This is a genomic window from Pseudomonas sp. 1L-B-1-E-C1 (genome assembly GCF_057291835.1).
In genome coordinates this window covers 1-111,815 of the sequence record NZ_JBXAWN010000005.1, presented here as the reverse complement: position 1 = coordinate 111,815, position 111,815 = coordinate 1, and the positions used below count along the sequence as shown (strand labels likewise).

Annotated in this window: 106 protein-coding genes, 2 tRNA genes and 1 riboswitch (1 of these 109 running past the window's edge); of the genes, 56 read left to right on the top strand and 52 right to left on the bottom strand. The window is 59.8% G+C overall.

Annotated elements, in window-relative coordinates:
- The 14 genes from AC0Z4S_RS10565 to AC0Z4S_RS10500 all read right to left on the bottom strand — a co-directional run.
- Positions 1 to 913 carry the 5' portion of a type II toxin-antitoxin system HipA family toxin gene (locus AC0Z4S_RS10565; protein WP_485622936.1) on the bottom strand. Its footprint begins 347 nt before the window's first position, so 913 of the gene's 1,260 nt are visible here — the first part of the coding sequence; it begins with the start codon at positions 911 to 913; its stop codon lies off the left edge, out of view.
- Entirely contained in the window at positions 906 to 1,223 is a 318-nt protein-coding gene (locus AC0Z4S_RS10560; RefSeq protein ID WP_281922677.1) for a helix-turn-helix domain-containing protein, read from the bottom strand. Before AC0Z4S_RS10560 ends, AC0Z4S_RS10565 begins: the two co-directional genes overlap by 8 nt.
- Before the next feature lie 253 nt (positions 1,224 to 1,476).
- Positions 1,477 to 1,550 (bottom strand) — tRNA-Gly (locus tag AC0Z4S_RS10555).
- 158 nt (positions 1,551 to 1,708) lie between these two features.
- Complete coding sequence (locus tag AC0Z4S_RS10550; protein ID WP_041478884.1) at positions 1,709 to 2,593, bottom strand: alpha/beta fold hydrolase; 885 nt, start codon at positions 2,591 to 2,593, stop codon at positions 1,709 to 1,711.
- Between the two features lie 316 nt (positions 2,594 to 2,909).
- The gene (locus tag AC0Z4S_RS10545; RefSeq protein ID WP_485622934.1) at positions 2,910 to 3,602 is read right to left on the bottom strand and encodes a pseudouridine synthase; all 693 of its coding nucleotides are present in this window, start codon (positions 3,600 to 3,602) and stop codon (positions 2,910 to 2,912) included.
- Positions 3,603 to 3,635: 33 nt separating this feature from the next.
- Positions 3,636 to 3,866 (bottom strand): cysteine-rich CWC family protein, encoded by a 231-nt coding sequence (locus AC0Z4S_RS10540; RefSeq protein ID WP_485622933.1) that lies wholly within the window; start codon positions 3,864 to 3,866, stop codon positions 3,636 to 3,638.
- Complete coding sequence (locus tag AC0Z4S_RS10535; protein ID WP_485622932.1) at positions 3,859 to 5,346, bottom strand: sensor domain-containing diguanylate cyclase; 1,488 nt, start codon at positions 5,344 to 5,346, stop codon at positions 3,859 to 3,861. The genes AC0Z4S_RS10540 and AC0Z4S_RS10535 overlap by 8 nt, the downstream gene beginning before the upstream one ends.
- Before the next feature lie 213 nt (positions 5,347 to 5,559).
- Entirely contained in the window at positions 5,560 to 7,332 is a 1,773-nt protein-coding gene (atzF, locus tag AC0Z4S_RS10530) for an allophanate hydrolase (RefSeq protein WP_485622931.1), read from the bottom strand.
- A gap of 26 nt (positions 7,333 to 7,358) precedes the next feature.
- On the bottom strand, positions 7,359 to 11,006 hold the full coding sequence (uca, locus tag AC0Z4S_RS10525) for an urea carboxylase (protein ID WP_485622930.1): 3,648 nt from the start codon (positions 11,004 to 11,006) through the stop codon (positions 7,359 to 7,361).
- Between the two features lie 283 nt (positions 11,007 to 11,289).
- Positions 11,290 to 11,931 (bottom strand): urea amidolyase associated protein UAAP2, encoded by a 642-nt coding sequence (locus tag AC0Z4S_RS10520; protein ID WP_485622929.1) that lies wholly within the window; start codon positions 11,929 to 11,931, stop codon positions 11,290 to 11,292.
- Between the two features lie 11 nt (positions 11,932 to 11,942).
- Positions 11,943 to 12,668 (bottom strand): urea amidolyase associated protein UAAP1, encoded by a 726-nt coding sequence (locus AC0Z4S_RS10515; protein ID WP_485623123.1) that lies wholly within the window; start codon positions 12,666 to 12,668, stop codon positions 11,943 to 11,945.
- 25 nt (positions 12,669 to 12,693) lie between these two features.
- A complete protein-coding gene (locus tag AC0Z4S_RS10510) occupies positions 12,694 to 13,482 on the bottom strand; it encodes an ABC transporter ATP-binding protein (RefSeq protein WP_485622928.1) in 789 nt (262 codons plus the stop codon).
- Positions 13,479 to 14,294 (bottom strand): ABC transporter permease, encoded by an 816-nt coding sequence (locus AC0Z4S_RS10505; protein WP_024011982.1) that lies wholly within the window; start codon positions 14,292 to 14,294, stop codon positions 13,479 to 13,481. Before AC0Z4S_RS10505 ends, AC0Z4S_RS10510 begins: the two co-directional genes overlap by 4 nt.
- Positions 14,295 to 14,312: 18 nt before the next feature.
- Positions 14,313 to 15,380: a putative urea ABC transporter substrate-binding protein gene (locus AC0Z4S_RS10500; protein ID WP_485622927.1), complete on the bottom strand. Its 1,068-nt coding sequence runs from the start codon at positions 15,378 to 15,380 to the stop codon at positions 14,313 to 14,315.
- A gap of 63 nt (positions 15,381 to 15,443) precedes the next feature.
- Positions 15,444 to 15,544, bottom strand: a riboswitch (guanidine-I (ykkC/yxkD leader).
- A 350-nt stretch (positions 15,545 to 15,894) separates the two neighbouring features.
- Here AC0Z4S_RS10500 and AC0Z4S_RS10495 point away from each other — a divergent pair.
- From AC0Z4S_RS10495 to AC0Z4S_RS10480, 4 genes are all read left to right on the top strand, one after another.
- Entirely contained in the window at positions 15,895 to 16,299 is a 405-nt protein-coding gene (locus AC0Z4S_RS10495; protein ID WP_039760873.1) for a hypothetical protein, read from the top strand.
- A gap of 195 nt (positions 16,300 to 16,494) precedes the next feature.
- The gene (locus AC0Z4S_RS10490; protein ID WP_485622926.1) at positions 16,495 to 17,739 is read left to right on the top strand and encodes a glycosyltransferase family 4 protein; all 1,245 of its coding nucleotides are present in this window, start codon (positions 16,495 to 16,497) and stop codon (positions 17,737 to 17,739) included.
- Position 17,740: 1 nt separating this feature from the next.
- Positions 17,741 to 18,595, top strand: a complete 855-nt coding sequence (locus AC0Z4S_RS10485) for a hypothetical protein (protein ID WP_485622925.1) — start codon at positions 17,741 to 17,743, stop codon at positions 18,593 to 18,595.
- Positions 18,596 to 18,597: 2 nt separating this feature from the next.
- The gene (locus AC0Z4S_RS10480) at positions 18,598 to 24,129 is read left to right on the top strand and encodes a calcium-binding protein (protein WP_485622924.1); all 5,532 of its coding nucleotides are present in this window, start codon (positions 18,598 to 18,600) and stop codon (positions 24,127 to 24,129) included.
- Between the two features lie 67 nt (positions 24,130 to 24,196).
- On the opposite strand, the gene AC0Z4S_RS10475 is transcribed toward AC0Z4S_RS10480, so the two are convergent.
- Positions 24,197 to 25,309 (bottom strand): enoyl-CoA hydratase/isomerase family protein, encoded by a 1,113-nt coding sequence (locus AC0Z4S_RS10475; protein ID WP_485622923.1) that lies wholly within the window; start codon positions 25,307 to 25,309, stop codon positions 24,197 to 24,199.
- A 132-nt stretch (positions 25,310 to 25,441) separates the two neighbouring features.
- Between AC0Z4S_RS10475 and ung the strand changes: the two genes are divergently transcribed.
- Positions 25,442 to 26,134 carry a uracil-DNA glycosylase gene (ung, locus tag AC0Z4S_RS10470; RefSeq protein ID WP_485622922.1) on the top strand — a complete coding sequence of 231 codons (693 nt, stop codon included), beginning with the start codon at positions 25,442 to 25,444 and terminating at the stop codon, positions 26,132 to 26,134.
- A 119-nt stretch (positions 26,135 to 26,253) separates the two neighbouring features.
- Here ung and AC0Z4S_RS10465 read toward each other — a convergent pair whose 3' ends face one another.
- The 4 genes from AC0Z4S_RS10465 to AC0Z4S_RS10450 are packed head-to-tail and all read right to left on the bottom strand — an operon-like array spanning position 26,254 to position 30,289.
- Positions 26,254 to 27,288: an AbrB family transcriptional regulator gene (locus AC0Z4S_RS10465; protein ID WP_253500056.1), complete on the bottom strand. Its 1,035-nt coding sequence runs from the start codon at positions 27,286 to 27,288 to the stop codon at positions 26,254 to 26,256.
- Positions 27,281 to 28,795: a tripartite tricarboxylate transporter permease gene (locus AC0Z4S_RS10460; protein WP_129998890.1), complete on the bottom strand. Its 1,515-nt coding sequence runs from the start codon at positions 28,793 to 28,795 to the stop codon at positions 27,281 to 27,283. The genes AC0Z4S_RS10465 and AC0Z4S_RS10460 overlap by 8 nt, the downstream gene beginning before the upstream one ends.
- A gap of 1 nt (position 28,796) precedes the next feature.
- Complete coding sequence (locus AC0Z4S_RS10455) at positions 28,797 to 29,255, bottom strand: tripartite tricarboxylate transporter TctB family protein (protein WP_039760883.1); 459 nt, start codon at positions 29,253 to 29,255, stop codon at positions 28,797 to 28,799.
- A 56-nt stretch (positions 29,256 to 29,311) separates the two neighbouring features.
- Positions 29,312 to 30,289 carry a Bug family tripartite tricarboxylate transporter substrate binding protein gene (locus AC0Z4S_RS10450; protein WP_471879130.1) on the bottom strand — a complete coding sequence of 326 codons (978 nt, stop codon included), beginning with the start codon at positions 30,287 to 30,289 and terminating at the stop codon, positions 29,312 to 29,314.
- A 449-nt stretch (positions 30,290 to 30,738) separates the two neighbouring features.
- On the opposite strand from AC0Z4S_RS10450, the gene AC0Z4S_RS10445 reads away from it, so the two are divergent.
- Both AC0Z4S_RS10445 and AC0Z4S_RS10440 read left to right on the top strand, forming a co-directional pair.
- Positions 30,739 to 31,410, top strand: coding sequence for a response regulator (locus AC0Z4S_RS10445; RefSeq protein WP_253500067.1), 672 nt, complete (start codon positions 30,739 to 30,741; stop codon positions 31,408 to 31,410).
- On the top strand, positions 31,403 to 32,788 hold the full coding sequence (locus AC0Z4S_RS10440; RefSeq protein WP_485622920.1) for a sensor histidine kinase: 1,386 nt from the start codon (positions 31,403 to 31,405) through the stop codon (positions 32,786 to 32,788). The genes AC0Z4S_RS10445 and AC0Z4S_RS10440 overlap by 8 nt, the downstream gene beginning before the upstream one ends.
- Positions 32,789 to 32,887: 99 nt before the next feature.
- Here AC0Z4S_RS10440 and AC0Z4S_RS10435 read toward each other — a convergent pair whose 3' ends face one another.
- A complete protein-coding gene (locus AC0Z4S_RS10435; RefSeq protein ID WP_253500073.1) occupies positions 32,888 to 33,709 on the bottom strand; it encodes an HDOD domain-containing protein in 822 nt (273 codons plus the stop codon).
- A 34-nt stretch (positions 33,710 to 33,743) separates the two neighbouring features.
- A complete protein-coding gene (gene ygfZ, locus AC0Z4S_RS10430; RefSeq protein WP_485622918.1) occupies positions 33,744 to 34,685 on the bottom strand; it encodes a CAF17-like 4Fe-4S cluster assembly/insertion protein YgfZ in 942 nt (313 codons plus the stop codon).
- A gap of 150 nt (positions 34,686 to 34,835) precedes the next feature.
- Here ygfZ and AC0Z4S_RS10425 point away from each other — a divergent pair, with 150 nt between their 5' ends.
- A complete protein-coding gene (locus AC0Z4S_RS10425) occupies positions 34,836 to 35,090 on the top strand; it encodes an FAD assembly factor SdhE (protein WP_042608140.1) in 255 nt (84 codons plus the stop codon).
- Positions 35,074 to 35,526, top strand: a complete 453-nt coding sequence (locus AC0Z4S_RS10420) for a protein YgfX (protein WP_485622917.1) — start codon at positions 35,074 to 35,076, stop codon at positions 35,524 to 35,526. The genes AC0Z4S_RS10425 and AC0Z4S_RS10420 overlap by 17 nt, the downstream gene beginning before the upstream one ends.
- On the opposite strand, the gene nadB is transcribed toward AC0Z4S_RS10420, so the two are convergent.
- Positions 35,495 to 37,111: an L-aspartate oxidase gene (nadB, locus tag AC0Z4S_RS10415; protein ID WP_485622915.1), complete on the bottom strand. Its 1,617-nt coding sequence runs from the start codon at positions 37,109 to 37,111 to the stop codon at positions 35,495 to 35,497. The two genes, AC0Z4S_RS10420 and nadB, sit on opposite strands and share 32 nt — an antisense overlap.
- A 556-nt stretch (positions 37,112 to 37,667) precedes the next feature.
- Between nadB and rpoE the strand changes: the two genes are divergently transcribed.
- The 4 genes from rpoE (at position 37,668) to AC0Z4S_RS10395 (ending at position 41,483) form a co-directional block, all read left to right on the top strand.
- Positions 37,668 to 38,249, top strand: coding sequence for an RNA polymerase sigma factor RpoE/AlgU (gene rpoE, locus AC0Z4S_RS10410; protein ID WP_003172477.1), 582 nt, complete (start codon positions 37,668 to 37,670; stop codon positions 38,247 to 38,249).
- A gap of 30 nt (positions 38,250 to 38,279) precedes the next feature.
- Positions 38,280 to 38,867, top strand: a complete 588-nt coding sequence (locus AC0Z4S_RS10405; RefSeq protein ID WP_485622914.1) for a sigma-E factor negative regulatory protein — start codon at positions 38,280 to 38,282, stop codon at positions 38,865 to 38,867.
- A gap of 8 nt (positions 38,868 to 38,875) precedes the next feature.
- Complete coding sequence (locus AC0Z4S_RS10400) at positions 38,876 to 39,841, top strand: MucB/RseB C-terminal domain-containing protein (RefSeq protein ID WP_485622913.1); 966 nt, start codon at positions 38,876 to 38,878, stop codon at positions 39,839 to 39,841.
- A 208-nt stretch (positions 39,842 to 40,049) separates the two neighbouring features.
- Positions 40,050 to 41,483, top strand: coding sequence for a DegQ family serine endoprotease (locus tag AC0Z4S_RS10395; RefSeq protein ID WP_471879134.1), 1,434 nt, complete (start codon positions 40,050 to 40,052; stop codon positions 41,481 to 41,483).
- A gap of 79 nt (positions 41,484 to 41,562) precedes the next feature.
- Here AC0Z4S_RS10395 and AC0Z4S_RS10390 read toward each other — a convergent pair whose 3' ends face one another.
- The gene (locus AC0Z4S_RS10390; protein WP_253500089.1) at positions 41,563 to 42,996 is read right to left on the bottom strand and encodes a M48 family metalloprotease; all 1,434 of its coding nucleotides are present in this window, start codon (positions 42,994 to 42,996) and stop codon (positions 41,563 to 41,565) included.
- A 97-nt stretch (positions 42,997 to 43,093) separates the two neighbouring features.
- On the opposite strand from AC0Z4S_RS10390, the gene AC0Z4S_RS10385 reads away from it, so the two are divergent.
- Together AC0Z4S_RS10385 and AC0Z4S_RS10380 are read left to right on the top strand one after the other, a co-directional pair.
- On the top strand, positions 43,094 to 43,333 hold the full coding sequence (locus AC0Z4S_RS10385; RefSeq protein ID WP_253500091.1) for a sulfurtransferase TusA family protein: 240 nt from the start codon (positions 43,094 to 43,096) through the stop codon (positions 43,331 to 43,333).
- A 31-nt stretch (positions 43,334 to 43,364) separates the two neighbouring features.
- Positions 43,365 to 44,435 (top strand): AI-2E family transporter, encoded by a 1,071-nt coding sequence (locus tag AC0Z4S_RS10380; RefSeq protein WP_016771268.1) that lies wholly within the window; start codon positions 43,365 to 43,367, stop codon positions 44,433 to 44,435.
- A gap of 121 nt (positions 44,436 to 44,556) precedes the next feature.
- On the opposite strand, the gene AC0Z4S_RS10375 is transcribed toward AC0Z4S_RS10380, so the two are convergent.
- Positions 44,557 to 45,030, bottom strand: coding sequence for a peroxiredoxin (locus AC0Z4S_RS10375; protein ID WP_016771267.1), 474 nt, complete (start codon positions 45,028 to 45,030; stop codon positions 44,557 to 44,559).
- A 10-nt stretch (positions 45,031 to 45,040) separates the two neighbouring features.
- Positions 45,041 to 45,601 carry a glycine cleavage system transcriptional repressor gene (locus AC0Z4S_RS10370; RefSeq protein ID WP_042607411.1) on the bottom strand — a complete coding sequence of 187 codons (561 nt, stop codon included), beginning with the start codon at positions 45,599 to 45,601 and terminating at the stop codon, positions 45,041 to 45,043.
- Positions 45,602 to 45,929: 328 nt separating this feature from the next.
- On the opposite strand from AC0Z4S_RS10370, the gene dapA reads away from it, so the two are divergent.
- The 5 genes from dapA (at position 45,930) to AC0Z4S_RS10345 (ending at position 49,625) form a co-directional block, all read left to right on the top strand.
- The gene (gene dapA, locus AC0Z4S_RS10365; RefSeq protein WP_485622911.1) at positions 45,930 to 46,808 is read left to right on the top strand and encodes a 4-hydroxy-tetrahydrodipicolinate synthase; all 879 of its coding nucleotides are present in this window, start codon (positions 45,930 to 45,932) and stop codon (positions 46,806 to 46,808) included.
- A 17-nt stretch (positions 46,809 to 46,825) separates the two neighbouring features.
- Positions 46,826 to 47,941, top strand: a complete 1,116-nt coding sequence (bamC, locus tag AC0Z4S_RS10360) for an outer membrane protein assembly factor BamC (RefSeq protein ID WP_253500095.1) — start codon at positions 46,826 to 46,828, stop codon at positions 47,939 to 47,941.
- Between the two features lie 6 nt (positions 47,942 to 47,947).
- A complete protein-coding gene (locus tag AC0Z4S_RS10355; protein WP_485622909.1) occupies positions 47,948 to 48,709 on the top strand; it encodes an MBL fold metallo-hydrolase in 762 nt (253 codons plus the stop codon).
- 28 nt (positions 48,710 to 48,737) lie between these two features.
- Entirely contained in the window at positions 48,738 to 49,451 is a 714-nt protein-coding gene (purC, locus tag AC0Z4S_RS10350; protein ID WP_016771262.1) for a phosphoribosylaminoimidazolesuccinocarboxamide synthase, read from the top strand.
- An 84-nt stretch (positions 49,452 to 49,535) separates the two neighbouring features.
- Positions 49,536 to 49,625: transfer RNA gene (locus AC0Z4S_RS10345), tRNA-Ser, on the top strand.
- 235 nt (positions 49,626 to 49,860) lie between these two features.
- On the opposite strand, the gene AC0Z4S_RS10340 is transcribed toward AC0Z4S_RS10345, so the two are convergent.
- From AC0Z4S_RS10340 to AC0Z4S_RS10330, 3 genes are read right to left on the bottom strand one after another with little or no spacing between them, the layout of a single operon-like run.
- Entirely contained in the window at positions 49,861 to 50,226 is a 366-nt protein-coding gene (locus tag AC0Z4S_RS10340) for a DUF7079 family protein (RefSeq protein WP_485622908.1), read from the bottom strand.
- Entirely contained in the window at positions 50,211 to 50,993 is a 783-nt protein-coding gene (locus tag AC0Z4S_RS10335) for a hypothetical protein (RefSeq protein ID WP_485623121.1), read from the bottom strand. Before AC0Z4S_RS10335 ends, AC0Z4S_RS10340 begins: the two co-directional genes overlap by 16 nt.
- A gap of 10 nt (positions 50,994 to 51,003) precedes the next feature.
- On the bottom strand, positions 51,004 to 51,549 hold the full coding sequence (locus AC0Z4S_RS10330; RefSeq protein WP_485622907.1) for a PAAR domain-containing protein: 546 nt from the start codon (positions 51,547 to 51,549) through the stop codon (positions 51,004 to 51,006).
- 285 nt (positions 51,550 to 51,834) lie between these two features.
- Here AC0Z4S_RS10330 and chrA point away from each other — a divergent pair, with 285 nt between their 5' ends.
- The 3 genes from chrA to AC0Z4S_RS10315 all read left to right on the top strand — a co-directional run bounded on the left by chrA (position 51,835) and on the right by AC0Z4S_RS10315 (position 54,904).
- The gene (chrA, locus tag AC0Z4S_RS10325; protein ID WP_485622905.1) at positions 51,835 to 53,190 is read left to right on the top strand and encodes a chromate efflux transporter; all 1,356 of its coding nucleotides are present in this window, start codon (positions 51,835 to 51,837) and stop codon (positions 53,188 to 53,190) included.
- 242 nt (positions 53,191 to 53,432) lie between these two features.
- A complete protein-coding gene (locus tag AC0Z4S_RS10320; protein ID WP_471879170.1) occupies positions 53,433 to 54,317 on the top strand; it encodes a manganese catalase family protein in 885 nt (294 codons plus the stop codon).
- A 77-nt stretch (positions 54,318 to 54,394) separates the two neighbouring features.
- Positions 54,395 to 54,904, top strand: a complete 510-nt coding sequence (locus tag AC0Z4S_RS10315) for a ferritin-like domain-containing protein (protein WP_485622903.1) — start codon at positions 54,395 to 54,397, stop codon at positions 54,902 to 54,904.
- Between the two features lie 48 nt (positions 54,905 to 54,952).
- Here AC0Z4S_RS10315 and AC0Z4S_RS10310 read toward each other — a convergent pair whose 3' ends face one another.
- A complete protein-coding gene (locus tag AC0Z4S_RS10310; RefSeq protein WP_485622902.1) occupies positions 54,953 to 55,942 on the bottom strand; it encodes a ribonuclease Z in 990 nt (329 codons plus the stop codon).
- 118 nt (positions 55,943 to 56,060) lie between these two features.
- On the opposite strand from AC0Z4S_RS10310, the gene AC0Z4S_RS10305 reads away from it, so the two are divergent.
- Both AC0Z4S_RS10305 and AC0Z4S_RS10300 read left to right on the top strand, forming a co-directional pair.
- Entirely contained in the window at positions 56,061 to 56,291 is a 231-nt protein-coding gene (locus tag AC0Z4S_RS10305) for a hypothetical protein (protein ID WP_485622901.1), read from the top strand.
- A gap of 19 nt (positions 56,292 to 56,310) precedes the next feature.
- On the top strand, positions 56,311 to 57,288 hold the full coding sequence (locus AC0Z4S_RS10300) for an SDR family oxidoreductase (RefSeq protein ID WP_485622900.1): 978 nt from the start codon (positions 56,311 to 56,313) through the stop codon (positions 57,286 to 57,288).
- Positions 57,289 to 57,304: 16 nt separating this feature from the next.
- Here AC0Z4S_RS10300 and AC0Z4S_RS10295 read toward each other — a convergent pair whose 3' ends face one another.
- Together AC0Z4S_RS10295 and AC0Z4S_RS10290 are read right to left on the bottom strand one after the other, a co-directional pair.
- Complete coding sequence (locus tag AC0Z4S_RS10295) at positions 57,305 to 57,826, bottom strand: DUF4142 domain-containing protein (protein ID WP_485622899.1); 522 nt, start codon at positions 57,824 to 57,826, stop codon at positions 57,305 to 57,307.
- Between the two features lie 161 nt (positions 57,827 to 57,987).
- The gene (locus tag AC0Z4S_RS10290; RefSeq protein ID WP_253500124.1) at positions 57,988 to 58,179 is read right to left on the bottom strand and encodes a YegP family protein; all 192 of its coding nucleotides are present in this window, start codon (positions 58,177 to 58,179) and stop codon (positions 57,988 to 57,990) included.
- 273 nt (positions 58,180 to 58,452) lie between these two features.
- Here AC0Z4S_RS10290 and AC0Z4S_RS10285 point away from each other — a divergent pair, with 273 nt between their 5' ends.
- The 6 genes from AC0Z4S_RS10285 to AC0Z4S_RS10260 all read left to right on the top strand — a co-directional run bounded on the left by AC0Z4S_RS10285 (position 58,453) and on the right by AC0Z4S_RS10260 (position 64,135).
- The gene (locus AC0Z4S_RS10285) at positions 58,453 to 59,418 is read left to right on the top strand and encodes a glycosyltransferase family 2 protein (RefSeq protein WP_471879177.1); all 966 of its coding nucleotides are present in this window, start codon (positions 58,453 to 58,455) and stop codon (positions 59,416 to 59,418) included.
- Between the two features lie 3 nt (positions 59,419 to 59,421).
- Positions 59,422 to 60,132, top strand: a complete 711-nt coding sequence (locus tag AC0Z4S_RS10280) for a class I SAM-dependent methyltransferase (protein WP_485622898.1) — start codon at positions 59,422 to 59,424, stop codon at positions 60,130 to 60,132.
- On the top strand, positions 60,129 to 60,515 hold the full coding sequence (locus AC0Z4S_RS10275) for a GtrA family protein (protein WP_253500131.1): 387 nt from the start codon (positions 60,129 to 60,131) through the stop codon (positions 60,513 to 60,515). Before AC0Z4S_RS10280 ends, AC0Z4S_RS10275 begins: the two co-directional genes overlap by 4 nt.
- Entirely contained in the window at positions 60,512 to 62,608 is a 2,097-nt protein-coding gene (locus AC0Z4S_RS10270) for a DUF6311 domain-containing protein (protein WP_485622897.1), read from the top strand. Before AC0Z4S_RS10275 ends, AC0Z4S_RS10270 begins: the two co-directional genes overlap by 4 nt.
- Before the next feature lie 78 nt (positions 62,609 to 62,686).
- The gene (locus AC0Z4S_RS10265; RefSeq protein ID WP_485622896.1) at positions 62,687 to 63,616 is read left to right on the top strand and encodes a LysR substrate-binding domain-containing protein; all 930 of its coding nucleotides are present in this window, start codon (positions 62,687 to 62,689) and stop codon (positions 63,614 to 63,616) included.
- A 153-nt stretch (positions 63,617 to 63,769) separates the two neighbouring features.
- On the top strand, positions 63,770 to 64,135 hold the full coding sequence (locus AC0Z4S_RS10260) for a 5-carboxymethyl-2-hydroxymuconate Delta-isomerase (RefSeq protein ID WP_485622895.1): 366 nt from the start codon (positions 63,770 to 63,772) through the stop codon (positions 64,133 to 64,135).
- Between the two features lie 3 nt (positions 64,136 to 64,138).
- Here AC0Z4S_RS10260 and AC0Z4S_RS10255 read toward each other — a convergent pair whose 3' ends face one another.
- Together AC0Z4S_RS10255 and AC0Z4S_RS10250 are read right to left on the bottom strand one after the other, a co-directional pair.
- The gene (locus tag AC0Z4S_RS10255; protein ID WP_253500137.1) at positions 64,139 to 65,074 is read right to left on the bottom strand and encodes a LysR family transcriptional regulator; all 936 of its coding nucleotides are present in this window, start codon (positions 65,072 to 65,074) and stop codon (positions 64,139 to 64,141) included.
- A gap of 176 nt (positions 65,075 to 65,250) precedes the next feature.
- A complete protein-coding gene (locus AC0Z4S_RS10250; RefSeq protein ID WP_485622893.1) occupies positions 65,251 to 66,423 on the bottom strand; it encodes a cyanate transporter in 1,173 nt (390 codons plus the stop codon).
- A 403-nt stretch (positions 66,424 to 66,826) separates the two neighbouring features.
- On the opposite strand from AC0Z4S_RS10250, the gene AC0Z4S_RS10245 reads away from it, so the two are divergent.
- The 5 genes from AC0Z4S_RS10245 to AC0Z4S_RS10225 all read left to right on the top strand — a co-directional run bounded on the left by AC0Z4S_RS10245 (position 66,827) and on the right by AC0Z4S_RS10225 (position 71,825).
- Entirely contained in the window at positions 66,827 to 68,476 is a 1,650-nt protein-coding gene (locus tag AC0Z4S_RS10245) for a phosphoethanolamine transferase (protein WP_485622892.1), read from the top strand.
- Between the two features lie 163 nt (positions 68,477 to 68,639).
- Positions 68,640 to 69,773 (top strand): ribonuclease D, encoded by a 1,134-nt coding sequence (rnd, locus tag AC0Z4S_RS10240; RefSeq protein ID WP_253500146.1) that lies wholly within the window; start codon positions 68,640 to 68,642, stop codon positions 69,771 to 69,773.
- Complete coding sequence (locus AC0Z4S_RS10235; protein ID WP_253500149.1) at positions 69,770 to 70,063, top strand: YcgL domain-containing protein; 294 nt, start codon at positions 69,770 to 69,772, stop codon at positions 70,061 to 70,063. Before rnd ends, AC0Z4S_RS10235 begins: the two co-directional genes overlap by 4 nt.
- Positions 70,064 to 70,168: 105 nt before the next feature.
- Complete coding sequence (locus AC0Z4S_RS10230; protein WP_253500152.1) at positions 70,169 to 71,101, top strand: D-2-hydroxyacid dehydrogenase; 933 nt, start codon at positions 70,169 to 70,171, stop codon at positions 71,099 to 71,101.
- 274 nt (positions 71,102 to 71,375) lie between these two features.
- Positions 71,376 to 71,825, top strand: a complete 450-nt coding sequence (locus tag AC0Z4S_RS10225) for a YcgN family cysteine cluster protein (protein WP_253500158.1) — start codon at positions 71,376 to 71,378, stop codon at positions 71,823 to 71,825.
- A gap of 121 nt (positions 71,826 to 71,946) precedes the next feature.
- Here the strand turns inward: AC0Z4S_RS10225 and AC0Z4S_RS10220 are convergent, their stop codons facing one another.
- The 4 genes from AC0Z4S_RS10220 to AC0Z4S_RS10205 all read right to left on the bottom strand — a co-directional run bounded on the left by AC0Z4S_RS10220 (position 71,947) and on the right by AC0Z4S_RS10205 (position 74,114).
- A complete protein-coding gene (locus AC0Z4S_RS10220) occupies positions 71,947 to 72,324 on the bottom strand; it encodes a YgaP family membrane protein (protein ID WP_485622891.1) in 378 nt (125 codons plus the stop codon).
- Between the two features lie 81 nt (positions 72,325 to 72,405).
- A complete protein-coding gene (locus tag AC0Z4S_RS10215; RefSeq protein WP_007911337.1) occupies positions 72,406 to 72,876 on the bottom strand; it encodes an RNA methyltransferase in 471 nt (156 codons plus the stop codon).
- 131 nt (positions 72,877 to 73,007) lie between these two features.
- Positions 73,008 to 73,379 carry a YajD family HNH nuclease gene (locus tag AC0Z4S_RS10210; RefSeq protein ID WP_003222612.1) on the bottom strand — a complete coding sequence of 124 codons (372 nt, stop codon included), beginning with the start codon at positions 73,377 to 73,379 and terminating at the stop codon, positions 73,008 to 73,010.
- 48 nt (positions 73,380 to 73,427) lie between these two features.
- Entirely contained in the window at positions 73,428 to 74,114 is a 687-nt protein-coding gene (locus AC0Z4S_RS10205; RefSeq protein WP_485622890.1) for a spermidine synthase, read from the bottom strand.
- Positions 74,115 to 74,194: 80 nt separating this feature from the next.
- Between AC0Z4S_RS10205 and AC0Z4S_RS10200 the strand changes: the two genes are divergently transcribed.
- Complete coding sequence (locus AC0Z4S_RS10200; protein WP_137216219.1) at positions 74,195 to 74,479, top strand: hypothetical protein; 285 nt, start codon at positions 74,195 to 74,197, stop codon at positions 74,477 to 74,479.
- Here the strand turns inward: AC0Z4S_RS10200 and AC0Z4S_RS10195 are convergent.
- Complete coding sequence (locus AC0Z4S_RS10195) at positions 74,476 to 74,949, bottom strand: cyclic nucleotide-binding domain-containing protein (RefSeq protein ID WP_253500164.1); 474 nt, start codon at positions 74,947 to 74,949, stop codon at positions 74,476 to 74,478. The genes AC0Z4S_RS10200 and AC0Z4S_RS10195 overlap by 4 nt on opposite strands.
- Before the next feature lie 191 nt (positions 74,950 to 75,140).
- Complete coding sequence (locus tag AC0Z4S_RS10190; RefSeq protein WP_485622889.1) at positions 75,141 to 77,195, bottom strand: S9 family peptidase; 2,055 nt, start codon at positions 77,193 to 77,195, stop codon at positions 75,141 to 75,143.
- A gap of 236 nt (positions 77,196 to 77,431) precedes the next feature.
- Here AC0Z4S_RS10190 and AC0Z4S_RS10185 point away from each other — a divergent pair, with 236 nt between their 5' ends.
- Genes AC0Z4S_RS10185 through AC0Z4S_RS10175 form a run of 3 tightly spaced genes read left to right on the top strand, consistent with a single transcriptional unit; the run spans position 77,432 to position 79,276 of the window.
- Positions 77,432 to 77,929: an MFS transporter gene (locus AC0Z4S_RS10185; RefSeq protein ID WP_253500170.1), complete on the top strand. Its 498-nt coding sequence runs from the start codon at positions 77,432 to 77,434 to the stop codon at positions 77,927 to 77,929.
- 15 nt (positions 77,930 to 77,944) lie between these two features.
- On the top strand, positions 77,945 to 78,721 hold the full coding sequence (locus AC0Z4S_RS10180; RefSeq protein WP_024012022.1) for a class II glutamine amidotransferase: 777 nt from the start codon (positions 77,945 to 77,947) through the stop codon (positions 78,719 to 78,721).
- Positions 78,722 to 78,733: 12 nt separating this feature from the next.
- The gene (locus tag AC0Z4S_RS10175) at positions 78,734 to 79,276 is read left to right on the top strand and encodes a DUF2937 family protein (protein WP_042607436.1); all 543 of its coding nucleotides are present in this window, start codon (positions 78,734 to 78,736) and stop codon (positions 79,274 to 79,276) included.
- Between the two features lie 93 nt (positions 79,277 to 79,369).
- On the opposite strand, the gene AC0Z4S_RS10170 is transcribed toward AC0Z4S_RS10175, so the two are convergent.
- Positions 79,370 to 80,284 (bottom strand): LysR family transcriptional regulator, encoded by a 915-nt coding sequence (locus AC0Z4S_RS10170; protein ID WP_471879193.1) that lies wholly within the window; start codon positions 80,282 to 80,284, stop codon positions 79,370 to 79,372.
- Between the two features lie 159 nt (positions 80,285 to 80,443).
- Between AC0Z4S_RS10170 and AC0Z4S_RS10165 the strand changes: the two genes are divergently transcribed.
- The 4 genes from AC0Z4S_RS10165 to AC0Z4S_RS10150 all read left to right on the top strand — a co-directional run bounded on the left by AC0Z4S_RS10165 (position 80,444) and on the right by AC0Z4S_RS10150 (position 84,160).
- Complete coding sequence (locus AC0Z4S_RS10165; RefSeq protein ID WP_485622888.1) at positions 80,444 to 81,730, top strand: MFS transporter; 1,287 nt, start codon at positions 80,444 to 80,446, stop codon at positions 81,728 to 81,730.
- A gap of 62 nt (positions 81,731 to 81,792) precedes the next feature.
- Positions 81,793 to 82,545, top strand: coding sequence for a 5-oxoprolinase subunit PxpA (locus AC0Z4S_RS10160; protein WP_485622886.1), 753 nt, complete (start codon positions 81,793 to 81,795; stop codon positions 82,543 to 82,545).
- A complete protein-coding gene (pxpB, locus tag AC0Z4S_RS10155; protein ID WP_485622885.1) occupies positions 82,542 to 83,246 on the top strand; it encodes a 5-oxoprolinase subunit PxpB in 705 nt (234 codons plus the stop codon). Before AC0Z4S_RS10160 ends, pxpB begins: the two co-directional genes overlap by 4 nt.
- Entirely contained in the window at positions 83,243 to 84,160 is a 918-nt protein-coding gene (locus tag AC0Z4S_RS10150) for a 5-oxoprolinase subunit C family protein (protein WP_485622884.1), read from the top strand. Before pxpB ends, AC0Z4S_RS10150 begins: the two co-directional genes overlap by 4 nt.
- Before the next feature lie 86 nt (positions 84,161 to 84,246).
- Here the strand turns inward: AC0Z4S_RS10150 and AC0Z4S_RS10145 are convergent, their stop codons facing one another.
- A complete protein-coding gene (locus AC0Z4S_RS10145) occupies positions 84,247 to 85,425 on the bottom strand; it encodes a vWA domain-containing protein (protein ID WP_485622883.1) in 1,179 nt (392 codons plus the stop codon).
- A 12-nt stretch (positions 85,426 to 85,437) separates the two neighbouring features.
- Entirely contained in the window at positions 85,438 to 86,283 is an 846-nt protein-coding gene (locus tag AC0Z4S_RS10140; RefSeq protein ID WP_007911294.1) for an AAA family ATPase, read from the bottom strand.
- A gap of 226 nt (positions 86,284 to 86,509) precedes the next feature.
- Here AC0Z4S_RS10140 and AC0Z4S_RS10135 point away from each other — a divergent pair, with 226 nt between their 5' ends.
- Positions 86,510 to 87,007, top strand: a complete 498-nt coding sequence (locus AC0Z4S_RS10135) for a helix-turn-helix domain-containing protein (protein WP_485622882.1) — start codon at positions 86,510 to 86,512, stop codon at positions 87,005 to 87,007.
- Here the strand turns inward: AC0Z4S_RS10135 and AC0Z4S_RS10130 are convergent.
- Positions 87,004 to 88,080, bottom strand: a complete 1,077-nt coding sequence (locus AC0Z4S_RS10130) for a DUF748 domain-containing protein (RefSeq protein ID WP_042607443.1) — start codon at positions 88,078 to 88,080, stop codon at positions 87,004 to 87,006. The two genes, AC0Z4S_RS10135 and AC0Z4S_RS10130, sit on opposite strands and share 4 nt — an antisense overlap.
- A 137-nt stretch (positions 88,081 to 88,217) precedes the next feature.
- Between AC0Z4S_RS10130 and cysK the strand changes: the two genes are divergently transcribed.
- Positions 88,218 to 89,192, top strand: a complete 975-nt coding sequence (gene cysK / locus AC0Z4S_RS10125) for a cysteine synthase A (protein WP_064362519.1) — start codon at positions 88,218 to 88,220, stop codon at positions 89,190 to 89,192.
- 184 nt (positions 89,193 to 89,376) lie between these two features.
- Positions 89,377 to 90,315, top strand: a complete 939-nt coding sequence (locus AC0Z4S_RS10120) for an aspartyl/asparaginyl beta-hydroxylase domain-containing protein (protein WP_039760974.1) — start codon at positions 89,377 to 89,379, stop codon at positions 90,313 to 90,315.
- Positions 90,316 to 90,358: 43 nt separating this feature from the next.
- Here AC0Z4S_RS10120 and AC0Z4S_RS10115 read toward each other — a convergent pair whose 3' ends face one another.
- Together AC0Z4S_RS10115 and AC0Z4S_RS10110 are read right to left on the bottom strand one after the other, a co-directional pair.
- A complete protein-coding gene (locus AC0Z4S_RS10115; protein WP_485622881.1) occupies positions 90,359 to 90,520 on the bottom strand; it encodes a hypothetical protein in 162 nt (53 codons plus the stop codon).
- A 35-nt stretch (positions 90,521 to 90,555) separates the two neighbouring features.
- Entirely contained in the window at positions 90,556 to 91,101 is a 546-nt protein-coding gene (locus tag AC0Z4S_RS10110; RefSeq protein ID WP_485622880.1) for a hypothetical protein, read from the bottom strand.
- Positions 91,102 to 91,548: 447 nt separating this feature from the next.
- Here AC0Z4S_RS10110 and AC0Z4S_RS10105 point away from each other — a divergent pair, with 447 nt between their 5' ends.
- Positions 91,549 to 92,412 (top strand): DMT family transporter, encoded by an 864-nt coding sequence (locus AC0Z4S_RS10105; protein WP_485622878.1) that lies wholly within the window; start codon positions 91,549 to 91,551, stop codon positions 92,410 to 92,412.
- A 125-nt stretch (positions 92,413 to 92,537) separates the two neighbouring features.
- On the opposite strand, the gene AC0Z4S_RS10100 is transcribed toward AC0Z4S_RS10105, so the two are convergent.
- Positions 92,538 to 93,437, bottom strand: a complete 900-nt coding sequence (locus AC0Z4S_RS10100; RefSeq protein WP_485622876.1) for a DMT family transporter — start codon at positions 93,435 to 93,437, stop codon at positions 92,538 to 92,540.
- Between the two features lie 214 nt (positions 93,438 to 93,651).
- Between AC0Z4S_RS10100 and aceK the strand changes: the two genes are divergently transcribed.
- The 5 genes from aceK (at position 93,652) to AC0Z4S_RS10075 (ending at position 101,981) form a co-directional block, all read left to right on the top strand.
- Positions 93,652 to 95,373 (top strand): bifunctional isocitrate dehydrogenase kinase/phosphatase, encoded by a 1,722-nt coding sequence (gene aceK / locus AC0Z4S_RS10095; protein ID WP_485622875.1) that lies wholly within the window; start codon positions 93,652 to 93,654, stop codon positions 95,371 to 95,373.
- Between the two features lie 273 nt (positions 95,374 to 95,646).
- Positions 95,647 to 99,558, top strand: a complete 3,912-nt coding sequence (gene hrpA, locus AC0Z4S_RS10090) for an ATP-dependent RNA helicase HrpA (protein WP_485622874.1) — start codon at positions 95,647 to 95,649, stop codon at positions 99,556 to 99,558.
- Positions 99,559 to 99,879: 321 nt separating this feature from the next.
- Positions 99,880 to 101,001 carry a beta-ketoacyl-ACP synthase III gene (locus AC0Z4S_RS10085; RefSeq protein ID WP_485622872.1) on the top strand — a complete coding sequence of 374 codons (1,122 nt, stop codon included), beginning with the start codon at positions 99,880 to 99,882 and terminating at the stop codon, positions 100,999 to 101,001.
- A 135-nt stretch (positions 101,002 to 101,136) separates the two neighbouring features.
- Positions 101,137 to 101,748 carry an RNA polymerase sigma factor gene (locus tag AC0Z4S_RS10080; RefSeq protein WP_253505156.1) on the top strand — a complete coding sequence of 204 codons (612 nt, stop codon included), beginning with the start codon at positions 101,137 to 101,139 and terminating at the stop codon, positions 101,746 to 101,748.
- A complete protein-coding gene (locus AC0Z4S_RS10075; RefSeq protein WP_485622871.1) occupies positions 101,742 to 101,981 on the top strand; it encodes an anti-sigma factor family protein in 240 nt (79 codons plus the stop codon). The genes AC0Z4S_RS10080 and AC0Z4S_RS10075 overlap by 7 nt, the downstream gene beginning before the upstream one ends.
- Positions 101,982 to 102,146: 165 nt before the next feature.
- Here AC0Z4S_RS10075 and AC0Z4S_RS10070 read toward each other — a convergent pair whose 3' ends face one another.
- Positions 102,147 to 103,469, bottom strand: a complete 1,323-nt coding sequence (locus AC0Z4S_RS10070; RefSeq protein WP_485622870.1) for a putative porin — start codon at positions 103,467 to 103,469, stop codon at positions 102,147 to 102,149.
- Positions 103,470 to 103,751: 282 nt separating this feature from the next.
- Here AC0Z4S_RS10070 and AC0Z4S_RS10065 point away from each other — a divergent pair, with 282 nt between their 5' ends.
- Positions 103,752 to 104,876 (top strand): GNAT family N-acetyltransferase, encoded by a 1,125-nt coding sequence (locus AC0Z4S_RS10065; protein WP_485622868.1) that lies wholly within the window; start codon positions 103,752 to 103,754, stop codon positions 104,874 to 104,876.
- Between the two features lie 120 nt (positions 104,877 to 104,996).
- Here AC0Z4S_RS10065 and AC0Z4S_RS10060 read toward each other — a convergent pair whose 3' ends face one another.
- The 4 genes from AC0Z4S_RS10060 to AC0Z4S_RS10045 form a co-directional block, all read right to left on the bottom strand.
- Positions 104,997 to 106,829 carry an ABC transporter ATP-binding protein gene (locus tag AC0Z4S_RS10060; protein WP_485622866.1) on the bottom strand — a complete coding sequence of 611 codons (1,833 nt, stop codon included), beginning with the start codon at positions 106,827 to 106,829 and terminating at the stop codon, positions 104,997 to 104,999.
- Positions 106,830 to 106,917: 88 nt separating this feature from the next.
- A complete protein-coding gene (locus AC0Z4S_RS10055; protein WP_123442891.1) occupies positions 106,918 to 107,481 on the bottom strand; it encodes a peptidylprolyl isomerase in 564 nt (187 codons plus the stop codon).
- A 3-nt stretch (positions 107,482 to 107,484) separates the two neighbouring features.
- On the bottom strand, positions 107,485 to 108,288 hold the full coding sequence (locus AC0Z4S_RS10050) for an alpha/beta fold hydrolase (protein WP_485622865.1): 804 nt from the start codon (positions 108,286 to 108,288) through the stop codon (positions 107,485 to 107,487).
- Positions 108,289 to 108,302: 14 nt separating this feature from the next.
- The gene (locus AC0Z4S_RS10045; RefSeq protein ID WP_016771199.1) at positions 108,303 to 109,226 is read right to left on the bottom strand and encodes a PA3225 family LysR-type transcriptional regulator; all 924 of its coding nucleotides are present in this window, start codon (positions 109,224 to 109,226) and stop codon (positions 108,303 to 108,305) included.
- Positions 109,227 to 109,275: 49 nt separating this feature from the next.
- Between AC0Z4S_RS10045 and AC0Z4S_RS10040 the strand changes: the two genes are divergently transcribed.
- Positions 109,276 to 109,590 carry a 3-phosphoglycerate kinase gene (locus AC0Z4S_RS10040; protein WP_485622864.1) on the top strand — a complete coding sequence of 105 codons (315 nt, stop codon included), beginning with the start codon at positions 109,276 to 109,278 and terminating at the stop codon, positions 109,588 to 109,590.
- Positions 109,591 to 109,819: 229 nt separating this feature from the next.
- Positions 109,820 to 110,419, top strand: a complete 600-nt coding sequence (locus AC0Z4S_RS10035) for an FMN-dependent NADH-azoreductase (protein WP_485622863.1) — start codon at positions 109,820 to 109,822, stop codon at positions 110,417 to 110,419.
- Between the two features lie 907 nt (positions 110,420 to 111,326).
- Here the strand turns inward: AC0Z4S_RS10035 and AC0Z4S_RS10030 are convergent.
- Positions 111,327 to 111,815 (bottom strand): integrase core domain-containing protein (locus AC0Z4S_RS10030; RefSeq protein ID WP_485622862.1); only part of this gene is annotated, 489 nt, incomplete at its 5' end.

Sequence of the window (111,815 nt, the reverse complement as noted above, 5' to 3'; positions counted from 1 at the left end):
ACGCGACGTTGAAAATCGCACGTTCGAAGGCCAGCGATTTCTCGCGGACGTCATTAGTGCAGTGATGGGTAGCGCGGAGAAAGTTCACATAATCCAATGCGCCTGGGGATCGAAAGTCGGCGCCCGTGAAGGCTGCCAAACTCTGCATGGGGATGCGCAGTCCGTCTTGTCGATCGAAGCGTTGGCTGGCGAAAGCTGCCATCCCGTCAGGCAGGCGGAAGTGTTGGCTATCAGGCGTCTCAATGCTGCACAAACGCAGACATTCTGAGTAGGCCATTTCGACTGCGCAGACTTCGGGATGCTCGCCCTGTCCGGGGAATTTCACTAGCCAGGCTTCGAGTCCAGAAGCAGACGCCGTGGTAAACGTCCCGGTTTCGGGATCGCGATATACCAAAGCCTTGGGTCTGGCACCTTGCGGCGAGCCACCCACCAACAATAATTTCTGCAGCAACTCTGCACCGTCACCGTTGAGCACTTCGCGTACTTCCGCCGCCAGCAGTTCAATCGGGCCGTGGGTAGGCGGAACCAGTAGCTCAGGAGCGACAGGCTCAAACGACATGGCTCCCATCGCATGATCACCGACATAGGTCAAACGCTCCAAGGGGCCGATGCGTGCGGCGTTGAGGCCGCGACGTTTGAACAAACGATCCATCAGAAGCATGCCCCAACCATCCGGCAACGCGTCATAGACCGGGCCTGGCAGACCCATTTGATGTGATGGAAAATCTCGCCGTAGTTTCCCACCCGCTAACGGGAGGCGAAGGGAAGACAGTTCCAGGGCTTTTTTCTTTGCCTCATCGCTGTACTCAAACACTACCAGCGGGCGCCCGGTCAAGGCTGTGGTGGAAACAAGCGAGCCCCACAGCCAACGCTCCCCCCAACCGTCGTAATAAACCTCAACTCTTTCAAGCATTGTCAGGTTTCCTTTTGATGCGCTGACGCTTGGCGCTGTTTTCGTAACGCAGGATATCTTCCAGGGTTTCGAGCTTCGGCTGGAAAAGGACTTCGAATTCTTTTCCTCGGCCAAGCACCATCGCAACGCGCACCAGGTTTTCGAACCCGACGTTACGTCCAGACTCCAGATTCGATACGGTGTTTACTCCGATACCGGCGCGTGCGGCCACATCAGCCTGGGTCATTTCCAGAGCGAGCCGTTCTGTACGAAGCCGACCGCAGATGCGTTTGACGATTTCGGCGGGTGTACTGAGATCAAGGTCGAGCATGACAAAGTCTCATATTGACAACGAATGTCTGAAGTATAGGTTAAATCCAAAAAAACATATGCTACAGGCCAAAACCCCTGATAAAACACAAAATAGTGGATTTAATTCTTTCGGAATGTTTTCTTTTAGAGCTGAAAGGTTTACTCGGAAATTGTCTTCCACCAAATCCCACGCACAAAAAAACCGGCCATCAAGGCCGGTTTTTCATTCCTGCATCCCCCGTCAGACAGCCCAACGCGAGATCAATATTCGGTGGAGCGGGTAGAGGGAATCGAACCCTCATCTAAAGCTTGGGAAGCTTTCGTTCTACCACTAAACTATACCCGCTCAGAGCGGCTGACTTTGTACCAGACTCGGCCACGGATTTGAAGTTTTCTTTTCGCTGCGATGGCTTTGCCACGCAGGAATCGGTCGATCGCGAGCAAGTGCTGCGCCGGTGCAGTAAGGCACCTCAGGCTTGCAGCTTTGCCCGCGATGACGCGGTTTCAAATGGCCAGTGCATGTTGATCCTGCACAAACGAGTAGCGCGTTCGGCTGGCTTGCGGCGCAGGTTTCAGGAAGCCGAGCAGGGCGTTCTGGCTGTCGCGGCAGGCGGCCTTGTGTTCCATGTCGAGAAAGTGCCCGGTGGCTTGCAATGTGGTGAAGCTGCTGTGCGCGACGTGATTGCCGAACAGGCGCGCGTCCTCGGCGGCAGTGTATTCGTCCCATTCGCCGTTAAGAAACAGCACCGGCACGTTGATCTTTTTCGCCGCGTTCAGATAGCACTGGCGATCGCTGTGCAGCACGTCGTTGATGTGAAAGTGCATTTGCCCGTATTCATGCTCGGCGAGGCTGCTGACGTGGCGATAGTTGAAACGTTTGAACAGAGACGGCAGGTGTTTGCCGATGGTGTTGTTGACCAGATGGCCGACCCGGTCGCCGTCGCGGCTGCCGAGGTAATCGACGCCGCGCTCAAGGTAATCGAGCATGTGCGCATTGATCACCGGTGAAAACGAGCTGATCACGGCTTTTTCGATACGCCGGGGCTGCTGGGCGAGGGCGACCAGTGTTGCCGCACCGCCCCAGGAGAACGACAGCACGTGCTCGGCAGCGAAGTGGTCGATCAGCTCCAGCAGGATCTGCCCTTCGACTTCCTTCGTCAGATGTTTCTCATGCCGGTTGTGGGCTTTTGACCGGCCGGCGTAGGGCTGGTCGTAGCAGACCACGTTGAATTGCGGGTGCAGGTTTTTCACGGTCTGTGCAAACGACGCAGTCGTGGCCATCGAGCCGTTGACCAGAATGATGGTCTTTTCTGCGGCGTCTGCGCGATAGAACTCCGTGTAAACCCGATACTGACCCTGTATATCCAGCACAGCGATTTCTGGCCTCATGTCATAAGACTCCTGGCAAGCAAGCGGGTATGCGCGCAATCGAGATTGCACGAGCTTTGTGACAGGTAGGCATACGCCTGGAATGTGCTGGCCCATGTCGATCCGGTACGGCAGGTCGACGGGTGTTGTTATTGGCGGGCAGATTGCCGGCTGAGGCGCAGCCCTTGAGGGCAGACGACCGACAAAAAGTTTCTTGGAAGTATGTGGTGACTCATCGGTCACATTTCGGCCGACGTCCTGATTCAAGCAGGGGACTCCACATCACGCAAGTGCCGTCGGTAAATTGTTCGACAACTTCGGCTGAGCGGTCGCGGGCTTAGAACAAATGAATCTCTTCGGTGCGCAAAGCGCGGTACTCGCCCGGTTTTAGCGCGTGATCGAGGGGCAGTTCACCGATGGATTCGCGGTGCAGGCGCAGGACTTTGTTGTTGAAGTAGCCAAACATGCGCTTGACCTGATGGTAGCGGCCTTCGACGATGCTCAGCCTTGCCGAGCGTGGACCGAGCAGCTCCAGTTGCGCCGGTTGCGTGGTCAGGTCTTCGAAAGCGAAGTAGATGCCCTCGGCAAATTTCAACGGGTAGCTCGGGTCGATGTGCTGCTCGGTTTCGACGTAATAGACCTTCGGCAGTTTGGTTTGCGGCTGCGTCAGGCGTCGCGACCAGGCGCCGTCATTGGTGATCAGCATCAGCCCGGTGGTATTGAAATCCAGACGCCCGGCGATGTGCAGTTCTTCCTTGTCCGGTTCATCGAGCAGGTCGAGTACGGTCGCATGTTGCGGATCGCGGGTGGCGCTGACGCAGCCTGGCGGTTTGTGCAGCATGAAATAGCGCGCCGGTTTACCGCTTTGCAGCACCTCATCGTCAACTTCGACCCGGCTGAACTCCAGCACCTCACTGTGCGGGTCGCTGACGATTTTTCCGTCAATGCGCACGCGCTTTTCCACCAGCAACAGGCGAACCTGCTGACGGTTGTAGCGGGGCAGATTGCTGAGGAAACGGTCGACGCGCATGGTCAGATTTCAACGGATAAAGGGCCGCGCATCTTACGGGATCGGCCGCCGGACTGCTTGCAGTTGCGCCTCGACCTGGGCGCAACGCGGGCACAGGCAGGCCTGATTGCGCAGCTCGGCCGGCAGCGCCTCGAGCACTGCCGGATCGATGGTTACGCCGAAGCACCAGCATTCGCGATCGGCGGTGCGCGGGTCGGCGAGGCTGCAGTCGTTGCGGGCGCCGCAGGCCGGGCAATGGTCGGGTTTGACGTCGTTATCAGGCATAGGTCGAGTGGGCCATTTCCATGCAGGTGCGGTTGCGCCCGGCTTGCTTGGCGCGGTACATCGCATGATCGGCCCGGGACAGCAGGCTGTGCAAGGTGTCATCGCGTTGCACGGTAGTCGCGCCGATGCTCACTGTCAGATGCAGGCTGTGGCCGTCGTAGGCATATTCGTGTTGCTCGACGTGTTGACGGATTTTTTCGGCGATTTTCTGCGCGGTCTCGCCGTCGGTGTCTTTCAACAGAACGATGAATTCTTCACCACCCCAGCGACAGACGATATCGGCGTGGCGCAGGCAACTTTGCAGGTCGCGGGCGAAGCCGATCAGCACCTGATCGCCGGCCATGTGCCCGTAGGTGTCGTTCAACGCCTTGAAGTGGTCGAGGTCGAGCAACAGCGCGGTCAGCGGCCTGGTTTCGCGTTGAGCCTCGTGCAGTGCTTGCGCGGCAAGAATGTCGAAGCCGCGTCGATTCGGCAGTTCGGTGAGACTGTCGAGGGTGGCATGCGCCTGGATCTTCGCCTGGAATCGCTTGATCACCCGATTGAGCAGCGCCAGCACTACCAGCGTCACCAACAGGCAGATCAGCAGATTGAGATACAGCGACTGGCGGATCTCGCTCAGCGCGCCGTCCTCGCGTTTATCGACGAACAGGTACCAGTTCAACTCGGGGATAAACCGCACGTTGAGAAAATGTCCCTGGCCGTGGGTGGAATATTCGTAGCTGCCGCTGTGTGGCTTGGGCAACTGGCTCACCAGACTTTTCATGCTTTCCAGTTCGCCGAGGCTCTGGCCGATGTGCGCGCCTTCCGGGCCACCCTCGGCACCGGTCAACACGAGTCGGCCGAAGGTGTCGACGAAGTACACGCTGCGTTGATAGCGCTGTTGATACTTGTCGATCAGCTTGATCACCGCGTCCACGGTCAGGCCCACGCCCGCCGCACCGATGAAGCGGTTGTGGTAGTCGTAGACCTTGTAGTTGATGAAGAACGTCAGGTTGTCCTTGTTGGCCAGATCCGGGTCGACGTTGATCTCGTACGGGTCCTGCATGTCGCGCACGCGGAAATACCAGGCATCGCGCGGCTCTTCGATTCTGACCTGCTTGAGCACGCCTTTGGCGTGGTAGTAGGTGAGCGTGGCATTGGAGACGAAGAATGCGGTGTAGGCGCCGTAATGGGTCATGACTTCGTCGAGGTAACGGGTCATCTGCTCGGGGTTCTGTTCACCGTTGACCACCCAGTCGCGCATGAACGTGTCGCGGGACATCATCGAAGAAATCAGGATCGGCCGGACCAGGTCTTTCTGGATTTCCGAATAGACCGTGTCGGAGGTCAGCGGCAGTTCGGTGTTGACGATATTGTCGCGGATCGACGCGCGGGAGGCGAAATAGCTCAACAGCGAGGTGGCCAGGAACCCGGCGCCGAGCAGGGCGACGAGGGTGAGCACCAGGGAACGTTGCGAGTACAAGGGAGAGCGAAGCGGCATGGCAGATCCGTTGGCAGTGGCCCGATGGGATGCATTCTAGTGGCACTGCGCGCAAATAACTGCTCCCTGTGCGGCGTCGGGGCGTTCCTGTATGCACTGACACGATGCAAGTCCTGTAGGAGTGAGCCTGCTCGCGATAGCGGTGTGGCAGTCACCGAAACTGTGACTGATACACCGCCATCGCGAGCAGGCTCACTCCTACAAAGGCAAGGGTCAGGCCAACGTTTGAAGATACGCCCGCCATCCCCCCAAATGGCTGATATCCAAAGCACCCTCCAGCCCATACGCTTCGCAAATGAACCCGCTTTCCCAGCGCCCATCCGCCAGTTGCACCTTGCCCAATCCCAGCGGCGCCGGAATCCCGGTGAGAAACGAGCCCAGCTCACTGCTCGGCAACTCCCAAACCTCCACGGCAATCGCCACGCCGCCGTCCTTGACCCGTACCATCCCCGGACGCAGCGGTGGGCCGCCGGCGAGGGCGTGCATTCGATAATCCGGCGAACTGAACGTGGTTTCCAGCAAGCGCCCGCCACGCTGGGTCAATTGCCAGTTCAACGCCAGCCCTTGCAGGTGCGCGCCACACACCACCAATCGAGCGCGGTCGTTGCGCGCGGCGTTCGCCGGAGTTGGCAGGGGGCCGTCCTGCTGGCGTTGCAACGCATCCGCCACGCTCAACAGATACTGATCGGTAAACACCCGCCCGAACAACGTCACACCCCAGGGTAAACCGTTGCTCATGAATGCAGTCGGCACGGCGACGGCGGCGTAGTCGAGCAGGTTCATGAAGTTGGTGTAATAGCCGAGTTCGGAATTGCGCAGCACCGGCTCGGCCTCAAGCTCGGCCAGCGTCACTGGACGGCCGATGGTCGGCGTCAGCACGCAGTCAAGATTTTCCAAAGCCTGGTCGCAGAGGGCTTTGAGCGCCTGCAATCGATATTGCGCACGAAAGGTTTGCACGCCGGTCACCGCCGGTGCCTTGGCCAGCACCGCACGGATCACCGGCAGCACTGCTTCGGGATTCTGCTCCATCAGCTCACCGGCGACGCTGTAACGCTCGGCGACCCACGGCCCGTCGTAGAGCAGACGCGCTGCTTCGAGAAACGGCGACAGGTCGAACTCGACTGCTTCGCCACCCAAGGCCTTGAGCCGTTCGATGGCCGCTTCAAACAATTTCGGCCCCTGGTTGCAGCCGAAAAACTCCAGGTCCTGCGACCGTGGCACGCCGAAGCGGAACGGCCGTGGCGCACCGAACGCCGAGCCGTCATTCCACGCCGGATTGCATCGGCTGTATTCATCACGCGGATCGTGTTTCGCCGTCAATGCCAGCAACTGACTGGCCTCGCGGGCGGTGGCGGTGAAGGTGGTCAAGCAGTCCAGCGTGCGGCAGGCGGGCAGCACGCCGGCGGTGGAAATCAGGCCTTTGCTCGCCTTCAAACCGACCAGATTATTCAACGCCGCCGGGACCCGGCCGGAGCCTGCGGTGTCGGTGCCCAAGGCAAAACTGGCGACGCCCAGCGCCACTGCCAGTGAAGACCCGGCGCTGGAGCCGCCGGACGGATATTCCGCCAAAACGCTGTTCGGGCACGCACCATAAGGCGAGCGGCTGCCATTGAGGCCGGTGGCAAACTGATCAAGATTGGTCTTGCCCAGCGGAATTGCCCCCAGCGCCAACAACTGCTCGACGATGGTCGCCGACTGCTGCGGCACATAGGCGAACGCCGGGCACGCAGCGGTAGTGGGAATGCCGGCCAGATCGATGTTGTCCTTGATCGCGAACGGCACGCCATACAGCGGCAAACTCTCGAGGTCACGACCGTCGAGGGCGGCCAGATACGGCTCCAGCTCATCCACGCTGAGCAAGTGAATGAACAGGTGATAATCGGGGTTCAGCGCAGCGGCTTTTTCCCGAAGTTGCAGTAGCAGTTGGCGCGGTGTGGTGACGCCGTTGCGATAGGCCTGGCGCAGTGCATCGAGTTGCAGATTCATCGGTTGATCCTTATCAAAAAATGGCTTCAGTCGAGTTCCAGCACCACGACCCGTTGTCCGGCGCGCACCGCTGAACCGGGCTGCACGCGGATCTCTCGCACCACGCCGGCCAGCGGTGCGAGCACAGGGATTTCCATCTTCATCGACTCGAGAATCACCAGCACATCGCCCGCCGCGACGCGCTGGCCAGCCTCGACCTGCACCTGCCAGAGATTGCCGGCGATGTGGCTGTCGACGCTTTGCTGACCGTTCTCGAGCGGGGCGTCTTCGCCAGCCTCCGGCACGGCTTCTTCGCTGTCGAAATGCGCCTGGCCGCTGGTAATCCAGCGCTCGCGTTCAGCCTTGAACGCACCCTGTTGCTGCGCACGGAAAGCGCTGATGCCCTCGGCTTGCTGACTGAGAAATGCCTGATAGTCGGCGAGGTTGAGCTGGCTGTGTTCGATGTTCAGATCGAAGCGCCCCAACGGGAAATCGCGGCGAATGCGTAGCAGTTCTTCGGCGCTGACCGGGTAGAAACGGATCTGATCGAAGAAGCGCAGCAACCACGGTTTGCCGTCGAACGCGGCGACTTCGCGATAGCGATTCCACATCTGCAAGGTGCGCCCGACAAACTGGTAACCGCCCGGGCCTTCCATGCCGTACACGCACATGTAGGCGCCGCCGATGCCGACCGAATTCTCGGCGGTCCAGGTGCGTGCCGGGTTGTACTTGGTGGTCACCAGACGATGACGCGGGTCGAGCGGTGTGGCCACCGGAGCGCCGAGATAGACGTCGCCAAGGCCCATCACCAGATAGCTCGCATCGAACACCGTGCGCTGCACTTCGTCGAGATTCGGCAGGTCGTTGATGCGCCGGATGAACTCCAGATTGCTCGGGCACCACGGCGCGTCCTTGCGCACGGTGGTCATGTATTTGTCGATGGCCAACTGGCAGGCCGGGTCGTCCCACGACAGCGGCAAGTGCACGATGCGCGACGGCACTTGCAAGTCCTTGGCGGCGCACACCGCGTCCCATTCGCCAGCGATGATGCCGAGCAGATCGGCCAGCGGCAGTTGCTCCGGTTGGTAGTGCACTTGCAGCGAGCGTATGCCCGGGGTGAGGTCGATCACGCCCTGCAGGGCTTGGCTTTCCAGCGCCTGCATCAGCGCGTGGGCGCGAAAGCGCAGGACCAGATCGAGCTCCGGCTCGCCGATTTCCAGCAGTAAATGAGTGTCGCCAGAAACTCGTGCAACCAGTCGCTGATCGCCTTGGCCCAACGCCAACACCACAGGCGACATCAAACCCTGTGGGAGCGAGCTTGCTCGCGAATACGGTTTGTCAGACGCATCGATGTTGACTGACACGGCCTCTTCGCGAGCAAGCTCGCTCCCACAGGGGGCATCCCATTTCAGGGCGAGATCGCGGGCGGTGCCGAGGTCGACGGGGATGAACTGGATTTTATCGTCGGCCTTGAGCTGCCCCAGTTGCCACAGGTCCGCCTCGATCACCGTCACCGGGCAGACAAATCCGCCCAGGCTCGGGCCATCCGGGCCGAGAATTACCGGCATGTCGCCGGTGAAATCCACCGCGCCAATCGCGTACGGATTGTCATGAATGTTCGACGGATGCAGGCCCGCTTCACCGCCATCCTCACGCACCCACTCAGGCTTTGGCCCGATCAGACGCACGCCGGTGCGGCTGGAGTTGAAATGCACTTCCCACCGGGTCGCGAAGAACGTGGCGATGTAGTTTTCAGTGAAGTATTCCGGCGCACCGTGCGGCCCGTAGATCACCCGGATCTGGCGCACGCTTGGCAGCGTGGTGATGTGCTGTTCGGCCAGTTGCTGGCCGGCGCTGCGCTCGGTCAATGCCGGCACATGCAAGACGTCACCGGCCCTTAACGCCCGCCCGCCATGCCCGCCGAACTGGCCGAGAGTGAAGGTACTTTTGCTGCCCAGATAATCCGGCACCTGCACGCCGCCGCGCAGGCACAGATAACTGCGCGCGCCGACGCCACTGATGCTGCCCAGCTGCAATGTGGCGCCGGCCGGGATCAGCAGCGCGGTGTTCATCGGCACCGGTTCAGCGTCAAGGGTCAAGGCAATCGGCGCGCCGGTCACTGCGACGACGGCATCACAATTGAAACGCAGGATCGGCCCGCTCATGGTGATTTCCAGCGCGGCTGCGCCTTGTTCATTGCCGAGCAGGCGATTGCCCAGACGTAGCGCTCGGCTGTCCATCGGACCCGAGGGTGGCACGCCGACGGCCCAGTAACCGAGCCGGCCGGGATAGTCCTGTACGCTGGTTTGCGTGCCGGCGCTGAGTACTTCGAAGGTATTGGCGTGATACAGCAGATTTTCCAGACAACGGGTCCACGGCTGACCGCTGGCGAATGGAGCATCGAGCAGAATCTGCCGCAGGTAATCGCGGTTGGTTTCGACGCCATACAGCAGGCTTTCGCCCAGCGCCTTATGCAGTTCGGCGCACGCCTGTTCGCGTCTCGGCGCCCAGGTGATGATCTTGGCAATCATCGGATCGAAGTAGGGCGGGATCTCGACGCCGCCCTCGACCCAGGTGTCGATGCGCAACTCAACGCCATTGGCCGGCGGGAATTGCACAGCGGTCAGCAGGCCCGGGCTCGGCTGGAAATCGCGCCCCGGATCTTCCGCGTACAAACGTGCCTGAATCGCATGGCCCTGCGGTTCGAGGCCCTGATACAACTCGTTCAGCGGCGGCAGATCACCGGCGGCCAGTTCGATCATCCAGCGCACCAGATCCACGTCCCACACCTGCTCGGTGACGCCGTGTTCGACCTGCAAGCGCGTGTTCACTTCAAGAAAATAGAAACGCTGGGCCTCGCTGTCGAAGACGAATTCGACGGTGCCGGCGCTGCGGTAATTCACCGCTTGCGCCAGTTTGATCGCCGCAGCGCACAGCTCATCGGCCATGCCTTCGGGCAGGTGCGGCGCCGGGGTTTCTTCGAGGACTTTCTGATTGCGCCGTTGCACCGAACAGTCGCGCACGCCGAGGGCGATGACCTCACCGCGACCGTCGCCGAACACCTGCACTTCCAGATGCCGCGCGCGTTCGATGTACTTTTCGATGAACACGCCGGCGTCGCTGAAATTGTTCTGCCCAAGGCGCTTGACCGCTTCGAACGACTCGCTCAATTCGCTGGCGCTGCGGCACACGCGCATGCCGATGCCACCGCCGCCAGCGGTGCTTTTCAGCATCACCGGATAGCCGACCTGTTCGGCGGCGCTCAGTGCGCAATCGAGGTTGTCGAGCAGATCGGTGCCTTCGAGCATCGGTACGCCGTGTTGTCTGGCCAGCGCGCGTGCTGTGTGCTTGAGTCCGAATACGCGTAATTGCTCCGGCGTCGGCCCGATGAAGGCGATGCCCTGCGTTTCGCAGGCTTCGGCGAAGGCTGCGTTTTCCGAGAGAAATCCGTAGCCAGGGTGAATCGCGGTGGCACCGCTTTGTTTGGCGATAGCGAGGATTTTATCGACGGCCAGATACGTCGCGGACGCCGCGCCTTCGCCGAGGCTGTACGCTTCAGCGGCCTGGGAAATATGCAGGCTGGCAGCGTCAGCCTCTGCGTAAACCGCGACGCCTTTGGCCTTCAACACGTTGATCGTGCGCAGGATGCGACAGGCGATCGCGCCTCGGTTGGCGATAAGGATTTTTTCGAACATGGCATAACCCCTGAAGGGGGAGCGGGCCGTCCCGCTGTTTTTCGACAGACATCCGGGCCGTCCCGGATGGAAAAAACACACTTCACTCCAACCCACCACAAACCCCCTGTGGGAGCGAGCCTGCTCGCGAAGGCGTTGGATCAGCCACATCAATGCTGAATGACACTGCGCATTCGCGAGCAGGCTCGCTCCCACAGGGTTCAGGGGTGTTTGGGGGATTTCAGGCACTGCCCGGAACGCGCCTGGCACAGTGCGAAAAGCCAACGGCGTAAACGGCTCAAGGTCAGTTCCATACCAGCAACTCCGCCGGGGTCGGGTTGTAGGCATTGCACGGGTTGTTCAGCTGCGGGCAGTTGGAAATGAGCACGATCACGTCCATCTCCGCGCGCAAGTCGACGTACTTGCCCGGCGCGGAAATGCCGTCCTCGAAGGTCAGCCCGCCATCCGCCGTCACCGGCACGTTCATGAAGAAGTTGATGTTTGGTCCGATGTCGCTCTTGCTCAATCGGCCGTCGTGGGCGCAGGCGCGCAGGTAGTTGTCGCGGCAGCTATGCATGTAGCGTTTTTCCAGGGCGTAGCGCACGGTGTTGCTTTCCTGCGCGCAGGCGCCGCCGAGGGTGTCGTGGCGTCCGCAGGTGTCGGCGACGATGGTCAGCATCGGCTGGCCGAGGTTGGAATACAGCACGCTGCCGGTGCTCAGGTAAACGCTGTTCTGCCGGCGCAAGGTGCGCTGCACGTCGTAGCGTTCCTTCGGGTTGTCGAGGCTATAGAACAAGGTATCGATCGCCTGATTGCCTTCCAGGTCGAGAATGCGCAGGGTCTGCCCGGCCTTGACCTCCATCAGCCAGGGTTCACCGGCGGGAATAATCGCGCGGTAGATCGCGCTGTCGGCTTGCTTGTGCGAAGTGGCGATTGCGAGTGACATGGCAGCGATCCTCAGGCGAACAAACGGTCGGTGTTGATGAAGCCGCGCTCGTTCTCCGGGCGCGAGGTGCGGCAGTGCTCGGCGACGCTGGCATCGGCGTTCATCCAGCTCAGCTTCAGGGGTTTCGGGGCGTATTCGGGTGACGGGTCCATCGGATGTTGCAGGGCGGTGAGCACCACCAGGGTGTCCATCGGCGCATACAACTCGATGTAGTCACCGGCGTTCGAGTTGCCTTCGACGAAGTGGAAACGCCCGGCCTCATCGACGTTCACGCGGCTGAACAGATTGAGGGTCATCAGCAGATCGGACAGGCCCAGGCCCCACTTGCCGAGCTCTACCAGCAGGTTGTCGGTGCCATTGCGAAAGAAGCCGTTGCGCAATTCCTGGTAGCGGCCCTGACCGTACTTTTCTGCGACTTCCTGTGCGCAGAGCACACCGCCGAGGCTGTCGCTCCAACCGCAGGTGTCGGCGGTGATCGCGGCGAGTACGCGGCCCATGTCCGAGTACAGGCAGTGGCCGGCAGTGAGCTTGGCGGTGTGTTGGCATTTGAGGCTGTCGGGCAGGTTCAGCCGCTCGGTTTTTTCATGGGCATTGAGCAAGGTCAGGCTGACATTGGCGCCGCCGCGCAGGTCGGTCAGGCGCAGCAATTGGCCGCGCTTGAGCACGAACGAACGGTGGCCGCCGCCCGGCAGCAATTCTTCGGCGAAGGGTGGAAACAGTTGGGTCGAATCGGTCATCGGCGTGTTCATCAAAGCAGTCCTCTCAAGCAGTGCGAAGGGTGCCCGCCAGCGGCAGCGGCAAGGCCTCGACGGCGGCGCGCTGGGCGCGGCGGTCGCTGTTCAACGGAATGTCGTAGGTGATGCGGGCGCCATAGGCGCCGGGGGCGTGCGGGTCGAGGCGCACCTTGTCGAACACCAGCAGGCGCGTGCCGAGGCTGAAGCCTTCGGACAGGTCGTGGGTGACCATGAACACCGTCAGTTGCGTCTCGCGCCAGAGCTCCAGCAGCAGCGCATGCATGTCTTTGCGGATGCCCGGATCGAGTGCGCCAAACGGCTCGTCGAGCAGCAACACGCGCGGCTTCATGATCAGCGCCTGGGCAATGGCCAAACGTTGCTGCATGCCGCCGGACAGCTGCGCCGGATACTTGTCCAGCGCATGGCCGAGGCCGACTTTGCTCAGCAGCGTCGCTGCCTGTTCGCGGGCCTCGCGTTTAGCGCTGCCGAACAGCCGGCCAAGCAACGGCGCCCGCGGCAATTCGAGACCGAGGGCGACGTTGTCGAGCACGCTCAGATGCGGGAACACCGAGTAGCGCTGAAAGACCACGCCACGGCTCGCATCCGGTTCGCCGGCCAAGGGCTGGCCGTCGAGCAGAATCTCCCCGCGACTGGCGGTTTCCTGGCCGAGCAGCAGGCGCAGGAAGGTCGATTTGCCGCAACCGGAGGCGCCGACCAGGGTGCAGAACTCGCCTTCGTTGACGCTCAGGTTCAAGCCTTCCAGAACCACTTGATCGGCGTACTGCTGCCAGACGTTTTTTACGGTGATGAAGCTCATTTCGCTGCTCCCTCGTACCAAGGGAAAGCGCGCTGGGTCAGCTGTTTCAAGCCCCAGTCCATCAGCCAGGCGAGCAGGGTGATCCACACCACATAGGGCAGGATTACGTCCATGGCCAGGTAGCGCCGCACCAGAAAGATCCGGTAGCCGAGGCCATCGGTGGAAGCGATCGCTTCGGCGGCAATCAGGAAAAGCCACGCTGAGCCAAGCATCAAACGCAGCGAGATCAGCAAGCGCGGCAACAACTGCGGCAGGACCACGCGCAGCATCAGCGTCCAGGTCGAGGCGCCGAGGGTCTGCGCCTTGATCAACAGCTCGACCGGAATGTCGCGGGCGCGTTGTTCCAGGTCCCGCGCCAGCGCCGGGGTGATGCCGATCACAATCAGCATGACCTTCGACAACTCGCCCAGGCCGAAGACGATGAACAGAATCGGCAGGATCGCCAGCGGCGGCACCATCGACAGCACCGTCAGCAGTGGCGACAACGGCGCGCCGAACAGCGGCAGGGTGCCTGCCGCAATACCGAGGCAAAGACCCGCCAGCGCCGCGATGCCGAGGCCGATGGCCAAACGGCGCAGACTCGACGCGGTGTCTTGCCACAACAGGTATTCACCGGTGCGGCTGTCGGCGTTGAAGGCCAGGCGTTTCACTGCGTCACTCATCTGTACGGCGCTGGGCAGCAGTTTGTCGTTGGGGTTGTCCGCCAGGCGCTCGGCCGAGCCGGTGAAGTAGGCGAACAGCACAAGCGCGAACGGCAGGATCACCAGCAACAGGCGACTCGGGCGATCGGGGTGGCGATTGATCAGGCGCATGGCCAAATCCTCCGTGGCTTACAGCTTGGCGTCGGCGGCCATCTGCACGTAAGTCGGGTTGAAACGCAGCTTCAGATTGGCGCTGTCGCCGCTGGTCACGCCGTTGGCGAAGGACATGCCGACCGCGCTCGGGTCTTTCGCGCCTTCGCCGAGCAGGCCGTGTTCGAAGGAAAATTCGGCGACCTTGCGCATGGTGTCGGGCAGTTGTTTGCTGGTGGCGAAAGTCAGCGCTTCGCTCGGCGTGGCGAACAGTCTGGTGGTGTCCAGTTGCGCCTGGAATCCGGCGAGATCGGTGCCCGAAGCCTTGGCCATGTGTTCCAGCGCGGCTTTGCTCGCGGCAGTTTTCGCGTTCATCAAAGCGACCACTTCGAACCACGCCCCGGTCAGCGCTTTGCCCAGCGCCGGGTTGTCTTTGAGGGTGGCGCTGTTGACCACCATCATGTCCATGATCTCGCCCGGAATCTGGCTGGAGTTGAACACTTCGGTGACGCCGGGTCTGGCTTTGATATCCGAGAGCATCGGGTTCCAGGTGGTCACGGCGTTGACGTCGGCGGTGTTGAACGCGGCGGCAATGTCGGCGTCGGAGGTGTTGACCACTTTCAGGTCTTTCTCGGTCAGGTCCACCGAGTCCAGCGCCCGGGCCAGCAGGTAATGGGAGACCGACAGCTCGACCAGATTGACGTCCATGCCTTTCAGATCGGCGACTTTTTTACCTTCGCCCTTGAGCACGATGCCGTCGTTGCCGTTGGAGAAATCACTGACGATCAGCGCGGTGCTGTCGACGCCACCGGCAGCCGGAATGGTCAGCGCATCCATGTTGGTCATGGTGCAGCCGTCGAACTGGCCGGCGGTGTACTGGTTGATCGATTCGACGTAATCGTTGAGCTGAACGACGGCGATCTTGATCCCGTATTTCTTCGCCCATTTATCGACGATGCCCTGGCTGCCGGCGTATTCCCATGGCATCCAGCCGGCGTAGATCGTCCAGCACACGCTGAAGTGATCTTTCTGGGCGGCGGAAGATTGCGTGCTGATGAGCGCGGCGAAGGCGGCGGCGAGCAGGGCGGGGAAACTTAGTCGGATCATTGCGGATTCTCCAGTTGATCGAGGGCGGACAGGAAGGCAACGCGGCACCGCGAACGGTGGCTTGTCTCCCGGGCTTTTGTCCCGCCGTGTAACCTCAACTGGAGGTCGCCAACTCTCGGACCAGCCACTCGCGCTTGCGAGCCGGAACCCTAGTCAGCCATTGCAAATTGTGGTGCCGCGAACCTGTGATGACTCCTGCACGGGTTTGTTAAAGCGAGAGGCGTGCCAAGTCGGGCCGAGCCCTCTGGCGCGGGGATCTGCCGGGTTGCGGACGCGAGCGGGGCGATCGACCACGCATCGGAGTGGTGCGCGATTGCACCGTCATGCAGCGTGGCGGGTGTCGAACCGAGCGGTCATTCGAGGGTAAAGAGGATTTCATAATCACTTGTTTCAACTTGTTGCAGGAACGCACCAGATTCGGAAATCGCTGTCTGATTTTTCGACAGTCACCGAATTAGTGACTGTCGCCTGCCAGCGTCGCTGGTGTGGCCAACCCGCGGTCCAGGAGGCCGCCATGTATCGCCGAATCGTACTGCTTGCCGTGATGCTTTTTTCCCTTGGCGGATGCGTCCCCTATTCATACGGAGACAGCTACTACAGGTCAGAGGTCTACACATCACCCGCACCGGCCTATTACAGCGGTGGCGGCTCTTATTACCGCAGCGGTGGCACCTATTACACGCAGCCGCGCTACTACCAGCCAGCGCCGCGCTACTACCAGCAACCGCGTTACTACCAGGCACCGCGTCACTATCAACCGGCCCCGCGTTATTACGAAAGCCGTCGCTGGCACGGCAATGATCGCGGACGCTGGGACGGCCACCGTCGCGGCGGTTGGGACAACGATCACCGTGGCCGCGGCAACTACGACCGCCACAGCGGTCGCCGTGATTACAACGGCCGTGGCAACCGCTGGTAAATCACCGCAACGAACAAGCGGCGCTTAGAGCGCCGCTTTTTTTTGCCCGTCGAAAAGTCGTTCCGTTTGCCTTCTCCGAGGACATTCCCGGAAGCGTCCTACATTTTCATTTGCTGGCATTTGTTAGCGTTTGTGGATGCCGAACGACACGAGAGATCCTCAGCTCAATAGCGGCGATAAATGGACGTTAGCGCTATGAAGCTTCTGGTTCTCCACCAAAATTTTCCCGGCCAGTTCCGCCATGTGGTGCTGGCGGCGCTGGCCCGGCGTGACGAGGTTGTGGCGATAGGCCGGGACACGGCGCCAGGCGTCGCCGGGGTGAAAATTCATCGATATCGAGCGACCAGCCGATCCCCCCGCCATATTCACCCCTATCTGATCCGCTACGAACAAGCAGTGATCGACGGGCAGAAGGTTTTTGAAATTCTGAGCAGGCTGAAACGTTCGGGGTATCAGCCAGATGTCATTCTTGGTCATCCCGGATGGGGAGAAACGCTGTTCGCCAAGGACGTCTATCCCGATACGCCGCTGATTCACTATTGTGAGTATTACTATCGAGCGCAGGGCGCCGATTCCGGCTTCGACCCTGAATTCCCTCGAGCCACGAGGGAGTCAGCAAGGCTGCGAGTGCTCAATTCGCTGCATCTTTTGAACCTTGAGCAATGCGATATCGCCATCGCGCCTACGCAGTGGCAGCGCAGCCTTTTCCCGGCGGCTTACCGGTCGGCAATCCGGGTCATTCACGAAGGTGTCATTCAAAGTTCAGACCTGACGAAAATCGGGGCTGTCAGGTTGCCCAATGGAGTCGAGCTGAGCGCCGGACAGCCGATCGTTACCTATGTCGCCAGAAACCTTGAGCCTTATCGCGGGTTTCACAGTTTTATGCGAGCGATCCCGCATATTCAGGCTGAGTGCCCGGATGCGCAGATCATCGTGGTTGGCGGTGATGACGTCAGTTATGGCAGCAAGCCGATTGGGTATCCGAATTGGCGCGGCAGGATGGAGGCGGAGGTCAGTTTCGATCACTCCAGAGTGCATTTCACGGGGAAACTTCCTTACCAGACTTACCGGGCGGTTCTTGAGTGCTCGAAAGTCCATGTTTATCTGACGTATCCGTTTGTCTTGTCGTGGTCGTTACTGGAGGCGATGGCGTCTGGATGTGTGGTCGTTGCGTCGGATACGGCTCCGGTAACGGAAGTGATCGCTGATGGAGTTAATGGCGTGTTGGTGGATTTCTTCGACCATCAAGGAATTGCCAGAAGTGTATGCAAGGTTTTGAAGTCGGCGGGAGAGTACGAAGCTCTTGCCGACGCTGCGAAGTTGACGGCAGGTCGCTTTAGTGTGAGATCGGGCGTGCGCCAATACTTTGAGATTTTTGAAGGCGCGATGTCCGGGCATAGCGATAAATCAACCGTCCCGCAGCTTGGTCGGGAGGTTTGAAATGTCCAGGAAGTCGCGTAAGCAGGCGATCAAGTGGTTTAAAAGGATATTGAAGTATGGGTTGTTCTTTTATGTCTGTTATTGCGTAGCGGAATTTTATATTCGCAAAGAACAGTCGGCCCAGTCGGCGGCTATTCACCAGGCAGACGAGAAAGCCTGTCAGAATAAGCTGGCGAGCATGAAGCAAGTGCCGATATTAGGCGGCGCCTATATAGATAAGACGCTAGTCCCTGAGTTTTACGTTGGCATGCCTGAGTTGGTGAATAAAAAAGCATGCCTGGCAATTGCTCTCAAGGGGCTTTTCTGGTGGACAGGAACGGGGCTGCACCGGTACCAGGATCAGCGCGCAGAATCGATCCCCAAAAGTTGGCGGCTCTATAAATTGAATGCCGGACTTTTTACCAGAAAAGAAACTACCGAGCCCCATGAACGGGGTTATCGGCACGTCAACTGGCCGGATGAGTTGATTGTGAAACTGAAGAATTATCCGGGGCTGGAGATTTGGCTGGATGCACCTCCGCCGCATTTCAAGAATGAAGATTCGGTTAGAACGTTTGTCATTACTGGCTGGCCGCGGCGAGATGGGACCCCTCGGTTGATCAACTGTGATGGACTGATTCGTCCGGCTTCGGAGGAACAACTGACTGACGAGAAACTGGCAAGGTTCAGCAGAACTGAATTGGAAAATCTTGATTTCGGCAAATTGAATTTCTTCTGCACTATCAATCTGGATAACTTCGACTTTGCTGGGGGGCACGGTAGCGTAGGTCTCGGACTAGCGTCATTACGCGAAGCACCTGAGATGCTCAAGTATCTCAGTGATTATCTTTCACGCTCTGTTATTACAAGGAAGTAACAATGAGTTATGTTTTTAGCGATATGGAAAAATCAGAAATTTTCAACGCAGCCAATATTTGCAAAGGAATGAGGCTGCGCTCAAAACAGATTCAATATGATGCACTGAAATTAGCAGGGGCAAGCTGCGCACCCCTGTACCAAAAGCTGTTCGATATTATTGGCGAAAAAGTTTCTGAGGTTTTCGCTGTCGATAAAGAAGCTGGAGAAGTGCTGAAAAACGCTAGGCTCTGGCTTGCCGTGGCCATCGATGCAAATGGTGGAAACGGTGCCTACTCCGCCCTGATTCGCGGTTACACCTCGCGGCAAGGTGAACTCAGACTGAACAAGGTTTTCAGTGAAGACCTGATGCAGCTTTCATCCAACCAGGTTGCCGTCAATTTCATCAATACCCTGATCAACGGATCCCTTGCCGGTCAACTCGCCCCATGGACGGTTCCGTCAATCAGCCAGATCGCTGAAATCGACGCCAGCGCGATTGGCGAGGCACTGTTCAAGGAGGTTTGCGGGGAGGACGACACGGCCGTCAAGCGAAACGCCGGCTGGTCCGGGACGGTCGGGTTCAGCCTGTTAGGTGGAAAGCCTCCCTATGAAACCTGGCGGTTGATCTGCGCCGGTGATTCGAACGGGGAAGATGGCGGACCACCCTTTCAGGTAAAACCCAACCGGCTCGACGACTATAAAAATATCCTCTTCGCCATCGATTCCTACAGCGTCGGCCTGCGAGCGGCGATCAGTAATTTCGGCGTCAATCCACTGCAAAGTCTGCTTTCAGTGGTGCCGGAACAAATCAACATCGCGCTGGCCAGTGGCAGTGTGAATCCGCTGATTCAGCATGTAGTCAAAGGCACGCCTGTTGCCGCCGTGGTCGAGCTGATCTTGCGCTACGGCCAGAACGAATTTCTCGACATGTTCAAGCGCACTTACGACGGCGATTCTGCTGCCATACCCACCACCAACGACACCTTCGCCAGCAACGCTTACGCCTTCTTCTCGGCATTCTCCCCAGAGCAGTCACAAAGCATCGTCACCCGGACAATAGGCGAGTTCGGCAATGCCAATGCATGGGCGAAACTGGCAGGCGAGGCGACGCCGCTCGGTGTGGCGTTGCGCAACTCTTTGCAGCAACTCAGTGAAGTCGTCATAGAACGAGCCGACGGTTATCCCGATCGCAACCTCGAGCTTTACGATCCGCACACTGGCGAAGGCTTTATCACCACGCAGTGGCTGGCGGATCGTGTGCAGATGCTGGCGCGGTTGATTGCCCGGACCCAGGGCTCGTTTGGCGAACACTCGCTGCAGAAGTTTTCCTACTCCGATCTCGCCTCAGGCAGACAGGCGCCGATGACCACCGGAGTGTTGAACCCGTTGGCCATGTTCGGTGATGACGGAGGGCGCTCTTTCGCCGGCGGCACCAATGCCGATCATCTGTATGGCGGCGTGGGCAACGACTCGATCGACGGCTTGGCGGGTAACGATGTCATTGAAGGCGGTCGCGGTAATGACTCGCTGAGCGGAGGCGACGGCAATGATGCGCTGTACGCAATGGCCGGTGATGATGTGCTGATCGGAGGAAAGGGCAACGACACTTTGTTCGGAGGCGAGGGCAGCGATCGCTACGAGTTCTCCAGCGGCGATGGCATCGATGAGATTTTCGATGCCAACGTAAACGGGCAGCTGTGGATCAACGGCGCGCCGATTCCCTCGCTAAAGCGCCGCACGCCTTTGAGCAATATCTGGTCTACCGAGGATCAGTCCGTCACCCTGACGCTTATTGAAAATACGCTCAACATCAAATACGGCCAGAGCGATCTGGTGGTGATCAAGAACTTCCAGCCGGGGATGCTTGGCATCCGCCTCCCTGAATATGAGGGGCAGCCGCTCACCGTTGCGAATCTCACGCTCCAGGGCGACTGGAAAGCCAAAGACGCTGATCCCACTGTCCCAGGCGATCAACCTTCCTTTGATGAGCTGGGCAACGTTGTGCTGCTGCCCAAGGTCAAACAGCGCAACAAGGCCGACGTACTTTACGGTTCCGCCGCCGACGACGTCATTCTTGGCCTGGGTGGCTCTGATCGATTGTTCGGCAAGGCTGGAGACGATCGATTATTCGGCGACAAAGAGACGACGCTCGAAAGGGCCATGGCCGACGGTGATGCCAAGGGCAAGGCAAGTCGCGGCGACTGGCTCGATGGCGGGCAAGGTGACGATTTGCTCATCGGCACGGCATCGCGAGACGTTCTGCTCGGTGGCAATGACCGGGATACCTTGATCGGTGGCGCTGGCGACGACGTTTTATCCGGAGACGAAACCACCGGTGCGCTGGAGCAGGGTTGGGCGGTCAAGCGCGCTGACGTCCCCATAGCTGGCGGTGTCACCAGTCATCGAACGGTCTATTCAAAGGCCTCGATAAACAGTGCGTCCGAGGGCGGTGATGACGTGCTGTATGGGCAGGGCGGCAAGGACTTCATCAACGGCGGCTGGGGTGAAGACCTGCTTGACGGTGGAGCTGACGACGATTTGCTCGAAGGCGAGCAAGGTAACGACACACTGGCCGGTGGCAGCGGCAACGACACGATGCTCGGTGACAACCTCGATTGGGGCGGTGGCCTGCCCAGCAGACACCATGGCAACGATGTGCTGGACGGCGGTAGCGGTGACGACTGGCTCGCCGGTAACGGTGGCAGCGACGCACTATATGGCGGCCCTGGCAACGACACTTTGCAGGGTGATGACGACGTAGTGGACGGCGTCGACGGTAATGCCGCGCATTTTTTTGGCGATGATCTGTTGGACGGTGGTGCCGGCGATGACAAGCTCTGGGGCGGCGGTGGCGATGATTTGCTCTTCGGCGGCGAAGGTAACGACGATCTGATTGGCGATAGCCCTGACCATCCTGTTGGTTATCACGGTAACGACTTTCTCGATGGCGGTGCGGGGAACGACACCCTGCGCGGCATGGGCGGTGCGGATACGCTGGCGGGTGGCGCAGGGGCCGATTTTCTGGATGGCGACGTGTCCGACCTGCAACCGGGCGGAATCAACAATGACGTGCTTCAGGGCGGTGAAGGAAACGATACGTTACAGGGTGGCTTCGGTGCCGACACACTGTACGGCGGCGCGGGTGACGACATGTTGGCCGGCGATTACGAAAACAGCGCTGAGACCGAGCAGAATCCCGATTATCTGGACGGTGGTTCAGGCAACGACACGCTGCTCGGAGGCGGTGGCAACGACACCTTGATGGGCGGGGAAGGGGCGGACTACCTTCGCGGCGATTCCGGCGACAACGTGTTTGATGGCGGTCCCGGTGATGACGTGTTGGACGGGCTGGACGGTGCTGACATCTATTATTTCGGTGCTGGCGATGGCCTGGATATCGTGACCGATTCGGGTGGCAGCAACATCATCAGGTTCGGTGCAGGGTTTTCCGCGCAAAGCCTGAAGGCCGACGTTATCGAAGTTTCCGTCGGCCCGGTGTTGCGACTGGCCAATGGCACGGGTGACGCGATACTCATCAAGAATTACGAGAAGTGGAAGGACTCCACCTTCAGTTTCAGCGACGGCGTGGTATTGGGTTATGACGATGTCTTGCTCATGACATTGCCTCCGATGGCGGTGCCCGAGTCACCCGTGCCTGAACGTGGAACCACCCCAGGAACCCCTGAAAGCAAAGTTGAGGTTCCGGTTCAGCCAGACGATGTAACCGCTTCGGCGCAACGCCCAGAGGCAGCTGTTCAGGCGGTTGACTGGACCGAGGAATTCCTCGCGCAAAGCAAGTCAAAACGCTCCGCCCGCAAACACGCCACAGGTTTTACCTTGAATGATCGAGGTGTCTGGGATCGCAGTCATATCACCACCAGCGACACCGGTTACAGCACTCTCACTGAACTGATCGATGACCGCGTCGAAGCAGGATCACTGTCTGAAACGCCGCAGTGGATGAAAGCTGATGGCGGGCAAGCCGTGGTCAGTGAAAGGCAGTCGAAAACCACAACGCGGGTCGAACATAAACAGGTGAAAGCCGAGGGAGCGATAGCCTCTTCAAGTCAGGCGCCTCGCTATTATCGATCCGGCTCGGCCAACGGGTTTTCATTCAATACGGGCGATGTATTGGTTGAAGACCGAAAGGAATCCGGCGCGCTTGAAGGCTGGTACGTCTATCCGGCGGCAAGCTTCGGTTCGGCCGGAACGGTGCGCAAGGAATTCCGCTGGGAGGTCGAAAGCACGACGATCAAACGCAAAATCGTCCATGGCAACGATGCCGGCGGGCGAGTCAACGTCGAAGTGGAAAACGTTTTCCACGGCGGCGCGGGAGACGATCTGATCGTCGCTTATGCAGGCTCCCCACTCGACTACGGCACTGTCGGTGACAGAACACCGGGCGCATTTTTATCCGCGGGGGCAGGTGACGATACCTTGCTGGGCTCCGAGGGCGCCGACTATCTGCTCAGCGGCTCAGGTGACGATTGGCTCTATGGCGAAGACGGCGCCGACACCTACATCGTCCAAGCGCACGCCGCAGCGACCACCACGATTGCGGATGTACCCAACCCGGTTTTCCACCGAGCAGAAGTTGGCGCAGCGGGGTGGAAAGACGAGTTCGGACTGATAGACCAGGACACCGTCGTCCTGCCAGCACAAGCGCAGCGCGATGCACTGCAACTGAGCTGGGGTGCTGCGTTGATAGAAACCACCCATGTCGAGCTGGAACCCAACCCGGGTCGCGGGGCTTACCGCAATCCGCCGAGGGCGAAAATGCTCTGTCCAACGCTCGATATCCAATGGGGCGGGACACAGAAAGTCCGCATCGTCTTGCCCCTCAACGGTGAACTCGAGGGGGCCGGGATTGAGCTCGTAAAGTTCGCCGATGGGGCGGTCGTAAGTTTGAAGCAACTCTTGGAATCAAGTCAGCTGAGCCCCGCGCCCGACACTTTTCATACTGGCGTAACCGTTAACAATTCAACGCGTTTCACGTCTCTGCGAGACGGGCGGGCGCTGCCGTTAGTCGGTGGTCGAGGCAATGACACGATAAGCGGCGCGGGGGAGATCCGAGGCATGCAAGGAGATGACCTGCTCACGGGCAGCCCCGGTGATGATCTGCTGTTGGGCGGGCCCGGCAACGACACGCTGTCCGGCGGCGCTGGAAATGATATCTACCGATACGATGGCCTCGGCAGGGACGTGATCATCAACAACGGAGGCGGCTTGGACGGGATCGATTTTTCCGAGCGCATGCTGACGATCGATAATTTGAAGTTTCACCGTGAGCGCGATGATCTGGTGATCGTGGTGGATTACGGCATGGCTCCGAAGATTCGGGTTTCCAGTCATTTTGCCGGAGGTGAGAACGCTATCGGCTTCATAAGAGTCAGCGCAGGAACAGCGACTCAAGACTACACCGCGACGCACATTGCTGAACGTTTGCATCCTCTTCCGCCACTGAGGGATGTCGAGGATATTTTGATAAAGGGCGACGATGAAGCGCAGCGGGCGATGATGGAAATCATCCAGTTTTACGAGCTGAATGTCTGAGTCGTATGGCGCCCTATTGAGCCAGCTCGCGATGGGAGTCAGTCGCCATCGCGAGCAACGCGCCACCTCAATACTGGGTCAGATCCGCCAACGGATGGCGCCCCTCCCAGACTTTATGAAAGTGCGCTTCGACCACCGCATCCGGCACGTTATTGATATCCGGCCAGTGCCAGTGTGGCTTCTGGTCCTTGTCGATCAAACGTGCGCGCACGCCTTCGCTGAATTCCGGGTGGCGGCAGCAGTTGAGGCTCAGGGTGTACTCCATCTGGAATACTTCGGCCAGCGACATATGGCGCGCGCGGATGATCTGTTCCCAGACCAGATGCGCGGTCAGCGGTGAGCCCTCGGCCATGGTTTTCGCCGCGCGGGCGATCAACGGATCGCTGCTGTCGCGGTGCAGGCTGATGGCTTTCCAGGCGCAGGTGACGTCGCTGACATCGAGCAATTCGTCGATCTGCTGGCGACGCGGCAACCACTGCGCTTCGGGCATCTGGGCCATGGCTTCCTGCTGCAGAGCCTTGAGCAGGCTGTTGAGCTGCATGGCGGTCTGTTCCTGCCAGTTGAGTTGCAGCAAGCCTTCAATCAATTGCGGTTGCTGTTCGTCGAGCAGGAAGCGGTCGGCCAGATCCAGATCCAGCGCATCGCGAGCGTTGATGTGCGCGCCGGTCAGGCCGAGGAACACGCCGAGCTTGCCCGGCAGCCGGGCGAGGAACCAACTGGCGCCAACATCGGGATACAGACCGATGGCGATTTCCGGCATCGCCAGACGGCTGCTCGGCGTGACGATCCGCGTGCTCGCGCCTTGCAACAGGCCCATGCCGCCGCCCAGCACGTAACCGTGGCCCCAGCAGATCAGCGGTTTCGGATAGGTATGCAGGCTGTAATCCAGACGATATTCCGCGCTGAAAAACTGCGCAGCCAGTGGCGGTACTTCGCCGGGATGAGCGCGGCAGGCTTCGACCAGGCTGCGCACCTCGCCACCGGCGCAGAAGGCCTTGGCACCGTTGCCGCGCAGCAATACGCAGACGATTTGCGGATCATCGGCCCAGACTTTCAATTTGTCGCTGAGGGCGTTGATCATCGGCAGAGACAGGGCGTTCAGCGACTTTTCGGCATCCAGGCTGGCGATGCCGATGCGCGCGCCGTCGGTGCCGGTGAGTTCTTCGAAGTGCAGATTCATCGTGACCTCGATCAGGAATTTGAACGATCAGTATGATCGTTGCGTGGGAAAGTGCCGGATCTGCGTCAGATCAATTGACAAGCGTGGTCGGCTTTCCTAGGGTTCGCCCCATTGTTTTTGCCGGATATGACCATGACTGCTGACGACCGTATCAAACTCGAACCGAGCTGGAAGGAGGCACTGCGTGCTGAGTTCGACCAGCCTTATATGGCAGAGTTGCGCAGCTTTCTGCAGCAGGAGCGGGCGGCCGGCAAGGAGATCTACCCGCCCGGGCCGTTGATTTTCAATGCGCTGAACTCCACGCCCCTGGGCAAGGTGAAAGTGGTGATCCTCGGTCAGGATCCGTATCACGGCCCGGGCCAGGCCCATGGTTTGTGCTTTTCCGTGCAACCGGGCGTGCCGGCACCGCCGTCGCTGGTCAACATCTATAAAGAGCTGAAGCGCGACCTCAATATCGACATTCCCAACCATGGCTACCTGCAGAGCTGGGCCGATCAGGGCGTGCTGCTGCTCAACACCACCATGACCGTCGAGCGCGCCAACGCCAATGCGCACAAGGACAAGGGCTGGCAACACTTCACCGACCGCATCATTGAGGTGGTCAGCGAAAGGCAGCCGCATCTGGTGTTCATGCTCTGGGGCGCCCATGCGCAGAGCAAGCAGAAGCTGATCGACGCCACCAAGCACCTGGTGCTGACCTCGGTGCATCCGTCGCCGTTGTCGGCCTATCGCGGGTTTTTGGGCTGTGGGCATTTCAGCCGGACCAACAAGTTTCTCGAACAGAATGGCGAAACACCGATCGACTGGCGCTTGCCACCGATTTGATCGGTTGGCTGAGCGGGCCCCTTCGCGAGCAAGCTCGCTCCCACATTGGTTTTGCGGCGTTCCACCTGACCAATGTGGGAGCGAGCTTGCTCGCGAAAGGGGCGACTCGGTCTCAAGACTCATGCTGGATTACGATTCCAGTACCTGAACAACGGCTCTGCCAGAAACAGCACAAACAACAACCGCATCACCTGCATCGCCGTCACCAGTGGCACCGACAATTGCAGGGTCTCCGCCGTCAGGCTCATCTCGGCAATCCCCCCCGGCATCATGCCCAGGGTCAGCGAACGCAGATCCAGATGGGTCAGCGCGCTCAAGCCCAGCGCCGCCAGCGAGGCGATCAACATGGTCAGCGCCGTGCCGATCAACGTCCGGCCCATAAAGGACGGCGCGCGACGGAAGAATTGCCGGTTGAAGTGGCAGCCCAGGCCGCTGCCAATCAGCCATTGGCCGATCTGGCTGCCGCCGTTGGGCAAACCGATGTGCAAATCCCATGTGATGCTCACCGCCGCACTCACCAGCAAAGGTCCGAACAGCCACGGATTGGGTTGGCGCAGACGCTGCCAGAGCCAGGCGAGCAGGGCGCCCGCCGGAAACAGAATCGCCAGCCAGCGCCAATCGACGCTGCCGGCGTGAGAAATCGGCGTGCCGTCACCGAGCAGATATTTGAACGCCGCTGGCACACACAACACCACCACCAGCACCCGCAGACTTTGCCCCGCGGCCACGTGGCTGAGCAAAGCACCGTTGCGCGCGCCGAGGTTGACCATCTCCCCGGAACCACCGGGCATGCTGGAGAAAAATGCGGTAGCGCGATCCTCGCCGGTGCGGCGCATCAGCCACACGCCAACTACCGCCGACAGGCTGGTGACCAGCGCACCGAAGAAGATCAGACCGAAATGACTGAGCACCTGCTCCATCACCAGCGGGGTGAAGTGCAGGCCGATACCGATGCCGACGATCCACTGGCCGCACTTGCGGCCGCCAGGGATTTCCGCCAGTTGCCACGGGGTCAGGCAGCGCACGAGGATGATCGCCAGCAGCGAGCCGACCATCCACGGCAGCGGCCAGCCGATCTGGCTGGCGATGAAACCACCCAGCAGACCGACCAGCGGGGTGCCCCACCAGGCTTTCAGGGACGAGCGATCAGACATCGGCGATGGCGCGGCGAGCGACCGCGCGTTTGCGCCAGATGCGAATCAGCGGGAACACCAGCATCAGCGCCGTCAGCACCCAGACACCGAAAGTGATCGGGCTCGACCAGAGGATTTCCAGCGCACCGTTGGAGATCGACAGCGCGCGACGCAGGTTCTGCTCCATCAGACCGCCGAGGATGAAGCCCAGCAATACTGGCGACAACGGGAAGTCGAGCTTGCGCAGGATGTAGCCGAAGATGCCGATGCCGACCATCAGGAACAGGTCGAAAGTGGTCGCGTGAACGGCGTAGACGCCGATTCCGGTGATGATCGCGATGACCGGCACCAGTGCCCAGTTCGGCACGGCGAGGATGCGCGTGAAGATGCGGATCATCGGGATGTTGAGGATCACCAGCATGATGTTGGCGATGAACAACGACGCGATCAGGCCCCAGACGATGTCCGGTTGTTGCTGGAACAGCAGCGGGCCTGGGGTGATGTTGTACAGCGACAGCGCGCCGATCATCACCGCCGTAGTGCCCGAGCCCGGTACGCCCAGTGTCAGCATCGGCACCAGCGCGCCACAGGCCGAAGCGCCAATGGCGGTTTCCGGTGCAGCCAGGCCACGGGCATCGCCCTGACCGAACTTGCCGCTGGCCCCGGCGATGCGCTTCTCGGTCATGTAGGCCACGGCACTGGCCAGCGTCGCGCCGGCACCCGGCAATACGCCCATGATGAAACCAAGCAGGCCGCAACGAATGTTCACTACGAACACCGACGCCGCCTCCTTGAAGTTGAACATCATGCGCCCGGTGGCTTTCACCGCTTCCTGGCCGCGATGGGTTTTCTCCAGCAGCAGGAGAATTTCGCTGATCGAGAACAGACCCAGCACCAGCACCACGAATTGAATGCCGTCGGTCAGGTGAATGTTGTCACCGGTGAAGCGGTACACGCCGCTGTTGGCGTCGATGCCGACGCTGGACAGGAACAGGCCGATCAACGCCGCAATAAAGGTCTTCAACGGTCGATCTCCGGCCATGCCGCCGAGACAGACGATCGCAAACACCATCAGCACGAAGTATTCCGCAGGTCCAAAGGCAATCGCCCACTTCGCCAGCAGCGGCGCAAACAAGACCATGCCGCAGGTGGCGATGAACGCGCCGATGAACGAACTCCACGCCGACAGCGACAACGCCACACCGGCCATGCCTTGGCGGGCCATCGGGTAGCCGTCGAGGGTGGTCATTACGGTGGAAGCTTCGCCGGGAATGTTCAGCAGGATCGAGCTGATCCGGCCGCCATATTCGCAGCCCAGGTACACCGCCGCGAGCAGGATAAGCGCCGACTCCGGCGGCAAACCGAGCGCGAACGCGATCGGGATCAGCAGCGCCACGCCGTTGATCGGGCCGAGGCCCGGCAGCAGGCCGACGACGGTGCCGATCAAAGTGCCGGTCAGCGCCGTGACCAGGTTGTACGGGCTCAGCGCGACGCCGAAGCCTTGACCCAAATAACCGAGGGTATCCATATCAGTTCTCCAGCACGTCGAGCAGGCCAAGGGGCAGCGGGACTTCCATCACCCGATCGAACAACAGGTACAGACCAATGGCCATCAGCGTGGTGACGACGATGCTCGGCACCCAGCGCCCGCCGTACAGGCGCGCCATCGGAATGCCGATCACGATGCTGCTGAGGATGAAACCCAGTGGTTCGAAAAGGCCGGCGAACACCAGCAACAGCGCGACGCAAATAGCAATCTTGGTCAGGGTTTCGCGGTCCAGCGGCGGCTCGTCTTCGCTGTGTTTGATCGGCGCCGGGCGAAACACCATGTACAACAGCGCCAGCCCCATCAGCCCAAGCATCAGTAGCGGGAAGGCGCGCGGGCCGACCGGTTCGTAGGAAAAAGCCGCCTGGTACGGCCACGCCATCAGTGCCAGACCGGCACATACCAGCAGCAACACCGAGGCGAAAATGCGTTGAATAAGCATGAGAACTCCTGTGCCGCGCTCCCGAAGCGGGGAGCGCGGCCACTAGACAGAGACGATCACTGGATCAGGCCGAACTCTTTGGCCAGCACTTTGTAGTCGGCGACCTGCTTTTTCACGTAGGTGTCGAGTTCCGGGCCGGTCATGGCGAAGGGGAACAGTTCACGCTGATCGCGCAGGGTGGCGAACTCGTCGGAGGCCAGCAGTTTGTCGAACGCGTCTTTCCACCAGGCGTAGTCTTCGTCGCTGACTTTCGGCCCGAGGTAGAAGCCGCGCACCACCGGCCAGACGATGTCGTAGCCCTGCTCGCGGGCGGTCGGGATGTCTTTCATTTCCGGCTCGTCGAGACGCTTGTCGGCGAACACTGCGAGCAGGCGCATGTCACCGCTCTGGATGTGCGGCATGGAGTCGGAGATGTCGGTACTGCCGACCTGGATATGACCGCCGAGCAAGGCAGTGGCAATTTCGCCGCCGCCTTCGAGTGCCACGTAACGCAGTTCGCGCGGATTGATTCCGGCAGCCTTGGCGATCAATGCAGTTTGCATCCAGTCCTGACTGCCGACGGTGCCGCCGGAGCCAATCACCACCGAGCCTGGATCTTTCTTCAACGCCTGCACGAGATCGTCGAGGGTCTTGTAGGGCGAATCGCTTTTCACCGCGATGGCGCCGTAGCTGGTGCCGACCGCCGCGAGCCAGCGCACATTGGTTTCATCGAAGCGACCGAACTTGCCCTGAGCCAGGTTCAGCAGCGAACCGCTGGACCAGGCGACCAGTGTGCCGGCATCCGCGGGACGTTGCGCAACCACTGCGTTGTACGCCACCGCGCCGACACCGCCGGGCATGTAGGTCACGCGCATCGGTTTGCTCAACAGCTTCTGGTTGACCAGTGCGCTCTGCACCAGTTTGCAGGTCAGGTCGAAACCACCGCCGGGGGAGGCCGGAGCAATACATTCCGGGCGTTTCGGTTCGGCCATCAGTTGGCCGGCAAACAGCATCGCCCCAGCGGCGAGCGCAACTTTACGCAGTGATAAGTTCATCTGAGTCTCCTTGGGAGTTGTTGTTATGGACGTGCAGAATTACCAAAGGGCAACGCTTTGCTCAGCAGCGGGCGCAGGTGTTCGTTGCGCGGACGCATTGACTGGAATATCGGAAGGAAAAACGGCGTGGCCCGTCACGGAAGAACCGGCGAGGGCGGGGTTGTAGCGCAGGGTGTCGGCCTGTGAGAAAGCCTGAGCGTGCATGGACGACATGCGGGTGTACTCCGATTATTGTTCTTATTGGTCGAAAACGCTTCGTGGCGTTTTGCGTTGCGCTGTGTGGCAGCAGCGATGACAGTCGAAACTGTCCGTGGGCGGACTCTAACCGGCTAACCTTTCAGCAACCTTTCAGTTGTCTTTCACGGTTTTCGGGCTTCACAGCGGCGGTTGCGGCTGTAAACTCCGCGGCAAAGCGCGGCGTCGGCCAACCCTTAACGAGGTAACAATCCATGCGTGTCCTGCTCGTCGAAGACCATTTGCAACTGGCCGAAAGCGTGGCTCAGGCGCTCAAGAGCACCGGTCTGACCGTGGATGTGTTGCACGATGGCGTGGCCGCCGACCTGGCGCTGGGCAGTGAGGAATACGCCGTGGCGATTCTCGATGTCGGCCTGCCGCGCCTGGACGGTTTCGAGGTACTGGCGCGGCTGCGCGCGCGCGGCAAAAATCTGCCAGTGCTGATGCTGACTGCGCGCAGTGACGTGAAAGACCGCGTGCATGGCCTCAATCTCGGTGCTGACGATTACCTGGCCAAGCCGTTTGAACTGACGGAACTGGAAGCGCGGGTGAAAGCCTTGCTGCGCCGCAGTGTGCTGGGCGGCGAGCGCCAGCAGCGCTGTGGCGTGTTGGCCTATGACCTCGACACCCGACGCTTCACCCTTGGCGAAGAACTGCTGACTCTGACCTCACGCGAGCAAGCCGTCCTCGAAGCGCTGATCGCGCGGCCGGGGCGGGTGATGAGCAAAGAGCAATTGGCCGCGCAGGTGTTCGGCCTCGACGAGGAAGCCAGCCCCGACGCGATCGAAATCTACGTGCACCGCTTGCGCAAGAAACTCGACGGCCAGCCCGTGGCCATCGTCACCTTCCGCGGCCTTGGCTACCTGCTGGAAAGCCGCGATGCATAAGCCCAGCAGCCTGCGCTGGCGGTTGCTGTGGAACCTCGGTTGGTTGCTGGTGGTGTTGATGCTCGCCAGTGGTTTGAGCGCTTACTGGAATGGTCGCGAAGCCGCCGACACCGCGTATGACCGCACGCTGTTGGCCTCGGCACGGACCATTGCGGCCGGGTTGTCGCAGCGCGATGGCAGCCTCAGCGCCGACGTGCCTTACGTGGCACTGGATACCTTCGCCTACGACAGCGCCGGGCGCATTTACTATCAGGTCAACGACATCCACCAGAAGCTGATATCCGGCTACGAGAACCTCCCCGGTCCACCACCTGGTACGCCGCGAACTGACAGCTATCCGGCCCTCGCGCGCTTTTATAACGCGAAGTACAACGGCCAGAACGTACGCGTGGTCAGCCTGCTCAAAGCCGTGAGTGAGCCGAACATGAACGGCATGGCGGAGATTCGCGTGGCCGAAACCGACGAAGCGCGGGTGAGCATGGCGCGCAGCCTTGCCGCTGATACCTTGCTGCGCCTGGGTATGCTGGCCGTGGGTGCATTGTTGCTGGTGTGGTTTGCGGTGAGCGCGGCGCTGCGCCCGCTGGAGCGCTTGCGCACCGCCGTCGAAGAGCGTCAGCCGGACGACTTGCGGCCTCTGCCGCTGGTGGAAGTCCAGCATGAGCTGGGGCCGTTGGTTCGCGCGCTCAACCATTTCACCGAGCGCCTGCGCGGCCAGTTCGAGCGCCAGGCGCAGTTCATCGCCGATGCCGCCCACGAATTGCGCACACCACTGGCGGCATTGAAAGCGCGGCTGGAACTGGGCTTGCGTTCGAATGAGCCGGAGACTTGGCGCACGACTCTGGAGTCATCCGCGCAAAGTACCGATCGCCTGACCCATCTGGCCAATCAGTTGCTGTCGTTGGCCCGCGTCGAAAACGGTGCGCGGGCGATTGCCGAGGGCGGCGCGCAGCTGCTCGATCTGAGTCAATTGGCGCGCGAGCTGGGCATGGCCATGGCGCCTCTGGCGCACAAGCGCGGCGTAGCGCTGGCCCTGGAGGCGGATGAGCCGGTGTGGCTGCGTGGCGAACCGACCTTGCTCAACGAACTGTTGAGCAATCTTGTCGATAACGCACTGGCGCACACCCCGAAGGGTGGCAATGTGATCTTGCGGGTGACGGCACCGGCGGTGCTTGAGGTAGAAGACGACGGGCCAGGAATTCCGCAGGAAGAGCGCGATCGCGTATTCGAGCGGTTCTACCGGCGTAATCAGCAAGTCGCCGGTTCAGGCCTGGGCCTGGCGATTGTCGGCGAGATCTGCCGTGCGCATCTGGCGCAGATCACCTTGCACGATGGCGAGCAGGCGGGGTTGAAGGTGCGGGTGAGTTTTATCGCGGGGTGATTGGCGTGTCCTCTTCGCGAGCAAGCTCGCTCCCACAGGAACGATGCATTTTCAATGTGGGAGCGAGCTTGCTCGCGAAGGACGCGCCTCGGTCGTGGATCAGTAAAACATCGACCGCGATTCTTCCAGATCGGCGCAAAATTGCTTGTTCTCCGGATCAATTCCCAGCTTTCTGAACGCCGGAACACTCAGCGGATCAATCCGCGCGAAGGGATGGTCGGTACCCTTGCGGCAATAAAGGTTCGCAACTTGCACCAAATCGACGTAATCGATTTTGGCCGAGTCGCGCTGAAAGTCCTCGTACAGCAATGGCAATTGCACCAGGCGCTCGGGAAACTCCCAGACCCGCAGCAACTTCTCGCCCAATAATGGATGAATCTGCTCGATCACATGGGTCAGGCTGACCGCATCCGAGAGCAGTTCATTGTGATCTTCGGCGTAAGTCAGAATCGGCAACACGCCAATCTGATGCACGAGCCCGCCGAGTGCTGCCTGATCGGGCTTGAGTTGGGTGTAACGACGGCACAAGGCATAACTGACGCCGGCGATCTCCAGGCTACTGCGCCAGACGTCGCGCATCTTCTGTTCGACCACTTCGGAGCGGGCATTGAAGATCTGCTCCATGACCAGACCGATTGCCAGGTTGCTGCTGTAGTTGATGCCCAGGCGAGTGATGGCGGTGTGCAGGTCGGTGACTTCCTGCGCGGCGCGCAGCAGTGGGCTGTTGACCACTTTGATCAGGCGCGCCGAGAGTGCAGTGTCGCGGCCGATGACTTTGCTCAGATCGCTGACGCTGATTTCCGGATCCTCGGCGGCCTTGCGAATCTGCAGGGCCACTTCCGGCAACGTTGGCAGAACCAGGTCATCGTTATCGATGGCCGCAACCAAATCCTGTTGGACCTTTTCCGCCAGTTCGCTCATTTGGACTCTCTAGGGTGTTGCAACAATGCTGCGATCAGCGCTGGATTTCGCGGTCGCGATCCAGTTCGTAAGGCAGGTCGAGCACGTGCAACGCGGGGCCTTCGAGGGCGCCCAGATGCAAATTACCGGCTTCGGCAGCTTCGGCCTGCAACACGGCCAGGAGTTCAATGTTTCCTTCGGCATTGGCCGCCAGCACCACTTCGCCGATCGAGCTGTTGTGGCTTGGGGCAAACAACTGGGTGCCGGGCTCTGGCAATTCGGCCGCGTCGAGGCGCAAGCGGTAGAGGCGACGCTTGAGCTTGCCCAGATACTGCATGCGCGCGACGATTTCCTGGCCGGTGTAGCAGCCTTTCTTGAAACTCACGCCGCCGACCGCCTGCAGATTGAGCATCTGCGGGATGAACAGCTCGCGGGTGCTTGGCATGACCTGTCCGATACCGGCACGAATCTGGCCCAGCAGCCATTGATTCAGATCGCCCTCAGGCAGCGTCGAGGACAATTGGCTCTGGATGTTTTGCGCCTGAGCGGCTGGCACCCAGAGTTCGGCACGGTCGGGGGAGACGCGAATTGCAATCAGGCCTTCATTGCGCACAACGCTGTCGGTTTCGGCGGGCAGGGACAGACCGAGGCTTGTCAGCGCTGCGTCGCCATGCTCCAGCCCGAAGCGCAGCCAAGCGGCACTTTCATCGGTCAGTTTCGATTTGGAGAACACCGCGTACTTTTTCAGGTCGGCCAGTTGTGGCTCGAGCAGCTCGCTGGCCATCGCCATCACCACGCCGTCACCTTCCAGCAGGATACGGAAGCTCGACTGCATCCGGCCTTTCTGCGTGCAGCGGGCGCCGAGGCTGGCGCGGGAGTCACTCAGGTAATCGATATTGCAGGTCAACTGGCCTTGCAGGAATTTTCCGGCGTCCGCACCGCGAACCGCGAGTACGCCTTCATGAGACAGGGTGCAGAAAAAAGCAGAATCGGCCATGGGTCATCGCAGGGTAAATAGACTGGGGCACATCATAAGGGGGCAGGGTTGAAATGGGTAGTTGATAAAGGATCGAGGGTGCCCGACCAAAGCCGACTGTGCGGCCCGCGCCGGGGCTGTATACTGCCCGGCAAATTCGAGGAGGGCTCCATGGTCGAACAAGTTGAACTGAATCGCCTCTTTTGGCACAGCCGTCGCGGGATGCTTGAGCTTGACGTGTTGCTGGTGCCGTTCGTGCATGAGGTTTATCCGCACCTCAATCAAGTGGATCGTGATCTGTATGTGCGTCTGCTGACCTGTGAGGATCAGGACATGTTCGGCTGGTTCATGGAGCGCAGCGAGTCGGAAGACCCTGAGCTGCAGCGCATGGTCCGGATGATTCTGGATCGTGTTCAGCCCAAGTAATACGTTCGAATGCCGCTGGCATGCCTCACGGCAGTTGCTGGCGGCGTATCTGTTGGCCCAGGCGTTCGCCGTGGGTTCTTTGTTTCTGTTGTCTATTCCGCTCTGGGCCAGTCTGCTTGGTGTTTTCGGCTGTTTGCTGCATGGCTTTTGGGTGCTGCCACGGCAGATTCTGCTGAGCCATCCGCAAGCATTTTGCGGATTACGACGCGACGGCGATGGCTGGCAGGTGTGGAGTCAGGCCAAGGGTTGGCACGCTGCGCAGTTGCGCCCGGACAGCCTGGCGCTGCCGTTGATCGTGATTCTGCGTTTCCGCTTGCGCGGCGAATGGCGGGTCAGATCGATCTGCGTGCCACGGGACTCGCAAGCGGCGGATCTGCACCGACGCCTGCGAGTGCGGCTCAAGTTCAGCCGGCGTAGGTGGGCGGCACCAGAATAGTGTCGAGCGCTTCGGGCAGCAGGTCCGGGTAGTCGAGGGTGTAATGCAGCCCGCGACTTTCCTTGCGTTCCATGGCTGAGCTGATCATCAACTCGGCGACTTGTGCGAGATTGCGCAATTCGATCAGGTCACGGCTGACTTTATAGTTGCTGTAGAACTCATCGATCTCGTCCAGCAGCAGGCGCACCCGATGTTGCGCCCGTTGCAGGCGCTTGTTGGTGCGCACAATGCCGACGTAGTCCCACATGAAGCGGCGCAGTTCGTCCCAGTTGTGCGCGATGATCACGTCTTCGTCCGAGTCGGTGACCTGGCTGGCATCCCAGACGGGCAGGGCGCTTGGCGCCGCGACATCATCCAGCTGCGCGAGAATGTCTGTCGCTGCCGAACGGGCATAGACGAAGCATTCCAGAAGCGAGTTGCTGGCCATGCGGTTGGCGCCGTGCAGACCGGTGAAGCTGGTTTCGCCGATGGCGTAGAGCCCGGGCACGTCGGTGCGACCGTGCTGATCAACCATCACACCGCCACAGGTGTAGTGCGCGGCAGGAACGACCGGTATCGGTTGTTTGGTGATGTCGATGCCAAAGCCCAGGCAGCGCTCATAAACAGTCGGGAAGTGATTTTTAACGAACGATTCGGGCTTGTGGCTGATGTCGAGATAGACGCAGTCGATGCCCAGACGCTTCATTTCATGGTCGATCGCCCGCGCGACAATGTCGCGAGGCGCCAGCTCGGCGCGTTTGTCGAAACGGTACATGAAGCGCTCGCCATTGGGCAGCTTCAGATGCGCGCCTTCGCCACGCAATGCTTCAGTGATCAGGAAACTCTTGGCTTGCGGGTGATACAGGCAGGTCGGGTGGAACTGGTTGAATTCCAGGTTCGCCACCCGGCAACCGGAACGCCAGGCCATGGCGATGCCGTCACCGCAGGCGCCGTCCGGGTTGCTGGTATAAAGGTAGACTTTGGCGGCTCCGCCCGAGGCGAGGATCACGAAGCGTGCGCCATAAGTATCGACTTCGCCGGTGGCGCGGTTCAGCACGTAGGCGCCGAGGCAGCGATCGCCGTCCAGGCCCAGACGACGCTCGGTGATCAGATCGACGGCAACCCGCTGTTCCAGCAGTTCAACGTTCGCGCGCTCTTTGGCCTGGGCCAGCAAAGTCTTGAAAATCGCAGCGCCGGTGGCGTCGGCAGCGTGGATGATGCGCCGATGGCTGTGGCCGCCTTCGCGGGTCAGATGAAATTCGAAACCGCCATCTTCGGTACCGCACTGTTCATCACGGGTGAACGGCACGCCCTGGTCGATCAGCCACTGGATGGCTTCGCGGCTGTGCTCGACGGTGAAGCGCACCGCGTCTTCATGGCATAAACCGCCGCCAGCGTTGAGGGTGTCGTCGACGTGGGATTCGACAGTATCGGTATCGTCGAGCACTGCGGCGACGCCGCCCTGGGCCCAGAATGTCGAACCGTTGGCGAGATCGCCTTTGCTCAATACGGCAATGCGCAGATGACCGGGCAAGGTCAGCGCGAGAGTCAAACCGGCAGCACCGCTGCCAATCACCAGAACATCGTGTTGAAACTGTTGGCTCATTTCAGGATTCCGCTCAAAGCGACCCGGGAGGGGTTGGCGCAAGACAGCTGGATCGGCGAGTCAAGACAGCCACACAGCCCACTAGTATATAGAGGGGTTGGACGGCACAATAGCCGGGCCCAGATGGCATTGTGAGACTACTGCGCAGTAAAAAGCCCTGTGCTTCGTCGGAAGTTTTTTTCCCGGTGTGTGGGAAAAGACACCTGTATCGGCGCTGAAACAGACTTTTCCGCCCATGGTTGCGCAATGTCAGGTGGGTACGGCTATAAATAATTGGAACTTTTGCCAAAGCGCCAAGATCAATAGACGGTGCCAGAAACCAGGGACAGTGTCGGCTTCAGTGCGGAATCTGCGGTTGGATTCCTGCCGGCGAAACCGATAACAAGATTATTCGCGCAGCCGGTTTATCCCGCGCTGCGTTTTTCGTGCGTGCCAAATCAGAGCCCGCAGGAAACTTGCTTGGAGGGGGAGAACTTTTGCGAAAAGCCCGAGTCTATGTTTGCAAGTCTGGTCGTTTAGTAATGCAAGTCTCCTCCGGGCTTATCGAGGAGTGTTCATGCTAACCCAGGAAGAGGATCAGCAGCTGGTCGAACGCGTTCAGCGTGGCGACAAGCGAGCTTTCGATCTGCTGGTGCTGAAATATCAGCACAAAATTCTCGGGTTGATCGTGCGTTTTGTGCACGACACCCATGAAGCCCAGGACGTTGCTCAGGAAGCCTTTATCAAGGCGTATCGGGCACTTGGAAATTTCCGCGGTGACAGTGCGTTTTATACGTGGCTGTATCGTATTGCCATTAACACGGCAAAGAACTACCTGGTTTCCCGCGGCCGCCGGCCGCCGGATAGCGATGTAAGTTCGGAGGATGCAGAGTTCTACGATGGCGATCACGGCCTCAAGGATCTCGAATCACCGGAACGTGCATTGCTGCGGGATGAGATCGAAGGCACCGTCCATCGAACCATCCAGCAACTGCCAGAGGATTTGCGTACGGCTTTAACTTTACGTGAATTCGATGGTCTGAGTTACGAGGACATTGCGAGCGTCATGCAGTGTCCGGTGGGTACCGTGCGCTCCCGGATTTTCCGCGCTCGGGAGGCCATCGACAAAGCCCTGCAACCGTTGTTGCAGGAAAACTGAGACAGCGGCGACAGCCAAGAGAGGAACGCCATGAGTCGTGAAGCCCTGCAGGAATCGCTGTCCGCAGTGATGGATAACGAAGCGGACGAACTGGAATTGCGTCGAGTGCTCAGCGCACTGGATGATGTTGATACCCGTGAGACCTGGGCTCGTTACCAGATCGCTCGGGCAGCCATGCACAAGGATCTGCTGCTTCCGCGTCTGGATATCGCTGCGGCAGTGTCCGCTGCGCTGGAAGACGAAACGGCTCCGCCCAAAGTATCCCGCAGCCCATGGCGTAATCTGGGTCGCCTCGCTGTTGCCGCTTCGGTAACCGTGGCCGTTCTGGCCGGTGTTCGCCTGTACAACCAGGACGAAATCGCCGGTGTTGAACTGGCCCAGCAGTCGAATCAGCCAACTTTGGCCACTCCACAGGTCAAGGGTCCGGCGGTTCTGGCTGGCTACAGCGAGAGCTCGGAAGCGGCTGGCCCGATGGCCAACGGCGTTCTGCAAGGACAGCCAGGCTGGCACGATCAGCGTCTGCCAGGCTATCTGCGTCAGCATGCTCAGCAGGCTGCACTCAAAGGAACTGAAAGCGCGCTGCCATATGCACGTGCCGCAAGCCTGGAAAACCGTTAAGGAGGATCATGCGCGCCATCCCTCTACTTTCGCTTCTGCTCAGTGGCTGGTTCATTGTTCCAGCCCACGCTGATGAGGCCCAGGACTGGTTGACCCGTCTGGGCCAGGCCGAGCAGCAGCAAAGCTTCCACGGCACTTTCGTATACGAGCGCAACGGCAGTTTTTCCACGCATAACATCTGGCATCGTGTCCAGAATGGCCAGGTCCGCGAGCGGCTGTTGCAGCTCGATGGCTCGGCTCAGGAAGTCGTGCGCATTGATGGACGTACTCAATGCGTCAGCGGCACCCTGATTGCGGGACTGGGTGATTCACCCAACGCTGCCGCCCGTGCGCTGGATCCCAAAAAGCTGAAGAATTGGTATGACCTTGCCATTATTGGCAAGTCGCGCGTGGCCGGCCGTGATGCAGTGATCGTGTCGCTGGCCCCTCGTGATCAGCACCGCTACGGCTTCGAGCTGCATCTGGACAAGAAAACCGGATTACCACTCAAGTCGTTACTCTTGAACGACAAGGGACAGTTGCTCGAACGGTTCCAGTTCACCAGCCTCGACACTGATGAAATACCGTCGGACAAGGAATTGCTGGCAAACGCCGATTGCAAGCCGATCAACATCGGCAGCGACAAGGCGTCAGCAGCGAAAGCCGTGCAGAATTGGCGTTCGGACTGGTTGCCGCCAGGTTTCGAGCTGACCAGCAGCAGTTCGCACAAGGATGCGCAAACCAAGACCCAGGTCAGCAGCCTGATGTACGACGATGGTCTGGCGCGTTTCTCCGTATTTCTTGAGCCGTTGAACGGTGCAACCGTCACCGACACCCGCACTCAGTTGGGCCCGACCGTCGCGGTATCCCGCCGCCTGACCACGCCGCAAGGTGAAATGATGGTCACGGTGGTCGGCGAGATCCCGATTGGCACCGCCGAACGAATCGCTCTATCGATGCGTAACAACGATGGCGCTGCGACCAGCAAGCAGTGAGCTGATTTCAGTCATTTCCACTCCGTGGTCGAGACGTCGAAATGTTTGCTGAGCATTTTCATTTGCAAAACCCCTGAAAATTTTTTATAGGTCAGAGCCTCACGGCTCTGGCCTTGTTTGTTGTTCCCGGAACAAAAATGCCGGTCTGTGGTTTCCGGTGTTCCTTTGCTCCATATCGCTTAACCCTGCTCGTCGTAACGGGAGCTGTATGTCGATACCTAGTTTGAAGTCTTACCTTTCCATCTTCGCCACTGTGCTGTTGCTCGGTCAGGCGGTCCCTGCTGCGCAAGCGGCCGATCTGCCTGATTTCACCCAGTTGGTCGAACAAGCGTCGCCAGCGGTGGTGAACATCAGTACCACGCAGAAGCTGCCGGACCGCCGAGTCAATCAACAGATGCCGGATCTGGAAGGCCTGCCACCGATGCTGCGCGAATTCTTCGAGCGCGGCATGCCGCCTCAACAGCGCTCGCCACGTGGCGACGGGCGCCAGCGTGAAGCGCAGTCGCTGGGCTCGGGTTTCATCATTTCGCCGGATGGCTACATTCTCACCAACAACCACGTGATCGCCGATGCCGACGAAATCCTCGTCCGTCTGGCTGACCGCAGTGAGATGAAGGCCAAGCTGATCGGTACCGATCCACGTTCCGACGTGGCATTGCTGAAAATCGAAGGCAAGGATCTGCCGGTGCTCAAGCTCGGCAAATCCCAGGACCTGAAGGCCGGCCAGTGGGTCGTCGCGATCGGTTCGCCGTTCGGCTTTGACCACACCGTGACCCAAGGCATCGTCAGCGCCGTCGGTCGCAGCCTGCCGAACGAGAACTATGTGCCATTCATTCAGACCGACGTGCCAATCAACCCGGGCAACTCCGGTGGCCCGCTGTTCAACCTGAACGGTGAAGTGGTCGGCATCAACTCGCAGATCTACACCCGCTCCGGTGGCTTCATGGGCGTGTCGTTCGCAATCCCGATCGACGTGGCCATGGACGTTTCCAATCAGCTCAAGAGCGGTGGCAAAGTCAGCCGCGGCTGGCTCGGCGTGGTCATTCAGGAAGTGAACAAAGACCTGGCCGAGTCGTTCGGTCTGGACAAACCGGCCGGCGCCCTCGTTGCGCAGATCCAGGATGACGGCCCTGCGGCCAAGGGCGGCCTGCAGGTGGGCGACGTGATCCTGAGCATGAACGGTCAGCCGATCGTCATGTCCGCTGACCTGCCGCATCTGGTTGGCGCGCTGAAGGCAGGCGCCAAAGCCAATCTGGAAGTGATTCGCGAAGGCAAGCGCAAGAATGTCGAGCTGACCGTCGGCGCAATCCCGGATGAAGACAAGGAGCTGAACGCACTGGCGAAATCCGGCGCTGAATCCAGCAGCAACCGCCTCGGTGTTGCGGTCGGTGAATTGACCGCCGAGCAGAAGAAAACCTACGACCTCAAAGGTGGTGTGGTGATCAAGGAAGTGCAGGACGGTCCTGCGGCCCTGATCGGTCTGCAGCCGGGTGACGTGATCACCCACCTGAACAACCAGGCCATTGGCTCGGCCAAGGAGTTCACCGACATCGCCAAGGCGTTGCCGAAAAACCGGTCGGTGTCGATGCGCGTGCTGCGTCAGGGTCGCGCTAGTTTCATCACCTTCAAACTGGCTGAATAAGCCGGCCGCAAGGTAAAAAAGAAACCGCCTCGAAGGAGGCGGTTTTTTTGTGTCTGCAGTTTGTCTTGTCTGGAAAGACTCAGCCCATCATGTCCTTGACCATGCGCTCCTGCTCCATCAGCTCGCGCTGGCGGGCATCGATGCGCGAGGACAGCGGGAAGTTGCTGCCGGCCTTGCGCTTGGCGAAGTCCAGTTGCTGAATGGCCTGGCGGTAATCGCCGACCAGCGCAAAGTACTCGGCCCGCGCCTGGTGCAGGCCAATGATGTTGCCCGACAGGCCACGGGTTTCGGCGACCTGGTACCAGACGTCCGGATCGTCCGGGCGTGACTTGAGCAGACTGTCGAGCGCTTTCTCGGCATCGGCGGCGCGATTCTGTTTCAGCAGCAGATCGACACGCACCTGATTCAGCGGATAGTTGCCCGGGAACTGCGTGAGCATGCGGTCGACCCGCGACTGCGCATCAGGCAGGCGATTGTTGGTGATGTCCAGATCGACCTGAGCGAGGTTGTAGATGATCTCGTTCGGCGACTTGGCCAACAATTGCTTGAGGTTTTCGCGGGCTTCGTTCAGCTGGCCACCCTTGATTTGCGCGATGGCGAGGCCGTATCGCGCGACATCGTTTTTCGGATTCTCTTCCAGCAACGCGCGGAACCGCTTGGCACCCAGGCCCGGGGTTTCCTCGTAGATCAACTGCACCCGCGCGCGGATCAACTGATAGCGCATGCTGTCTTCGATGCCACCCGGTTTCGCCTGTTCTGCGCGGTTGCGGGTGTCGGCGATACGCGATTCGGTAACCGGGTGAGTCAGGAGGAATTCCGGCGGCTTGGCGTCGAAGCGGTACTGGCGCATCAGGCGTTCGAACATGGTCGGCATCGAGCGCGGGTCGTAACCTGCCTTCTCCAGATTGAGGATACCGATGCGGTCGGCTTCCTGTTCGTTCTGCCGCGAGAAGCGCCGTTGTTCCTGTAATGCCGCAGCCTGGGTGCCGGCGATGGTCGCGATGCCGGCGTCACCGCCACCGGCGGCGGCAATCACAATGCCAGCCAGCAACGCTGCCATCATCGGTACTTGCATTCTTTGTGAGGCTTCGACGCCTCGAGCGAAGTGGCGTTGCGACAAGTGCGCCAATTCGTGAGCGAGCACCGAGGCGTATTCGCCTTCGGTCTGGGCGTTGAGGAACAGGCCGCCGTTGACCCCGACCACGCCGCCCGGTGCGGCGAAGGCGTTGAGTTGCGGGCTATTGATCAGAATGAATTCGAGGCGTCGGTCGGAAACCTGGCTGGTCTCCACCAGCTTGTACACGCTGGATTCGACGTAATCCTTGAGCTGTGGGTCGTTGAGCTGGGAAACCTGGCTGCGCAGCATGGCCAGCCAGGCGCGGCCGAGCTGGTATTCCTGTTGCGGTGAGACGATGGCAGAACTGGCGTCGCCAAGTGACGGCAGATCGTCGGCAAAGCCTGGTGAGGCGAGCAGGCAAGCGAGCGTCAGCAGGGTAGGGCGCAGAAAAGTCATGCACAAAGCCTTGGAGGACAAAGACCTTACTGTAGCCGGACACCGAAGCCGCGACCAGATATTCTAGGCAGCTCGATAACCCGAACGGAGTGACGCAATGACTGATGCTGTAGCCCATGACGTGGAACTGGACGCCAGTGGCCTGAACTGTCCGTTGCCGTTGCTCAAGGCGAAAATGGAACTCAACAAACTGTCCAGCGGCGCTGTGCTCAAGGTGATCGCCACCGATGCCGGCTCGCAACGCGACTTCCGTACCTTTGCCAAGCTTGCCGGCCATGAGCTTCTACGTGAAGAAGACGAGGCTGGGGTCTACCGTTACTGGTTGAAGAAAGCCTGAAGCGCTGCGCTAAAAATCGAAGGGATTATTGATGTTCAAAGTGTTACGCGACTGGATTCAGCGCTACTTCTCCGATGAAGAAGCCGTGGTGCTGGCGGTGCTGCTGTTTCTCGCCTTCACCGCCGTGCTGACTCTCGGCGGCATGCTCGCGCCGGTGCTCGCCGGCATGGTGCTGGCGTATCTGATGCAAGGCCTGGTGGTCACGCTCGAGCGGCTGCGCGTGCCCGGCGGCGTGGCGGTGGGGCTGGTGTTCGCCCTGTTCATGGGAGCGCTGATGCTGTTTATCGTCGTGGTCCTGCCGCTGTTGTGGCACCAGTTGATCACGCTGTTCAATGAACTTCCAGGCATGCTCGCCAAGTGGCAATCGCTGCTGCTTCTATTGCCGGAGCGCTATCCGCATCTGGTGTCCGACGAGCAAGTCTTGCAAGCGATCGAAGCGGCGCGGGGCGAGATCGGCAAGTTCGGCCAGTGGGCGCTGACGTTCTCGCTGTCGAGTTTGCCGCTGCTGGTGAACATCATGATCTACCTGGTGCTGGTGCCGATTCTGGTGTTCTTCTTCCTCAAGGATCGGGCCATGATCGGCGAGTGGGTGCGCGGCTATCTGCCTCGCGAGCGCGCGCTGATAACCCGGGTCGCCCAGGAAATGAACCGGCAGATCGCCAATTACATCCGTGGCAAAGGCATCGAGATCGTGATTTGTGGCGGCGTGACTTACATAGCCTTCATCGCCCTGGGCCTGAACTATGCGGCGCTGTTGGCATTGTTGGTCGGTTTGTCGGTGGTGGTGCCGTATGTCGGCGCCGTAGTGGTGACCGTGCCGGTGCTGCTGATTGCGCTGTTCCAGTGGGGCTGGAGCGATCAGTTCATTTATCTGATGGCGGTCTACGGAATCATTCAGACGCTGGACGGCAACGTGCTGGTGCCGCTCTTGTTCTCGGAAGCGGTCAACCTGCATCCGGTGGCCATCATCTGCGCGGTGTTGTTGTTTGGCGGGCTGTGGGGATTCTGGGGTGTGTTCTTTGCGATCCCGCTGGCGACGCTGTTCAAGGCAGTGCTGGATGCGTGGCCGCGCAAGGAGCCGGTGGTGGCGCCGTTGCTTTAGCGGTTGATCCGGATTTTGCAGAGAGGCTATTCGCGAGCAGGCTCGCTCCCACAGTTGAGTGCATTCCAACTGTGGGAGCGAGCCTGCTCGCGAAGGCGTCTTTAAAGACGCAACAGAAACATCAGGCTTTATTCAGAGCTTCAGCTGCCGCCAGCACGGCATCAACGTGCCCCGGCACTTTCACGCCACGCCATTCCTGACGCAGCACTCCGTCCTTATCAATCAGGAAAGTGCTGCGATCAACACCCAGGTATTCCTTCCCGTACAGCTTCTTCAGCTTGATCACGTCGAACAACTGGCAAACCGCCTCGTCCTTGTCGCTGATCAGCTCGAACGGGAATTCCTGCTTGCCTTTGAAGTTTTCGTGCGACTTCAAACTGTCGCGGGAAATGCCGAAGACTTCGGTGTTGGCAGCCTTGAAAGCCGCATATTGATCACGAAAGCCCTGGCCCTGAGTGGTGCAGCCCGGGGTGCTGTCCTTCGGGTAGAAATAGATCACCACTTGCTTGCCCTTGAGTTCGGACAAGCTGACGGTCTGCCCGCTGGTCGCAGGCGCGGTGAAATCCGCAACCGGTTGGTCGATGGCAACGGCCATGAAAGCTTCCTTACATTGGGTTTTGTGGGCGCCAAGGCTCGATCAGGGCATCCAGGTTCATCGCATCGGCGAAGTCGAGGAACTGATCGCGCAGCCAACTGATCTGGGTGCCGGCCGGCAGGGTCACGGTGAACGTGGCGTTGAGCATGGTGCCGCCAGTCTGGGGCGCCTGGTAGGTGTCGCAGGTGAGGTTTTCCAGTTCGACGTTATGGTCCATGAAGAACTGGCACAGCTCATTGATGATGTCCGGGCGATACGCCGAGCTGACGTAAGCCACGTAAGGCAAGGCCTGCGGGCGATTTTCCAGGGCCGCGCTGCGCACCACGTTGACGGTGAACGCATGACGCTTGGCCAGCAGCGGCAGGCTGCCTTCGAGGCGCGCCAGGGCGTCCCAGCTACCGGAAACTTCCAGCACCAGGGCGCTGCACTCGCCGTGGCGGGTCAGGCGGGAGGTGACGACGGCGCAGCGGTTTTCATGGCTGGCGCGGCACAGGACGTTGGTCAGCTCCATGGGGTTGGCGCCGAGGGCACTGATGACAAGGAATTGTTCGCGAACTGTGGGGGTGGACATGCAGCATTCCTAAAGCGATGAGCGGTCGGTAGGTTGACGGGCATTGGTGGCCGGGAGTGCCTGTTCTGGCGGTCCGTATAAAGAGACCCGGCCGGCGCTCGTGGCTCGCTCCACAGTGCGGGAGCGCGTCGATGCGACGCAGGAACGGGGCCTGGGAGGCCGAAAAGGGAGGCTGGAACCCGGCGTACAAGCTGATCTGTACCGATCAAAGTCTGAAGGGTAGCGAAAAGCGGCGCCAAGGGGAATGGCGGCGGCGCAGTACTTCGCTTGTGCAAGCATCTTGGCGCCAGTACCATTACCGCTCTCTTTTTCCGGCAGGAGCGGTTTCATGATTGCGGGCAGTATGGTGGCACTGGTCACTCCCATGGATGCACAAGGGCGTCTTGACTGGGACAGCCTCAGCAAACTCGTGGACTTCCACCTCAAGAACGGCACCCATGCCATCGTCGCCGTCGGGACAACCGGCGAGTCGGCCACCCTTGATGTAGAAGAGCACATCGCCGTCATCAAAGCCGTGGTCAAACAGGTAGCCGGGCGCATTCCGGTCATCGCCGGCACCGGCGCCAACTCGACCCGCGAAGCCGTCGAACTGACCCGCAACGCCAAGGCCGCCGGCGCCGATGCCTGCCTGCTGGTGGTTCCTTATTACAACAAGCCGACCCAGGAAGGTCTGTACCAGCACTTCAAGCACATCGCTGAAGCGGTCGACATTCCGCAGATTCTCTACAACGTTCCCGGCCGCACCTCCTGCGACATGCAGGCCGAGACTGTGGTTCGTCTGTCCACTGTGCCGAACATCATCGGCATCAAGGAAGCCACCGGCGACCTGAAACGCGCCAAAGCGATCATCGATGGCGTGAGCAGGGATTTCATCGTGCTGTCCGGCGATGATCCGACCGCAGTCGAGCTGATCCTGCTGGGCGGCAAAGGCAATATTTCCGTCACCGCCAACGTCGCCCCGCGCGAAATGGCTGACCTGTGCGAGGCCGCGCTGAAAGGCGACGCCGACACCGCACGCGCAATCAACGAAAAACTGATGCCGCTGCACAAGGACCTGTTCATCGAAGCCAACCCGATTCCGGTGAAATGGGCTTTGGTCGAAATGGGCCTGATGCACGAAGGCATCCGCCTGCCACTGACCTGGCTGAGCACTCCTTGTCATGAAACGCTGCGCTCGGCCCTGCGCCAGTCCAGCGTCCTGGTTTAATTGAGGAAGTACAACGCATGAAGCGAATGGCCGGACTTTCCGCACTTGCCTTGATTATCTCCAGCACCAGTGGCTGCGGATGGGTCTGGGGGCCGGAAGGTTATTTCCGCGACCGTGGAAGCGATTACCTGCAAGCTCAACAGACTGCACCGATGCAATTGCCACCGGATGTGAGCACTGCCAAGCGTCTCGATCCGCTGTTGCCGATCCCGCGCAACGTGGCCGACGACACCGCGACGGGCGAATACATTGTTCCGCGTCCTCAGCCGCTTTCGACGGTGGCCGATGCCACTGATTACTCGTTGCAGAAGAGCGGTGATTCGCGCTGGGTCGTGGCTCAGCATCCACCGGCCGAAGTCTGGCCAGTGGCGCTGCAGTTCTTCCAGGACAACGGTTTCCGTCTGGATGAACAGCGTCCGCAGACCGGTGAATTCACCACCACCTGGCAGCACTCCGACGAGCTGTCCGCTTCGATGGCCAAACGCCTGAGTGCGGCCGGTATCGCCAGCGACAGCGAAACCCGCGTGCGCGTGCGTATCGAGCCGGGTGTGCAGCGCAACACCAGCGAAATCTACGTGGTCAGTGCCGAGCGTCCTGCCGGCAGCACGGCCGACGTGGCCTTCACCAACCGTTCGGTCAACACTGGCCTGGACGCCGCGCTGGTCGACGACATGCTCGCAAGCATGAGCCGCACTTCCGAGAAGGGCGGTTCGGTGTCGATGCTGGCCTCACGTGATTTCGACGCGCCAAGCCGCGTCAGCCTCAGCGAAGACGGCAGCGGCAACCCGGTGTTGAACGTCGGTACCGATCTGGACCGCGCCTGGTCGAGCGTCGGTCGTGCGCTGGAACAGGGCGAATGGCGCGTTGAAGACATCAACCGCAGCCTGGGCCTGTACTACATCAACCTGGCCGAAAAAGCCGAGAATAAGGACGACAAGCCTGGCTTCTTCAGCGGTCTGTTCGGCAGCGCGCCGAGCAAGGAAGAAGTCGAAGCCCGCGCCGAGCGTTATCAGGTTCGCCTGAGCAAGGTGGGCGAGAACATCCAGGTCACCGTCGAAAAGAACATCAACACCGTCGCGCCGGCCGATGTCGCGCGTAAAGTGTTGAGCGTGATTCAGGACAACCTGGGCTGATCCGATATGCGTTTTGCCGTTCTCGGCAGCGGTAGCCAAGGGAACGGCACGCTGATCGCCAGTGCCGATACGTACGTGCTGGTGGATTGTGGTTTTTCCCTGCGGGAAACCGAAAGACGCCTGTTGCGCCTGGGTGTGCACCCGGCGCAACTGAGCGCGATACTCGTGACCCACGAACATGCCGACCACGTGCATGGCGTGGGTTTGCTGTCTCGGCGCTACAATCTGCCGGTCTACCTCAGTCGCGGCACGCTGCGCGGGATGCGCAAACCGCTGGAACCCGCTGGCTTTCTGGCCGGCGGCGAGCAACTGCAGATCGGCGCGCTGAACGTCGGGGTCATTGCCGTGGCCCATGACGCGCAGGAGCCGACCCAGTACGTCTTCAGTGATGAGGAACAGCGGCGCTTCGGCCTGTTGACCGACCTGGGATCGTTCTGCGAGCGGGTGCTGGATGGCTATCGTGACCTCGATGCGTTGATGATCGAGTCCAACCATTGCCGCGACATGCTGGCGCGCGGGCACTATCCGTACTTTCTCAAGCAACGGGTGGGCGGTGAACGCGGACATCTGAACAACCACCAGGCGGCATTCCTGGTGGCCGAGTTGGGCTGGCAGGGCTTGCAACACCTGGTCCTGGCCCATCTGAGCAGCAAGAACAACCTGCCGCAGCTGGCCCGGCAATGTTTTGTCGACACCCTCGGGTGCGACCCGGACTGGCTGCAACTGGCCGATCAAGATTCAGGGCTCGACTGGCGCCACATCGCCTAGCCCACCTACTTAGCAAGCGGAGCCCATCATGGAAAAACGTGAAGAACTCTACCGCGGCAAAGCCAAATCGGTTTACAAGACCGACGACGCTGACCGCTTGATCCTGCTGTTTCGCAACGACACCTCGGCGTTCGACGGCAAGCGTATCGAACAGCTCGATCGCAAAGGTATGGTGAACAACAAGTTCAACGCCTTCATCATGCAGAAGCTCGAAGCGGCCGGCGTGCCGACCCAGTTCGACAAACTGCTGGGCGACAACGAATGCCTGGTCAAGAAGCTCGACATGATTCCGGTCGAATGCGTCGTGCGCAACTACGCCGCCGGCAGCCTGGTCAAGCGTCTCGGCGTCGAAGAGGGTATGAAGCTCAACCCGTACACCTTCGAACTGTTCCTCAAGGACGACGCCAAGGGCGACCCGTTCATCAACGAATCCCACGTCGTGGCGTTCGGTTGGGGCACCGCCGAGCAACTGGCGCGCATGAAGGAACTGTCGCTCAAGGTCAACGAAGTCCTGAGCAAACTGTTCGACGACGCCGGCCTGCTGCTGGTCGACTTCAAGCTTGAGTTCGGCGTGTTCAGCGACGGCTCCATCGTCCTTGGCGACGAGTTCAGCCCGGACGGCTGCCGTCTGTGGGACAAGGACACCAAGAAGAAGATGGACAAGGACCGCTTCCGCCAGGGCCTCGGTGACGTCATCGAAGCCTACGAAGAAGTCGCCGCTCGTCTGGGCGTACCGCTTTAATCGACGCAAGCATCTGATAGCACGGAAAAAATTTCGTTTGGGGGGTTCGCAACCAACGAAAGTGTTGTTATGATGCGCGCCGTTGGAGAGATGCCAGAGTGGCCGAATGGGACGGATTCGAAATCCGTTGTACCTTCACCGGTACCTAGGGTTCGAATCCCTATCTCTCCGCCATTATTGAACAAGACAAAGCCGCCGTAATCATTGCTGATTACGGCGGCTTTTTCGTTTCTGGCGTTTATTTAGGGCATATGCCGATTGAGTGCTCTTTGCGCTGCTATCAAAGCACCTGGCTGGCCTCATCGGTGAGTTAACTGAAACCCTTTATGTCTGTAACGGTTCGGACAGAGAGCAATTGCGTTCTCCGCTGTGTCGTCACCATCCACCAACCGAACTATGTGGCGTTGGGCTACTGAGATTTAGAAAATTTCGCAAGCTCCTTCCAGATGTAACCATAGCTGTAGCGTAGCCATGCGACCTTTAACACGTGTAAGTGGCGTCGTAGCCAACTGGTTTCCCGTGCTTGTAGTTCTTCGGCTATTTCGTTTAATAACCATTCATCCTGGAAACCACTCCAAACAGGCGGGACGGGCGTTTCAAGATTGCTGAAACATACAGGGGCAACCTCAGAGTACAGGATGTGCTCAACAACCTCCGGATCAAAACCTCGGATTCGCTCTGCAATGGAGGCATAGTCAACAGCGCTGTCTACAAAGGCTTCTGCCAGCGCGATCTGGATACGTGCTCGATCTGCACCAGTCAGAATATGTCCCAATGGGCCAGCTCCTCTAACTCTGCGTCGAACGTATCGGCGGCAACTCCGCCGGCAATGCCACCGGCGATGCTTCCAATGAGAACAACTGCTATGGCGCAGGCCGGAGCTCCTGGCCCGCAAATAGCGGAGATCCCCAAACCTGCCAGAAAACCACCCGCCGCACCTCCACCCAGAATCGTGGCTTGACGAGCCGTTTCCTTGGCCTTGTCGTCTGCATCCAGTATCTGATAAGTGGCCAATACCGCTGTCAGGACAATTCCAACCTTGCCCATGACAGACATGATTTTAGTTCCAGCAGTGAACTTGGCATTAGCGCTGCCCGATCGTTCCAAAGCTCTGTACAGGACCTCTTTCTGTTGAGCCTTGGAAAGCTGGTCGTAGTTTTTTTTGAACTGAGCCTGGGATTTCTCATTCAGGATTTCGTTGTATGTTCGACCATTTTTTTTCTTCTTTTCCGCGATGGCCAGACCTTGTGCAGAGGTCATCTTGCGGTGTTCGAACATGATTTTGTTGCGCATCTCGTTGCTGAACTTGGTCGCATCTTCAACGCTGATATTGCCGGCTTTCACGTCGGCGAATATTTGTTGGGACATTCGTCGAATATTGCGCTCATAGTTTGCGCGGACGCGTTCATCCTTAATCGCATCAGTTGCGAAACGACTGGCCGCCCCTTCCATGCCAGCGACGGCCATCTCAAGAGGGGAGCGCTCGAGCGTATGTTCACTTTTGACAATATAACTTCCAGTTACCAGGTTTGGTTCCGTCACAAGAATATCCTTATCCCAAGATGTCATTCAGCAGTCCGTCAATACCTGCGGTCGTGCAGGTATTTTCATGATGGGCGAATGCCAAGGTGTGGCACGTTTTTCCGGTGGGGTTGGAGAAATTGACCGAATTGTTTGCATCAAATACGCCAGGCATGGAAGAGCCATCGTCAAAGTGCGCCGTACAGGTAAGTCCTTCGTAGCTTTCTTCCGCGGGTATCTTAAAACCGATCCAATTCCCATGAATGACCATGGGTGTAGGCGGAATGAAGGGCGCAGGTGTATGGGAGCTTCCAATGATGACCGTACCCGAGCCACCGATCACGACGTCTCCGTGGCTTCCGACAGTGCCGACTAGCGCAGCATTCTGGCCGTTAATAAACACTGTAGAGGATACTGCCGAGGCTAACGCACTTCCGCAGGTACACTTGTCATCTTTACGAGCGGCTGCAAGACCGTCGAAATACACATCAGGAGATCCGGACGCGATAGCTTTCGGTCCGTGCCCTGGGATCGGACAACTGGTTGGATCGGTGATGCGTGCCGCTGGCTTTGCCATGATTGACTCCCTGTCAGTGAATATCGAGGATGACTGTATCAGACTTGCTTTGAAAATCGGCCGCCGAAGGTGAGAGTCAAGGTTGCGTCCAAGATATGAAAACGAGGTCAGAACCTCCCATAGCCCTTTGCAATTGTCAGGGCCACGAATCCCTATCTCTCCGCCATCATTGAACAAGACAAAGCCCCCGTAATCATTGCTGATTACGGGGGCTTTTTCGTTTCTGGCGTTTTGTTCGCAACGCTTTTCGGGTACAACCTGCCGACTGCACAAAAGGACAGCTCGATGAGTGAAGTTCAGCCGTTGGTGGGTGATGGCGAGGTAAAGCCACAAGCCGTGAGTTTGCGCGAGGCGTTCTGGTTCTGGTTGAAGCTGGGCTTTATCAGTTTTGGCGGGCCGGCCGGGCAGATTTCGATCATGCATCAGGAGCTGGTCGAGCGGCGGCGGTGGATTTCCGAGCGGCGTTTTCTGCATGCCTTGAACTATTGCATGTTGCTGCCGGGGCCGGAGGCGCAGCAGTTGGCGACCTACATCGGCTGGTTGATGCATCGAAGCTGGGGCGGGATTGTGGCCGGTGCGTTGTTTGTGTTGCCTTCGCTGTTCATCCTGATTTTCCTGTCGTGGCTGTACATCGCTTTTGGTGAGGTGCCGGTGGTCGCCGGGTTGTTTTACGGGATCAAGCCTGCGGTGACGGCCATCGTGGTGCAAGCGGCGCATCGCATCGGCTCGCGGGCGCTGAAGAACAGTTGGTGGTGGGCGATTGCGGCGGCGTCGTTTATCGCAATTTTTGCGTTCAATGTGCCGTTTCCGCTGATCGTGTTGGGCGCGGCGGTGGTTGGCTACTTCGGCGGGCGTCTGGCGCCCGAGAAGTTCAGGGTCGGCGGGCATAGCGCTGCGAACAAGTCTTTCGGCCCGGCATTGATCGATGACGACACGCCATCGCCAGCACATGCCCGCTTCAGTTGGAAGAAACTGGCGATGCTCGCCGTGATCGGCGCCGCGCTATGGGCATTGCCGATGGGCGTGTTGACTGCGCTGTTTGGCTGGCAGGGCACGCTGACGCAGATGAGCTGGTTCTTCACCAAAGCTGCGCTGCTTACCTTTGGCGGGGCGTATGCGGTGCTGCCCTATGTTTATCAGGGCGCGGTCGGTCACTACGGCTGGCTGACGCCGACGCAGATGATCGATGGGCTGGCGCTGGGCGAAACCACGCCCGGACCGCTGATCATGGTGGTGGCGTTTGTCGGTTTTGTCGGGGCGTATGTGTCGCAGGTGTTCGGCGCCGATCAGGTGTTTCTTGCCGGCGCGGTCGCCGCTGCGCTGGTGACGTGGTTCACCTTTCTGCCCTCATTTCTGTTTATCCTCGCCGGCGGCCCGCTGGTGGAATCGACACACGACGAAATCAAATTCACCGCCCCGCTGACTGCGATCACCGCTGCGGTGGTCGGCGTGATTCTCAACCTGGCGTGTTTCTTCGGCTATCACGTGCTCTGGCCGCAGGGCTTCAGCGGCAGCCTGGATTGGCCATCGGCGTTGATTGCCATTGCCGCGGCCATCGCGCTGTTTCGCTTCAAACGCGGGGTGATTCAGGTGTTGCTGGGATGTGCGCTGATCGGGTTGGTGGTGCATTTGCTGCGTTGACTCAGGCAGGCCCAGCCAGTTAGAAATCGCCGACTGACAACCCGATCCCTTGCCATTGGTTCCATTTAACCAAGTGCCCGTCGTACCAGCGGCATGTCGCCGTTTCGCTTGCTCGCACGGTTCAAACCATTTGTCCTGTTACCTCAAATTTTTTGAAATTTCCGCAAAGACAATGCTTCACAAAAGGGTAGGCAGGCTTTAACCCACGACTTGCCACGCTTATCCGACTGAGGAGATTTGTCATGTTTCTACATAACAAGCGACTTCAATACACCGTTCGTGTTGCCGAGCCCAATCCGGGGCTGGCCAATCTGTTGCTCGAGCAGTTTGGCGGTGCACAAGGTGAACTGGCGGCGGCTTCGCGCTATTTCACTCAAGCCCTGGCCGAGGAAGATCCGGGACGTAAAGACCTGCTGATGGACATCGCCACTGAAGAACTCAGTCATCTGGAGATCATTGGCTCGATCATCGTCATGCTCAACAAAGGCGCAAAAGGCCGGATGGCCGAAGGCGTCGAGCAGGAAGGCGAGCTGTATCGCTCGCTCAATGGCAACGGCAATGACTCGCACATCACCAGCCTGCTCTACGGCGCCGGTTCGCCGCTGACCAACTCGGCCGGCGTGCCATGGACGGCGGCGTACGTCGATACCATCGGCGAACCCACCGCCGACATGCGCTCCAACATCGCTGCGGAAGCACGGGCGAAGATCGTCTATGAGCGTTTGATGAACGTGACTGATGATCCCGGTGTGAAAGAGGCGCTGGGCTTTCTGATGACCCGCGAGATCGCGCACCAGTTGTCCTTCGAAAAAGCCTTGCACTCGATTCAGCCGAACTTCCCGCAAGGCAAGCTGCCCGGCATGCCTGAGTTCACCAACGTCTACTTCAACATGTCGCAAGGCACCGAGAGCATGCGCGGTCCGTGGAACCAGGGCGACGATTGGGAGTTTGTCGAGGATCCGACGCCAGCAGTCGACGGCGGCGATGGTCTGGCCACTGTGCAACTGGACAGCGCCGACGAAGCGCTGCTGGAGAACATGAAGATGCGCACCATGTCCGACCCCAACAGCGAGCCGGTCACAGGGGCGGATCTGGGCTCTGGCGTGCAAGCCAAACCTGGGTTGTGAGGCACGTGGGGCGCGCCAGGCATGCGACGGCGCGCCCCGGTTGATCACTGGGAAATCATCAAGAAGAGGACTCGACAATGGCTACTCCACAGGAAAACCTGCTCGACTGGCTGCGTGATGCTCATGCCATGGAGCAACAGGCCGAGCAGATGCTCAAGGCGCAATCCAAGCGTCTGGAGCATTACCCGCAGCTCAAGGCGCGCATCGACCAGCACATCGAAGAAACCCTCGGCCAGCAGAAACTCATCGACGAATGCCTGCAACGTCTGGGCGGTGATTCGTCGACGATCAAGGACCTGGGCGGCAAGCTGATGGCGTTCGGTCAGGCGGTCGGCGGCTCCTTGATGAGCGACGAAGTGATCAAGGGCGCCATGGCCGGTTATGTTTTCGAGAATATGGAAATCGCCAGCTATACCGTGCTGATTGCGGCGGCGAAAGCGGCGGGGGACACGCAGACACAGAAGGCCTGCGAAAAGATTCTGCCGCAGGAAGTGGCCATGTCCGAATGGCTGCTCAAGCACTTGCCGCAACTGACCGAGGCGTTTCTCGAACGGTCGGCGGATCCCGACAAGGAAGCCAAGAAGTAACTCTCCCCGCCAGCGTCCGCCCACCAGCCGGGCGGACGCGGTATCGAATTACGGCGCGACCTGCAGCGGTTTGCGCTCGATCGCTACGGGCTGCAAATGACCAAAGCGGTCGAGGTGGTAGCGCTGCAGATCCCTCGCCAGAATCAGTTGGCCGTTATACAGCGCCGCCGCTTCGCTACGCACATCTTCGATCGACGGACTCTGCGCCGGGTTGGACTGATAACGCGCGCTGAAATGCGTCAGCACCAGATTGCGCACGCCAGCAGACTCGGCAAAACCGGCGACCGCAGCGGCGCTGCTGTGGCCGTAACTGGCACGAGCGCGGTCGATCGCTGCCTGCACAAATGTCGCCTCATGCACCAGCACATCTGCCGATTGCGCCACTTCGGCCAGCAGTGCCGGCCGATCGTTATCGCCGCAGACAATGATGCGTCGATCAGGGCGCGCGCTCAGCAGATAGTCGTGAGCATTCAGCATCCGACCGTCTACCTCCACGTCCTGACCATGGGCCAGCTGACCCCATAGCGGGCCGCGCTCGATGCCCTCGGCATCCAGCCGCTGCACGTCCAGACGCGGTTCCGGGTCGGACTCGGTAAATACATAACCATGACACGGCACACGGTGGGACAACTCAACGGTCTGCACCTGAACGTTAACGTTGCGCCACTCGGTGAGCGTTTCCACCGCGTGCAGGTTGATTTCAAATAGCAGATGCGATTGCGTCACCTCAAGGCTCATTCTCAGCCAGGGATGGAGCGCTGTCGGCAGAATAATGTCCAGCGGCCGCGTGCGTCCGGACATGCCTGTGCTCGCCAGCAGACCCGGCAAGCCCAGGCAGTGATCAGCGTGGACATGGGTGATGAAAATCGCCCGCAATTCGCTCAGCGACAGCGGTGTACGCAGCACCTGATGCTGGGTGCCTTCACCGCAATCGATCAGATACCAGCCTTTGCCGGCAGAGGCGATCAATGCCGTGGCGCTGACATTGCGCTGGCGGGTCGGCACGCCGGCAGAGGTGCCAAGAAACAACAAATCCACGATGGTTCTCCGTTGCGGCTGTGATCAACAAGAAATCGAACTGATGCTGCGCCATGGGCGTCCATCTTATGACCGCTCCGAACATGATAAATCTGCAAATCCCGAGGAGGTTTGAGCAATGAGCGAATATCCGATGGACGAAACCGATGCCGATCACCGCAACCGCCAGTTCGGCCAGGCTTTGGGGCTTGATGCCTACGAGGTTGAATTGTGGGTCAGTGCGATCGAAGAGGACGGCAGCGGCATGGGCTACGTCGTGCACTTTTCCAGCGAGACGCCGGTGGATGTGCAGGCCAAGGTGCAAGGTCTGAGTGATGACCTGATGATCAACATCGGGCCGATTGATTGAGCGTCAGAGAGGACGATCCATGCAGGAGCAACCTTTGGTGGTGATAAGCGGCGCCAGTGCCGGCGTTGGCCGCGCGGTGGCCCATCGGTTTGCTGCTGGCGGCTACCGCATCGGCTTGCTGGCGCGGGATCCGGCGGGACTTGCCGCTACGCAAGAGGAACTGCGAGCGTATGGCGTTCAGGTTGAAACCGTCAGCGTCGACGTCGCCGATGCGCTCGCCGTGCAAGAGGCTGCCCAACAACTGGAAGCCACACTCGGGCCGCTGGCGGTCTGGATCAATGCGGCTATGGTCACCGTGCTTTCGCCTATAGAGCAACTGTCCGCGGCGGAGATCGAGCGCGTCACTCAGGTGACCTATCTGGGCACCGTCCACGGTACGTTGGCAGCCTTGTCGTTGATGCGCCCGCGCAACACGGGGCTGATTATTCAAGTTGGCTCGGCATTGGCTTATCGCGCTATCCCGCTGCAGGCCGCTTACTGTGGGGCGAAATTCGCCGTGCGCGGTTTTACCGATTCATTGCGTTGCGAGTTGCTGCATGAACGCAGCCGCATCCGGGTGTGCATGGTGCAACTGCCGGCGATCAATACGCCGCAGTTCGACTGGGCGCGCAACAAACTGCCCAGACGCCCGCAACCGGTGCCGCCGATTCATGACCCCGACGTGGCAGCGCGGGCGATTTTCAGCGTGGTCAAGCATCCGCCGCGAGAGTTGTGGCTGGGGTGGTCGACGATCAAGGCGATCATCGGCCAGTCCGTCATGCCGGGATTGCTCGACCGCTTGCTGGCGCGCAGTGCCTGGACCGGTCAGCAGACCAATGAGCCTGAAGATAACGAGCATCCGGACAACCTGTTCGAGCCGCAGCCGGGGTTGCATCAGACGCGTGGTCGCTTCGTCGGCCGTTCGAAGGACGCGGCATTGGCGCTGACCTCCACTCAGGTGACGGCAATATCGGCGGTAATTGCCGTACTGGTGGGCGTGGTTCTTTTACAGTTCTGATTGTTCCCCGCTTCGCTCAAGGGTTGACGGATTTCAAAGCGCCAGCCGAAGGCTTGAGTTTTTCCTGCAGATCCCGGGCGGTTTTTGCCTGTTTCTCGATGCCCGGGAGCGCGGATTGGGCAAAGGCCTTGAGCTGCGGATCTTGCGATGACATGGCTTCTTTCTTGAACAGCATCAGCTTTTGCTCAAGGGTTTCGGCCTGGCTATCGATGTAGATGCGGTCGAAGGCATCGTCCCGAGACTCAAGGCGCAGTTGCTTGGCTTTCGATGCCACCGAAGGTTCTGTGGGGACCGCCATGCGCTGGCTTTGCCCCAGTTGCCTGAGCTGCTTATCGAAACGCTCATGGTCGGCGATCATTTGTCTGGCGAACGCTTTGACCTCGGGCAGGGTGCCCTTTTCCAATGCGATGTGTGCGCTGTTGTTCTGGAACAGGCTCTGCTGGGCCGCTTCCTCGACAAAAGCATCAAGCGTGTCCGCGTGGCCGGACTGAACGCTCAGGACCAATAGTGCAAGACAGATTGCGGCAAGTGATTTCATGGTGCGTAACCTCCGCAGAATCAATGGGCGGTCGGGTGCATGGCAGCAATTATTGCGGTACATGCACCTTTGATGAGCATCGCGGACAAGTATTCAAGCCAATGCGCTTGATGGCGACCGACGGCGCGCCTCTCCCGGAAGAAGAGGGGCCGTGGTCTGGCTCAGATTTCCTTGACCGGTGTCTCGCCTTGTACCGCTTTGATGAGGTTGATCACGTGCAGACAATCGGCCTTGTTCACGTACGATTCGCCACTGGCGACGGTCTCGTGGTTGCGCGCGCGCAGGCGCCAGCGCCATTGGCCTTTGCCAGTGCTCGGGGTGCCTCGGGTTTGTCGGTAGATTTCGAAATACATACGGTTCGCTCCCTGCGATCAATGTACGCCAGCCTGTGTGGCGCATCGACGCAAGCCTAGCGCAGACGGTTTTTTTGGCTATCGGGGATTTGTTTCCAATCGTTCGCGGATGTTTCTGAAAGACGCTGGCCAGAGCGCCGCAACTGACTGGCGAATTGGCCGAAATGACGCCGTGTCCTGCTTGCACGCGCGTGCCTGCTACTGCTTAATACGGGACGGCTCATGGCCTCGAAGAACTTTCGATGACCGACCAACTATAAGAAGAGCACTCCTTTGACTGAGCACGGAACGCAACAGGCCGGGCAGGTGACGTTGTCGCTGGTGATCCCCGTTTTCAACGAGGTCGACAGCCTCGACAGCTTTCTTTCGCGCATCGACGAGGTCTTTCAAGCGCAAGCGCTGATCGATCTTGAACTGGTGTTCATCAACGACGGCAGTACCGATGCAACGCTTGAGCGCTTGCTTGAACGGCAGCGGCAAGACGCGCGTCTGCGTATCGTCGATCTGAGTCGCAATTTCGGCAAGGAGGCGGCGTTGTCGGCCGGCCTGCAAATGGCATCCGGGCAGGTCGTGGTGCCGATTGACGTCGATTTGCAGGATCCGCCTGAAGTCATTCTGCAAATGATCGAGCGCTGGCGCGAAGGCTACGAAGTGGTGCTCGGCCATCGTGTCAGCCGCCGCAGCGACACCTGGGCCAAATCGACCTCGGCCCACTGGTTCTATCGCCTGCACAATCGCATCGCCGAACAGCCTTTACCGGAAAACGTCGGCGACTTCCGCCTGATGGATCGCTGCGTGGTCGATGCCTTGTTGACCCTGCCCGAGTCGCGCCGCTTCATGAAAGGCCTGTTTGCCTGGGTCGGTTTTCGTACCACCCACGTCGATTACGAGCGCCCCGAGCGCGTGGCGGGGCAGAGCAAATTCAATGGCTGGCGGCTGTGGAATTTCGCTCTGGAGGGCATCACCAGTTTCAGCACCGAGCCACTGCGAATCTGGACGTACCTGGGGGCGTCGGTCTCGCTGGTGTCGTTCGCGTTCGCGATATTCATCGTGTTGCGCACGCTGATCCACGGCGTCGACTTGCCCGGTTATGCATCGCTGATGGTCGCCGTGACCTTTCTTGGCGGGCTGCAGCTGATTGGCATCGGCGTGCTCGGCGAATACCTCGGCCGCACTTATATCGAATCGAAACGCCGGCCGGTTTTTCTGGTGCGTCGCGTCTACGACCCCAAGGACTGACAGATGGATCTCAAGGAAACCGACATCCTCGGCGACAGCATCGACGAGCATTGGTACTACTGCTCCAAAGCCGCCGCTACCCGTCGTCTGCTGGGTGACAGTCCGATCCGGCGAATACTCGATGTCGGCGCCGGCTCGGGTTTCTTCTCGCACCATTTGCTGACTCACACCGGCGCCTGCGAGGCGTGGTGCGTCGACATCAGTTACCCTGCCGATTCAAGCGCCACCACCGCTGGCAAACCGGTGCATTACCGGCGCGGTATCGACAACATCGAGGCCGATCTGGTGTTGCTGATGGACGTGCTGGAGCATGTCGATGACGACCTCGGTCTGCTCAAGAGCTATGTCGATAAAGTGCCCTCGGGCAGTCGCTTTCTGATGACGGTTCCGGCGTTTCAATTTCTCTGGAGCGGCCACGACGACTTTCTCGAACACAAGCGCCGCTACACCCTCGCGCAATTCGAAACCCTGACTCGCGATGCCGGATTGACCGTACAACGCGGCGCCTATTATTTCGGCGCGGTGTTCCCGATCGCAGCCGCGTTGCGCTTGTTGCCGCAGGCTTCCAGGGATGTATCGCCACAGTCGCAGCTCAAGCGCCATCATCCGCTGGTCAACACCGTGCTCAAGACCCTGTGCCGACTGGAGTTGCCGCTGATGGGCATGAACCGGCTGGCGGGTTTGAGCGTTTTCGTGCTGGCGCGCAAACCGTGATCGTCAGCGACAGATCAGCGCTGATCCGCCGTGGTCTGCGCTTCGCCCTGACCGGGCTGCTCGTCACTGCATTGCACGCGCTGGTGGCGGTAATGTTCATCCACTTCATCGCGCCCGAGCCGCCGCTGGCCAATGGTTTTGCCTTCGCCGTGGCGACCGTGGTGTCTTATGTGATCAATACCACGTGGAGCTTTTCCGCCCGTTTGCATGGGCGCACATTGCTGCGCTTTCTGACGGTGTCGGCGGGCGGTTTTCTGCTGGCGATGCTGGTTGCCTGGGCTGCGCAGATGGCCGGGTTGAATTATCTGTTCGGGATAGGCGCAGTGGCCTTGACGATTCCAGCGTTCACCTTCGTTTTGCACAATTTCTGGACGTATCGATGAAGGCCTGGAACAGATCTTCGGCGCTGGCAGTCCTGCCCTTGCTGTTCGGTGCGCTGGCGTTTTTCATGGTCATCGGCCCGCGTGCGCTCGACCCACGGAACATCGCCTGGCTCAGCGATGGCGATCCGGCGACGCATTATCTGGGCTGGGTATTCTTCCGCCAGTCGCCGTGGACTTTTCCCTTGGGGCTCAACCCGTCCTATGGCATTGAACTGGGCAGCGCGATCATTTTTTCCGACTCCAATCCGCTGTTGGCATTGCTGTTCAAACCGTTCAACGCCTGGCTACCGGAGACGTTCCAGTATTTTGGCCTGTGGCTGCTGACGTGTTTCGTTCTGCAAGCCTGGTTTGGCTGGAAACTGCTCGGCCTGGTGACGAATAACGTTGTCATCCGGCTACTGGCTACGGGGTTACTGATATTTTCCCCGCCGATGTTCGTTCGCGCCGGAGGACATCTGTCCCTGGCCGGGCATTTTCTGGTTTTGGCCGCACTTTATCTGGCGCTGCATCCAGCGTTGCAACGACGACGAATCGCCTGGGGCAGCCTGCTGGCGGCGACAGCGCTGGTGCATGCGTATCTGCTGGTGATGGTGGCGTTGATCTGGGTTGCTGATTTGTTCGGCAAAGTCATGCTCGCCCGGTTGACCCGTCGTCAGGGGCTGATCGAGTTCGTCGGCCTGTTCGCACTGGTCAGCGCGTGTTGCTGGCAGGCCGGCTACTTCAGCATTGCTGACGGTACCGGCAGCGGAGGTTTCGGGTTTTACCGCATGAATCTGCTGGCGCCCTTCGATTCGGATGGCTGGTCGCAGGTGTTGCCGGATATCCGCATGGCCGGCGGCGATTACGAGGGCTTCAATTATTTCGGCCTCGGCGTTCTGTTGCTGTTGCCGATGGCCGCAGTGGCGGGGTTGCGCAGCAGGCGTTCGATAAGGGCGGCGCTGGGCAAACATGCATGGCTGGTGTTGGCGCTGATTGGTCTGACCCTGTTCGCCTTGTCCCATCACATTGGTGTCGGCACGCAGACTTTCAGTTATCCGCTGCCGTCATTCGTCGAGCGACTGGCGAGTATTTTTCGCGCTTCAGGGCGTCTGTTCTGGCCGGTTTTTTATGCGCTCGAGTTGCTCCTCGTGTATCTGGTTGTGCGTGGCTATCGCGCGTCGATTGCCTTGGGATTATTGACCCTGGCGCTGGTCGTGCAGGTGGTCGATACGCGTAACGGCTGGGCGGGACTGCGCGCGGCGAGGATGGTAACGCCCGCTTCGGTATGGGCCAGTCCCATGCACGATCCGTTCTGGGACAGCGCGGCTGCTCATTACAAAAAAGTTCGCGGATGGCCGCCGCAAAACCAGTCTGAGCGCTGGCAAGCCATCGCTGATTTCGCCAGCACGCATGGGTTGCAAACCGATGCGGTGTACATGGGCCGCATGAGCATTTCAGCGCTCGACAAGGTGCAGCGCGAGGCCAGGCATCGGCTGCAAACCGGTGAGTACGAAGCTGATTCGCTGTACATCCTCGACGATGACGCGCTGGCTCTGGCGGTCAAAAGCGTCCATAGCGATAGTGATCTGCTGACCCGGGTCGATGATTTCGTCGTCCTCGCACCGGGCTGGAAGCGCTGTGCGCAATGTCTGCCGATGGTCGACGAGGGGCGCTCGCTGGCATCGATTGCGCTGAGTCGGCCCGGAGAGATCCACACGTTCGATCGCAAGAGTCGCCAACTGGTCAAGGGTTGGGGCGCGCCTGAAGCGTGGGGCACATGGAGCGAGGGCCAGGACGCCGAACTTGTGCTACGCCTGCCACCGCAAGCGAAATCGGTTGTGATCGACGCGTTGGCTTTCGTCATGCCGCCAACGCACGCTCAGCGGGTCATCGTCAGGCTCAACGGTGTTGAGGTTTTGTCTGCTCGGCTGACAACCTTTCAAGGCAACTCGCTGGAAATCCCGTTGAACGAAGCGCTCAGGCAAACCTTGTCGAAGGATGACACGGTACGACTTCAACTGCATTTGCCGGACGCCACCAGCCCGCGCAGCCTGGGCGTGAGTGATGATCCACGCGTCATGGGCCTGGGCATCAAATCCCTGACCGTGCGGTAAACCGCGCAAAGGTTGATGGACGCAAAGCCCAAGGCCTTTCTACACTGCCGCTATTCCGGGGAGCAGGGGGGGCAATGGATGAACCGCAATGAACTACGCAAGGCCGACATCAACCTCATGGTGGTGTTCGAGACCCTGATGCTCGAACGCAACGTGACCCGCGCGGCGGAAAAATTGTTCCTTGGCCAGCCGACCATCAGCTCGGCGCTCAACCGTTTGCGCACGATGCTCAACGATCCGCTGTTCATCCGCGTCGGCCATCGCATGGAACCGACGGCCCGTGCCGAAGATATTTACCGCCATCTCAAACCGGCGCTGGATTCACTGTCGGCGGCGCTGAGCCTGACCCGCGACTTCGACCCCGCCACCAGCACCATGACCTTTCGCATAGGCCTGTCCGATGATGTTGAATTCGGCCTGCTGCCGCCGCTGTTGCGCGCGCTGCGCCAAGAGGCACCGAACGTGGTGTTCGTCGTTCAGCATGTCGATTACTGGCGCATTCCCGACCTGCTCGCTGCCGGCGATATCACCGTCGGCATCAGCCAGACCCGTGGCCTGCCGGCCAACGCCAAACGCAAACTGCTGCGGCACATCCAGCCGAGCATCCTGCGCGCCGATGCTTCCGATACGCCGCTGACCCTCGACGAATACTGCGCTCGTCCGCATGTGCTGGTGTCGCACACGGCCAATGTCAGTGGCTACGCCGATGAATGGCTGGCGGAACTCGGTCGCACGCGGCAGGTGGTGTTGTCGGTGCCGCAGTACAGCGCACTGCCGGCGCTGCTGGCCGGTACCGATCTGATCGCGAGTCTGCCGGATTACACCGCAGCGGCGATGGCGGCATCCGGGGCGCTGTTCAAGGAACCGTTTCCGTTCAAGACGCCGACCCTGGACCTGTCGATGGTCTGGCTCAGCCACGTCGACAGCGACCCGGCCGAACGCTGGCTGCGCTCGCGGCTGGAAGCGTTCATGAGCGAACGGCCAACTGAGCACCACGATTCCTTGTAGGAGCTGCCGAAGGATGCGATCTTTTGATCTTGATTTTGCAAAAGACAAAATCAAAAGCTCGCAGCCTCGTTTCACTCGACAGCTCCTACAGAAGGTCCGCTCAGCCGCATGTGTTATACGTACGCCCCCGCACCCACCGACTGGAGATCCGCCATGCCACACCTGCACATGGAATACACCGCCAACCTGACGCAGTTGAACGCCGATCTCGCGCTGATCCGGCTCAACAACACCCTGGTCGGTTCCGGCCAGTTCGGCGCGGAGTTCGATATCAAGAGCCGCGCGATCAAGGTTGAGAACTTCAAGGTCGGCACGGCTCTCGGCGAGCGCGCCTTCGTTCATGTGAAGCTGGCACTGCTTAGCGGGCGCTCGGCGGAGATCAAAAAGCAGCTGTCGCAAAGCTTGCTGGCGGTGTTGCAGGAACTCTGCGAATGGCCGGTCGGGCTCGAAGTGCAACTGTGTGTCGAACTGCTCGACATCGATCGCGAGTCCTACAGCAAAGCGGCGATTGGCGTCTGAGTTTCAGACACTTTCCAACTCGCTGCACACCTGAATCACCTGCTCGCGCAGCCAGACGTTGGCGCTGTCCTGATCGGCGCCCTGGCTCCACTGCATGTCGAGGGTGAAGCCCGGCAATCCGTTCGGCGCCTCGCAATGATTGAACACTGCATCATTGGTCAGCAGACGCTGAATACGCCGGGGCAGGGTAAGGATAAAGTCAGTGCCGGTGATCATCTTCAACGCGGCGCTGTAGCTATTCGAACGCGCAACGATCTGACGTTTCTGCGCCTGCCGCGCCAGCCAGCCATCGACCATGTTGGTGCTTGAAGTCCATGGCGTCGGGAACACGTGCCGACGCTCGGTAAACGCTTGCAGACTCAGGCGCGGCTCCAGTGGCGTGGCACGTTTGTCGAAGACGCAGACCAGATCGTCCTCCAGCAACATTCGCGACTTCAGATCGGCATGCTGGCGGTGAAAATGCGGGCCGAAACTGATGACCAGATCAAGACTGCCATCGCGTAACTCCTCGGCGGGCACGTCCGTTTCGAACTTGTGCATGTTGACCATCACCGGCAGGTCGTCGAAGTCAAAGCGCTTCAACAGACGCGGCAGGATCAACTGCTCGAAATACTCCGGGGCGCAGATGTTGAAGGTCACCGCCTGCCGGCTCGGGTCGAAGGCCGGGGCACCAGCGTGGCAGAGGTTGATGCTTTCGAGGATCTTCTGCACATGGCCGTACATGCTGCAGGCCTTGTACGTCGGGCGCATTCCGGTGCGGGTGTTGATGAACAACTCGTCCTCGAAACTGGTGCGCAGTTTCTTCAGGCAATAACTGACGGTGGACTGGCTGACGAACAGGGTTTCCGAAACATCGGTGACGCTGCTCTGCTCGTACACGGCGACAAATACCATCAAATCCTGCATGTCGAGCTTGCGAAGCAAATTACTGTTCAGCATGAGTTCCGTCTCGCTGTGCCCTTGCGCCGAAATTCGCGCAAACGTGTGCGTACGATCCTAACGGAACGATGGTGCCAGGAGAAACCCTCGTAGGACATTTCACAGACACATGTGGGACAGAAACTTTTAGCAACACGACGTTGGCTGCCTGGCGGCGAAAAGCTGGCCAGAGGCCTCTAGACCGGGCGAGGCAAGTAACGTGCGTATTGCCGCGGATCGAAGCGCGTAACCATCAGCAGCATGACCGCCATCACCGCAGTCAACGCCCACCACGCGCCTTCGAAGCTACCCAGTCGATCGCGAATCATCCCTGCCAACAGCGGCGAGAGGCCTGCGATCAGATAACCGATCCCCTGTACAAACGCGGTGAGGCCACCGGCGCGCTGCGGGTCATCGCAATGATCCAATGCGACGATCAGGCTCATCGGAAACAGGTCACCGATGCCCAGCCCCAACAGACACGGCCACAGCAGGGCCAGATACGCCGGGGCGAGAATCAGCCCGCAGAAACCGCCGATGACCAGTAACAGCAGAGCCGCCAATATCCGGCGTCGATCACGGCTGCGATTGGCGATAGCCGGCACTGCCAGCCCGGAAATGACCTCCATCGCTGTAAGAAAACCCAACAGCAGCCCGGCGTGTTGTTCGCTCCAGCCTTTTTCCACGTAGTACGGGGCGAGCCAAGCGAGGACACAGGTGTAGGACGCGGTCCCGAGGCCAAAGAAAATCGCCAGCAACCAGGCGCGACGGCGCGTGATGAAGGACTCCCTCTTGCTCGCCCTTGATGTGGCATGCGCGGGCTGTAAACACCAGACCAGCAATGCAAGCAACGCCAGCCCGGCCCAAATGGCCAGCGCCGCGCGCCAACTCCCCGTCTGGATCATCACCAGCGGCGCGAACGATGCGGCAATCGCGGCGCCGGCCATGATCGACGTCACGTAGACGCCCATGCACAACGCCACGTTGTCAGCAAAGCGCGATTTGATCAGCGCCGGCATCAACGCCTGGATCAACGCGATGCCAAGGCCGGCCAATATTGCACTGACGATCAATTCGGCCGCCGAATGGATAAACAGCCGCGATAAGGTCGCCACACCGATGATCAGCAACGACAGCAGCACCGTGCGCTGTTCGCCCAGGCGCTGGCTGATACTCAGGCCGAACAACATCGCCAGACCCATGGCCATCACCGGCAGCATGGTCAGCAAAGAGGCGAGGCTGAAACTCAGCGGGATGTCGCCACGTATCGCCGAAAGCAACGGCCCGATCGCTGCCATTGAAGGACGAAGATTGAGCGCGACGAGGACGATTGCGAGCATCAGCCAGACAGCGGGGCGGGTGTGATTCATCAGCAGGCCTTCAATTGCAGGGGCTGGTGATTAGGCGTGGCGTCGCTCGGATCGGCAAATCAGAAAATCCCTGTCCAGACCTAGAAACTCGATAACACCGAGGTTCCCCTGTGGGAGCGAGCCTGCTCGCGAATGCTTTCTTTCAGATAAACAATCATTTGCTGACACTCCGCTTTCGCGAGCAGGCTCGCTCCCACAGAGGAAAATGTGAAAGACCTGAAACTGAATAAAACCTGAACCATTCTCAAATACTCGCAAAGTTTCACGTGAGTACTTCGAAGCAACTATTCATTAGCATCTTTTTCACGAAAAATTGATCCATGGCTGCCTAAAGTTTGTCATGCCTCGGTGAATGGAATTTTCACAATTGACGAGGTTCTTCTTTCAGGAACAGTCATTCATCATGTTGAAGCTAAAAGCCGTGCGCCCGGAATGGGTGACGTTGTTTGCCAGCGCCTTTTTGTTGATCGGTTTCAATCTGGTGCTGTGGCAACACTTGTTCGAGATCACTGCCGCCGATGGCAGGGGGATCGCCATGCGCGTGGCGTTCGGCGTGATGGTCTTTGCCGCGTTCAATATTGTGCTGACGTTGTTCGCGTTCCGGCCGCTGCTTAAACCGCTATTGACCTTGTTGTTTTTGATCAGCGCTGGCGTGGCTTATTTCATGAGTCAATATGGCGTCATGATGGATGCAGGCATGTTTCGCAACTTCGCTGAAACCAACATGACGGAAGTGCGTGATCTACTCTCGCTGAAGTTGTTTGCCTATATTGTCTTGCTGGGTATTGTGCCGTGTTTGTTGTTGTGGAAAGTGCCGGTAAGTTATCGGCGCTGGCACCGTGAGTTGTTCAGTAAAGTTATTGTCAGTGTCGCCTCTGCGGCGGTGATTGGTGGTGTGGCACTGGCCAACTATCAAGGCTTGTCTTCACTGTTTCGCAATCACCACGAAATTCGCCTGATGCTGGTGCCGAGCAATTACATCGGCGCATCCCTCGGCTACCTGCAGGAACAAGTCGTCTCGGCGCAGCAGCCTTTCATCAGGATCGGCGAGGATGCCCGGCGCAATCCCGACTTGCAGTTGCAGCCACGTAAGTCGCTGACCGTGCTGGTGGTCGGGGAAAGTGCGCGGGCGCAGAACTTCGGCATTCTCGGATACGACCGCGACACCACGCCGCAACTCGAGAAGGAAGCAGGCTTGATCGCCTTCACCGATGTGCATTCCTGCGGCACGGAAACGGCGGTCTCGGTGCCGTGCATGTTCTCCAACATGGGTCGCAAGGATTACAACGCCAGCAAGGCCAGGAACGAAGAAGGCTTGCTCGATGTACTCAAGCGCGCTGGCATCGACGTGATCTGGCGCGATAACCAGTCCGGCTGCAAAGGCACTTGCGATCGCGTCACGGTGCAGGATGTCAGCAAGTTGCAGGATCCGGCACTGTGCGCCAACAGCGAATGCCGCGATGAAATCCTCCTGCAAGGTCTGCAAGGTTTCATCGATCATCTGGATAAAGACACCGTGCTGGTTCTGCATCAGATGGGCAGTCATGGCCCGGATTACTTCAAGCGTTACCCCAAGGAATACGAACACTTCACCCCGGTCTGTGAAAGTAACGCGCTGAACAATTGCAGCCGGGAAAGTATCGTCAATGGCTACGACAACACGCTAGTGTACACCGACCATGTGTTGGCGAGCCTGATCGATGTGCTGCGCAATAATCAGGACAAAGTCGACACCGCCATGCTCTATCTGTCGGACCACGGTGAATCGCTGGGCGAGTACAACCTGTTTCTGCATGGTACGCCTTACATGCTGGCGCCCGAGCAGCAGAAGCATGTAGCGATGCTGGCGTGGTTCTCCGACAGCTACCAGAAAGCCTATTCGGTCGACACGCACTGCCTGCAAATGAGCCGTGACAAGCCGCTGAGTCAGGACAACCTGTTTCACTCGATGCTCGGCCTGCTCGAAGTGCGCAGCAGCGTCTATCAGCCGGCGCTGGACATGTTTGCCGGCTGTCGCGGCGCGGTGATCGATGGCGTGTTGGCCAAGCAGTGAGGCGTTTGCGGCCCGTCGCGTCGATGCGACGGGCCTTTCTGTTTCTGCTGTCAGACTATTCTTGCTGACAGGCAAGACATTTCCTTACAGCTCTTGCCCTTCACAGGCGCGTAAATCGCCGGTGGCGATATATACTGCGCGCCATTCTTCAAGGGAGAGCCGTGTGGCTATCGATATTCACTGGATTCGCGACAACGAAAGCCTCGCGCAGTTTTGCGCCGAGTGGCAGCAACTGCCGTTCGTTGCCCTCGACACCGAATTCATGCGGGTCGACACCTTCTACCCGATTGCCGGCCTGTTGCAGATTGGCGACGGCAAACGCGCCTACCTGATCGATCCGCTGACCATCAACGCCTGGCAACCGCTGGCCGCATTGCTGGAAAACCCGGCGGTATTGAAAGTCCTGCACGCCTGCAGCGAAGATCTTGAAGTGCTGCTGCGCCTGACCGGCAGCCTGCCGGCGCCGCTGTTCGACACGCAACTGGCCGCCGCCTACCTGAACCTCGGCTTCTCGATGGGCTATTCGCGATTGGTGCAGGAGGTGCTCGGCATCGACCTGCCCAAGGGTGAGACCCGCTCCGACTGGTTGCAGCGTCCGCTGTCCGAAACCCAGATCAGCTATGCCGCCGAAGATGCCGTGCATCTGGCCGAGGTGTTCGTCGAATTGCGGCCCAGGCTGTCGGACGACAAGTTCGCCTGGGTCCTGGAGGATGGCGCCGAACTGGTCGCCAATCTGCGCCGCGAAACCGATCCGTACGAGGTCTATCGCGAAGCGAAACTGGCTTGGAAGCTGTCCCGTGCGCAACTCGCCGTGCTGCGTGAACTGTGCGCCTGGCGCGAAAAAGAAGCCCGCGCCCGCGACTTGCCGCGCAACCGTATCGTCCGGGAACACTCGCTGTGGCCCTTGGCCCGCACGCAGCCGGATAACCTCGCGGCGCTGGGCAAGATCGAAGACATGCACCCGCGTACCGTGCGTCAGGACGGTCAGTTTCTGCTTGATCTGATCAAGCGCTCTGGCAGTGTGGGGCCTGATCAATGGCCGCCGGCGGTGCCGGAGCCTTTGCCGATCGAAGCCGCTGCGTTGATCAAACAACTGCGCGCTTTGGGTCAGGCCGAGGCCGAACGCCTCGGAATTGCCCCGGAACTGATGCTGCGCAAGAAAACCCTCGAAGCCCTGGTCAAAAGCGGCTACCCCGAGGGGCCTTACCAATTGCCCGATTCGTTGCGTGGCTGGCGCCGCGAATTGCTCGGCCAGAAGCTGCTCGACAGCCTGACCACCGCCGGAGAACAGCCTTGAAACGTATTTGTTCCATCTACCAAAGCTCCAAGCGCAGCGGCATGTATCTCTATGTGCTCAAGAGCGATGCGCTGGAGCGCGTGCCGGAAGCGCTGATGCTGGCGTTCGGCAAGCCGAAACATTCCTTCGATCTGGTGCTGTCGCCTGAGCGCAAACTGGCCAGCGAAGACATCACCGTGGTCCTGGAAAACCTCGACAAGCAGGGCTATCACCTGCAGATGCCACCGGCCGAGGACGAGTACATCGAGCACTTGCCCGAAGAGTTGCTGCGACGCAACGACCCGGTCTGACCCGCGAGGCCCTGTCCTGGGCCTCGGTTAACCCTGGAACTGTTTTTACCGCGATGGCCGGACCGAACCCGGCGGCCGTCTGCACGGTTTGCGAAAGGTTTGAAGATGCGCGTTCTGATTGCCGAACACGACCACGCGATATACGCCCGACTGCTGCGTCAGGCGCTGCCCGAACTGGAAGTCCTGACCAGCGGCGACTCCGCCGAACTGGCCCGTCAGGCCGCTGATTGCCCGGTGTGGCTGGGCCAGCCGGATCTGCTGGCGACCCTGTTGCGTCAGGGGCATCAACCGCAATGGCTGCAATCGACCTGGGCCGGCATCACGCCACTGCTCGCCGATGGCCTGCGCCGCGATTATCGCCTGACCCGCGCGGTGGGGATTTTCGGTCAGGTCATGGCCGAATATGTGCTCACCTACATCCTCGGCCACGAGCGCGAAGTGTTGGCGCGGCTGGTCAGCCAGGTCGAGCGTAAGTGGGACAACCGCAGCGGCCAGAGTCTGGTCGGGCGCAAGGTGCTGATCGTCGGCACCGGTGACATCGGCCAGAGTGTCGCGCAGTTTCTGCTGCCGTTCGGCGTCGAGTTATACGGCATCGCCAGCAGCGCCCGCGAACAGGCGCCGTTTGTCGAAGTTGGTGCGCTGGCCGATCTGCCACGGTTAGTCGGTGAGGTGGATTACGTGGTCAATCTGCTGCCGAACACCGAACACACCCACGATATCTACGACGCGGCGCTGTTCAAGCAATTCAAGCCGACCGGTTTGTTCATCAACGCCGGACGCGGGGTTGCGGTGGTCGATGCCGATCTGGTCGAGGCCTTGAAAGAAGGGCACCTGGCCGGCGCGGTGATCGACGTTTGCCGTCAGGAGCCATTGCCGCAACGTCACCCGTTCTGGACCGCGTGGGGCTTGCTGCTGACCGGGCACAGCTCGGCACCGACATCGCCGGTGCTGATGGTGGATTTGTTTGTGCAGAACCTGAAGGCGTACGAGGCGGGTGAAGCGTTGCGCGGGGAAGTGGATTTCACCCGCGGATATTGAGGTGTCATCAAAAGATCGCAGCCTTCGGCAGCTCCTACAGGGGAGTGCATTCCAGATGTAGGAGCTGCCGAAGGCTGCGATCTTTTGCTTTTCAGAGAGAGGGTGAAATCGCCTTCAGCCACCGGATCGCTCAAGGGCGGCGCGAGGCAATAGAACCATTGGGCGGCGCTGGGGCTGACAAGCGGATTTACCGACAGTCGCCAGCGCTTGGCCCTCGCGCCCGCTGGCACTAGACTGGCGGCCTTTTCACCAACTTGATGTTGATGCTTGAACCATGGCCGCCATAGTCGAACCGTTCTGGAAACGCAAAACCCTCGATCAACTCGATCATGAGGAGTGGGAGTCGCTGTGCGACGGCTGCGGTCTGTGCTGCCTGCAAAAGCTCGAGGATGAGGAAGACAACAGCGTGTATTACACGCGCATCGCCTGCAAACTGCTGGATCTGAAAACCTGTCAATGCAGCGATTATCCGAACCGGATCAAGTTTGTCCCGGACTGCATCCAGCTCACCCCGGGGCAGGCGGAAGAGTTCAAATGGCTGCCGCCGACCTGCGGTTATCGTCTGGTCAGCGAGGGCAAGGATCTGCCGTTATGGCATCACTTGGTGTGTGGCGACCGCGACGCGGTGCACCATGAGCGGATTTCCCAATCCGGGCGAATGCTCGCCGAAGGCAGCGTGGCGGAGGATGACTGGGAAGATCATCTGATTTTTCGCGCGGGCTGATGAGGTGGTGGGGTGTTGAACCCGTAAAGATCAAAAGATCGCAGCCTTCGGCAGCTCCTACAATGGAAAACGTGATTCCGTGTAGGAGCTGCCGCAGGCTGCGATCTTTTGCTTTAAAGCCTCAGACGCCGGCTTTCGGCGAGGTCAGCGAATCATTGCCGGTAACAGTCGCCATTTCCGTGGCCACTTCGGCATTGGTTTTCAGCTTGTTCAGTTCTTCCCCGGCGCGTTCGATCTTCGCCCGTACGTTGCTCATGTCCTGACGGCCTTTTTCCAACAGGCTTTTCGCCGAGCAGTGGCCGGTGATACCACGGGCCACGGCCATGCCGCCGAGCGCCACTTGAATCAGGCCGAACACGCCGCCACGGCGCAGGCCCTTGCCGACCATCAGCACGCCGCCGGTCAACGAGCCGACGCGCTCCCAGCCATGCACGTTCTTGTGCGAAGGCGACTGGAACGGGGTGGATTCGATGCGTTCTACGCGTTTGAGCTCGCTCATGATCTATCTCCAGGCAGGGTGCGATTGATAGATAAGCTGACTGCCGGGGCGGTCAGCTTGTTCCATCGAATGTGCGACGCTTCAGCGGAATTTCGGCCCGGAGCGGGTGTTCAAGCCTTTGGCCATGCGGTCGTAGAGCACAACGTTGACCGTGGCGGCGAGGTTCATGCAGCCGGTGGTCGGGATGTACACGACGTCTTCGCACCAGTCGCGAATCTCTTTATCCAGCGAGCCGTCTTCCGGGCCGAAGATGTACAGGGCGCGGTCGGGGTGAGTGTATTCCGGCAGCGGTCGTGCGCCTTCGACCAGTTCCACGGCGACGGGCACGCAGTTGAGTGGGAGGATTTTTTTCAGGTCGTCGATGCCGATCAACGGGATGTCGTAGTGCACGCGTTTGGTGTCGGTGACGAAATCGGCGGCGCGTTCATAACGCTTGCCGGTGTAGAACACCGATGCCACGCCGTAACAGCCTGCGGCGCGCATCACCGAACCGACGTTCTCCGGTGATTTGGGGTTATACAAACCAATGCAGCTGTACCGTTTGTCTGCCACGAGCGGGGTGCCTTCGGGAAAAAGAGGGCGATTATACGGGGATAAGATCAAAAGATCGCAGCCTTCGGCGGCTCCTACAGTTGAATGGCGTACACCGTGTAAGAGCTGCCGAAGGCTGCGATCTTTTGCTTTTAATCTTCTTTTTTCATCAGGCCAGCCAGGGCTGCAAACGGGTTATGCGTGGCCTTGGCGATCTTCGGTGTGCTCAGCGAGCCGTCGCCGAAATACTGCTGGTCGGTGTAACGCGAGTGTTCGTTGTCGTGGCAATACAGGCACAACAGCTCCCAGTTCGAGCCGTCCTGCGGGTTGTTGTCGTGGTTGTGGTCACGGTGGTGCACGGTCAGTTCGCTCAGGCGCTTGCCGGAAAACTCACGGGCGCAGCGGCCGCAGACATGCGGATACATCTTCAGAGCCTTGTCGCGGTAGCCCATTTCCTTGTCGCGCTGATTGTCGGCGAGGATGCGGTCCAGCTTCGACGTGTTGGTGGGGGTGGACGAACTCATGGGTTCACCTTTGTAAAAGACTGATGACGGTTATGCGCAGAGTTTAGCTCAGCCCTTGAGCTTCTCGGCAATCCAGATCGTATGGCGGGTGCCCTTGTTGCCGTGGGCGAACACCTGAACTTCTTCGGCCTTGAAACCGGCCTTCTTCAATTTGTCGGAAAACTGCCGATCGGCGCTGGCCGACCACACGGCGAGCACACCTTTGGGGCGCAGGGCTTTGGCGCAGGCATTCAGACCAGCGGCCGAGTACAACCAACTGTTGGCTTTCTGGGTCAGGCCTTCAGGGCCGTTGTCGACATCGAGCATGATCGCGTCGAACCCGTTCGGCTCGCTTTGCAGCACCTTGGCCACGTCTTCCATGCGGATCACCGTGCGCGAATCAAGCAATGGCCGACCGGATTTTTCTCCAAGCGGGCCGCGATTCCACTCGACCACGCCGGGCACCAGCTCAGCGACCACCACTTCGGCGGCCTTGCCCAGATGCTTGAGCGCGGAGGCGAGGGTGAAGCCCATGCCCAGGCCACCGATCAGCACGCGCGAATTCGGCCGGCCGGCGACCTTGCGGCAGGGAATCTCGGCCAATGCGTCTTCGGAACCGTGCATGCGCGTGTTCATCAACTGCCCGCCATCGCCGCCCTGGATCTTGATGACGAAGTCCTCGCCATACTCGAACAGGCACAGGGCACCGCCGTTTTCGGGGATCGGGGTGGTGTCGAGCAGAACGAAACGTTTCATGGAAATCTCTAAAGGGGGGAAGGCAAGCAGGCGCGTTGGGAGTAGCCTGAGCACAGACTAAAGGCCAAACGGAGCCCTTGATGAAGCGCACCATTCTAACGGTCATTACCCTGGCCGCGCTCGCGATTACTGCGGTGCAGGCGCAACAGAGCATTCCGGTCAGCCCGACGCCGCAACCCGGTTCGCCCGGCACCGCGACGCCGACGCCGTATCCGCAGATCACCCCGATCACTCTGCCAAAATCGGGCGCCGGCAGCGGCAGCCCGCCGCTGGTGCCGATCGAAATGCCCAGCCCGCCGAGCAAGGATCAACCGGTGCCGGGCATCGAGCCGAATGGCAACAAGGTCAAATCCCCGGGCGGTTAAACCTGTTGTGCGGCGAGTTGGCCGTCTGCCATGCGCAGGCGTTTGGACAATGAAACGGCGAGGGCGCGGATGATCTTTGCGGCGATTTTCGGTGCGTCGTTGAGCATTTTTTCCAGCGAGTCCTTGCCCAGATTGAGCAACTGACAATGGCTCGCCGCGATGCACGTGGCGGAACGGCGCTCGCCATCGAGCACGGCCATTTCACCGAAGGCCCGGCCGCTGCGCAGGGTGGCCATGGTGATGACCTGACCGTCGACGCCGGTTTTCTGCACGGCGACCTGGCCGGTGTGGATGATGCACATGAAACTGCCGGCATCGCCCTCGCGAAAAATCGCTTCGCCTTCAGCCACGGTGCTGATGCTGAAGTAGCCGGAAGCGGCCGCGAAGTCGGCCAGCTGCAATTGATCGAACAGGCCACAGTCCATCAGCCAGTCGCGGATTTCGTTGTTCAGTAAGGTCGGTTCGGACATGTCGATGCGGTCTTTTTGTTTTCACATTTTCCGGGTATCACACGTTCCTTGTGTAGGAGCTGCCGAAGGCTGCGATCTTTTGATCTTGCTGTTAAAAAATCAAAAGATCGCAGCCTTCGGCAGCTCCTACACAGGGGAATCGGTGGAGACGTTGGGTCTGCTGTTAAGACCCAAGCCACCCACAGAGTTCCTCAGGCAATCTGCAAAACCTTGAACACAAACGCATATTCGAGCGCTACGTCACGTAATCCCTGATAGCGCCCGCTCATGCCGCCATGCCCGGCGCCCAGTTCGGTCTTTAGCAGCAGCAGATTGTCATCGGTCCTGGTCGCGCGCAATTTCGCCACCCACTTGGCTGCTTCCCAATACTGCACGCGGCTGTCGTTGTAGCCGGCAATCACCAGCAGCGGCGGATAAGCCTGCGCCGTGACGTTTTCGTACGGCGCGTAAGCCTTGATCCGATCATAGACGTCAGGTTCTTCCGGGTTGCCCCATTCGTCGTATTCGGTGACGGTCAGTGGCAGCTCGGGGTCGAGCATGGTGTTGAGCACGTCGACGAATGGCACTTCTGCAATCGCCACGCCGAACAGGTCCGGGCGCTGGTTGAGCACTGCGCCGATCAGCAGGCCACCGGCGCTGCCGCCGCTGATCGCCAGTTTTTCTGCGGTGGTGATGCCGTTGAGGATCAGAAATTCGGCGCAGGCGATGAAGTCGCTGAAGGTGTTGTGTTTGTGTTCCTGCTTGCCGGCGCGATACCAGGCTTCGCCCAGCTCGCCGCCGCCGCGTACGTGGGCGATGGCGAAGGCCATGCCGCGATCGAGCAGGCTCAGGCGTGCGTGGGAAAACCACGGGTCGAGGCTCGAACCATAGGCACCGTAACCGTACAGATACAGCGGCACCGGTTTGCCGACCATCTCGCGCTTCATCACCAGACTGATCGGCACCTGCGTGCCGTCCGGGGCGGTGGCCCACAGACGCTGACTGACATAGGCGTCGGCGTCGAACGGGCCGAGCACCGGGGTTTCCTTGAGCACTGTTTGCTCGGCGCTGGCGAGAATCAACTGGCGCACCTGAGCCGGGCGATTCAACGCTTCGTAGCGCAAACGAATGCGATCGCTCTCGAATTCCAGGCTGTTTTGCACATGGAGGCTGTAGGCCGCATCGGGCAATTGCACGCGATACGACGCCAGGCCTTGCGGGTGAACTTCGATAATCGGCAAACCACCCTCGCGCAGGCTCAAGGTCATCGCCTCGGCATTGAGGCTGACGCCGTCGAGCATCACTTCATCGCTATGCGGGATGAGATTCTGCCAGTCGGCTTCACTCGGCGGCACGCCGGTGTCCGCAGCCTGGTACAGGGCGAAGTTGATGCCGTCGCGGTTGGTGCGGATGAACCACGTCCAGACGCCATCGAGCAGGCCGTGGTCGACGTCGTATTCGTGATCTTCGACCCGTGGCGCCAGACAGGTGAACGGCAGGTGCGGCTGATTGGCGTCCAGCGCCCAGACTTCGCTGGTGGTCTTGCTGCCCAGCGACAGCAGCAATTGCTGCTCTGAGCTGGCGCGGTAGCAATGCAGGAAGAAACGCCCGTCCGGCTCGTGAAAAACCTCTTCGGCGGCGGTGCCATCGAGGCGATAACGGAACAGTTTGTGCGGGCGATGGGTGTCGTCGAGCACGCCGAAGAACAGGGTCAGACTGTCGTTGGCCCAGGTCATGCTGCCGTCGCAGTCTTCGAATTCGAGTTCGCTGACCTTGTCGTTGGACAGTTCCTTGACGAACAGCGTGTAGATCTCGTCGCCCGCGGTGTCGACGCTGTAGGCCAGACGCTGGTGATCGGGACTGATGCTGAAAGCACCAAGCGAGAAGAAGCCGCCATTGGCCAGTGCGTTCGGGTCAAGCAGCAGTTGTTCGCGGCTTTCATCGAGGATCAGGCTGTCATCCGCCGGACGCGGGCAGCGGTAGTGCCGGGCGTATTCGTCACCGGCGGTGGTGCGCGTGTAATACAGATACGGACCCCAGGGCGAGGGCAGGGACAGGTCGGTTTCCAGAATCCGGCCTTTGATCTCGTTGAACAGGCTTTCGCGCAGTTCGGCCTGATCGGCGGTTTGCGCCTCTTGATAAGCGTTTTCAGCCTTGAGGTAATCGAGCACCGCGTCGGTGTCGCGCTCCTGCAGCCAGGCATACGGGTCGGCGCCGGGCGCCCGGTGGGCAATCGGGGCTGGGATGACATTGGCGGATTGGGGCATGGAAGGCTCTCGGACATTATTCGGAATTGGGTTTTTCGCAGGTCTTGAAAGCGCCGCAGCCCTTGTGGGAGCGAGCCTGCTCGCGAAAGCGGTGTGTCAGGCAACGCTGTTGCAACTGCCAGTCTGCATTCGCGAGCAGGCTCGCTCCCACAGGGTCGGCTGCTGGCCGTCTGGTATTGGGACAAGCCGCATGGGCGAAAAGTCGTTACTATAAGCGCCTCTTTGCCTGCCTTGCCATGGACACCATGACCGAGAACGACTATCTGATCGCCTGGGGCCTTTACGCCTTTGCCGCCGTAGGCTGCCTGCTGGTATGGATGCGCCTGACCACCTGGATGTGGCGCTGGCTGCGCGAGCCGCTGCGTGTGCTGATGGCGGTGTTGCTGTTCAGCCCGACCATCGTCGATCCGGTGAAAGCCAAAGTTGCGCCGGCCATCGCCATCACCGCGCTGGACATGCTGTTCAAGGTCGGCAACAACGCCTGGCGTGCGGTTTCCGATCTGTTCATGTACGGCATGATCGCTTTCGGGGTGTATCTGGTTTTCGTCTTGATCCGTATGCCGATCGAGCGTGCCTCGACAGCGCGGCGTGAACGCGCCGAGGCCGCCAAAGCCGCGGCCCGCGCGGAAGATCGCGACGACGATCAGCCATTCGGCGGCGCCGGCGACGACCGCTACGGTCGTCCGCCAGTGCCGAACAATCCGCAGCGCATGCGGGTCGAGCCGCGTCTGTAACCCGAGAGTCCGCACATGTGTGAATTACTGGGCATGAGTGCCAACGTGCCGACCGACATCGTGTTCAGCTTCACCGGCCTGATGCAGCGCGGCGGTCGCACCGGTCCGCACCGCGACGGCTGGGGCATCGCCTTCTACGAGGGGCGGGGCTTGCGGTTGTTCCAAGACCCGGCGGCGAGCAGCGAGTCGGAAGTTGCCAATCTGGTGCAGCGTTATCCGATCAAGAGCGAAGTGGTCATCGGCCATATTCGCCAGGCCAACGTCGGCAAGGTCTGCCTGTCCAACACCCACCCGTTCGTCCGCGAACTGTGGGGGCGCAACTGGTGTTTCGCGCACAACGGCCAACTCGCCGACTTCACCCCGATCAAGAGTTTCTACCGCCCGGTCGGCGATACCGACAGCGAAGCGGCGTTCTGCGATTTGCTCAATCGTGTACGCGCGGCCTTTCCGGAACCGGTCGATATCGAAGTGCTGCTGCCGGATCTGGTCGCTGCCTGCGCTGAATATCGCAGCAAGGGCGTGTTCAATTGCCTGCTCAGCGACGGCGACTGGCTGTTCTGTTACTGCTCGACCAAACTGGCCCAGATCACCCGCCGCGCACCGTTCGGCCCGGCGCGGCTCAAGGATGTCGATGTGATTGTCGACTTCCAGGCTGAAACCACGCCCAACGACGTGGTCACGGTGATCGCCACCGAGCCTTTGACCGAAAACGAAACCTGGACCCGCTACGAACCGGGCCAATGGAGCCTGTGGCGACGCGGCGAATGCGTCAGCCAGGGCAAGACCGAATAAGGATTTGCACCCATGTTGCTCAGTTATGTACGGCTGGTGTTGTTTGCGGCAGGCCTGTTGATCGGCGTCCAGGTGCCGGGGTTCATCAACGATTACGCCCAGCGTGTCGAAGCGCATCTGATCGAAGCACAGACTGGTCTGCGTGGGTTTCAGGGCACCGCCGATCAGTTTTTCAAAGGCGACATGCAGGCGCTGGTGGCGCATTACCGGGCCAGCGAAGACCCGATTTTTCGCAGCGATGCGGACAGCCTGAACACCTTGCTCACCCGTCAGGTTGCGCTGGATAAACAGTTTCAGGCGATGCAAGGCCCTTGGTACGTGCGCTTCCTGCAAGTGGTGCTGGCCGCCGATCCGGACATTCGCAAGGAAACCTGGAATGGCTACAGCTATCAGATTCTGCTGACGCCGGAAGCGATGATCTGGGGCATGAGCGGGGCGTTGCTGCTTTCGTTCGGCATCGAATGCCTGTTCCGCCTGATCGACTGGGTAGTGCTCGGCGGCCGGCGTCTGCGCCAGAGCCGGCCGATCGAAGATCGCGACGTGCGCGGCCTCTAAAGGCCCCAGAGCAAACGATCGCAGCCTTCGGCAGCTCCTACAGGGGAATGTGAACACCTGTAGGAGCTGCCGAAGGCTGCGATCTTTTGATTTTCAGGCGTTCAAGACGATGTAACTGTCGCCCACTTTATCTGCATACCCCGCCAAGACCTGCTGACACAACGTCACAATCTCTTCGACCCACTCCACTCCGACCCGCCACGACACCACCACTGGCAGATCCCCCGGACGCTGCTCGATGTCGAGCAAGGTCAACTCTCCACGCGCCAGTTCCTCGGCCACCAGCACCGGCGGCAGGGCGCCGATTCCGAAACCGTCACGCAACAACCGGGTGATCGCTGACACCGAGTTCACGCAATTCAAGCGTGGCGCCAACACGCCGTTCGCCTGCATCAGCGCCACAATGTCCTGATGCGGTCGTGAGTTTTTCGAGTAGGTGATGATTCGCTCCTGCGCCAGTTCGGCGAGATCGGCGTAGTCGCGGTTGTAAATCGAGCTGCTGGCGACGATCCAGCCCAGCGGATGGCTGGCCAGCTCCAGACTGCGCACGCTTTCGTGCCTGACCAGATCGGTTTGCAGCACCAGATCGAGGAAGCCTTTTTGCAGCTGATCACAGAGATTCAGTGCGGTATCCGCGACCAGTTCGATTTCCACCCGTGGGTAGAGATCGGTCATTTGCGCCACCAGCGGGCTCAGCCAGGTATGAATCACCGTGTCCATCACGCCGATCCGCACCCGGCCGACCTTGCTCGAACGGGTCTCGATCGATTGTTTCAGCGCCGCCATGGTGTCGAGCATCTGCTCGGCATAGTCGAGCACCTTCAGGCCTTCCGGGGTCAGACTCACGCCGCGTGAGTCGCGCAGAAACAGCTTCACTCCCAGCTCGCCTTCGAGCACTGCGATGCGGCTGGAAATCGACGCCTGAGTGGTGAACAGCTTATCGGCAGTCAGACGAAAACTCTTCAGGCGCGCGACCCAGACAAAGGTCTCGAGAAACTTCAGGTTCATGGGCAAGGCTCGGCTGACAAATTTTTCTTATGCCTAAGGCGGGTTTTTATTCGTTGGACGGCGCGGGGCAGGGCGACGAAAAATCGGCGCATCCGGTTCCCACGATAGGCGTCGTCGGAGCTTCGAACAAGACCAATAAAAGCCCTGCGGAGATTTGCCATGAGTGCTCCCGACACCCTCCCGTTATCCAAGCCTGCGGCGCGTCCCGGGCCGTTCGACTGGTACCGCAACATCAACCAGCAGGAGCGCCGCACGTTCTGGAGCTGCAAGATCGGCTACGGTCTGGACGGCATGGACACGCAGATGCTCAGCTTCGTCGTGCCAACGCTGATTGCAATGTGGGGCATCACCACCGGCGAAGCGGGGCTGATTCACACCAGCACCTTGATCGCTTCGGCGATTGGCGGCTGGGTCGCCGGTATTCTTTCCGACCGCATCGGCCGCGTGCGCACGCTGCAACTGACGGTGCTGTGGTTCGCCTTCTTCACTTTCCTCTGCGGCTTCGCGCAAAACTACGAACAATTGTTGATCGCGCGCACGTTGATGGGCTTCGGTTTCGGCGGTGAATGGACCGCTGGCGCAGTGTTGATCGGTGAAGTGATTCGCGCCAGGGATCGCGGCAAAGCGGTTGGCATGGTGCAATCCGGCTGGGCGCTGGGCTGGGGCCTGACGGCGATTCTGTACGCGCTGTTGTTCTCGGTGTTGCCGCCGGAAGATGCCTGGCGCGCGCTGTTCATCCTCGGCATCGTGCCGGCGATATTCGTGATTTTCGTCCGTCGCCTGGTCAAGGATCCGGAAATCTATCGCGAAGCCAAAGCCGCGCAAACCCCGGACAACCCGGCGAAGTTCTACGAGATTTTTGCTCCGGGCATGCTGTTCACCACATTTCGCGCGTCGTTGCTGACCACCGGTGCGCTGGGCGGTTATTACGCAATCACCTCCTGGCTGCCGACCTTCCTCAAGAACGAACGCGGTTTGAGCGTGCTCGGCACCGGTGGTTATCTGGCAATGGTGATCGTCGGTTCCTACGTCGGTTACGTGATCAGCGCTTATCTGACCGACCTGCTCGGGCGGAAAAAGAATTTCATTTTGTTTGCGGTCGGCTCGTTCACCATCGTTCTGCTCTACACGCAGATGCCGGTCAGCAACGGCGTGATGCTGTGGCTGGGGTTTCCGCTGGGCTTCTTCGCCTCGGGGATTTTCAGCGGCATGGGTGCGTTTCTCACTGAACTGTTCCCCACGCGGATCCGCGGCTCGGGTCAGGGTTTCTGCTACAACATCGGCCGCGCGCTGGCGGCGTTGTTCCCGCTGCTGATTGGCCTGCTGAGCCAGAAAGTCCCGCTGAGCATGGGTATTGGTGCCTTTGCGGCGGTGTCCTACGGCGTGGTGATCCTGGCGGCGCTGAGTCTGCCGGAAACCCGCGGCAAGCAACTCGACGCGCAGTAACTGATAACCTGCGCAGCAATGTCCTACAGATAAGAAGATCAGCAGCTACAGGAGTGTTCACCGTGAGCCGCCTGCTATTGAATTGCGACATTGGCGAGAGCTTCGGCAGCTGGACCATGGGTCTGGACGCCGACGTCATGCCCTTCATCGATTGCGCCAACGTGGCCTGCGGTTTCCATGCCGGCGACCCGAGCATCATGCGCAAAACCGTGGCGCTGGCCCTCGAGCACGGCGTGCAGATCGGTGCGCACCCGGCTTATCAGGATCTGGTCGGATTCGGCCGACGTTCCATGGCCTATTCCGCGCAAGAGCTGCAAGACATCCTGCATTACCAGATCGGTGCCCTCGACGGCATCTGCAAGGCGCAGGGCGGACGCGTGAGCTACGTCAAACCCCACGGCGCGATGTACAACGACATGATGGCCAACTCGGCGCAGTTACGCGCGGTGGTGCAGGCCGTGGCCGCGTATGACCGCAGCCTGCCGCTGATGTTGATGGCAACCCGTGACAACGTCGCAGCGCAGCAAATCGGTGATGAATACGGCGTGACCCTGTGGTTCGAAGCTTTCGCCGATCGCGCCTACGACAGCGCTGGCCGGCTGGTCTCCCGGCAGCTGCCGGGCGCGGTGCATCACGATGCCGAAAAAATCATCGGCCAGGCCCTGACCATTGCCGCTGGCGGTGAGCTTACCGCCAGTGATGGCAGCGCTTTGATCCTGCGCGCCAACACCTTGTGCGTACACGGTGACAACGCCAGTTCCGTGGCCGCCGTGCAGCGCATTCGCCACGCCTTGCAGCAATCGAGTGCGTCATGAATCCACGTGTTGAAGTGGTAGCACTGGATTGCCTGATGCTGCGTCTGTTCGATGAAATCGCCGAAGCCAACATGCCGTGGATGCTCGCCGCCACCGAGCGTTTGCGCACGGCGTTCGGCGCCCAACTGATCGATCTGGTGCCGTCCTATACGACGTTGATGGTGCATTACGATCTGACGCTGCTGACTCCGGCCCAGGCGCGCGAATTGATCGCCGAAGCGCTGGTCGATCTGTCGCCAAATGCGCGAAGCGGTGGGCAGTGTCACGTCTTGCCGGTCTGGTACGACTCGAGTGTCGGCCCGGAACTGAGCCTGTTGGCCGAACGCAGCGGCCTCGCGGTGGACGAGGTGATTCGTCGTCACAGTGCGCGGGAATATCAAGTGTTCGCCCTTGGCTTTGCGCCGGGCTTTGCCTTCATGGGCCTGGTCGAAGAAATGCTCGCCGCGCCGCGCTTGAGCACACCGCGCAAAAAAGTCGCCGCCGGCAGCGTCGGTATCGCCGAGCGGCAGACGGCGGCTTATCCGGTAGTTTCACCCGGAGGCTGGAACCTGATCGGCCGCACCCCGGCGAAACTGTTCGATCGTCATCGCGACGGCTACAGCCTGATGCAGCCTGGCGACACGGTGCGCTTCGAAGCGGTCGACCACGGCGAATTCATTCGTCTGGGCGGCGACGACACGCCACTGGAGGCGCTGGCATGAGTCGACTGACAATCGAAGCCAGCACACCGCTGTGCCTGTTGCAGGATGCCGGGCGCTTCGGTGTGCGACACCTGGGCGTAACCCAGGGCGGCGCGGCGGATTGGTGTTCGATGAGCTGGGCCAATTGGCTGCTTGGTAACGACCTGGATGCAGTGGTGGTTGAAATTACGCTCGGCGGGTTTGCCGTGGTGGCTGAAGAGGATTGTCTGTTGGCGCTGGCCGGTGCGGATCTCGGCGCGCAAATCGATGGGCAACCGCAGGCGCCGTGGTGCAGTTTCAGATTGGCGAAAGGGCAGACTCTGCGCTTCACCCAGCCTTTGCTCGGCGCCCGGGCTTATCTGGCGACTCCCGGTGGGTTTACTGCGCCGAAGGTGCTGGGAAGCAGTGCCACGGTGGTGCGCGAACAATTGGGCGGTCTCGACGGGATGGGCCTTGCGCTCGCCAAAGGCACGGTGCTCTGTTCTTCCGGGGAAGCGCTGACGGTACGTGAAGTGCCTTTGGCGCTGCGTCCGGATCTCAGAATGGACACACCACTGGATCTGGTACTCGGCGCACAGATCGGCCAGTTCAGCGGACAAAGCCTGTTCGATGTCTTCAACAGCACCTGGACAATCGACAGCCGCGCCGACCGCATGGGCATCCGCCTGCTGGGTACGGCGTTGCAATATCAGGGCGCGCCGATGATCTCTGAAGGGATTCCGCTCGGTGCGGTGCAAGTGCCACCGGACGGGCAGCCGATTGTGTTGCTCAATGATCGCCAGACCATCGGCGGGTATCCGCGCCTAGGCGCGTTGACGCCGCTGGCACTGGCGCGGCTGGCGCAGTGCCTGCCGGGGGCGAAGGTGAGGTTAAGGCCGGTGGTGCAGGACGTCGCACATCGCGAGCACATCGAATATTTGCAGCGCTTCGTTTGAAGATCAAAAGATCGCAGCCTTCGGCAGCTCCTACAGAGGAATACGCGTTTCCCGTAGGAGCTGCCGAAGGCTGCGATCCTTTGATTTTATTTGGAAAGAAACCGCATCCCTTCCTCAAGCCCGCGCAACGTCAGCGGATACATCTGATCCTCGATCAGATCGCGCACGATATTGGTCGATGAGGTATAGCCCCAGGTGTCCTTCGGGTACGGGTTGATCCAGATGAGTTTTTTGTACTTCTCCATGAAACGCTGCATCCACACGTAGCCCGGTTCTTCGTTCCAGTGCTCGACACTGCCGCCGGCCTGGGTGATTTCGTACGGCGCCATGGCGGCGTCACCGATGAAGATCACCTTGTAGTCGGCGCCGTATTTGTGCAACAGATCCTGGGTCGAGGTGCGCTCGGAAGTGCGGCGCATATTGTTCTTCCACACCGATTCATAAATGAAGTTGTGGAAGTAGAAATACTCAAGATGCTTGAACTCGGTCTTGCAGGCCGAGAACAATTCCTCGCAGATCTTCACGTGCGCATCCATCGAGCCGCCGATGTCGAACAACAGCAGCAGCTTCACCGTGTTGCGCCGTTCCGGGCGCATCTGGATGTTCAGCAGGCCGGCATCCTTGGCGGTGTGGTCGATGGTGCCGTCGATGTCGAGTTCTTCCGCCGCACCCTGACGGGCAAACTTGCGCAGACGACGCAGGGCGACCTTGATGTTGCGCGTGCCCAGTTCCACCGAATCGTCGAGGTTCTTGTACTCGCGCTGATCCCAGACCTTGACCGCTTTGCCCTGACGCTTGCCGGCATCGCCAACGCGGATGCCTTCCGGGTTGAAACCGCCGGAACCGAACGGGCTGGTGCCGCCGGTGCCGATCCACTTGTTGCCGCCGGCATGGCGTTCCTTCTGTTCTTCCAGACGCTTCTTGAATTCCTCGATGAGCTTGTCCAGCCCGCCAAGGGACTGGATCTGCGCGCGCTCTTCGTCGCTGAGCGAACGCTCGAATTCCTTGCGCAGCCAGTCCTCGGGAATCAGCGCCTGCAAATGGTCGTCGAGTTTCTCCAGGCCATTGAAGTAGGCACTGAACGCGCGGTCGAACTTGTCGAAATGGCGCTCGTCCTTCACCAGAATCGCCCGTGACAAATAATAGAACTCGTCCATGTCGGCGAAGGTCACGCGCTGTTTCAGCGCGTTGATCAGGTCGAGCAGCTCACGCACCGACACCGGCACCTTGGCTGCACGCATTTCATTGAACAGGTTGAGCAGCATGGCAGCAGCCTCTTAGCGGGTGCCGCGACGGCTCATGAACGCCAGGCGCTCAAGCAGTTGTACGTCCTGTTCGTTCTTCACCAGCGCACCGGCCAGCGGCGGTATGGCTTTGGTCGGATCGCGCTCGCGCAGCACCGCTTCGCCGATGTTGTCGGCCATCAGCAGTTTCAGCCAGTCGACCAGTTCCGACGTCGATGGCTTCTTCTTCAGACCCGGTACCTTGCGCACGTCAAAGAACACGTCTAGCGCTTCGCTGACCAGATCCTTCTTGATGTCCGGGTAATGCACGTCGACGATTTTCTGCAGGGTGGTGCGGTCGGGGAAAGCGATGTAATGAAAGAAGCAGCGGCGCAGGAAGGCGTCCGGCAGCTCTTTCTCGTTGTTGGAGGTAATGATGATGATCGGGCGCTTCTTGGCCTTGATGGTCTCGTCGATCTCGTAAACGTAGAACTCCATCTTGTCGAGTTCTTGCAGCAAGTCGTTAGGGAACTCGATGTCGGCCTTGTCGATTTCGTCGATCAGCAGGATCACCCGCTCCTCGGACTCAAACGCTTCCCAGAGCTTGCCTTTCTTCAGGTAATTGCGCACGTCGTGGACTTTTTCATTGCCCAGCTGCGAGTCGCGCAAACGGCTCACCGCGTCGTACTCGTACAGCCCCTGATGGGCCTTGGTGGTGGATTTGATGTGCCAGGTGATCAGCTTGGCACCGAACGACTCGGCGAGTTGCTCGGCGAGCATGGTCTTGCCGGTGCCCGGTTCACCCTTGACCAGCAGCGGCCGCTCCAGGGTGATGGCGGCGTTGACCGCCAGCTTCAGGTCATCGGTGGCGACGTAGGCCTGGGTGCCTTCGAACTTCATCTGCAAATCCTCGAACGGTAACGCCGACCTTACGGGCAGGGCGGGGGCGAATAATCGGATGCCCCGACTATAACGCGCACGCCGGTCGACTGTGAACGCAGACGGCGTATTCAGTCTCTGAATAGGGCGTCACATGTTGACTCAGTCTCGGCGGATGGCCAGTATTCCGGTATCGCCGATTTGGCGATAGCCTTTCTTGCTTGGTTGATAAAAAGGCAGAAAATCGATGTTACCCATGAAACGGCCGCGTCTGCGATTTGCGCAGGTCCTGTCGGATTTCAGGTTGGCGCTGACATTTATCAATGGTCAGGAACTGACAGTTGATTTGGGGGTGGATATTCATACTTATCCAGGTCTGCGGCCACTGCTTGATAGCGAAGTCTTTGCGACTGCCGTAGTTGGCGACGATGGCTGGATAGTCGAATGGCTAGAGCCCGACATACAGATTGGCGCAGACACCTTGTACATGGATGCGCTGGCGCAAAATGCCCAGGACGAGAACACACGCATTTTTATCGACTGGCGCGCCCGTACGGGACTTTCTCTCAGTGAGGCGGCCGAGGCGCTGGGTGTGAGCGCTCGGAGCATCAGCCGTTACAGCAATGGGCGTGAGGCAGTGCCACGTTCTTTGGCGTTGGCCTGTCTGGGCTGGGATTCGCTGCAACAGCGCTCATCGATCGCGGCCGAAGACACTGGTAGATATGTCGTCAGCCGCAAAACTTAACCCTCATCCGGCTTCGGCCGTTCATACCGCGCATTGAAGGCTTGAATAAAGCCGTTGCGCAAAATCTGCAAAAACGCTTCGAATGCGTTGACGTTCTGCTGGTGCACATTGCCGCTGAGTTGGACCCGGGTGGCGAACTGGTTTTTGTTCTGGTTTTTCAGAACGGTCTCGGTGCCGCCGACCAGTGCTTCCCAGACCGAGCGGAACAGGCCTTTGTTTTTGTTCTCGACGTCCTGCTGCCAATTGAAAACATCGACATCGCGCAGCAGAGGTTTGATGTAGCCGGTGAGCCGGGCTTTTTCTGCCTTGGCTTCGATGACCACATCGCCGTGACCAGCGTTGAAGTCGAATTTGCCGTAGGCCGAGGCGAAGTCGTTCATGCGTTTGAGCTCGATGTCGCGGGCACGCAGGCGGAATTCGAAGTCTTCGAAGTTGCTCAGCGGATCGAAGGTGGCGGTGGTTTCCAGTGGCGCGTGGCCCAGCAGGAGCGCCTTGCCTTCGAAGCGGGCGTCGCGTTTGCCTTCCTTGTCGACCACGTTGGTCAGGTTATAGATGCTGGCGTTGACGTTGCTGGCATTCATGTTTACCGGCGGCTTGGAATTGAAGTTGCGGAACGTGATACGGCCGTCGTTGATCTGCACCTCATCGAGGGTGATCGGCAGCAGCTTGCCGAGTTGTTCTCGCCAGTCGGTGCCCTGACCGGTCTGCGAGTTCTGTTTGTTGGGGCCACCGTCGACGAAATTGATTTCCGGATTGAGGAATTGCACCTGGGCGACCACGGCATGGTCGTACCACAGCGAGTGCCAGCTCACCGACAGGTCGATCAACGGCGCATCGACGAACGGCACCGGTACCTTGCCGTCGACCTTGACGATTTTCAGACCATTGATTTTGTAGGCGCCGCGCCACAGCGCGAGGTCGACATCGGTGATCTGGCCACGGTAATCGCCCATGTCCGCGAGCTTGTCATTGAGGTAGTCGCGAACCAGATAGGGCAGGGCGAAATGCAGGGCGACCAGCAGCACCACGACACCCGCCAGGGTCCAGAGCGGCCAGCTGTAACGACGTTTCATGACATTGTTCCTTGAAGAGTGTTCCTTGGTTCAATGCGATTGACTGCGCGCGGTTGCAGACGTTCGACCCGACTGGACTGTGATCGGCAACAGGCTTACCTTGAAAGGCGAATTCAACGCTGCATAAGGACCCAGCCATGAGCCGTATTTACGCTGACAACGCCCATTCCATCGGCAATACGCCGCTGGTCCAGATCAACCGCATCGCGCCGCGCGGGGTCACGATCCTGGCCAAGATCGAGGGGCGCAACCCCGGTTACTCGGTCAAGTGCCGGATTGGCGCCAACATGATCTGGGACGCCGAAAGCAGCGGTAAACTCAAGCCCGGCATGACCATTGTCGAGCCCACCTCCGGTAACACCGGCATCGGCCTGGCGTTCGTCGCTGCTGCGCGTGGCTATAAACTGATGCTGACCATGCCGGCGTCGATGAGCATCGAGCGCCGTAAGGTCCTGAAAGCCCTGGGGGCGGAACTGGTGTTGACCGAGCCGGCCAAGGGCATGAAGGGCGCCATCGAGAAAGCCGCGGAAATCGTCGCCAGTGATGCCGACAAATATTTCATGCCGGCGCAATTCGATAACCCGGCCAACCCGGCGATTCACGAAAAGACCACCGGCCCGGAAATCTGGAACGACACCGACGGCGCCGTGGATGTACTGGTGGCGGGCGTCGGTACCGGTGGAACCATTACCGGTGTCTCGCGGTATATCAAGAACACCGCCGGCAAACCGATTCTGTCGGTGGCTGTGGAGCCTGCATCTTCGCCGGTCATCACCCAGGCCCTGGCCGGTGACGAGATCAAGCCTAGTCCACACAAGATTCAGGGCATTGGCGCCGGTTTTGTGCCGAAGAACCTTGATCTGTCGATGGTCGATCGTGTCGAGCAAGTAACCGACGAAGAATCGAAGGCCATGGCCTTGCGTCTGATGCAGGAAGAGGGAATTTTGTGCGGCATATCCTGCGGCGCTGCGATGGCGGTGGCTGTGCGCCTGGCGGAAACTCCGGAGATGCAGGGCAAAACCATCGTCGTGGTGTTGCCGGATTCGGGTGAGCGTTATCTGTCGAGCATGTTGTTCAGTGACCTGTTCACCGAGCAGGAGAATCAGCAGTAATCCTGTTGATTCAGGTCAGCCAAGGTTCAGGCGCTGCATGTTAATAAAGGCTTTGTTGCGCAATGCATAACACTGAATCTTGTATCAGGCGGGTTTTTCCCGGAGCCGGTAGTGTTTATCATGGCCGGCTGCCATGCCGGGAAAAGGGCATTGCGCAGCGTTGTCTTTATTCAAGGAGTCGTTGATGACCGTTTCGTTTGCCGCCAAGGCGTTTGTGCTGTTGCTGTTTCTGGGCAGCACGCTCTATGTGCATTTGCGCGGCAAGGCGCGTTTGCCGGTATTGCGCCAGTTCGTCAACCACTCGGCGCTGTTCGCCCCGTACAACGCCTTGATGTACCTGTTCTCCGCAGTGCCGTCCAGACCGTATCTGGATCGCAGCAAGTTTCCGGAACTGGATGTTCTGCGCGACAACTGGGAAACCATCCGCGACGAAGCGATGCATCTGTTTGACGAGGGCTATATTCGCGCCGCCGAAAAGAACAACGACGCCGGTTTTGGCTCGTTCTTCAAGAAGGGCTGGAAGCGCTTCTATCTGAAGTGGTACGACAAACCGCTGCCATCGGCCGAAGCCCTGTGCCCGAAAACCGTGGCACTGGTCAGCGCCATTCCCAACGTCAAGGGCGCGATGTTCGCGCTGCTTCCGGGTGGCAGTCACCTCAACCCGCATCGTGACCCGTTTGCCGGCTCCCTGCGTTATCACCTCGGTCTGTCGACACCCAACTCTGACGATTGCCGGATCTTCGTCGACGGTCAGGTTTACGCCTGGCGCGACGGCGATGACGTGATGTTCGACGAGACCTACGTGCACTGGGTCAAGAATGAAACCGATCAGACTCGCGTCATTCTGTTCTGTGACATTGAACGCCCGCTGAGCAACCGCCTGATGACCCGCATCAACCGCTTCATCAGCGGCTGGCTCGGCCGCGCCACTGCGCCGCAGAACCTTGATGATGAACGCGTCGGCGGGATCAACCAGGCTTATGCCTGGAGCAAGAACTTCAGCGACCGTTTCAGCGGCGTGGTCAAACAGTGGAAACGCCGCCATCCCAAGGCCTACCGCGTCATGCGCCCGGTGCTGGCGGTGCTGGTGCTGACGTTGCTGGGGTATTGGTTGTTTGGTTGAGGCTGGATCAGAAATAAAAAACCGCTCCTCAGGAGCGGTTTTTTCACAATCGGCCAGCGGCCAGCACCGAGGGCTCATCTTCGATACCGGTGATCAGCAGTTGCAACAGACGCCGTTGATTAGCGGTCAATTCTTGATCAGCCAGTCTTTTGGTTTTCAGCGATCTGACCAGTGCTTCGGGAGGTCTCTGTTTCGCTTTCTTCATGTCGCCTCCCGGTTTGATCAGTAATTGATTGGCTTTCACAGTACTGGATTCTCCAAGGTTTTGACAAGGCGGCCTTCGATGTCGTAGCTGAAACCCAGCTTCTGATAAACGGGTATCGCACCGTCCAGCGGCTCTTGTATTTCGATAACTTCGCAGCCAACGAAATGCGCGTATTGCTCAATTACCATCATCGCTAGTAGTCCTATCCGATTTTTCAAAGGATGTGTTCCGCCAGGGCGCCCTTCCAATCTCACAACTCGTAATCTTCGTCGACTATTGTTCGGGTTCGCAAAACACAGGCTGCAGAGCTGCCCGTCGAACCAGATAGAGATGTCCAATGCGCGTGGTTCACGTGATTTCCACGCGATGACTTCGTGCCAGACAAAGCAGGGTTCTTCCCATGTTTCAAAAGCATTCAGCGCATGCCTGTTTATCGGTTCGAACCGAATCAGAGATAAATCCATAATCGAAGCGTCGGCCGCCTTGAGTTGGCCTTGTAAGCCGGCAATCTGCGAAGCGGCCCGCTTCCTCGCCTCTGACCGATAAACCTGATACCGCAAATACGTCCGTTCCCTTGGCATATGATCTCTTGCATTCCATGTCTCCTGACAATCCGTTGCCACCTCCATCTACCCTAATCAGCCGGCGCCAGACTGTCGCTAGCGGCCCTTTGCCCAAGTCATTGCAATCTGTGTCCCGGGCTGGTTATAGTCAGCCCGCTTGAGCGCCATGCTCACGCCTTCATTTCCTAAATAAAGATCTGCCTTCATGCCTGCATCCCTCATCAACGCGGTAGTCGATTCAGCGGTCAACGCTGGCGTCGTGCCGTGCGGGAATCAGCAGCCTGTGCAGATCAGTCATTACCCTCCACCTGTCAGTAGTACGCCGGTGTGCGCAGTCGTAGCGCCGCCGGGCGTTGGTGTCCGGGGCTGATCGGCAGTTTCTGCCGACCCCTGCGCCCGCCAGAAAAACCTACTGGATTTCAGCTCCGGCTGAGTTGGCTTTTTGCCTGACTACAGGTGGTATTCATGTTTGTCCTTTCGAAACAATCCGCGCTCGCGGCGGCGTCCACGAGCCTGTTCGTTCTGCTGTGGAGCAGCGGGGCGATTTTCTCCAAATGGGGCCTGGCGCACGCTTCGCCCTTTGCCTTTCTGCTGATTCGCTTCGCGATCGCCCTGTGCGGGCTGGTGCTGCTGGCGCCGCTGCTCAAGTTGAAGTTGCCCGAGGGTGGCAAGCCGATGCTGTTTGCGATCGCCACGGGACTGGTGTTACTCGGGGCTTATCAGATCTTTTATCTGTTGGCGCTCGACTGCAAAGTCACGCCGGGGGTGATGGCGACTCTGATGGGCGTTCAGCCGATTCTCACGGTGGTGCTGATGGAGCGCCAGCGTTCGGCGAGCCGCCTGTTCGGCCTGGCGCTGGGGCTGGCCGGGCTGATCATGGTGGTTTATCAGGGCATCGGTCTGGCCGGGATGTCCTGGGCTGGCATGTTGTTCGGCTTGCTGGCGCTGGCGAGCATGACGCTGGGCTCGATCATGCAGAAGCGCATCACTGACAATCCACTCGGCACGCTGCCGGTGCAATATCTGGCCGGGCTGTTGCTGTGCGCGGTGTTCGTGCCGTTCCAGCCGTTTCACTTCGAGCACAGCGCAGGCTTCATTGTCCCGGTGTTATGGATGGGCGTGGTGGTCTCGGTGCTGGCGACATTGTTGCTGTATCGGCTGATCGCGCAGGGCAATCTGGTGAACGTCACCAGCCTGTTCTATCTGGTGCCGGCGGTGACGGCGGTGATGGATTACCTGATTTTCGGCAATCGGCTGGCGGCGTTGAGTGTGCTGGGGATGTTGCTGATCATTGTTGGGTTGGCTTTTGTGTTCCGTAAGGCCCGTTAGAAGAAGGGCAGGCGGCGCTTGTTGCGCCGCCTTTCGCGAGCAGGCTCGCTCCCACAGATGAAAGTATTGCCATTGTGGGAGCGAGCGTGCTGGCGAATATTTGCGACACAAACAATCTAACGGACTTACACCTTTGCAGGCTTCACCACTGCCGGCTTCAACACCAGCCACAACGCCGCCCCAATCAGCAACCCGCCATAAACGTGCGCCATCGACAACGGCTCATCCAGCAACAACGCCCCCCACAATACGCCGAACGGCGGGATCATGAAGGTCACGGTCATCGATTTCACCGGGCCGATCGAGCTGAGCAGGCGGAAATAGATGATGTAGGCAAACGCCGTGCAACCCAGGCCCAGGCCGAGCAACGACAGCCAGACATGCCAGCCGCCCCAACTGACCGGCGGCGCAGTGATCGTGCTGTAGGCGAACAACGGCAGCAAAAACAACGTCGCCCCGAGCATGCTGCCCAGTGCCGACAGACGGCTGTCCAGCCCACCGGCCTGATCCAGCCAGCGCCGCGCAAGAAATCCGGCAAAACCGTAGCAAGTGGTCGCCAGCAGGCAAGCGACCGCACCCATCAGCAATTGCAGATCGAAGGCCACGGGCCCGGCGCGCGTCAGCACGCCGACGCCGAGCAGGCCGAGGAATACGCCGCCCAGCTTCGCAATCGTGAGTTTTTCGCTAAAGAACAGGCCGCCAATCAACACGCCCATCAGCGGCGTGGTGGCATTGAAAATCGCCGAGTAGCCGGCCGGCAGTACTTGGGCTGCAACCGAATACAGCGTCGCCGGAATTCCCGAATTGATCACGCCCAGCAGCATCACGGTTTTCAGCTTGCCCTTGAAATCCCAGCTGATGCGCATCAGCCCAAGGATCACCAACAGCCCGGCGGCCGCGATCGACACGCGAAAGAATCCGGTCGGGATCGTGCCGATCACCGGGGCGATGATGCGCATGAACAGAAAACTCGCGCCCCAGATAGCGGCCAGCGACAACATACGGAAAATATCGACAGGGCTCACGGCGGGCTCCTTCCTTGATCGGGACGAGAGTGTTGCCGAGCGTCCGGATCATGGCAACCGCTATTCGGGCTTTTAATTTTGCCTGCCGATGCATCGGCCCGAGAAAGCGCATCAACGGTCTGCCCTGTATCGGTTTTGGCAGAAATTGCACTTTTCCTGCGAGCCGATCCGTGACTAAGCTCAGACGAATCGAATTCCCGCTGAGGTTTAATCTATGTCGCAGCAATGGCCAGCCACCGAGATCGCCCGGATGATCCTCGCCGGCTTCGACGATTACCGCGAGCATTTCCGTCGCATCACCGATGGCGCGCGGGAGCGCTTCGAGCAGGCGCGCTGGCAGGAGGCGCAGGCCGCGTCGGCGGCGCGGATCAGTCTGTATGAGGAAAAGGTTGGCGAAACCGTTGCCCGCCTTCGCGAGTATTTCGACGAAGAAGCCCTGATGAACGTCAGCTGCTGGCCGCTGGTGAAAAGCGCCTATATCAGTGTTATCGATCTGCGCTTCGACGATGAGCTTTCCGAGACCTGGTACAACTCGATTTTTTGCGGGTTGTTCAGCCACGATCTGATCAGCGACGGCTGCATGTTCATCCACACCACGCGCCCGAGCCTGCGCCGAGCCCGCGCTGCGCAAACCCGCACGTATAAGCCGCAGGGCCAGTTATCCGCCATGCTCGCGAACATTTTTGCCGATTACCGCTTCAGCGAGGATTACGCCGATCTGCCCGGCGACTTGCTGCGGCTCGAAGGGCAGTTGCGCGAAAACCTGCCGGACTGGGTGTGCAAGGACCCGGAGCTGAGCGTCGAGCTGTTTTCCTCGGTGCTCTACCGCAATAAAGGCGCCTACCTGGTCGGGCGCATCTACACCCGCGACGAGCAATGGCCGCTGGTGATTCCGCTGCTGCACCGCGAAGGTCGCGGCATTCAGATCGACGCGTTGATCACCGACGAAGCCGATGTGTCGATCATCTTCTCGTTCACCCGTTCGTACTTCATGGTCGATGTGCCGGTGCCGGCGGAGTTCATCGGCTTTCTGCGGCGCATTTTGCCGGGCAAGCACATCGCCGAGCTGTACACCTCGATCGGCTTCTACAAGCACGGCAAATCCGAGTTCTACCGCGCGCTGATCAATCATCTGGCCAACACTGACGACCAGTTCATCATGGCCCCGGGCGTGCGCGGCATGGTGATGAGCGTGTTCACCCTCCCGGGTTTCAACACCGTGTTCAAAATCATCAAGGACCGCTTTTCGCCGTCGAAAAACGTCGACCGCGCCACGGTGATCGAAAAGTATCGACTGGTGAAAAGCGTTGATCGGGTCGGACGCATGGCCGATACCCAGGAGTTTGCCGACTTTCGCTTTCCGCTGAGCAAGTTCGATCCTGCATGTCTGGAGGAATTGCTTGAGGTCGCGCCGTCCACGGTGTCGGTCGAAGGCGAAACCGTGCTGATCCGCCACTGCTGGACCGAACGCCGGATGACTCCGCTCAATCTCTATCTGGAAAATGCCAACGACGCCCAGGTACGTGAAGCGCTGGAGGATTACGGCCTGGCGATCAAGCAGCTGGCGGCGGCGAATATCTTTCCCGGCGACATGCTGCTGAAAAACTTCGGCGTCACCCGTCACGGACGGGTGGTGTTTTACGACTACGACGAAATCTGCTTCCTGACTGAAGCCAACTTCCGCCACATTCCGGCACCGCGCACGCCGGAGGACGAAATGGCCTCAGAGCCGTGGTACTCGATCGGCCCGCTGGATGTGTTTCCCGAGGAATTTCCACCGTTTCTCTTTGCCGATGCGGGACAGCGCAAGTTGTTCGATCAGTTGCATGGCGAGTTGTATGACGCCGATTACTGGAAGAGTTTGCAGGAGGCGATTCGGGCCGGGAAAGTGATTGATGTCTTTCCGTATCGGCGTAAAGGCCGGGACAGCGAGTAGCGAATCAAGAGCCCTTCACCCCAGCCCTCTCCCGGAGGGAGAGGGGGCCGACCGAGGTGTCTTGCGTCAAGCTCCGACCTGAAAGAGCTTGGCGATCATGGATTCGGCAGGGGGCCTTCAGGTCGATGCATCTGCGAAATATCCCCCAATCGCTCCCCTCTCCCTCCGGGAGAGGGCTAGGGTGAGGGCAGCTCTCTCCCTGACACGCCACAAATCCCGCAAATCTGCGACAATCCGCCCCCTGCATAAACAGACGACCGAATTGCCTACCCGATGACCGACGAATCGCCCTCCATCGACAAACTGCTGAAAAACCTCGATCACGCCATGCTCGCCGACCGTCACCGGCTGCGGCGGCAGTTGCTTGAGCTGCGCAAGAAACCCGACGAGGCCAAGCTGGCCCAGTGGGTGGCGCGGATGCAGGCGTCCTGTGATCAGGTGCTGGCGCGCCGTGCCAGCCTGCCGGTGATTCGTTACGACGACAGTTTGCCGATCGCGGCCAAACGCGACGAGATCAAAAAGGCCCTCGAGCAACATCAGGTGCTGATCATCGCCGGCGAAACCGGCTCGGGCAAAACCACCCAGTTGCCGAAAATCTGTCTGGAAATCGGTCGCGGCCAGCACGGTCTGATCGGCCATACCCAGCCGCGTCGGATCGCCGCGCGCAGCGTCGCCAGCCGCGTCGCCGAAGAACTCGGCACGCCCCTCGGTGCGCTGGTCGGCTATCAGGTGCGCTTCGAAGATCAGAGCGATGCCAACACCCTGATCAAGCTGATGACCGACGGTATTCTGCTGGCGGAAACCCAGAACGATCGCTACCTCGAACGCTACGACACGATCATCGTCGACGAAGCTCACGAACGCAGCCTCAACATCGATTTCCTCCTCGGCTACCTGAAAACCCTGCTGCCACGGCGTCCGGATCTGAAGGTCATCATCACCTCGGCGACCATCGATCTGGAGCGTTTCTCCAAGCATTTCGATGATGCGCCGATTGTTGAAGTGTCCGGTCGCACGTTCCCGGTGGACACTTGGTACCGGCCGCTGACCCTGGAGCAGGACGAAGAGGGCAACCGGGTCGAGGACGACCTCACCGTCGATCAGGCGATCCTCGCCACCCTCGACGAAATCGCCGCCTACGAGCGCAGCGAACGCCGCAGTCCGGGTGATGTGCTGGTGTTCCTGCCCGGTGAGCGCGAGATTCGCGACGCCGCCGACATGCTGCGCAAGGCCCAGCTCAAGCACACCGAAATCCTCCCGCTGTACGCGCGTCTGTCGCCGGCCGAACAGCAGCGAATCTTCCAGTCGCACCCGGGCCGCCGTGTGGTGCTGGCGACCAACGTCGCCGAGACTTCGCTGACCGTGCCGGGCATTCGTTACGTGATCGACAGCGGTACCGCTCGCATCAGTCGCTACAGCTATCGGGCCAAGGTCCAGCGCTTGCCGATCGAAGCGATTTCCCAGGCCAGCGCCAATCAGCGGAAAGGTCGTTGCGGACGGGTTGAGCCGGGCATCTGCGTGCGGTTGTACAGCGAAGAGGATTTCCTCGGTCGTCCGGAATTCACCGACCCGGAAATTCTGCGCACCAACCTCGCCGCCGTTATTTTGCAGATGCTCCATCTGCGTCTCGGCGAAATCACCGCGTTCCCGTTTATCGAACCGCCGGACGGCAAAGCGATCAGCGACGGGTTCAACCTGCTGCAAGAGCTTTCGGCGGTGGATCGCAACAGCCAGCTGACGCCGCTCGGTCGACAGTTGGCGCGCTTGCCGGTGGATCCGCGCATGGGCCGCATGCTGCTCGAAGCGGCCAAGCTCGGCAGCCTGCAGGAAGTGCTGATTGTCGCCAGTGCGATGTCGATTCAGGACCCGCGCGAGCGTCCGCCGGAGCGTCAGCAAGCGGCGGATCAGGCCCATGCGCAATGGAAGGATCCCGATTCCGATTTCGCCGGACTGGTCAATCTGTGGCGGGGTTTTGAAGAGCAGCGCCAGGCGCTGACCGCCAACCCGCTGCGTAACTGGTGCCGGAAGAACTTCCTCAACTACCTGCGTTTGCGTGAGTGGCGTGATTCCCATCGTCAGTTGAGCCTGATCTGCCGCGACATGCAGTTGAGCTTGAACAAAGAACCGGCGGATTATCCGAAGCTGCACAAAGCGGTGCTGGTCGGCTTGCTCAGCCAGGTCGGCCAGAAAACCGAAGACGGCGATTACCTCGGCGCGCGGCAACGGCGCTTCTGGATTCACCCCTCGTCGGGCATCGGCAAGAAGCGTCCGCAGTGGCTGATGACCGCCGAACTGGTGGAAACCACCAAACTCTACGCGCGCATGGTCGCCAAGATCGATGCCGACTGGATCGAGCCGCTGGCCGGGCACCTGATCAAGAAAAACCACTTCGAACCGCACTGGGAAAAGAAGCGCGGCCAGGTCGTGGCCTACGAGCAAATCACCCTGTTTGGTCTGATCGTGGTCGGTCGCCGCCCGGTGCATTACGGCCCGGTCGATCCGGTGGTCTCCCGTGAGCTGTTTATCCGCGAAGGGCTGGTGCGCGGCGAGATCCAGTCGCGGGCCAAATGCCTAAGCGCCAATCAGAAACTGCTTGAGCAGCTCGACGAGCTTGAGGCGAAGGCTCGGCGTCGCGACATTCTCGCCGACGAAGAAACCCTCTATGCCTTCTACGATGCGCGTCTGCCGGCAGAGATCCACCAGACCGCGACCTTCGACAGTTGGTACAAGGTCAACAGCCAGAAAGACCCGCAGTTGCTGATCATGCGCGAAGAAGACGTGCTGGCCCGCGAGGCCAGTGAAGTCACCGCCCGTGATTACCCGGACACGCTGCACATCGGCGATCTGGAATTGGCCCTGACTTACCACTTCGAACCCAACCACCCGCGCGATGGTGTGACCTTGCGCGTGCCGGCGCCGCTGCTGCCGATGTTGCCGCCGGAGCGTCTGGAATGGCTGGTCCCGGGCCTGATCGAGGCCAAGTGCATTGCCTTGGTGCGTAACCTGCCGAAAGCCCTGCGCAAGAACTTCGTGCCGGTGCCGGACTTCATCAAAGCCGCGCTGCAGCGCATGACGTTCGCCGAAGGTTCGCTGCCGCAAGCGCTCGGTCGCGAACTGCTGCGCATGACCGGCGCGCGGGTGAGTGATGAGGCGTGGGCGGAAGCCGCGCAGCAGGTTGAAAGCCATCTGCGCATGAACCTGGAAATCGTCGACGGCGAGGGCAAGTTCCTCGGCGAAGGTCGCGATCTGGCCGAGCTGACCGCACGCTTCGCCGAAGCCAGCCAGGCCGCGCTGGCGGTGCCGCAGAGTGCGAAAAGTCAGCAACCGGTCGAGGCGAAAGTCTTCGCTCCGGTGGCGGAAAAGACCCAGCAGAAGATCGCCGGGCTGTCGATGACGGTGTACCCAGCGCTGGTGGAAGAGGGCGGCACGGTCAAGGAAGGGCGCTTCTCTACGCCGGCCGAGGCGGAGTTCCAGCATCGTCGCGCCTTGCAGCGCTTGTTGATGCAGCAACTGGCCGAGCCGGCAAAATTCCTCCGGGGCAAGTTGCCTGGGCAGACTGAACTGGGTCTGCTTTATCGTGAGCTGGGCCGGGTTGATGCGCTGGTCGAAGACATTCTGCTGGCCAGCCTCGACAGCTGCATTCTCGAAGGCGAAGACCCGTTGCCTCGTGATGGCGCCGGGTTGGCGGCATTGGCCGAGCGCAAGCGCGGCAGCTGGACCGAGCACGCCGAGCGGGTTGCGCGGCTGACGTTGGAGATTCTCAAAATCTGGCACGGTCTGCAAAAACGCTTCAAGGGCAAGATCGATCTGGCGCAAGCGGTGGCGTTGAATGACATCAAGCAGCAGATCGGCAATCTGGTCTATCCGGCGTTTGTCCGCGAGACGCCGATGCAGTGGCTTAAAGAGCTGCCGCGTTACCTGAAAGCGGTCGAGCAGCGTTTCGAGAAGCTCGGCGCGCAGGTACAGAAAGATCGGGTCTGGAGCGGCGAACTCGCGGGTCTGTGGGCGCAATACCAGGCCCGCGCGGCCAAGCACGCGCAGGAAGGCAAGCGCGATCCGCAGCTGGAGTTGTACCGCTGGTGGCTGGAGGAATACCGCGTTTCGCTGTTTGCCCAGCAGTTGGGGACGAAAGTGCCGATTTCCGACAAACGCCTGAGCAAGCAGTGGAGCCAGGTCGAGCCCTGACTTCGCGTCTTGCAACGATCCTGTAGGAGCTGCCGAAGGCTGCGATCTTTTGATTTTGCTTTTTAAAAGGTCAAGATCAAAAGATCGCGGCCTTCGGCAGCTCCTACAGGGATCGCGTTGAGCAGGAGAAGGCGCCAAAATCCTGCGTTTATGGCAAACTTCGCGACCATAACCCGCCGTTTCGCGACCCAGAGCCTTCGGCCGTGTCGCGCCGCGGAATAAAACGATGCCAGGTTTGCGTCCCCCGGATGGGAATAGACCCTTTGCGTGTTGGTACGACGGTTCCAGCACTTTCTGCCTGAACAGATTAGAGAAACGACCATGCATAATGTCGTCATCAGCGGCACCGGCCTGTACACACCGGCCAACAGCATCTCCAACGAAGAGCTGGTGCAGTCTTTCAATACCTACGTCGCCCAGTTCAACGCCGATAACGCCGAGGCCATTGCCAGCGGTGAAGTCCAGGCCCTGACCGAATCCAGCGCTGCGTTCATCGAAAAAGCCTCGGGCATCAAGAGCCGTTTTGTCATGGACAAGGACGGCATCCTCGATCCGCAACGCATGGCTCCGCGCCTGCCGGAGCGCCCCAACGACGAATGGTCGGTGCTGTGCCAGATGGCCGTCGGCGCCGCTGAGCAAGCCCTGCAACGTGCTGGCAAGACTGCCGCTGACATCGACGGCGTTATCGTTGCTTGTTCGAACCTGCAACGCGCTTATCCGGCCATCGCCATCGAAGTCCAGGAAGCGCTGGGCATTCAGGGTTTCGGTTTCGACATGAACGTGGCGTGTTCTTCGGCCACCTTCGGCATCCAGGCCGCCGCCAACAGCGTGCAACTGGGCCAGGCGCGGGCGATCCTGATGGTCAACCCGGAGGTCTGCACCGGGCACCTGAACTTCCGTGATCGCGACAGCCATTTCATCTTCGGCGATGCCGCGACTGCGGTGATCATCGAGCGCGCGGATCTGGCGACCTCGCCGTACCAGTTCGACGTGGTCAGCACCAAATTGCTGACCAAGTTCTCCAACAATATCCGCAACAACTTCGGCTTCCTCAACCGTGCGGCGGAAGAGGGCATCGGCGCGCGCGACAAGCTGTTCGTGCAGGAAGGCCGCAAGGTGTTCAAGGATGTCTGCCCGATGGTTGCCGAGCTGATCGGCGAGCACCTGGAAGAAAACCAGCTCAATGTTGGCGACGTGAAACGTTTCTGGCTGCACCAGGCCAACTTGAGCATGAACCACCTGATCGTGCGCAAGCTGCTCGGCCGCGAAGCTACCGAAGAAGAAGCGCCGGTGATTCTCGACAGCTATGCCAACACCAGCTCGGCCGGTTCGGTCATTGCCTTCCATAAATATCAGGATGATCTGGCTTCGGGTTCGCTTGCGGTGCTCAGCTCGTTCGGTGCCGGTTACTCGATTGGTAGCGTGCTGCTGCGTAAACGCTGAAACAGGTTAATTTCCCCTTCATCGCGTCGATCTTTCCTACATTCGAAGCGGCTGAAACGCTGTAATTTTTCGGACGTCGCGGCAGGTGCACACCTGCCGCGTTCATTTTCGAAGTCCGGACAAGGGGATTGATGGATGGCGGCTGACGACACCCAACTGCTCACGCGCTTGCTGGCGGGAGAGCAACAGGCTTTCAAGGAACTGGTCACGACATATCAGAGCGCCATGCGCGCGGTGGCTTACGCGATTGTCGGCCAGCGCCATGTCGAGGAAGTGGTGCAGGATGCCTGGCTGTCGGTGGTGCGCCATCTGGCCAGCTTCGAAGGCCGTTCCAGCCTCAAGACCTGGCTGCTGACCATCACCGCCAATTCGGCCAAGAGTCGCTACAAGCTCAATCGTCGGGAGGTCCTGCTCGACGACCTGCCATCGCCTCACGGCACCATCGACGACGATCGGTTTTCTTCGAGCGACGGTCACTGGCTGGTCGCGCCTTTTGCCTGGCATCAGGACACCCCCGAAGCGCTGCTCACTGAAAACGAACTGCGCGAATGTCTCGAACATACGTTGCTGAGCCTTTCAGAATTGCAGAGCAGTGTCTTGCTGTTGCGCGAACGCCAGGGCCTGGAGCTGGAAGAAATCTGTAATCTTCTGGAGATCTCGCTCTCCAATGTCCGCGTGCTGCTGCACCGGGCACGTTTGAAGGTCTTTGCGACCGTGGAACATTTTGAGGAGACAGGAGAATGTTGACCTGCAAGGAGCAAGTGGCACGATCCAGCGATTATCTCGACGGCCAACTGAGCTTTCGCGAGACGCTGATGGTGCGTCATCACCTGTTGTTCTGCCCCAACTGCCGGCGTTTCATGCGGCAGATGCGTTTGATGCAGGCGACGCTCAAAGCGCTGCCGGAACAACCGGACGAGAATGTCGATGCGCTGGCCGAACGCCTCGCGGCGCAACGCCGCGAGGACAATTCCCCGTAGGAGCTGACGAGTGAAACGAGGCTGCGATCTTTTGATCTTGCTGTTCAGGACAGATCAAAAGATCGCAGCCTCGTTTCACTCGTCAGCTCCTACACACAAAAACGCGGTGCGGATGAAACGAACGGATGATGGGGATCGTCCCGCCCGCACCGGGCTATCACTTTTTTAGAACTTCGCTTCGGCATCCAGTTGCAGGGTGTTGGCGTCTGCATCGCGCTGGCCACGGCTGGCGAAGTCGGCCTTGGTCAGGAAGTACGTGGCGCCGACGGCGAAGTTCTTGTCGATGTCGTAACCGACCTTGAACTTGTGCCCGCGCGAACCGGTGGTGCCGTTGGCGAAGTCGGAGTCGGTGAAGGCGCCGACCACGGCGTTGCGCTGCACGTCACGATAGTTGTAGTCGAGGTTGAAGCCGAAGACTTTCGACTTGGCACCGAGCAACCACGCGGTGTCCTGATCGGTCACGGCGTCGTTGTTCTTCACGTACTGGCCGTAGAACGACAGCGGCATTGGCAGGCCGCCGATGTCGATCTGGCTGAACCCTTCATACAGACGGAATTCGTTGTTGGCCGAGTTGCCGTTGACTGCCAGCGCGCACGGCGTCGAGGTGCCGGTGCAGCGGCTGTCTTCGTCGTTCTGGTACGCGTAGACGCTACCGCCCAAAGTCATCTTCAGGTTATCGGTGATGTTGAAGCGGCTGCCCAACTGGCCAGCGGTCAGGCGCAGGTCGTGGCGGAATTGCACGCCGTCGCCGTCCACGTTGTCCTTGAGGTTGTAGTTACCCAGGCTGCCGAACAGCTCGGCGCTGCTGCCCAACGGGTATTTGTAGGTGACGGCCAGACCTTCGGGGTTGATGTCGCTGTCCCAGATCACGTCGCCCATGCTCACCCACGGTTGCAGCATCTTGCCGCCGATCACGTGCAGGTTCTTGATCTGGTCAGGGTGGTAGTCGATGTAGCCCAGATCGAGCCAGATCTGCTTCTTGTCGAAGTAGTTGTCCTGATCCTGGTTGGTCGAGCGGGCATCGTCGCCGCCGCCAGTGGCGATGCGAATGCCGGTGTCGACCTGCGGATTGATTTCGGTGTAGGCGCCCAGACGGGCACGGATGCGTTGGCGATCCTTGTCGCGGCCACCGTTGTTCGGTTCGCCATCGATCTTGATGGTTTCCTGGCGAATGCGTACGTCACCCTTGAATTGGGTCTTGGCCGCCCAGGCCAGTTTCTGATCGAACACACTCTGTTCGTTGGTCTTCTTCGCGACCGCCGCCACTTGTTCGTTGGTTTCCTGCTGCGCCTGCCGGGCGATTTGCTGTTCCTTCTGATCCTTGGCCAGTTCTGTTTGCAGCTCGATGTACTGCGCCTGGGAAATCGACCCGTTGGCCTTGAGCATGTCGAGCAGTTTGGCGTCGACTGCAGCACTGGCCGGGACGCTCATGGCCAGCAACAAGCCGCCGCACAGGGCCGCTGCAGTTTTCGTGGAAGCAAGACGCATAGCAATCTCCAAAGATGAAAGGGGATGGCTGAACCATCCTGGGCACAACCGACACGAAGGCCGGAAAACTGTGTCCGGGTTAGAACCCGGCGCTCTAAAAACAGGCGCCAGTATCGCGATGGTTTATGACAGAGCGGTGGCACAGTGATGGCAGGTTGATGACGATGCGTATCAGGCGTGAACTATCGACCTAGAGCGCTGTCGGCCGATTGAGCGTGTGCAACAAGGTCGCGATAGGCGATACTCGCCGGGCTTTGTCGCCAAGCTGTGGAGTGCCAGTGAATGCCGTTGCAACGCCTGCAAAACCTGTCAGAAATCGCCCCGGCCACTTGGGATGCGCTGGTGCCGGACAATCAGCCCTTCCTGCGCCACGCCTTCCTCAGCGCCTTGGAAGACAGCGGCAGTGTTGGTCCGCATTCAGGCTGGCAGCCCGAACATTTACTGCACATCGAAGATGGTCGACTGATCGCCGCACTGCCCAGTTATCGCAAGTGGCATTCCTACGGCGAGTACGTCTTCGATCACGGCTGGGCCGACGCCTGTGCGCGGGCCGGCATCGATTACTACCCCAAGCTTTTAACGGCTGTGCCATTCAGTCCGGTGAGCGGCCCGCGCCTGCTGGCGGCCAGTGTCGAAGACGGTTTTGAACTGCTCAAGAGCCTGCCCGGCTATCTGGAGATAGAAGGGCTTTCCAGCGCGCACATCAATTTCACTGACCCCTTCACCGACGCGGCGATGGCCGAGCAACCGGGCTGGCTGCAGCGCATCGGCTGTCAATATCATTGGCAGAACCGTGATTACCGCGACTTTCAGGATTTCCTCGACGCCCTCAGCTCACGCAAGCGCAAGCAGATGCGCAAGGAACGCGAGCAGGTGGCGGGGCAGGGCTTTGAGTTCGAGTGGCTGGAGGGGCGTGAGCTGGACGAGGCGCGGTGGGATTTCGTTTACGCCTGCTACGCCAACACCTATGCAGTGCGGCGACAGGCGCCGTACCTGACGCGCGAATTCTTCAGCCTGCTGGCCGAACGCATGCCTGAGGCGATTCGCGTGGTCTTGGCCAAACAGGGATCACGGCCGGTGGCGATGGCCTTCAGCCTGGTCGGTGGTGACAGTTTCTATGGACGTTATTGGGGCTGCCTGGCCGAGTTTGATCGGCTGCATTTCGAGACGTGTTTCTATCAGGGCATGGATTACGCGATTGCCCACGGCATCCAGCGTTTCGATGCCGGGGCGCAGGGCGAGCACAAATTGATTCGCGGCTTTGAACCGGTGATCACCCATTCCTGGCATTACCTGCGCCATCCAGGGCTGAAAGCGGCGGTGAAGGATTTTCTCCAGCAAGAGCGCGCCGGCGTGCTGGCGTATGCCGAAGAAGCAAGAACGGCGTTGCCCTACCGCCAAACCTGAATCCCCTTGTGGGAGCGAGCTTGCTCGCGAAAGCGTCGGGTCAGTTGACGAATTTGTCGCTGATCCACCGCATTCGCGAGCAGGCTCGCTCCCACAGTTTTTTCACCGCACCGCCAGGCATCAGTCGATGCCGACAAAGCCTCCGGTCTGGTGCGCCCACAACCGCGCATACAGACCGCGATGGGCGAGCAATTCGGCGTGGGTGCCGCTCTCGGCGATCTTGCCGTTTTCCAGCACCACCAGCCGATCCATGCGTGCGATGGTCGATAGGCGGTGGGCAATGGCGATCACTGTTTTGCCCTGCATCAGGGTTTCGAGGCTCTCCTGAATCGCCGCTTCGACTTCCGAGTCCAGCGCCGAGGTGGCTTCGTCCATGATCAGGATCGGCGCGTCCTTGAGCAGCACCCTTGCAATCGCGATGCGCTGGCGCTGACCGCCGGACAGTTTCACCCCGCGCTCACCGACATGCGCATCGAAACCCGTGCGACCTTCGGCGTCGGACAGCAGCGGGATGAACTCATCGGCGCGCGCCTTGTGCACCGCCTCCCAAAGTTCGGCGTCGGTGGCGTCGGGTTTGCCGTAAAGCAAGTTGTCGCGGATCGAGCGGTGCAGTAGCGAGGTGTCTTGAGTGATCATGCCGATCCGCGCGCGCAGGCTTTCCTGACCGACTTCGGCAATATTCTGCCCATCGATCAGGATGCGCCCGCCCTCGACGTCGTACAGGCGCAGCAACAGGTTGACCAAGGTCGATTTGCCGGCGCCGGACGGGCCGATCAAGCCGATTTTCTCGCCCGGTTTGATGTTCAGGTTGAGGTCGCCGATGATCCCGCGCTTCTTGCCGTAGTGAAAATCCACGTGCTCGAAACGCACTTCGCCCGAGGTCACGGCCAGCGGTTTGGCCTGCTCGCGGTCGGTGACGCTGACCGGTTGCGAGATGGTGCGCAGACCGTCCTGAACCATGCCGATGTTTTCGAAAATACCGGTGACTACCCACATGATCCAGCCGGACATGTTGACGATGCGAATCACCAGCCCGGTGGCCAAGGCAATCGCGCCGACAGTGATCAGCGACTGCGTCCACAGCCACAACGCCAGCCCCGTGGTGCCGACGATCAGCAGGCCGTTCATGGTGGTAATCGCCACGTCCATGCTGGTGACCACGCGACCGGCCATTTGCGCTTTGACGGTCTGTTCTTCGATGGCTTCCTTGGCGTAGTGCTGTTCGAAGTTGGTGTGAGCGAACAGCTTCAGCGTGGCGATGTTGGTGTAGCCGTCGACGATGCGCCCCATCAGTTTCGAGCGCGCATCCGAGGCTTCCACCGAACGCTCTTTCACGCGCGGCACGAAGTAATACAGCGCGCCGATGTAGGCGACGATCCAGGTCAGCAGCGGGATCATCAGGCGCCAGTCGGCCTCGGCGAACAGCACCAGCGAACTGATCGCATAGATCACCACGTGCCACAGCGCGTCCACCGCTTGCACGGCAGAATCTCGCAATGAATTGCCGGTCTGCATGATGCGCTGGGCGATGCGCCCGGCGAAGTCGTTCTGGAAGAAATTCAGGCTCTGCTTGAGCACGTAGCTGTGGTTCTGCCAGCGGATCATGCTGGTCATGCCGGGGCTCAGGGTCTGGTGCACCAGCAAGTCGTGCAGGGCGAAAAAGATCGGTCGCAGCACCAGGGCGACCACCAGCATCCAGGTCAATTCGAGGGCATGGTCGCTGAAGAAATTCGGGTTGGGCGTGCCTTGCGCCAGATCGATGATGCGGCTCAGGTAACTGAACAGCGCCACTTCGATCAGCGAGGCAAACAGGCCGACGACGAGCAGGGCGGCAAAACTTGGCCAGACCTGCTTCAAGTAGTAGATGTAGAAGGGCCAGACGCGGTCCGGCGGGGACGCCGTCGGGGCGTCACGGAAGATATCGATCAGTTGTTCGAAACGGCGATAGAGCATCAGATAACCGCCCGGAATCCGGGCTCTCCTTTTATCAGTGCGAGCGGCGCAGGCTCAGCCCGGCGCCGCTCGATATGCCCGGCGAAATTCAGTCGATGCGCTTGGCCGACTTGATGATCACAGGGTCGACAGGCACGTTTTGCATGCCTTGTTTGGTGGTGGTCTGCGAGTTGACGATGACGTCGACGACATCCATGCCCTTGACCACTTTGGCGAATACCGCGTAACCGGCGTCACGGCCCGGATCGAGGAAGGCGTTGTCGGCAACGTTGATGAAGAACTGGCTGGTCGCCGAGTCAGGGTTGGAAGTGCGCGCCATCGACAGGGTGCCGCGAACGTTGTGCAGGCCATTGCTGGCTTCGTTCTTGATCGGCGCCTTGGTTTCTTTCTGTTGCATCTGCTGGGTGAAGCCGCCGCCCTGAGCCATGAAGCCCGGGATCACGCGATGGAAAATGGTGTTGTTGTAGAAGCCGCTGTCGACGTATTCAAGGAAGTTCTTGGTGCTGATCGGCGCCTTGACCGGGTCCAGTTCGATTTCGATCTGGCCGTTGGTGGTGTCCAGCAGCACATGCGGCGCCTTGGCCGGGGTGGCAGCCATCAGGTTGGCGGCAAACAGTACGGAGCCGGCGGCGAGGGCGAGTTTTTTCAGCATGGGTCAGTGATCCTGAGAGTGAAGGTCGGCTGTGGCGAGAAAATCCAGCAGCGTTTGATTGAAACGTTCGGGTTGATCGAGCGGGGTGGCATGGCGCGAGTCGTCAATGACCACCAGCCGCGCATCCGGCAGCAGTTTTACATAGGTTTCTTTCAATGCCACCGGTGTGTAGTCACGGTCGGCGCTGATGACGAGCGTTGGACAGGACACCCGGGAAAGTCGTTCCTGAACGCCCCAGCCGACAATCGCATCGAAGCTGGCGAGATAAGCACGTTTGTCGTTTTTTGCCCAGCGTTCGGCCATTTTCCGCCGCAGATCGGCCTGTTCCGGCTTGGGAAAAAGTTTGCTGCCGAGGGCTTTGCCGATGGTTTCCAGGCTGAGCAGGCGCATCAGACTCCAGCGTTTGAACCACTGCCAGTAATCGTCGCGGCTGCGCAATTTGACTTGAGGTGCGCTGTTGACGATGGTCAGGCTGATGAGTGCTTGCGGCTGATCGACGGCCAACTGAAAGCCGATCATCCCGCCCATCGACAGCCCGACGTAATGCACCGGGCCGAGGCGCAGGTGTTCGATCAAGGCCAGCATGTCGGCGCTGAATGCGGCGATGCTGTAGCGCTCGCGGGGTTTGTCCGAGCGCCCGTGGCCGCGAATGTCCGGGACGATCACCCGGTAGTGCGCGGCCAGCGCCGGGATCTGCATTTCCCAGTCCAGGGTGCTCGAGCCGAGCCCGTGAACCAGCAGCAACGGCGCACCGTGGCCATATTCCTCGTAGTGCAGATTGCAACCTTCGTGCTCGAAATAGGCCATCGGTGAACTCCGTGTCAGGCTTGTTCAGGTGCGGCAAACGGGGCGTCCAGCGGCAAGGTGTCGAAGGTGCGCAACAACTCGATGAGGATTTGTGTGGCCGGGCCCAGGGGTTTGTCCTTGTTCGAATACAGATAAAAGCTGGAGTTGCGGCTGCCGCCCCGGTCCAACGGTAGCAGCTTGAGCGAACCATCCTTGAGTTCCCGGTCGATCATGTGCCGCGGCAGCCAGGCAAAACCCAGGCCGCTGCTGACGAAGGTCGCGGCGGTGGCGAGGCTGCCGACGGTCCAGCGCTGTTCCGCGCCGAGCCAGCCGACATCGCGCGGCTGCTGGCGCCCCGAGTCGCGGATCACCACTTGCATCTGGGTTTCCAGATCCTGAAAGCTCAGTTCGCGATTGAGCCGATGCAGCGGGTGATCCGGGTGGGCGACGGCGACGAACTCGACATCGCTCAACTCCGCGCCGAGGTAGCCCGGAATGCTCAGGCCGGTGATGGCCAGATCCGCCACGCCTTCGAGCAGCACTTCCTCGACACCTGACAATACTTCCTCGCGCAGCCGCACGCGGCAGCCGCGACTCTGCGGCATGAACGCGGTCAGGGCACGGACGATCCGCGCGCTCGGGTAGGCGGCATCGACCACCAGCCGCACTTCGGCTTCCCAGCCTTGCTCCATGTGATGGGCGAGGTCTTCCAGCTGGCTGGCCTGTTTCACCAGTTGCCGGGAACGGCGCAGCAACACGCCGCCGGCTTCGGTGAGCACGGCTTTACGGCCGTCGATGCGCAGCAACGGCACGCCGAGCTGATCCTGCATGCGGGCGACGGTGTAGCTTACCGACGATTGCGAACGGTGCAGGGCCTCGGCGGCCTGGGCGAAACCGCCGTGGTCGACCACGGCCTGCAACGTTCGCCATTGATCAAGGGTCACGCGGGGCGCTTTCATCAATAGCTCCTCTTGTCCTAAGCTGGCCGTCCCTCATGGAGACTGCCGAATGAAAAAATTCTGTTGTGTGGTGCTGGCGCTGCTGCCGTTGACCGCGTTTGCCTATCCGATCGATGTGCAGAAGGATCTCAACAGCATGAAGATCGATTACGAGACTTACGACACGGACAACGACATCGGCTCGATCCGCGTGGCCAATTACGGTGACGTCGATGCGACCTGCCGTGCGGTATTCAGCAACGGCCCGGAAGCACCGCGAACGCGCAGCATCGATGTTCCTGCCGGCAAACATAAAAACGCCACGGCCAAGTTCACCCGCGAGATCATCAAGCTGCGCATCAAACTGACCTGCACCCCCAAGTGAGCGGTATTCCCCTGTGGGAGCGAGCTTGCTCGCGAAGGCGATCTATCAGCCGACATCATTGTTGAATGACGCGCCGCCTTCGCGAGCAAGCTCGCTCCCACAGGGATCTGGTGCATCTAAACTAATTATTCGATGCTTTGCAGCAATTATTTGCGCTTTTTCATCGATTCGACTCTGTTTAACCTTCACTCCATCGACTTACAACATTCTCGGATGGAGGCTACACACCATGTCCCGCGTTCTGATCATCGAAAGCAGTGCCCGCCAGCAAGATTCGGTTTCCCGTCAACTGACCCAGACCTTCATCGCTCAGTGGAAAGCCGCGCACCCTGCCGATCAGATCACCGTGCGTGACCTCGCCGTGAACCCGGTGCCGCATCTGGATGCCCACTTGCTCGGTGGCTGGATGAAACCCGCCGAACAACGCAACGACAGCGAACAAGCGTCGCTGGATCGTTCCAACCAATTGACTGATGAGCTGCTCGCCGCCGACGTGCTGGTGATGGCTGCACCGATGTACAACTTTGCGATCCCGAGCACGCTCAAGGCCTGGCTTGACCATGTGCTGCGTGCCGGAGTGACCTTCAAGTACACCGAGACCGGGCCGCAAGGCTTGCTCAATGGCAAGCGTGCCTTTGTGTTGACCGCGCGCGGTGGTGTGTATGCCGGTGGTCCGGCGGATCATCAGGAACCGTACCTGCGTCAGGTGATGGGTTTCATCGGGATCAACGACGTGACCTTTATCCATGCCGAGGGCATGAACCTTGGCGGTGACTTTCAGGAGAAGGGCCTGAATCAGGCCAACGCCAAATTGTCTCAGGTCGCTTGATCGGTTAATCGCCAGATAATCGCTGGATGGTCTAGTGACCTGGCGCAACCCCTTCAAGGTTTTACGCGCATCGAACCTCCCTTTGCACTTTTGCTCCTGAGTGCTGTAGCCCGATTGAACGCTTTAGCGAGATCGGGCTTTTTTTTGTCTGGGTTTTCTTGGCGGCCTTTGGGCCGACCAGGTTCTTGTTGTTCGGGTGAATATCCGTTTTTTCGGGTGTTGCGGCTGGCGGTTCCGCTCTTACAGCGGGTCACTTTGGCAAACGCCGGAATGCCGGCCCAGCCCAAAGTAACCAAAGGTCTGTGCCCCAACGTTCGGCCCGCTCGCTGGGGCTCGGGGTTCCTTCGCTGCGGGATCGATCCTGGCGCAGCGGCTCCGGTTTGCTTCGCTGCACCTCCTTCCGCTGTGTCTGGCTGCGCCAGACGGTCGCTGCGCTCCCACGCCCGGATCAATCCCTCCACTCAGCCTGCCGACGGGGCGGGTGGATCAAGATCAAGAGCTGCACTCGAGCTAACGCTCATTGTGTTGAGTGGGGAAGGGCCGGTTTTTGGCTTTTTTGGATTCGATGCGGTATTTCATGTCGGCGCAGCTAGCCCAACCACCTCGGTCAGTCCCCTCACCCTAGCCCTCTGGGAGAGGGCTAGGGTGAGGGGCTTTTGATCTTTGCAGGACCCGCATTCAGCTCGATATGCCACGTCGGCGTTTCTCGACCAAACCCCTCGGTCAGTCCCCTCTCCCTCTGGGAGAGGGCCAGGGTGAGGGGCTTTTGATTTTTTCAGGCTTGAGTTCGATTCGATATCTCAAGTCGGCGCAGCTAGCCCAAACACCTCGGTCAGTCCCCTCTCCCTCTGGGAGTGTATGTACCGGAGACATGGTGGACACATGTTCGGAGACATGGTGGACGGTTTTAGATCTTCTTACCTGCCGTCACGATCTGCAAGTTCAAGTCGATTCGAGCGACACGATGCCTACTCCAGTAGACATCGTGGATGCCGTCCTCCGTCGTCTCCCTGATCGCTATGCGCCGGCCATAAAAAGCCTTTCCGATCTTGTACTCCCGATTCCTCCAGAAGATTTCGCCTCCCACCTGTACCTTCCTGACCACATCTGCATCGTTGTACTCCGGCTCCGCCGGTTGCTCTTGATATTCCCGTGGGCTGCCACTGTAACGAGTCGCCGGCACCGCCATGCCCAGCGCCTGATGAGGGCGTTTCTGGTTGTAGATGTCGCGCCAGGTATCAAACGCCCTTTGTACGTCGTCAAGATCGGCGAAGTACCGGCCTTGCAGGACTTCATTTTTCAGGCTGCGGTGGAAGCGCTCCAGTTTTCCCTGAGTCTGCGGATGATAAGGCCGGGAGTGGCCGACCTTGATGCCCTGGCTCATCAGCCAGACTTC

Excerpts from the sequence above, each read along its gene's own strand:
- AC0Z4S_RS10515 (WP_485623123.1), bottom strand. The coding sequence starts at position 12,668 with ATGACCGATTCGACCCAACTGTTTCCACCCTTCGCCGAAGAATTGCTG.
- AC0Z4S_RS10485 (WP_485622925.1), top strand. The coding sequence starts at position 17,741 with ATGTCCAGGAAGTCGCGTAAGCAGGCGATCAAGTGGTTTAAAAGGATA.
- AC0Z4S_RS10405 (WP_485622914.1), top strand. The coding sequence starts at position 38,280 with ATGAGTCGTGAAGCCCTGCAGGAATCGCTGTCCGCAGTGATGGATAAC.
- AC0Z4S_RS10535 (WP_485622932.1), bottom strand. The coding sequence starts at position 5,346 with ATGCCGCTTCGCTCTCCCTTGTACTCGCAACGTTCCCTGGTGCTCACC.
- AC0Z4S_RS10205 (WP_485622890.1), bottom strand. The coding sequence starts at position 74,114 with ATGAAACGTTTCGTTCTGCTCGACACCACCCCGATCCCCGAAAACGGC.
- AC0Z4S_RS10455 (WP_039760883.1), bottom strand. The coding sequence starts at position 29,255 with ATGCTTATTCAACGCATTTTCGCCTCGGTGTTGCTGCTGGTATGTGCC.
- AC0Z4S_RS10255 (WP_253500137.1), bottom strand. The coding sequence starts at position 65,074 with ATGCTGAACAGTAATTTGCTTCGCAAGCTCGACATGCAGGATTTGATG.
- AC0Z4S_RS10370 (WP_042607411.1), bottom strand. The coding sequence starts at position 45,601 with ATGTCCACCCCCACAGTTCGCGAACAATTCCTTGTCATCAGTGCCCTC.
- AC0Z4S_RS10400 (WP_485622913.1), top strand. The coding sequence starts at position 38,876 with ATGCGCGCCATCCCTCTACTTTCGCTTCTGCTCAGTGGCTGGTTCATT.
- AC0Z4S_RS10075 (WP_485622871.1), top strand. The coding sequence starts at position 101,742 with ATGTTGACCTGCAAGGAGCAAGTGGCACGATCCAGCGATTATCTCGAC.
- AC0Z4S_RS10270 (WP_485622897.1), top strand. The coding sequence starts at position 60,512 with ATGAAGGCCTGGAACAGATCTTCGGCGCTGGCAGTCCTGCCCTTGCTG.
- AC0Z4S_RS10480 (WP_485622924.1), top strand. The coding sequence starts at position 18,598 with ATGAGTTATGTTTTTAGCGATATGGAAAAATCAGAAATTTTCAACGCA.
- AC0Z4S_RS10140 (WP_007911294.1), bottom strand. The coding sequence starts at position 86,283 with ATGAAGTTCGAAGGCACCCAGGCCTACGTCGCCACCGATGACCTGAAG.
- hrpA (WP_485622874.1), top strand. The coding sequence starts at position 95,647 with ATGACCGACGAATCGCCCTCCATCGACAAACTGCTGAAAAACCTCGAT.
- AC0Z4S_RS10395 (WP_471879134.1), top strand. The coding sequence starts at position 40,050 with ATGTCGATACCTAGTTTGAAGTCTTACCTTTCCATCTTCGCCACTGTG.
- AC0Z4S_RS10450 (WP_471879130.1), bottom strand. The coding sequence starts at position 30,289 with ATGAACTTATCACTGCGTAAAGTTGCGCTCGCCGCTGGGGCGATGCTG.
- purC (WP_016771262.1), top strand. The coding sequence starts at position 48,738 with ATGGAAAAACGTGAAGAACTCTACCGCGGCAAAGCCAAATCGGTTTAC.
- AC0Z4S_RS10390 (WP_253500089.1), bottom strand. The coding sequence starts at position 42,996 with ATGACTTTTCTGCGCCCTACCCTGCTGACGCTCGCTTGCCTGCTCGCC.
- ygfZ (WP_485622918.1), bottom strand. The coding sequence starts at position 34,685 with ATGGCCGATTCTGCTTTTTTCTGCACCCTGTCTCATGAAGGCGTACTC.
- AC0Z4S_RS10520 (WP_485622929.1), bottom strand. The coding sequence starts at position 11,931 with ATGTCACTCGCAATCGCCACTTCGCACAAGCAAGCCGACAGCGCGATC.
- AC0Z4S_RS10315 (WP_485622903.1), top strand. The coding sequence starts at position 54,395 with ATGGCTACTCCACAGGAAAACCTGCTCGACTGGCTGCGTGATGCTCAT.
- chrA (WP_485622905.1), top strand. The coding sequence starts at position 51,835 with ATGAGTGAAGTTCAGCCGTTGGTGGGTGATGGCGAGGTAAAGCCACAA.
- AC0Z4S_RS10320 (WP_471879170.1), top strand. The coding sequence starts at position 53,433 with ATGTTTCTACATAACAAGCGACTTCAATACACCGTTCGTGTTGCCGAG.
- AC0Z4S_RS10465 (WP_253500056.1), bottom strand. The coding sequence starts at position 27,288 with ATGTCTGATCGCTCGTCCCTGAAAGCCTGGTGGGGCACCCCGCTGGTC.
- AC0Z4S_RS10145 (WP_485622883.1), bottom strand. The coding sequence starts at position 85,425 with ATGCTGCTCAACCTGTTCAATGAAATGCGTGCAGCCAAGGTGCCGGTG.
- AC0Z4S_RS10425 (WP_042608140.1), top strand. The coding sequence starts at position 34,836 with ATGGTCGAACAAGTTGAACTGAATCGCCTCTTTTGGCACAGCCGTCGC.
- AC0Z4S_RS10260 (WP_485622895.1), top strand. The coding sequence starts at position 63,770 with ATGCCACACCTGCACATGGAATACACCGCCAACCTGACGCAGTTGAAC.
- AC0Z4S_RS10265 (WP_485622896.1), top strand. The coding sequence starts at position 62,687 with ATGAACCGCAATGAACTACGCAAGGCCGACATCAACCTCATGGTGGTG.
- dapA (WP_485622911.1), top strand. The coding sequence starts at position 45,930 with ATGATTGCGGGCAGTATGGTGGCACTGGTCACTCCCATGGATGCACAA.
- AC0Z4S_RS10165 (WP_485622888.1), top strand. The coding sequence starts at position 80,444 with ATGAGTGCTCCCGACACCCTCCCGTTATCCAAGCCTGCGGCGCGTCCC.
- AC0Z4S_RS10245 (WP_485622892.1), top strand. The coding sequence starts at position 66,827 with ATGTTGAAGCTAAAAGCCGTGCGCCCGGAATGGGTGACGTTGTTTGCC.
- AC0Z4S_RS10180 (WP_024012022.1), top strand. The coding sequence starts at position 77,945 with ATGTGTGAATTACTGGGCATGAGTGCCAACGTGCCGACCGACATCGTG.
- AC0Z4S_RS10475 (WP_485622923.1), bottom strand. The coding sequence starts at position 25,309 with ATGAATCTGCACTTCGAAGAACTCACCGGCACCGACGGCGCGCGCATC.
- AC0Z4S_RS10550 (WP_041478884.1), bottom strand. The coding sequence starts at position 2,593 with ATGAGGCCAGAAATCGCTGTGCTGGATATACAGGGTCAGTATCGGGTT.
- AC0Z4S_RS10110 (WP_485622880.1), bottom strand. The coding sequence starts at position 91,101 with ATGCCAAGGGAACGGACGTATTTGCGGTATCAGGTTTATCGGTCAGAG.
- AC0Z4S_RS10540 (WP_485622933.1), bottom strand. The coding sequence starts at position 3,866 with ATGCCTGATAACGACGTCAAACCCGACCATTGCCCGGCCTGCGGCGCC.
- AC0Z4S_RS10135 (WP_485622882.1), top strand. The coding sequence starts at position 86,510 with ATGTTACCCATGAAACGGCCGCGTCTGCGATTTGCGCAGGTCCTGTCG.
- AC0Z4S_RS10505 (WP_024011982.1), bottom strand. The coding sequence starts at position 14,294 with ATGCGCCTGATCAATCGCCACCCCGATCGCCCGAGTCGCCTGTTGCTG.
- AC0Z4S_RS10280 (WP_485622898.1), top strand. The coding sequence starts at position 59,422 with ATGGATCTCAAGGAAACCGACATCCTCGGCGACAGCATCGACGAGCAT.
- nadB (WP_485622915.1), bottom strand. The coding sequence starts at position 37,111 with ATGAGCCAACAGTTTCAACACGATGTTCTGGTGATTGGCAGCGGTGCT.
- AC0Z4S_RS10070 (WP_485622870.1), bottom strand. The coding sequence starts at position 103,469 with ATGCGTCTTGCTTCCACGAAAACTGCAGCGGCCCTGTGCGGCGGCTTG.
- AC0Z4S_RS10225 (WP_253500158.1), top strand. The coding sequence starts at position 71,376 with ATGGCCGCCATAGTCGAACCGTTCTGGAAACGCAAAACCCTCGATCAA.
- AC0Z4S_RS10490 (WP_485622926.1), top strand. The coding sequence starts at position 16,495 with ATGAAGCTTCTGGTTCTCCACCAAAATTTTCCCGGCCAGTTCCGCCAT.
- AC0Z4S_RS10380 (WP_016771268.1), top strand. The coding sequence starts at position 43,365 with ATGTTCAAAGTGTTACGCGACTGGATTCAGCGCTACTTCTCCGATGAA.
- AC0Z4S_RS10150 (WP_485622884.1), top strand. The coding sequence starts at position 83,243 with ATGAGTCGACTGACAATCGAAGCCAGCACACCGCTGTGCCTGTTGCAG.
- AC0Z4S_RS10305 (WP_485622901.1), top strand. The coding sequence starts at position 56,061 with ATGAGCGAATATCCGATGGACGAAACCGATGCCGATCACCGCAACCGC.
- AC0Z4S_RS10185 (WP_253500170.1), top strand. The coding sequence starts at position 77,432 with ATGGACACCATGACCGAGAACGACTATCTGATCGCCTGGGGCCTTTAC.
- AC0Z4S_RS10130 (WP_042607443.1), bottom strand. The coding sequence starts at position 88,080 with ATGAAACGTCGTTACAGCTGGCCGCTCTGGACCCTGGCGGGTGTCGTG.
- AC0Z4S_RS10290 (WP_253500124.1), bottom strand. The coding sequence starts at position 58,179 with ATGTATTTCGAAATCTACCGACAAACCCGAGGCACCCCGAGCACTGGC.
- AC0Z4S_RS10080 (WP_253505156.1), top strand. The coding sequence starts at position 101,137 with ATGGCGGCTGACGACACCCAACTGCTCACGCGCTTGCTGGCGGGAGAG.
- AC0Z4S_RS10085 (WP_485622872.1), top strand. The coding sequence starts at position 99,880 with ATGCATAATGTCGTCATCAGCGGCACCGGCCTGTACACACCGGCCAAC.
- AC0Z4S_RS10045 (WP_016771199.1), bottom strand. The coding sequence starts at position 109,226 with ATGAAAGCGCCCCGCGTGACCCTTGATCAATGGCGAACGTTGCAGGCC.
- AC0Z4S_RS10060 (WP_485622866.1), bottom strand. The coding sequence starts at position 106,829 with ATGCTCTATCGCCGTTTCGAACAACTGATCGATATCTTCCGTGACGCC.
- AC0Z4S_RS10120 (WP_039760974.1), top strand. The coding sequence starts at position 89,377 with ATGACCGTTTCGTTTGCCGCCAAGGCGTTTGTGCTGTTGCTGTTTCTG.
- AC0Z4S_RS10510 (WP_485622928.1), bottom strand. The coding sequence starts at position 13,482 with ATGAGCTTCATCACCGTAAAAAACGTCTGGCAGCAGTACGCCGATCAA.
- rpoE (WP_003172477.1), top strand. The coding sequence starts at position 37,668 with ATGCTAACCCAGGAAGAGGATCAGCAGCTGGTCGAACGCGTTCAGCGT.
- AC0Z4S_RS10330 (WP_485622907.1), bottom strand. The coding sequence starts at position 51,549 with ATGGCAAAGCCAGCGGCACGCATCACCGATCCAACCAGTTGTCCGATC.
- AC0Z4S_RS10105 (WP_485622878.1), top strand. The coding sequence starts at position 91,549 with ATGTTTGTCCTTTCGAAACAATCCGCGCTCGCGGCGGCGTCCACGAGC.
- AC0Z4S_RS10040 (WP_485622864.1), top strand. The coding sequence starts at position 109,276 with ATGAAAAAATTCTGTTGTGTGGTGCTGGCGCTGCTGCCGTTGACCGCG.
- AC0Z4S_RS10440 (WP_485622920.1), top strand. The coding sequence starts at position 31,403 with ATGCATAAGCCCAGCAGCCTGCGCTGGCGGTTGCTGTGGAACCTCGGT.
- AC0Z4S_RS10295 (WP_485622899.1), bottom strand. The coding sequence starts at position 57,826 with ATGAAATCACTTGCCGCAATCTGTCTTGCACTATTGGTCCTGAGCGTT.
- atzF (WP_485622931.1), bottom strand. The coding sequence starts at position 7,332 with ATGAATCTGCAACTCGATGCACTGCGCCAGGCCTATCGCAACGGCGTC.
- AC0Z4S_RS10210 (WP_003222612.1), bottom strand. The coding sequence starts at position 73,379 with ATGAGTTCGTCCACCCCCACCAACACGTCGAAGCTGGACCGCATCCTC.
- AC0Z4S_RS10220 (WP_485622891.1), bottom strand. The coding sequence starts at position 72,324 with ATGAGCGAGCTCAAACGCGTAGAACGCATCGAATCCACCCCGTTCCAG.
- AC0Z4S_RS10200 (WP_137216219.1), top strand. The coding sequence starts at position 74,195 with ATGAAGCGCACCATTCTAACGGTCATTACCCTGGCCGCGCTCGCGATT.
- AC0Z4S_RS10300 (WP_485622900.1), top strand. The coding sequence starts at position 56,311 with ATGCAGGAGCAACCTTTGGTGGTGATAAGCGGCGCCAGTGCCGGCGTT.
- AC0Z4S_RS10435 (WP_253500073.1), bottom strand. The coding sequence starts at position 33,709 with ATGAGCGAACTGGCGGAAAAGGTCCAACAGGATTTGGTTGCGGCCATC.
- AC0Z4S_RS10545 (WP_485622934.1), bottom strand. The coding sequence starts at position 3,602 with ATGCGCGTCGACCGTTTCCTCAGCAATCTGCCCCGCTACAACCGTCAG.
- AC0Z4S_RS10385 (WP_253500091.1), top strand. The coding sequence starts at position 43,094 with ATGACTGATGCTGTAGCCCATGACGTGGAACTGGACGCCAGTGGCCTG.
- uca (WP_485622930.1), bottom strand. The coding sequence starts at position 11,006 with ATGTTCGAAAAAATCCTTATCGCCAACCGAGGCGCGATCGCCTGTCGC.
- ung (WP_485622922.1), top strand. The coding sequence starts at position 25,442 with ATGACTGCTGACGACCGTATCAAACTCGAACCGAGCTGGAAGGAGGCA.
- AC0Z4S_RS10050 (WP_485622865.1), bottom strand. The coding sequence starts at position 108,288 with ATGGCCTATTTCGAGCACGAAGGTTGCAATCTGCACTACGAGGAATAT.
- AC0Z4S_RS10055 (WP_123442891.1), bottom strand. The coding sequence starts at position 107,481 with ATGCTGAAAAAACTCGCCCTCGCCGCCGGCTCCGTACTGTTTGCCGCC.
- AC0Z4S_RS10445 (WP_253500067.1), top strand. The coding sequence starts at position 30,739 with ATGCGTGTCCTGCTCGTCGAAGACCATTTGCAACTGGCCGAAAGCGTG.
- AC0Z4S_RS10495 (WP_039760873.1), top strand. The coding sequence starts at position 15,895 with ATGTATCGCCGAATCGTACTGCTTGCCGTGATGCTTTTTTCCCTTGGC.
- AC0Z4S_RS10375 (WP_016771267.1), bottom strand. The coding sequence starts at position 45,030 with ATGGCCGTTGCCATCGACCAACCGGTTGCGGATTTCACCGCGCCTGCG.
- AC0Z4S_RS10035 (WP_485622863.1), top strand. The coding sequence starts at position 109,820 with ATGTCCCGCGTTCTGATCATCGAAAGCAGTGCCCGCCAGCAAGATTCG.
- cysK (WP_064362519.1), top strand. The coding sequence starts at position 88,218 with ATGAGCCGTATTTACGCTGACAACGCCCATTCCATCGGCAATACGCCG.
- AC0Z4S_RS10500 (WP_485622927.1), bottom strand. The coding sequence starts at position 15,380 with ATGATCCGACTAAGTTTCCCCGCCCTGCTCGCCGCCGCCTTCGCCGCG.
- AC0Z4S_RS10195 (WP_253500164.1), bottom strand. The coding sequence starts at position 74,949 with ATGTCCGAACCGACCTTACTGAACAACGAAATCCGCGACTGGCTGATG.
- AC0Z4S_RS10190 (WP_485622889.1), bottom strand. The coding sequence starts at position 77,195 with ATGCCCCAATCCGCCAATGTCATCCCAGCCCCGATTGCCCACCGGGCG.
- AC0Z4S_RS10355 (WP_485622909.1), top strand. The coding sequence starts at position 47,948 with ATGCGTTTTGCCGTTCTCGGCAGCGGTAGCCAAGGGAACGGCACGCTG.
- AC0Z4S_RS10065 (WP_485622868.1), top strand. The coding sequence starts at position 103,752 with ATGCCGTTGCAACGCCTGCAAAACCTGTCAGAAATCGCCCCGGCCACT.
- AC0Z4S_RS10250 (WP_485622893.1), bottom strand. The coding sequence starts at position 66,423 with ATGAATCACACCCGCCCCGCTGTCTGGCTGATGCTCGCAATCGTCCTC.
- AC0Z4S_RS10175 (WP_042607436.1), top strand. The coding sequence starts at position 78,734 with ATGTTGCTCAGTTATGTACGGCTGGTGTTGTTTGCGGCAGGCCTGTTG.
- aceK (WP_485622875.1), top strand. The coding sequence starts at position 93,652 with ATGTCGCAGCAATGGCCAGCCACCGAGATCGCCCGGATGATCCTCGCC.
- AC0Z4S_RS10170 (WP_471879193.1), bottom strand. The coding sequence starts at position 80,284 with ATGAACCTGAAGTTTCTCGAGACCTTTGTCTGGGTCGCGCGCCTGAAG.
- AC0Z4S_RS10560 (WP_281922677.1), bottom strand. The coding sequence starts at position 1,223 with ATGCTCGACCTTGATCTCAGTACACCCGCCGAAATCGTCAAACGCATC.
- bamC (WP_253500095.1), top strand. The coding sequence starts at position 46,826 with ATGAAGCGAATGGCCGGACTTTCCGCACTTGCCTTGATTATCTCCAGC.
- AC0Z4S_RS10230 (WP_253500152.1), top strand. The coding sequence starts at position 70,169 with ATGCGCGTTCTGATTGCCGAACACGACCACGCGATATACGCCCGACTG.
- AC0Z4S_RS10115 (WP_485622881.1), bottom strand. The coding sequence starts at position 90,520 with ATGAAGAAAGCGAAACAGAGACCTCCCGAAGCACTGGTCAGATCGCTG.
- pxpB (WP_485622885.1), top strand. The coding sequence starts at position 82,542 with ATGAATCCACGTGTTGAAGTGGTAGCACTGGATTGCCTGATGCTGCGT.
- AC0Z4S_RS10460 (WP_129998890.1), bottom strand. The coding sequence starts at position 28,795 with ATGGATACCCTCGGTTATTTGGGTCAAGGCTTCGGCGTCGCGCTGAGC.